Source organism: Vulcanococcus limneticus LL (assembly GCF_943369875.1).
GTDB classification, from domain to species: domain Bacteria; phylum Cyanobacteriota; class Cyanobacteriia; order PCC-6307; family Cyanobiaceae; genus Vulcanococcus; species Vulcanococcus limneticus_A.
Map to the genome: position 1 here is coordinate 219,624 of NZ_CALROT020000002.1, position 109,640 is coordinate 329,263.

A 109,640-nucleotide genomic window follows, 5' to 3' on the forward strand; every position below is an offset into this window, starting at 1 on the left:
GGCGGTTCGTTTGTGAGCTACATCTATTCGGCGCCCCCGCTGAAGCTCAAGCAGAACGGCTGGCTCGGCAACTACGCCCTGGGCGCCAGCTACATCGCCCTGCCCTGGTGGGCCGGCCAGGCCCTGTTCGGCCAGCTCACCTGGACCACGGCCCTGCTCACCCTGGCCTACTCGCTGGCCGGCCTGGGCATCGCCGTGGTGAACGACTTCAAGAGCGTGGAGGGCGATCGGGCCCTCGGCCTGCAGAGCCTGCCGGTGGTGTTCGGGATTGAGAAGGCCAGCTGGATCAGCGCCGCGATGATCGACGGCTTCCAGCTGGCGATGGTTGCCGTGCTGATCGCGATCGGCCAGCATTTCGCCGCCGTGCTGCTGGTGCTGCTGATCGTTCCCCAGATCACCTTCCAGGACATCTGGCTGCTGCGCGACCCCGTGGCCTTTGACGTGAAGTACCAGGCCAGTGCCCAGCCGTTCCTGGTGCTCGGGATGCTGGTGACCGCCCTGGCCATCGGCCACAGCGCCCTGGTGCTGCCCTCCGCCTCCCTGCCCCTGACCCTGTGACCCGGCGCCGCCGCCAGCTGATCCTCACCGGCCTGGCCGCGGCGGGAGTGGGAGCGGGGGTGGCCCTGGGGCAGGCGGCCCTGGTGTCCGGCATCGACGGCCTGCTGCCGGAGGTGCGCCGCATCAACACCTTCAACCGTCCCGGCACCGTGACCGTGCTCTCGGCCGACGGGCAGGTGATCCAGAAGCTGGGTCCAGCCACCCGCGAGAAGGTGAGCAGCGGCCAGATGCCCCAGCTGCTGCAGCGGGCCTTCATCGCCGCCGAGGATCGCCGTTTCTACCAGCACGACGGCGTGGATCCCGTGGGGATCGCCCGGGCCATGGTTCGCAACCTCACCCGCGGCTCCGTGGAGGAGGGCGCCAGCACGATCACCCAGCAGCTGGCCCGCACGGTGTTCCTCAGCCAGGACCGCACCCTGATCCGCAAGCTGAAGGAGGCGGCGCTGGCGGGCAAGCTCGAGCGCCAGCTGAGCAAGCAGCAGATCCTGGAGCAATACCTGAATGTGGTGTATCTGGGCTCCAGCGCCTACGGGGTGGCGGATGCGGCCTGGATCTATTTCTCCAAGACGCCATCCCAGCTGACCCTGCCGGAGGCGGCCCTGATCGCCGGACTGCCGCCGGCCCCCTCGGTGTATTCACCGCTGGTGAATCCGGATCTGGCCCTGCAGCGCCGCGCCACAGTCCTGCGGCGCATGCGCGAGGCCGGCTTCATCGGCGACGCCCAGCTGGCCACGGCCAACGCCGAGCCGCTGCGGCTGCGGCCCGCCGAGCCGAAGTACTGGACCAGCCGCGCCCCCTACTTCACCAGCTGGGTGGCCCAGGAGCTGCCGCGGGTGCTCAGCCCTGAGCAGCTGGAGGTGGGCGGCCTCACGATCCGCACCAGCCTGAATCTGGCGTGGCAGGAGCAGGCCCAGAAGACGATCAACGCCCACACCCCCGGCGCCATGGAGGGGGCGCTGGTGTCGATCGAGCCGGGTACGGGCCTGGTGCGGGCCATGGTGGGCGGCAAGGACTACAGCAAGAGCCAGTTCAACCGCGCCGCCCAGGCCCTGCGTTCACCGGGCTCCACCTTCAAGCTGTTCGTGTACCTCACGGCCCTCAAGGAGGGGATGAAACCGGAGGACACGGTGCTGGATGCGGCCCGCTGCTTTGCCGGCTACTGCCCCAAGAACTTCAGCAACCGCTACATGGGCAACGTGCCGATGTGGGTGGCGCTGCAGAACTCCCTCAACACGGTGGCGGTGGGGCTGCTGCAGAAGCTGGGCTTCGATCCGGTGATCGCCACCGCCAAGAGCCTGGGGATCACGCGGGAACTGGGCCGCTTCTACCCGATGGCGATCGGCGCCTACGAGCAGACGGTGCTCGACATGACGGCCGCCTACGCCGCCATCACCAACCGGGGCGTGTACGTGAGCCCCACGCCGTTCGAGGAGATCCAGGGGCCCAACGGCGAACTGCTGTGGAGCCGCCGCGTCGATGGCGATCGGGGCAAGCGGGCCGTGGACAGCGACATCGCCGATGCGATGCAGTGGATGCTCGAGAAGGTGGTGAGCGGCGGCACCGGCACCGGCGCCTCCCTGGGCGGCCGTCCCGTGTCCGGCAAGACGGGCACCTCCGAAAACGGCCGCGACCTGTGGTTCATCGGCTCGATCCCCCAGCTCACCACCGGCCTGTGGCTGGGCTACGACAACAACCGCAGCACCGGCAGCACCAGCGTGCTGGCCACCTACGCCTGGCGCGACTACATGGCCCCGATCGTGAAGGACCTGCCGGTGCGGCCCTTCCCACCCAAGCCCGTGCTCACGGGCAAGTTCAAGCCGCGGGAGCAGGGGCCTGCACCGCGGCTCTGGGGCAAACCAGCGGAGCCTGAGGCCCGCGGGCCCGAGCGGCGCTGGGAACCGGCGGCCGAGCAGTCGGGCCGGCCCAGCGAGGCGGTGCCGGATCCGGTGGTTCTGCCTGAGCCGGCCCCGGCGAAACCCGAATCCACGCCCACTCCGGCGGCGCCAGCCCCCGCTCCGGCCCCCGCCGCCCCGCCGCCCGTGGCACCGCCACCCCCCGTGGCCCCCGCCGCTCCGCCGGTGGCACCGCCGCCCCTGCCCTGAGGCCAGGGCCACGGCCCGCCAGCCCTAGCCAGGCGCCTGCAGCGCCACCGCAAAGAAGCCATCACCGGCCCCCGGCTGCGGCCAGAGCTGCCAGCGCTCCAACAGCTGCCAGCCGGGGTGATCGGCCAGAAAGCCCTCGATCAGCTCGCCGTTCTCGCGCGGATGCACGGTGCAGGTGGCGTACACCAGCCGGCCGCCTGGCTTGAGCAGGGGGATCAACCCCTCCAGCAGCTGACGCTGCAGCACCACCAGCTCCTCGATGGCGGCGGGCTCCAGGCGCCAGCGGGCATCGGCATGGCGGGCCAGGGTGCCGAGGCCGGAGCAGGGCGCATCCACCAGGATCCGATCGAACGACACCGGCCCGGCGCCGCTCTGCTCCGCCGCTTCGGCGGCGAGGGTGTCGGCCAGGTGCGCCGCATCCCCCACCCGTGGCTCGATGCAGCTGAGGCCGAGGCGCTGCTGGTTGCGGCGCAGCCGCTGCAGGCGCGCCTCGCCGCGATCGAGGGCCAGCACCAGGCCCCGATCGCCCATCAGCTCGGCCAAGTGGGTGCTCTTGCCGCCAGGAGCGGCGCAGGCATCGAGGATCCGCTCACCGGGCTGGGAATCAAGCAGCGGGGCGATGCGCTGGGCGGCGCGGTCCTGAACGCACCAGTGGCCCTCGGCGTAGCCGGGCAGCTGGCGCAGATCGCCGCTGCGGCCGGTGAGGGTGAGGCCGGCGGGCAGATCCGCCAGCGGTTCGGCCTTCACCCCGGCCGCCGCGAAGGCCGCCAGCACCGCCTCGCGGCTGCTGCGCAGCGGATTCACGCGCAGATCCAGGGGCGGCGGCGTGTTGGCGGCCACCCCGAAGGCCTCGGCCTGCTCCGGCGGCAGCCAACGCAGCAGCTCAGCCGCCAGCCACTCCGGCAGCGACCGGCGGATCGCCAGGGCGGCGGCGGGATCGGCCGGCAGCACGAGGGCCTGGCCGGCCTGCCGCTGGCGCAGGCAGGCCCGCAGCAGGCCGTTCACCACCGGCGCCAGCTTGGCCAGCCCGCCGCGCTTGGCCAGCTCCACCGTGGTGCTCACCGCCGCCGAGGCCGGCACCCGCTCGGTGGCCAGCAGCTGGTAGAGGCCCAGGTGCAGCAGCCAGCGCAGCTTGGGCGGCTGGCGGGCGGCGGGCACCTTGCCGAGCCGATCCAGCCAGGCATCCAGCAGGCGCCGCTGGCGGATGGCGCCATAGGCCAGCTCGGTGGCCAGGCCCCGATCCGCCGGCGTCAGGGCCGCCTTCTGCAGCTCCCGCTCCAGGGCCCCATCGGCGTAGGCACCGGCCGCCACCGCCTGCAGCACCTGCCAGGCCACCCGCCGCGGCGCCAGGCCGATGGCGGTGGAGTCCGCGGTGGCGGCGTTCGCCGGCGGGGAAGCGGGCTGGGGGGCGGAGGCGGCGGCTGAGGACGAAGACAAACGGGAGCGGCTGGGATGCTCCACAACTAGCCGCCCGGGGGCGGGAGGGGGCCAACACCCTCCAGCTCCGCCATGATGCCAAGAGTTGATGACGCCCGATGCGAACCATCATCGACCTCCCGGAAGCCGACCGTGAGCGGTTGGATGCGCTCTGCCGCGCCCGAGGACTGTCTCGAGCCGAAGCGCTGCGTCAGGCCCTGAGAACGTGGCTCAGCGCCCAGACCCCGGACCACCAGCAGGCCTTCGGCCTCTGGCGGCAGCGCCCCGAGCGCAGCCTGGAGCTGGAGCGATCCCTGCGGGAGGAGTGGGGGTAGCGGCCATGGCCAGCAGCGGATGGCTCCTGGACAGCAACATCCTGATCGACGTCCTCAAGGGAGAAACCAAGGCCCTGGCCTGGCTGAATGCCAATGGATCGGAGGCGGCGATCAGTGTGATCACCTGGATTGAGGTGCTGGTTGGCTGCAGCAACGAGGATTCAGAACGCGACATCGTGCAGCGTTGGCTGGATGGATTCCAGAGGATTGATCTCGACGGAGCCATCGCCTCAAGAGCCGTCGTGCTGCGACGGGAACGGAGGCTGAAGGTTCCCGATGCCATCATCCTGGCGGCAGCCCAGTGCCAGGGGCGGCGCCTGGTGAGCCGCAACACCAAGGACTTTCCCCCAACCCTGGACGGCGTGGTTGTGCCTTACACCCTGGGCGATGAACCCAAGGCCGACTGATCCAGCTCCGGCAGCGGCGCCTCCCAGCGGTAGGCCCGCAGCGGCAGCCGACCCTCGGCGTCCACCGGGATCCCCTCCGCCAGCAGCAGCTCCCGCTGGATCCAGTCGGAGCCCTCACGGCTGGGGCTGAGGCTGATGCGCCCCTGGGCGTTGACCACCCGATGCCAGGGAACAGCGGAGGGGAGCGGCAGGCGCCGCAGGGCCCAGCCCACCTGACGCGCACAGCCGTAGGCGCCGATCAGATCGGCGATCTGGCCGTAGGTGGCCAGGCGGCCATGGGGGATCAGCGCCACGGCGGCGTAGACCCGCTGGTCGAACCCATCAGCCGCAGGGCTGGCCCTCAGGGCGGTCGTCGGGATATTCATCGCCGCGGTTCGCGCTCAGCCACGCCCCCAGCCACCGCCGCCGCCATCGCCCCCTCCACATCCGCCCGCAAACGACGAATCAACGCCAGCAACCGCTGCCGATCGGCGGGCAATGGCGTGGGCTCGGGGCTGTAGCGGGCTTTCACGGCAAAGACCTGGAGGTCCACCAGCTCCTCGGGCAACTGCACCCGGGCCAGCTGCTGCAGACGCTCCAGATCGTGGCAGAGGGGAGCCTGCCGATCGGCCAGCACGATCAGGCCCCGGAGCAGATTTTCCACCTCCTGCTGGGCGATGAACCCCCAGCTCTCCTGGGGGAAGGCTGGATCCAGCGCCGCCACCAGGGCGGCCTCATGCCGCAAGACCACCTGCAGGATCAGCGCTGCGTCCTCAGGCGGCATCAAGCACCCGGAGCGACGCCGGCTCCAACCAGATGGGGGCGTCAGCGGGCACGGTGGCAACCCGTGGGCAACTGGATCACGCTAATCAGCCGGCCGGTCCAAATCGCCCACGGCCTTCAGCACCGCCTGGGCCATGGCGATGGCCTGCTGGGCATCGGAGCGGTCGAAGAGCTCCGCCGGCGGCGTGGCATCAATCGGGTATCGACTGCTGGCGCTCATCCGGCTGAGCTGTCGCAGCGGGATGGCCTCAAACGGCGCGGTGTCCACACCGAGGGAGGCCAGCTGCTGGAGCAGCTGGCCCAGCACGTGGGTGTGCTGCGGCTCAACCCCAAGCTCAAGCACCAGGCTCTTGAGGGCCTTCTCGGCCGCCTGAGACGCGTGATAGCAGGCCTGGGAGAAAAACCCGTGCTCCTTAGCCAAATCGGCCATCTGCAGGTCGTTCTCAGCCTGAAACAACCAGGCCTGGGGACGGGCGTTCATAGAGGGGAATCGCCTGGGCGTGAAGCGAACGCCAGTGGGGAGAGGGGGAGTGGGCAGCGGCCTGCCAATCGGCCAGGGAGATCGCGATCACATCATCGCCAACCCCGGCCTCCAGCAGGCGATCCGCGAGGCCATCGGCCTGGGGCCGGGTTGGAGCCACCACCAGCAGATCGGTGTCAGAGTGGCCATCCCAGTCGCCGCGGGCCCGGGAGCCAAAGAGGAGCACCTGGCAGGGGGCAACAGCCAGCCCATCGCCATCAGTCAGCGCCTCGGCGATAGCCTGGCGCCGCTCGGCCAGCCAGCGCTGCTGCCGCGCCTGGCGCAGCCGCTCCAAGGGGGAAAGCTGACGTGCCACAGGTGAACCGTAGCGAGCGGGGGCCAGCCATCCGACACGATGGTCCTCGCCCCCATTCCGCCCCAGCGCCGATGCCCCTGCTGCCCCGCCGCTACGAGCGCCTCCAGGCCGTCCTCAACCGCCGCATGGGCAACCTCACGGTGGTGCTGGAGCAGGTGGACAAGCCCCACAACCTCTCGGCGATCCTGCGCACCTGCGATGCGGTGGGGGCGATGGAGGCCCATGTGGTGAGCCTGCCGGGGCGGCCCCGCACCTTCAACAAGACCGCCAAGGGCAGTCAGAAGTGGGTGCCGCTACTGCCGCATCCCAGCATCGAGGAGTGCCTCACGGGGCTGAAGGAGCGCGGCTTCCGGCTCTACGGCACCCACCTGGGCGTGAACGCGATCGACTACCGCCAGTGCGACTTCACCGGCCCCACCGCCTTCCTGCTGGGGGCGGAGAAGTGGGGCCTGAGCGAGGAGGCCACCGCCCTGGTGGACCAGCCGATCTTCATCCCGATGACGGGCATGGTGCAGAGCCTGAACGTGAGCGTGGCGGCGGCCACACTGCTGTTCGAGGCGCTGCGGCAGCGGGAGCTGGCTGGGCTGGTGCCCAGCCACGGCGAGGGGGTGCCCGGCGGCGAGCCGGAGTATCGGCGGATCCTGTTCGAGTGGGCCTATCCGCAGGTGGCGGAGTGGTGCCGGCGCACGGGGCGGGCGTATCCGGAACTCACGGACGAGGGGGAGATTGCAGAGGAGCTGCCGCGCACGTTGAAGCTGCGGTACTGAGGGGTTGCCTACTCCCGAGACAAAGGCAAAGCTTTAGAAAGCCAGCGCCAAAGACAACCCCAGATGCCAAAGAGACAGACATCCTCTATGACTTGACACAGCCTTCAGTCAACCGGAACCGAGAGGTATAGAAAGGCCTCCCAAGACTTTGAGTCGAAAGGCGCATCGAGCGAACACGAGAACTGGGGGCGGAACTTGAGTGCACGGACTGGGTCAGAACACTAAAGAGCTCATCATTACTCCTTACAACAGGATAGACGATCATTCCGTAGCCAGCCTTCGCAACAAAGCGGTAGCCCCCCAGGACCATCCCATTACGGTCTAGATACTCAATGAAGACAGGAAAAGGGCGATACAGACCAGAAATCAGCGACCTCGACAGAGAATCTCTAAGATTGGCAGCCAGAACGACAGCACCACTAGCGCGTTCTGGGAATGGGATAACCTGAGAATACCAGCTATGTCCGCCACCTTTGGTCCACACAAGTTCACCCGCGACAACAGGGTCACAAGAAACTCGAGAACCCTTGACTGCGCCTATTTTGGGGACATCTCTCCTCCTGAAGACCAAGCTACCCTGGGAGCCCCTATGACTAAATACGTACCTCTCTTTCAATGACAACAAAAGAGGAGAATCAAGGCCGACAGGAAGGCGGCCATCAATATCCTTGGCGTCGACAATCAGATAGTCGCCAACATCTGGCGAGTTCAAAAGGAAGTCACTATTTGCTTTCTGAAGTGGCTGGGTATACACAGAATAGCTTTGCGGGACTGGTCTTGGCTTATAAACGAGACGATTAGCAAGGAGGCTAGTTATGTCCCAAGGGATGATATCCGCGCTACCACCTTCCCGAATACCGTAGTCCTCAACCCATGGCCTGACACCAGCCAGGGCTCTCTCGCGAACACTGGCCAGCCTATCTCGCTCCCGAGGCACGAACAGACTTAAACCATCCTTCAAGCCGTCAGAAAGGCTGGAAACAATGCCAACAGGGAGCCTATATCCAGCCAAGAGAGCAAGAAGACTAGACAGAGCCAGAGGAGGAGCCAACACGAGAAACAGATGGCCCACACCATGGACGCGCAGCGATTCGGTCAGGCGATCTGCATTAAAACCAATAACAACAAGCGAGAAGGAAACGAGAAAGAGGGCTCCTAATACAACATGAGCCCCATCGTCCCTTACGAAAGCACTTTTGAAGACAACCCAGGAAAGCAACAGAACAGCAACAAGGATCAGCAAACAATGGGGACCAGAAAGCACAGAGCTCGAACCCGAAGAAAGCCTGTTGTCAACGGACAACTTGAAGTAAACCCGGAAAGTCAATAGGATCGAAGCCCAGTAAAGCGCAACAAGGGCCAAGGAAGACCGTGATGGGCCATACGACATCGCATCTGCATACCCCTTAATGATCTCTAGGTTCAACGAGGAATAATAACCTACGAAATCACCCATACTCCAGCCGGAAAGAGCAGCCCAAACCAGGCAGAGTGCACCAAAGGGAACAGCAAGCGCAAGCAGGAACAACAGAACAGAACGCAGGCTCTTTTTCTCGAATAGATCAAGAAACTGGATTCCATAGATAGCAAAGAGCGAAGGAATCGCAGCCCCTAGATAGCTTAGCTTAACAAGTGTGGCCCAGAGAGCCCCCGATGCGAGTAGGATCGGGAGAACGACCATCGCAAAAGAGCCAGTACGGCTAGGCCTATTCAGCCACAGGGAGTACGAAGAGATAATCGAAACAAGAGAAAAGAGATAAAAAGGAAGATCTCCCTGCGGCCCAGCAAATGAACCAGATGCCAAGGCGGCGGCAAGGGCAATCGAAAATGCCGCCCAGACACCCGCGAGATTCCCTATGATCAGGACAGAAAAGAACCAAGTCATCGAGAACAGAATTCTCGAAAGGACGAAGGGTGTCATGTCCCGTGAGACCTGGTCAGTAACAGCCTGATGCAATGGTCCATACGTAAAGACTATATCTCTCCCAAACACTCTTCCAGAGTCAGTAGCCTCAACCAATGCTTGCTGCCATGAAGGGTCGAGGCCGGGCTCTGGATAACGAAATGGAGCCGCACCAATTACCACCAAAGCAGTAAAGACAGCAAGCAATAGGATTAGGAATCGATTTTTATATTGCTTGCCGGCCGAAATCTTCACAACGAGACGGTCAACAGGCGTCATACCTATAGCTAGCTATAGTGATAGTCTATCACCACACTACGCGGGCTCCAGAGAGCCGGCAGAGCGACATCATTAGAAAGAAAGCATCTTGCCGAACCAAAGCAGCACTCAGGCATGGGAGCCCAACGGATCATCGGGTGGCGCACCTGTCATGAATCGAAAGGAGCCAGAGCCGATAGAGTTGGCCTAGTCGTCAACGAGCCTGACCCGTTGCGAAGCAGATGAATCCAGACTCTGGCAAGTGTCTAGCGCTCTCCTTGTCAATTGCCACCTGAAAAGCTCTGGATAACTCTTCCAGAACATAGCCCTGGATTGTCTAGAATCCTTGGCCAAGTACAACCTCCCGCCAGCTGCTGCCACCTCCTCATCCAACTGGTCCAGAATCTCAGGTAGCCCAGGCACAGAAGCTGGCAGATCAACCGCCAAGGTCCAACCCGGAATCGGAAATGACAATGGCGCAGAGTTACTATGGCCAAAGCGTTTGAGCACCGTCAGGAAGGAGGGGGCTCCCACCATTCGGAGTGCATCCAACGTGCGCGGCACCAAGTGAGTGGCCTCGTTAGGCACTGCGAACTGGTATTGAAGAAACCCTGCGGGGCCATAGATCCGATTCCAGTTCTGTACACCATCCAGTGGATGGAAAAACGAAGCAATCTCCTGGAGCTCTCTGACCCGGTTCCTGGGAGCATTGCGATACCACGCCTCATTAAACGCCCTCACAGTCCACTTATTGAGCAGGCCTCCGGGGAGAAGCAGCGGCGCGGAAGCGAAGGCCTTGGGATTGTAGTGCAATGGGTCTGTCTTGAGGTTGTGCGGCAATGCCTCAGCCGGTGCATGATCGCCGCAGGTGAGTACACCGCGCCCCTTGGGATCAAGACTATCCACCCAGGCCACACTGTAGCGGTACTTGCTATCGGCTTCTACCATCGCCGCCATCAGAGACTCCAGATCGCTGAAACGGGTTGTATCGACGCTCATCAGTGAGCTAGTGATCGGGATTAGCGAGATGGTGGCCTCAACGATCACGCCCGTCAGGCCCATGCCGCCAACAGTGGCCCAAAAGAATTCTGCCTCGGCAAAGCTTCCGTTAGCACTGGGGGTAAGATCACGCAACTTTCCACAGCCATCGACCAGGAGCAACCGCTGCACGTGGTTGCCAAAGCTGCCGTCCACATGATGGTTTTTGCCGTGAACATCGGCAGCTATCGCACCGCCCACCGTCACATTACGGGTGCCGGGAGTGACCGGCAGGAAAAAGCCCGCTGCCACGATCACATGCAGGATCTGACCAAGGGTCACCCCAGCACCTGCTGTCACCGAGCCATTCAAGGGATCCAGCTCAATGTGATCAAAGGCCGTCAGCTCAATGACAGTGCCGTCTTGGAGCTGGGCGGCATCGCCGTAGGAACGCCCAAGGCCCCGCGCGATCAGCGAGCGCGGTGGGGCACCCCGAATCAGCTCCTGCAACTGCTCGAGCGAGCTGGGCTGCACCACCTGAGCGGTGACTGAATTGACTCGGCCCCAGCCACTGAGGGTTCGTGTTTCGGCTGTGAGGCCTGTTGGCAAGGTGATCGTCACAGGAGCGTCAAAGCATGGAAGCGATGGGGGCAGGCAACAGGCGGACCAGCCACATCAGCGGCAACCACCACCAAGGCAAGTATTCGATCCCCCGCCGATTGAGCCGGCGCAGGAGATCCCGAGCCACAGAGTCAGGGCTAGCACAAAGCACTGGTGGAAGTTTACCCACGGTCATCGGTGTCGCCATGAACCCGGCCTTAATAATCCGCACGGCAAAGGGCTTACCGTGGCAGCGCAGCAGCAGGCCCTCGCAAAAGGTCGTGAGGGCTGCCTTGGCGGCACCGTAGTGGTAGTTCGATGGACGCCCGCGATCGGCGGCCACCGAGCTGAAGACCCAGAGGCGACCGGACCGTGCCAGGCGCTCTGGGATGGTAATAGCGGTAAGCCAGGGGATAAGACCAACGTAGTTGGCGGAGGTGATCCTTAGGGCCTCGGCGGCATCCATGCAGGCCAGCTCGGCATCACCCAAGGAACCTGCAGTGATCAGGTATAGGTCAAACTCCCCCACCTCTGATCGCGGACCAGACTGGGACCCGGCATCGGCCAGGAGATCAGTCTGCTCGGTACTTACCGCCGCTCCATAGCGCTGCTGGAGCTCATTGGCCAACTGCTGATTGGCCTCGTCATTACGGGCCACCAAGTGGAAGCGGTGGCAGCCGCGACGCGCGAGCTCCCGGCAGAGTGCCTTGGCTATGAAACTGGTGCTGCCCAGCACAAAAACACTACGTATTTCAATTGGAACCAATGGGGGCATGGCTAGGAATCTCGCCAGAGGTTACAACCTGACGATCATGGAAGGATAACGATTGCAGCAGCCAGCGCCACCATCAACCAGAGCGTGATAGCCAGTCTTGGTGTCTACAAGGAATGATGACGGCCGTACTGCCGTTCAGGGATCTACGGTCAGCGGAGCGAACTGGGGTTAGATTTCAGGTGGCAATGGATTGATCCTGGCAACGCCTTGCTGATGTTAGCAACGCGACGATCGCGACAATCGGCGTGGATACCGCTGAGGTGCCTACTCGTAGACAACTACCCCGTGACAACGTAGACCCGCCGTCTGACCATCATGGCGCCAGCTAGCCAGGAGGAATCAGATATCAAAGCCGCATCTTGCATCAGAGGCAAATAATTCCAGCCGGCCGGCATCGCCACCAAGCAGCGTACCGTTATGGAAGAGAGGAAATTGCGGATTCATTGCCCTGATTGGCGAAACGTGATGTGCTTATGCCCTAAGAAGCTGGTAAACACAGGCACAATTACACCGCAGCCGTGGGCGATCAGATCAACTAAAGCCGTCATCCCAATCAGTGGCAGCAACAGATGCCGCAAACCGATACTGACAAGCCAAGTCTGCAGCACGGCGACTAGATTGACCAATGCGAAGGCAGCGAACGAACGCCGCACGCTTTGGAGGCTGGCAACGAACACAAAGCGGCGCGCCAGCACGTAAGCCGTAACCATGCCAACGCCATAGGCCGCCAGAACAGCCAACTCGAAGGACAAGAGATAGGAGAAAGCCACCCGGCTGGCGATGTTGACAAGCGCAGCGACGCCGCCGCTAAGCACAAACAACAGAAACTGCCGCTTGGCATTTGCTGGAGAGCGCCCAGTCATGTGGATCCAACATACTGACCTATCGACCTGCGAGCCAGCTCACGACCAAAGCCGATGCTCTCACTGATACCCCGATCTTCCGGATAGTAAACAGTGGTATCGGCTGTGAAGACACCGGGGAATGGCTGCAGCGGCGGCAGGCTCTGCTGGAAGTGGACGCCACAGACCGGCTGGGCATGGCGATAGCGACTGCATTGACTATCGAGTAGATCAGAGTCGATAAGCTGAGGATTGATCGCCTTGAGGCAGACCCAAGCATCGGCAATGAAGGTCTGATTCGTACGCTGGTAATCGGGGTGTTCTGCAGGGATATAGAAAGGCACGTAGCTCACATGCGCTGCCAGAGGACGCAGATTGCTCATCTCAATCACCCCGGGGATCGAAAAGCGCCCGTCATTAACGTTAGTCCAGAAATTAGACGTGACCGGCTGACGTGTTTTCAGGACCACACAGACACAGGCCACCGAGGGCACAGCGCCATAGCACTCCACCAAAGGCTCCTCTACCCCACCAGCCTTAAGAATCGGAGCCAGCAGCTGTAGAGGGACCGTGCTGATCACACAGTCATAGACCTGCTCGCCGGATGGCAGGGTGAGCACAGCACCACCGGAGGGCAGAGGCGTAAGGGCTTGCAAGGGGGTGCTCAGCTGAATCTCTCCACCACCCAGACGGATAGAGGCAGCTAAGGCATCAATCAGCTGCTGAGAGCCACCCGTCAAAAAGCCAAGAGTTTCCTTGAGGCGACGACGGGATTGGCCCAGCCGTCGGATGCGGCTCCAGATCCAGGCCGCGGAAATCTGGTCGCTGTAGTGGAAGAATTTGAAGGCGAATAGCTTATGCCAGAGCACTTGATACCCCTTCTGACCCAACCAACTGCGTAACCACTGGGTGGCAGTGATGCCATCCAAGGATCGCCAGTCTCGGATCGTGAGGCATCGGGCCGCATGCAGCAGATACCGAACTCGCGTGAACCAGGGCAACCGCCGAAAGCCCAGCACAGCCCCAACCGTTCCCCAGGGATAAAGACGCCCATCGAGGTAGAAACCCATACGGGTGGTCCGCCATTGCAGCTGACCCGCCAGATTCAGCTCCTGTAGTATCTCAAAGAAATCTGTATCACTGAGGCAGTGGAAGTGATAGTAGCGCTCTAGCTTGATGCCGGCAAAGTCGGAGCAAGCCGCCATACCGCCCAAGCGGTCGTCGGCCTCGATCAAGACGGGTTGATGGCCCAAGCGAGTAAGCTCGTAGGCCACTGCCAGCCCCATCGGACCGCCTCCGATTACCGCAATTCTGGGTCTATCCAGCGTAGATGAAGTCATCAGAAAGGCATCTCCACCTGGCTATAACGTGGATCCTGATAGGTGATTCGGAGGGCCTCCACCAGCATTGTGGGAGTGACCGAGAAGATCGCTGGCCAGTCGATCACGGCGAATTCATCCCCAGCAGTAAGGGCCATGAGCTGGGAGCGGGTAAAGGCGGGCTGATGGGAGATCAGGCTCCAGAGCTGGAGAAGGGCTCCAAAGAGTGGAATCGGCAGATGAATGATCAAGCTGTGGGCGCCCACGGCCTGCCGCATTTGGCGCATCAGGCTAAGGTAGCTGACCTTTTCCAAGCCAGTGATGTCATAGGTGCCGCAAAGGCTGTCAGTTTCCAGGCATCGCTGAATAAGCATGCAAAAGTCGCCGACATAGAGGGGCTGTCGAATGAACCGACCTGATCCAGGGATGGGGAACAGGGGCAACTTCTGCATGAAGCGGGCGAGCCAACCCAGATGCTTGCGGTCAAACCAACCGAACATCAATGTGGGCCTTAGGACAACAGCGTTAGGCCATTGCTGCAGCACCAGTTGCTCCTGACTTCGCTTGGTCTCCGTATAGATGTCTGCCGCCCCCGAATTGACTACAGAACTGCTCACGTGCACCAGACGGCGGATACCTGCATGCTTTAGCTGCTCTAATACCACTGCGGTGCTGCGCACATTGTTGCGGTAGAACTGGCTGGGATCAGTGTTACCGATCTCGGCCTGAAGCATCACACAAGCATCACAGCCTCGAATCAGCGCAGGCCACAGCTGGTCAGCAGTCTGCGTGAGGTCTTCGCAGAGGAACGTGACATTAGGGAAGAGCCGCTGGGCAATGTACACGGCCTCGGTCTTCTTATCGACCACCAGCAGATCCCAGTCGGGATAGCTGTCTTGAAGCAGAGCAATGAGGTTGAGACCAACCAGACCGGCTCCACCAGGTACAAAGACCTTCACGGCTGGAGCCCCCCTTCTGGCAGCAGGTCGGCACGATGACTGAGTCCGACCACTACCACGGTGAACAGCCAAGCCAACAAGATGAACTGAATGCCTCGATCCCCCAGCAAGATCTCCTCCGGTTTTTCGCTAGTGTGCTCTGGCGCCAACAGGCGCCGGCGTTCAGCCTCCTCGGGGTCACTGAGCAGCTGATAGCGAAAGATCCCCACCAGCGCAAACGGAACGGTCAGCAACATCCAGGTTGTAGAGGCCCCGTTCAGGGACGGGCCTGCCGCCCAAAGGCTGTAGCTCATGAAAGCACTGGTCGCCACTAAACTCTCAAGCCTCAGTAAAAGGGGCAGCGAATAGCGATTCAGGACCTTTCTGGTGATGACACCCAGATCCTGGGCCAAGCGCAACTCGGCTTTGCGCTTCTCGATCGCCAGAAACAACGCGAGCAGGCCCACCGTGAGCAAGAACCAAGGTGAGAAGCCCAATCCAGCTGCCACCACGCCTGCAATGGCCCGGAACAGGAAGCCGGAAGCGATACAGAACAAGTCCAGCAGCGGCTGCCGCTTTAGCTCAAGGCAATAAACCACTTGAATCAGCCCATAGATCAACACAACGCCAGCAAGGGCTGATGTGATGAAGGCAGCCAGGCTCAGGCTCACTACCATGAGCACAACTGCCGATATCAGGGCTGCCGGCACGGTCAGCATGCCGGAGGCAATCGGCCGGTGGCGCTTGCTCGGATGGGCTCGGTCGGCCGTCACATCCAAACAATCATTCAGCAAATAGATCGCACCGGAGACTAGGCAGAACGCCACAAGGGCACCGCCGGCACGCAGCCACACGTCTAATTCAAAGCTGAAGGCGAACAGAGGCGCAGCGAACACCAACAGATTTTTGGGCCACTGTCGGGGCCGGCAGGCCGCTAGCAAGAGTGACACCATATCAAGGAGGCAAACAACCAAAGAACAATCCTCCGATCATGATCTATTCATAGCGTATGACAGCCCCTCAACTAGTGCCGTTGAACACCGGCAATCAACCCGAGCAAGACGGAGCAAGGTGAATCCATAGCCGGGCCCACGGCCGACAGACGCCAAGACCTGTGAATAGAAATAAGGAGTTCATGATAGATAGGAAACCAAGAAATGACCTAGACGAGGCGCGGCCGAGAGGCACATTGCGCCTGCATGGAGGCAGTGACATCCCCATACACAGACTTGAACTGGATCACGGAATTCGCCTCGTATCTGAGTGCCTCTTGATGAAACAAGTGAGTAAGCACAGCCAGGGCTCCCCCGTCATGAAATGGCACCACTGATCAGGAATAATCCAGAAGCTGGACTATCAAGTCCACCCAACAAGAACTATTGAGCAGGCGTCGCTGCAGCCGCCCTGTGACTTGCGTCTCACACGTTGGCAGCGAGAGCGGGCAACCGTTGCAGAAACTGAAGCAGCACAAGATCATGCGCATTCATTTTACCGCCTCCAAATGCCAACACAAATGAGTCGTATCCCACCACTGCTTGACCAGGACAAACTCGCCCCTAAAGCCGTATCTCCCACCAAGTGGAAGTCCCCAAGAATCCACTTCAGACCCATCGAGGCAGGGACGCCTCGCGAAATAGCTAATAGTTTGGTCAGTAATGATGTTTACATGTGTTGGGTCCTGGAATGCAGCAGCAGAGGGATACGCCGGAGTGCGAGCGAAGAATATTCCACCGGGCTTGAGAACACGCCATATATCGCTCATTGCATCAATAAACGGATAGACAGGCTTGCCGATAAAAGCAAATCTAGGTATATGCTCCACAAGATCATAGGCAGAAACAAAGTCTACAGAGGAATCGGCCAATGGCATGGGCTCAAACCCAATCCAACATTGCAGAATATCGCCTCCATCACATTGAGCATCAATACCAATCAGCTTGTCAGCCCCAAATGGATTAAGCGGAGTCACGCCGCAACCCAAGTCGACAGCAACAGTCGATGAGGGGGAGTCCAAAGCCGCATTCGCTGCGGCAGATCCTTCGCCAGGCACATCGCAAAGCGTCGGCAACAAAGCCTTGCCTGCGTTGGCAATATCCTCTCGGATTCTCTCTTGAATCGAAGAACCTTCGCCGAATTGCCCTATTGTATTAGACATTATCCCCCTGATACCAGGCGAAGTGAGGAGAAAGACATTATCGGCATGGCGCACCAAGTAATCATCGCCAAACCAGATCTTGAAATCATCGGGTATGTATCGGTATTTCAGTCTGGGCAGAAACATACAGGCTCCATAGCTTGGAAACTGTGGACCAAGAGGTTGATCTTTCCTAGGCGAGATCTTCTCAAGGCGAGTTTCGCCGACATCATCCTGGAGATTTAAGCCAATAATATCAATTGACCGCCCTCGCCAATCCAACTCTGAAATCATCGAGAATATCTCCGACTCAACCGCGATATCGTCATTCAGAATGCATAGCCACTCAGATGTCGCAACCGCAGCGCCTTCATTCCATGCGGGATTGACATATATATTCTCCTCTTGAGAGATAATACGCACTTTGGTGGATCGTTCAAATCGCTCTTTGGCAGGCCTAGCCCGTGGGTCATTGTCAATAATTATAACAGCATTAACTTCAGGGCACTCCTCGTAGATGGGTAGGTATATTTCCGAGAATTCTGGCGTTCGCCACATCGTTGGCACAATAATATCAACAGACTTAGCCCCCTGACGTTGCATAGCCCAAGACTCAACCAAGAATCAGATTAGCACCGTAGAGATAGGGGCACCAATAGACGGTAGCAGCCTGATAGATATCCACATGAATAATAGCCTGATCTTAGGGCGAACACGTATAAGCTTCTCGGATGTGACATGAAAGATTAAGTGACTCGTCGCCGGCTGGCACGCATGCACAATGCCCCAGCAAACCCATGGCTACAATGCCTGCATCCAAACTGTTGGCCATGACAACTGAAGTTGACAGCATTGTGATCACCCTCGACCTAACAGGCAAGCGAATCAGAGATTTTCATGAAATCAATTGCCATCTAAGTTCAAGCCCACCAGAAGTTCTTCCAGGGCGAGATGGGTCAACAATGACAGATTCCGAAATTCTAGAGGAAGGACTTCTCACACCAGAAGCACTCGCCTGGGGTGGGTGCACGCCTGGAACAATTGGAGTTGCGGCCTCGATGCGATGGATATGGCAGGAAGTTGGAGCCAGATCCGAGGGAGCCTTGGTCATGGAAGACGACGCGCAGACGCACCCACAGATCCTCGATTACATAGGGTCATCAAAAGATGAGCTTGAAAAAAGCGATATCACCTTCTTCGGATACAATACCGATGCACCCCTGAGCATGCAAACACCGGAAGGGCTTGAGCTAGAGATGTTTTCCAGGCCCCAATACCCATCTACAGAGTGGATTGGCAATGCCCTTAGCAAAACAAAGATCAAGGACGTGAGGCCATACAAGTACTTGAAAGGATTCGGCATGCTTTGCTACTGGATCTCGCCACAAGGAGCGAGGAGAATTGAGGAGAGATGCTTCCCACTTACGCTTGAAACATGCCACATCCCGCTGCTGCCCCATCCAATGCCCGGCATTTCCATTGATCGACGCCTCTGCGCTTTTTATCCGGAACTCGATGCCCGCATAACATGGCCTCCACTTGCATATTCTCAAAATAGCGATTCATCGACTCGCTGATTGAGACACTTTGCCTCATGCCTGCAGCTAGTGCAGCAACGAAAAAACCAGGCGACTCCCTAGGGCAAGATTTAGCAGATGTACGTGCACCCATGAAGACACACGGCCTAATTCATCGACTGAGAGAAGCCTGAGAGCGGGATGAGAATTGAACTGAGCTGCCCTGATATATTGACTTAGTCTTGAGTCTCCTCCTGGATTGCGGACAACAGTTGACTGAGAAAAGCCAGGGATAGTCAGCGTCCGCACCTGCGGGGCAAGGGCTTTCATGGTTTGCTCCCCAAGCAACAGATCCACATGGGTCTGGCATGGAAAACTGGACAAGAGGTAGAACGAGACCTATCCTGTGAAGGACTCATACTCATCCCATGCGTACCAAAACGCAACTGGAGCTCATCCGCAGCCTTCAGCAACGCAGAAAATGGGCAGCTGCTGGCTTCACCTTGGTGGAGCTGATGATCGTGGTTGCCGTGATTGGCATTCTTTCAGCGGTTGCACTGCCTCAATACCTCAAAGCCAGGACTCGCGCTGAAGCGGGTGCAAAGATCGGCGAAGCTGTTGGCCTGGCAAAGGAGTGCGCGGTGGGCAACGCTTCCAAGCTCGAAGCCGTTGTTAACGGTAAGACATGCGCTGGCACAGAGCAAGTGTTTGGTGCCTCATGGGGGGGTACGGCTGGTGATGCCGCTGGTGTTCGTTGCCTCAGCTTGACTGTTGGTAATGAGACAGCGGTCTCGATCACTGTTACCTCAGCTGGTGGTCTTAGCTGTACTGCATGATCGACTTACTTGAACGGTTTAGACCTTGAACCAAGCCCCTCCCGGGGCTTTTTTATTGCAAAGCAATGGGCTCTCTTTATGAGACGCAAGACTAAATTCGTAGTTTCATGAGATGGAATCTGGCAACCCGACACAGTCGCAAATGACCAGCCGAGCAGAGATCGATAGAGCAAGATCCCAGGACATTCTCCTGGAAGCGACTAGACTTTACCTGCAAGGCGATATTGATGACTCAGAGATAGTCCTAGATTCTTTACTGGCCATCGACGCGAGTAAACCAGAATATCTACTCTTGAAAACAAGGATCCTCTCTTTCCGAGGCTGCCTTTCAGAAGCACTTGACTGCGTCAAGAGGCTGCTCCTCTCAGAACCTTTGAATAGAGGTGCTCTTGAGATATATGGATTACTGCTAGCCGAATCACAACAGCTTGTGGAGGCAGAGAAGATTGCATTAAAGCTGGTAGAATTGGAAAAAGAAAGCCCTCATGCCTTAAGACTGTGTGCTCATTTACTTCAGAAATTTGGCAATCATAGTCAAGCCCTGCTCCTGTCGGAGAAAGCAATTAAAGCCGATCCAGGATCTGCTCTTGCGTACTACATTGCTGGAGTTTCTGCATTGGAGCAGCGCAAGTTCGTTGAAGCTCATGATTATTTAGAAAAGTCGCTTGAGCTACAGCCGGGGCGAGTCGCCACCGAACTGAATTTATTTTTAGCTCTCCATCATCTTGGACGGCACGAGGAAAGCTTTGCCCAGTTAAAGCGTAGTATTCATCGCAGAGGGGGTGAGCCTACAGAGTCGGATCTTGTGCTTGAAGGACGGCATTGGCTGGCAGTAGGTGAAGCCACCAAGGCTATTGATGCATTCTCCAGTGCACTCGCATTAAATGCCGCCTATGGCGATGCACATGCAAACCTAGGGCTTGCCTTCCACCTGAGTGGGGATATGGAATCGGCTATCGGCTCTTATTTGCTCGCAGTTCTTCACTCGCCTTCAGATGCACGCAGCCACCTCAACCTCGGTCTAGCCTACCTGCTTCTTGATAATTACGAAAATGGTTGGCAAGAATATGAATGGCGGCGAATCGTTGAGAATATAGACCTTCCTGGCCTCTCATTGCTACCGGAGCTGTCGTCAACCAATGACATGCCGACAACAGTTCTGTTTGTTTGCGAACAGGGCCTTGGAGATGTTATGCAGTTTGCGAGATATTCACATTTTTTCCGCGAGGCAGGTCGGTCGGTCAAACTCTTGGTGGGGGAGAAGTTAGTACCTCTGATCCAAGGATCCAATCTTTTTGATGCCGTCTCCAATAGACTCAATGACTTAATTGCAGATGGAGAGGATGTTGCATGGCTGCCAATCATGAGCATTCCCAAACTTCTTGGAATCAGAAGGGACAAGCCAATCTTCCAGGAGCCATATATCTTGATTCCCGAAGCCTCAACAAGCAACTGGAATCAGATCATGGCTTGCAACAGCAAGCTTAGGGTTGGGATTCACTGGCAAGGCAATCCAGAAGCGGAGAAATCAACACTCCTTGGCCGTTCAATGCCGTTGGCCAATTTTGGGATCTTGATCGGAGAGCTTATTGATATTGAGTGGCTTTCCCTACAAAAAGGTCCAGGCCAGGAGCAGATGCCTGAGTTTAGCTATCGAGATCGATTGGCCCCTTATCAAGACATGATTGACGCGACTTGGGACTTTGTTGAAACAGGGGCGATCATTTCCAATTGCGATCTCATCATCACCACGGATTCGGCCATGGCTCACCTGGCAGGTGCCATCGGCAGACCCGTTTGGCTACTCCTCACAGCAGTCCCAGACTGGCGCTGGGGATTAGAAGGAGAAAGCACACCCTGGTATCCAGCAACGCGGTTGTTTAGGCAGCGAAACTTTGGTGATTGGATCGAGGTTATGGAGCGAGTTAAGGGAGAGCTCAGGGAGCTGTGCAACACAATTAAATTGCCCGGCGCCGCCGAAAGCCACCCAGTCGGATAATCATCACTATCACGTCTCTCGCCCCAGCCACCCCTCCAGCCCCTCCCCTAGAAACGCCAGCCCAAGCACGAGCACAAACATCGCCACCCCAGGGAACAGCGCCGTCCACCAGATCCCCGTGGGTACGGCCGTGAGCGCCTGCTGCAGATCACTCCCCCACTCAGGAATCGTTTCCGGGAGCCCCAGCCCCAGGAAACCCAGTCCGCCAAGCACCAGCACCGCATCAGCAGCATTGAGGGTGAGCAGCACCGGCACCGAGGTGATCACGTTGCGAAACAGATACTTGCGCAGGATCCAAAGCGGCCCAGCGCCCAGCGAGCGGGCCGCCTCGATGAACAGCTCGGCCTTCACCTGGGCCGTCTGGTTGCGCACCACCCGGAAATACTGCGGCACGTACACCACGCACAGGGCGGCCGCGGCGTTGGGGATGCCGCGACCCAGCAGGAAGGCCAGCACCACCGAGAGCAGCAGCACCGGCAGGGTGTAGAGCGTGTCCATCACGAGCACCAGGCTGCGGTCCAGCCAGCCGCCGAGGTAGCCACTGAGCATCCCCAGCGGCACCCCGATCGCCAGGGCCAGCGTGAGGGCCAGCAGCACCACCTGCAGCGCCACACCGCTGCCTGCCAGGGTGCGTACACACACGTCGCGCCCCAGGCGATCGGTGCCGCACCAGTGGGCCGGCGAGGGAGTGGCATAGATCGGGTTCTCCAGGCCGGCGTTGGCATCCGGCAGCAGGCCGAGCTGGATCAGCGCGGGCAGGGCCAGGGCCACCAGCCCATAGGCCAGCACGATCACCAGGCCCCAGCGGGCCAGCCGGCCGGCCAGGCTGGCGGGGTGGCCAGCCTCTGAGGGCCCTTGCGGAGCCTGGAACGCACGCAACATGGCTGATCCCAGCGGCAGGGCGTAGTTTGGGCCCAAATGGCGTGCCTGGGCAGGCCGCACCAAAAACCCGAGCGCTCCCGCGCACACCCAAGCACCCCGTGGCAGGCGAGGCGGACACCCAGCAGCAGCAGATCCGCCAGCGGCAGCCCCAGATGCTGATCGTGGACGACGACCCCGAGCTGCGCCGCTTCCTGGCCGGGGAGCTGCAGGCCGAGGGCTACGCCACCAGCGAGGCCGCCAACGGCCAGGCGGCCCTGGTGCAGGTGCGTACCACCGCCTGGGACCTGGTGATCCTGGACTGGACCCTGCCCGATTTCAGCGGCGTGGAGGTGTGCCGCCGCATGCGCAGCAGCGGCATCACCGTGCCGGTGCTGATCCTCACCGCCCGCGACGACGTGCGTGAGCGGGTGGAGGCCCTCGATTCCGGCGCCGACGATTTCATCACCAAACCCTTCTCGATTGAGGAGCTGCTGGCGCGGGTGAGGGCGCGGCTGCGGCGCAGCAGCCTCAACAGCCCCACCGCCAGCGGTGAAACCCTCAGCCTCGGCGGGCTGGTGGTGAACACCGGCAGCCGAGAGGTGAGCCGCAACGGCACGCCGATCCACCTCACCGTGCGCGAGTACGACCTGCTGCTCTGCCTGCTGCGCGAACCCAATCAGGTGCATCCCCGCGAGGTGATCCTGCGCACCGTGTGGGGTGAGAACCACTTCGGCGACGACAACCTGCTGGATGTGTACATCCGCTACCTGCGCAAGAAGGTGGAGCAGGCGGGCCAGCCCACCCTGATCCAGACGGTGCGTGGCGTGGGCTTCATGCTGAAGGAGGGCGCGGTGCGCTCCTGACGGGCAGCACCAGCTGGAAATCGGCACCGCCCTCCTGCACGTCGGCCACCTCCACGGCGCCACCCATGCGCTCCATCAGCAGCCGCACCACGGAGAGGCCCAGGCCACTGCCGCTGCAGCCCTCGGCGGTGCTGCCGCGCACGAAGCGTTCGAAGATCCGCTGCCGCTCCGCCTCCGGCACGCCCGGCCCCCGGTCGCTCACATGCAGACGCACGGCTGTGGAACCGGCCGTGGTCTGCAGCACAATCGGGGTGGCTTCCGGGGCGTACTTGAGGGCGTTCTCCACCAGGTTGGTGAGGCACTGCTGCAGGCGGTGCGGGTCGCCCCACACCTCCAGCGGCGGCTCATCCCCCGGCGGCCGCAGCTGCAGTCGGCCCTGGGCGTGCTGCTCGAGCCGCTCGTAGGCCTCCAGCAGCAGCCGTTCCGGATCCACCCGCTGGCGCTGCAGCGTCAGGCGGCCGGCATCGTCGCGGGCGAGATCCAGCAGGTCGGTCACCATCCGGGCCATCCGCTCCGCTTCCGACTGGATCAGCGCCAGCTGGCGCACCGAGGGCCCCACCACCGCCCCGCGGCGCTGCAGGCTCTGGGCGTAGCCGTTGATCAGCGTGATCGGGGTTCGCAGCTCATGGGCCACCCCATCCACGAAACTGCTCTGCCGAGACCAGGAGGCGGCCAGTCGATCCAGCAGCGCATTGAAGGCCTGAACGATCGGCACCAGCTCCCGTGGCTGCCGCTCCAGCGGCAGCCGCTCACTGGCCAGGCTGTCGAAGTTGATCCGCTCCAGCCGGGCCCCCAGCTGCACCAGGGGCGCCAGACCCCGATCAAGCACCGGCCGCAGCACCAGACCCGTGAGCAGTGTGGAGCTGCCTGCAGCCGCCAGCAGCAACAGAGCGTTCGTGCGCTCGCTCCGCTCGCGGCTGCTCACGGCCTCCAGCACCAGCAACCTGGCCTCGTCGCCGGCCGAAGGCAACGGCAGGGCGCTCAGCAGGTAGCTTTCGCCGCCGATCTGCACCAGGCGGCCTCGCTCCTCAGGGTCGACGCCACTGGCGAGTTCCGCCATCAGGCCCCAGGCCGTGCGGCCCTGGGGCAACGGAAACTCCGGCGAGACGCGCGCCACCAGCGCCAGGGGGAGGCGATCGGGCCGCTCCAGCCACACCAGCAACGTGGGGGGCAGGAACACCAGTGCGGCAGAGCCGGTGCCAGCCAGCCCAGATACCAGGGGCAGCTGATCGGCGAGACGCGCCAGGGTCTGCAGGTGAGCACCGCGCCGTTCCCGCGCTGCCAGCAGCGACTGGGTGACGAACAGCGCCCCATAGCCTCCTAGCACCGCCAAAAGGCTCGCTCCTAGCAGCCACTGGCGGATGGAGGGTCGCGGCCGGGCCCGACGCAGGAGGGAGCGGAGCGGCACTGGGCTGATCGGAACGCCGTTCCTAGCATCGACGCATGAGGCCGCCAGTGCGCGGGCCGGAGGCCATGCCCAAGCATCTTCTCCATCTGCTCAGCCAGCTGCAGCACAGTGGCCGCAGCCGCACGGCCGGCTTCTCGATGGTGCTGGTGATCCTGATCGCCCTGGCGGTGCTGCTGGGCGGCGTGATGCTGATCGCGCGGGTGAGCTTCGGGCAGCTGGGCTCCGCCTACCAGAGCCAGGGTCGCGAGGCGCGGGAGGCGGCCGAGATCGGCATGGCGCGGATCATCGCCGAGCTCAACCGCGAGCGGAACCGCCGCCTGCTGGTGAACGCGCCGATCGTCAACAACCAAGACCGCACCTACCTCGAGAGCTCCACCAACCAGGGCCAGCTGCGCTCGGTGTGCACCCTGAGCCTGCCCAACCTGGCCAACACCTTCCCCAGCACCAACCTCAAGGCCGAGCAGACCCTGGATGCCCAGCGGCGCTACCAGCTGATCTCGATCAGCCAGCCCACCAGCTCCAGCCAGACCCAGGCCAGCAGCCCCTACGCCAAGAACAGCGGCTTCACGGTGAGCGTGGGCTATGACCCCAGCGGCACCGCCAGCCCTGCCCAGAATCCGCCCACCTCCCAGCCGCCGCTCGCGGGGGAACTCACCCTCACCGTGCGCGGCACGGCCTACCGCAACGGCGTGCTGGTGGCCAGCAGCACCCTCACCCGCACCCTTGAGGTGGTGCCGAAGTGCTGCCGCGGCTCCCTGGGGGGCTACCGGGAGGCCTTCGGCAACGACAACCGAGCCTGCGCCAACTCCCTGGGCTTCGGGCTTGTGGGCGGGGCCGCCGAGAACGACACGGGCGTGATCACGGTGCAGAGCACCTCCAGCGACATCGTGGATGGCTACGGCAACAACATCGAGTTTGTGTATTGCGTGGCCACCACCAACTGCAGCGCCAACATCAACACCAATGTGGGCACCCTGGTGAATGTGGTGGACATCGATATGCCCGACGTGAAAACCGCCGCCAACACCACCTGCGACAAGGCCGTGGTGGGCGCCACCCTGCCGGCCGCCTGCAACATCAACCTCGATGACAACAGTATCGGGGTGGGCGGCACGCTCACCCTCACCACCCCGGTGGATGCCAGCTGGCCCACCAACTTCAGGAACGTCTGCAGCGCCAGCACCCCCTCCGGCGCCAGCCTGCCCCTCACCACCTGCAGCATCAACCAGCTGGATTTCGGCAAGCCGAATCGCACCCTGAAGGTCAACAGCATCGGCGGCCCGATGCGGATGCACTTCCCCAACAGCCAGGCCGGCGGCAACACCAAGACCGTGGACCAGCGCAGCGGCGGCGGCTTCCTGCACGTGAACAGCGCCAATCCCGGTGAGGTGCCCACGAAGATCACCGATTTCACCCTGTTCGGCTGCCAGAGCTGCACCCCCGAGCAGCTGGTGGACCTGGGCCAGGGCGGCGGCGCGGCCCTGCGCTTCTTCGCCTACTTCCCCCACGGCGCCATCGAGATCGGCGGCAGCTCGGGCTATGCGGGCGTGATCTGGACCGACAAGGTGAAGGCCAACGGCAACGTGACCATGACCATCCCCGGATCCGGCCTCGGCGATGTGCTGGATCTGATGGGCATGGGCGGCACCACCCCCTCCGTGAAGCCGCCGCTGGTGGACTACGTGCTGCGGGCCACCCGATCCCTGCAGTTCTTCTAGCCATGGCCGTACGAGCCGACCGGGCCCGGGGCTTCAGCCTGATCGAGATGATCCAGGCGGCGGCGATCCTGCTGATGGTGGCGGGGGCGGCCGCCACGGTGGTGATCCGCACGGGCTCCATGACCCGTGCCACCCAGGAGCGCTACGCCAGGGAGGCGGCGGTGGATGCCGACGTGGCGGTGATCCAGAAGCTGAACGACCGCTACACCTGCGCCAATGCCACCGCCACCTGCGCCGTGGCCACCGGTCAGGTGGACCGCAACGGCTTCTTCCCCCTGCGCAGCGGCGTGGACGCCGATCGCAACAACCTCGACGACGGCACCCAGGCCTTCGAGCTGAAGTGCCTCTCCCCCACCGCGCTGGTGACTCCGCTGGTGGCCGTGATCAACGACCTGCCCCATCCCAACGGCCTCAACCGCAGCGCCGCGGTGGACGCCGTGCCGAGCAGTGGTACGGCCCTTGCCTACCATCGCTACACGGTGACCTACACCGCTACCACCAGCGGGGAAGTGATGCGCCAACTGACCCTGACCCCCACCGCGGTGGCGTGGTGCCCGAGGGTCTGATGGGCCTGGGCCAGCGCCGCCGACAGGCCACGGCCTTCACCCTCACCGAACTGATGGTGACCGTGGCGTTGATCGGCATCCTCAGCGCGATTGCGCTGAGGGTCACCGGGGTGGAGTGGCGGCGCGGGCGCGTGAACGCCGTGGCGGTGGAGCTCACCGGCTGGCTGGAGGCGGTGCGCCGCGCTGCGCTCAAGGGCAACCCCTGCGAGGTGACGATCCACACCAGCAGCGCCGCTGCGGCGGGCAGCACCGTGGCCAGCGCGGCGGTGGATCCAAGCGTGGCCAGCGGAGCCGCCATCGTGAACACCTGCCTCAACCAGGATCCGTTGACGATCACGGCGGTCAGCAGCGGCAGCGACCGCTACGCCATCAGCGCCACTCCAGCCGTGTTCACCTTCACCCCGCGCGGCACCGTGGTGGGGCTCAATCCCTCCACGGGCCTGGAGGTGCGCATCAGCCTGAACAACACGCCGCCGATGCGCTGCGTGCAAATCACCTCACCGCTGGGCCTGATCCGCGTGGGCAACGATGAAAACGGCAGCGGCACCTGCACCTACCCGGGGGTGTTCTGATGGCGGGCCCCAGGCCGAACGCGGGATTCACCCTGCTGGAGCTGTTGATCACCCTGGCCCTGGGCGGCATGGTGATGGGGCTGGCCTCCTCGGTGATCACCAGCCATCTGCGCACCACCCAGAAGCAGTCTGAACTGCAGCGCATGCGCGACCACTGGGGCCGCATCAACTTCTTCCTGGAAACGGAGATCCGCGAAGGCCAGAGCCTTGGAACCGAAAACGGCATCGGGATCTGCGCCGACAAGGCCGGCCGAGTGCTCACCGTGACCGTGCCGAATCCGGCGGCGGCTGGCAGCACCGGCCTGATCGTGTACTACAACAAGGATGCCGACCTGTGGCGCTGCGGTCCGGCGGTGCAGCGCAACGGCACCCTGGATTTCAGCAACCAGGCCGACGGCATCCTGGTGGAGAACGCCACCCTGGCGGTGCCGACGGGCTTCACGGGCCCCACGGATTCCGTGACCTACACCGTGACGCTGCGCAGCTGGGACGGCGGCAGCCTGTTCACCTTTGCGGAATCAAGCTCAGCGCGCACCTCGATCCGCAGTTTCTGAGGGGCAACAGGGGCTCTTGCCCAAGCGGGCGGCGCCACGTCAGCCGAAGTCGCTGCGCTCGCAGCGGCTGAAGACGCGGATGGCATCCGGCTCCAGGGTCAGACCGCCGCGCATCGATTCTGGGATCAGGCGGTTGAGCTCCGCCAGCGCCTGCTCATAGGCCTGGCGGGCCGCCACCACCTCCGGGGCGGTGGGGTCGGGCGCGCCGGCGAGTCTCAGCCAGGGGGCCAGGGCACGCTGGCGGGCGCGCTCGGCTTGCTGCACTTCCGGCTGGTGGAAGACGCAGAAGGCGTAGCGCTCCTCGGGAGAGGGCGGTGCCGGGCCCTGCGGTGCCGCGGGCGGCGCCAGGCGCTGCTGCTGCTCCCGCTGGAGCTGGGCCAGCCGCTGATCGATCGTGAGGAAGCAGCGCTCGAGCGCCGCTGCCCGCCCCTTGGGCGCCGCCGTGGCCTCCACCTCCACCTGGCAGGCCCGCACCCCCTCGTCAGACACCCGAGGCCGCTCGTGCTGGGGGCGGGTGGCGCAGCCTGCGAGCAGCAGCAGGGCCAGGAGCAACAGCCTCGCCAGGGTGGTCAGCGCTGGGGAATCAACTCTGACACGCGGGCCAAGGATCGGGAGGCTCAACCGGACGCCAACCCCTCAGCGGATCCAAACCGCCAAAGCATGTTTCTTTACACTTTGGCCGCACACAAGTGCGCGCACTAGGGTAAGAACATCGGACCAGTGGGGCTCCATCCTCGTGAAGAGTTCGCCGCCAAAACTCGCCTACCTCTTACTTGCCAGCTTCGCACAAGGCAGGCCTAGATACTCGCACTGCACAAAAAACAAAGGGGCCGTCCTGCCCTATGTCATTTTCGCCGTCCTCGTGGTCATGGTGTCCGCCGCCGTGCTGATGACACGCGGATCCACCTCATTCCAGAATTCAATTGCAGACTCGGACCATCAGGCAGCCAAGGAAGCCGCAGAGTCCGGCTTCAACGAGATTCTCTCCGCATTAAATACAGACGATAAGAGCTACCTACTGGTAGCCAACCTTGCGGACTGGCCAACGATAGAAATGAAAGACGCCACAGCATGCAATGTCTACGCAACCGACCCCCTCGGCGAGCCCCCGGAGGGGGTCAGCGCCAAGAAAGAACTCAGCGAGACATTATCTACCCAAACCCAGTACTATCAGCTTGCTTCCTACACAGCACCTACAAGAAGCCCAGGCGCCACAGGTTGCAGGATGTTTGGGAATCTGTTTGGCGGATCGGCCGATGTGGTTGTTATAGGGACAGTTGAGCGAGGCGGGCAACCAGTTGCCACCTACAGACTCAAAAGAACCGTCTATGTCAAAGGGCCCTACGTTGAATCGAGCCAGCCACCCCAAACCCCGCTCTTGATCACTGGACTGGCCGGGAGCACACTTGGGAACTTTGATCAGAACAGCTTCGGCCTTGCGACCAGCCCCAATCCAACAAGCCTCAAAACAGGGTCGACCAGGACAGACGCCGCCTGCTTGACCGTAGAACACTGCATCACAGACAACACAAAGGTTGGCGATATTGACGCCACATCAGTAACAATTCCAGGCTATCCAAGCCTTGCGGGCCTTGAAGACCAACGAAAAACAGAAGAGGAGGATCCTCGATACGTAAGGGACAGCGCCCTTGTAATTAACTACTCAAATTCCATTTTCCCCTACGTCAAGGATGACAAAGGAACTCAAGCCACAGACAATAGCAGCAAACGCCTAGCCCAAGGCTGCTATTTCAACAATCAGAAGACTTGGATTGACAACTCAAGCGATAACAATAGGCCAGAACAGGACGACACTAGTTCTAACGCCATTAACTGCGTCGCTGGATCCCTCGCCAATCCCAACATCGTTGTCGACACGACAATACATCCAGTCAATGTATTCATCCTAGGCGCCTCCTCCACCCTCCAGCCGGGCAACAGATCAGACATACGCTTTGACAACATTAGCCTTGCCAACTGGCAAAAGCTGCGTATTTACGGAAAGATCTCCCTGGACAAGGATGTTACAACAAAAAGAGTCTCAGACAATATTTGCACTCATCAGACATTTACCGTCAATGCCAATCCCTTTAGCGGAGCATTCGTCTGGCTTCCAAATGCAACCATGGTCTTTTCCGGTGCTGGCACTGGAGGCGGCCAAGATGGAAGCTATGGTGTTCGCTGGCTCTGCAGGCTAGATGGCCCAAAATCAGGAGATACCGGCCTTTATGGCCCCATAGACGCCAGGCCAGGCCTCATGGAGATCTTGCCTGATTGGCCCAAAGATGACACCTTCTCGCCGAGCCCCATACCGAGCATCGTAACGAAATACAGAGCCTATGGCATTACCTATTAGGACAGAGGTGATTATCTAGTCATGGCAATCACCATCAGGGCTCTCACCAACAGAGACAAGTCAGCCATGGGCTTCAGCATGATTGAAGTCATTCTAGCTGTTGTCATCGCCACTACCGTCGTGGCGACCCTGGCCACCGTATTTGTCCGTACGCTTGACCTTGCCCAAAGGGCGAGCAATCAGAATGCGATCGAGGCAGCCGTATCAACTGATCTTGCCTGGATTAAGCGGTATGCAAAGTTCTGGAGAATGAAGAGTGGCCCCTACAGCCTAAGCAAGGCCACAACCAAGACCAATAATGAGTTCACAACATCACCCGTCCTTTCTTACGAGTGCGCCAACGCCGACCTGACGACCGCGGGCCTATCAACACAATTCCTGGCAGATGCCGATTCAGTTTCAAATACCGCAGACGACATAGAGCCATCTCTACCGTACAAGTTCAACGAATCCACGGAGATACCCATTCAGAACTCGACGCAAAGCTACATTCTCACAAGAGCCATAAACACCTCGGACCCCACTCATGTCCACCTCACTTACAATTTAACAGGGGGGGATTCTGCGTCCTTGGCCTTTAAAAGACAAGCATCGATCATCCTTGAATCGGCAGCATGGTGCACGGGCTCATCATGATTCACCCAAAGAGAAGGCTCATCATCCACAATGGCTTTACCATGGCCGAACTCATGATAACTGTGGCCATTCTCTCTATTCTTTCAGCTGTTGGCTTTGCTTCCTTCTCTCGCTCTTATTCCGATCGCCAGCTTCGCCTAGCTGCAATTGAACTTGCGACAGTTCTTGCCAAGACCCGGGAGATCGCGACTAAGGACATTGCTATTGATAGCAGCTGCACGATTACACAAAGGGTCGACAGTCTGACCAGGGTCGTATCGGCCACTTTAGACCCTGCTGACTGCATCAAAACATCGTTGCCATCCGCCAATCTCCAAGCAATCTCAGGCAACACCAATCTCGAAGTAGACAAGACCACAGCGTTTACCTTTTTCAGCGGTGGCTTGAGTTCCGACGACTCAACTCCTCCAGTCACAGACACAACCGTAAGGATTCGAAGTTCGAGTGCAAGTCATCAATGGTGCGTCAATGTCACACTTCCAGCCTCCATTATCAGAGTTGGAGTTGATGGCGGGAATGGTACATGCGATTATCTCAGAGGCTGATTACCATGGCTCACAACCGGAAACATCTCAATCGGATTCGCGATAATTCGCCCCAGGTCTCTGGATTCACGCTGGTAGAACTTTTGCTATCGGCATTGCTTGGCGCTATCATCATTGCCGCATTAGGCTCGTCGCTGCTTGTTTCCCAAGTCAGACTGACGAAACGATTTGAAGACGACCAGAATATGAAGGATTCATTCAACAGGATTGCTCTGCTTATGGATAGAGAGATCGCCATAGCCAGTGACCTGACGACGTCAAGTGAAGAAACAACCTGTGGACTCAAAGAGGCTTTAGTCCTTGTTGGGCCAAGACAACTTTGGAAGATCGTCTATGGCTTCCCAACGCCCGATCCCCATCCTGGATGGCAAGGCCCATCGACCCTGATGCGATGCGGCCCACCCTACAAGACAACTGGCTCGCTAGATACGGACTCCGCAGATGTTATCACCACAGTAGTTGTTGATCGCCTCAGCTCGACAGCTCCTTGGGATCCAATCATAAACGAGGCAAGCGTCCCAGGAAATACACTTTCTCGAGGAGTAAGGATTACAATGACATTCCAAAACTCGAATGGAAGCACGTTTACTCAGGCTTTTGGCGCAAGATCAGCGCTCAACCCATACTACTCATTGGGCGATCAAGTAGACAACGGCGGCACGCTTCTTGATGCCGACCAGATTGAATGTGACGACCCCGACACTACACCGCCTAACACCACGGCACCCACCAACTGTTACAAGTCCACGACCTCAAGGCAAGTCATCATCAATGGATCGACCATTGACGCCATAGAGGTGCGCCAGCACTTTAATGTTGCCAGGAATGCTGGGGCGGTAAACATTGTGGGCAGCAAGCTCAAGGAAGACATTGTCTACCTTCCCAGGCTAAGGAGTGAGTACACCACATTCCAAGACACAAGCGCTGGAACTGGAACCTGCAATCGCAAGAATTGCTATCTCAAAAGCGAAATCCCAGGAAGCACGGGAGAGGAAGTCACCATTCAATATGCAAACGTTCTTGTTTTCCCTGATGCCGTGATGGGCATATAACGGGGGCAACGAGCTAGGCTTTAGCATGGCAGATTGCGCCATCGAAAGCCACTCCTCTTTCAATGGTCTTGAATCATTGTCTCACGCTCAGGGCCGCGGCGGCAGATTCCTCTGCATGTTCAAGGCATCCTGAACTGTTGGCCGTCTGCCACAACGCAGCGCCAACATTTCAGCGAAGGGTCGGGTTGTCAGAAGGAGGGCAATCGTTGTGTCCCAGCCGAAAGATACCAGACTCTATAGCCACCCAGCTCACTAGCTCTGGATCCCGAGTGGGTGATGAGGGGCACCGACCGCCTCTCAGCCGGCCAGTTTGTTCTCGGCTTCGGCTGTGGTGTCTCCTTTCCTCGGGCCAGGCCGTATGAGATTAGGTAGTTGTGGTCATGCGGCAGCTTCCTGCTGTGCTGCCTTCCAGGGGCGTACCCCCCTGGAAGGCCGAATGCGGCTTGAGGGAGTTGTACTCCCAACGCCAGTGATCGGCCAGGAGCTGTGCTTCCGGAGCCGTCTTGAACAGCTCGATGTTGAGGAAATCATCCCTGAACCGGCCGTTGAACGACTCTGCAAAGCCGTTCTCCCACGGGGATCCGGGCTCGATGTAAGCCGTGGTGGTGGTGGTGTCACTGGCCTCGCACCAGCTCCGTAGGGCCTGAGAGATGAACTCTGAGCCGTTGTCGCTGCGGATGAATGTTGGCGCCGGGTAGAGGCTGGTGAACTCCTCCAGCACCCCCACCACATCCTTGGCCTTGCAGCGCCTGCCCACCCGGATGGACAGGCGAAGGCGACTGTACTCGTCGATCACCTTCAAGAACTTGAGTCTGCGGTCATCAGCCGTGGCGTCGAACTGGAAGTCCATGGCCCACACCTAGCGGGGATGCTCAGGCCGGTGTCGTCTCACAGAACCGTCGGTGGCCTGGGCTCGCTTGCCTGTCCTGGGGGTGGGTCGCTGCAGACCCTCCTCTCGCCAAAGCCATTGCACCCGCTTGTGGTTCGCCGCCCAGCCCTCTCGCCGGAGCAGGCGGTAGGCCATCCGCCGGCCCCAGCGGATGTGCTCAGCGGCGATGTCGCGGAGACGATGCCTGAGCTTTGACTCCTCCAGGCCTGTGACCTTGCGTTCATGGCGCTGGGTGCTGAGATGCTGGCCCACCACCCGGCAAAACCGCCGCCCGGATGCCCGGTAACGCTCCTCCAGGACCAGGACAGCCCTGCGTCTGGGTTCCGGGCTCAGAAGTTTCCCTCGGCGAGATCCTTGAGCATCACCTTTTCAAGTTCCGCCTCCGCTAGCAGCTTTTTGAACCGGGCGTTCTCCTGCTCCAGTTGGGTCAGTCGCCTGTCCTCCTCGGCCTGCATGCCGCCGTACTGCTGTCTCCAGCAGTGGTACGTCGGCTGCGTCACCTCGATGACGCGGCAGACGTCGTCGACGGTCTTGCCCTGGGCGATCAGCTGTTCGGCGGTCCACTGCTTCGCAGAAGCCCTTCGGGCTAGAGCTTGCGGATGATCTGCTCCGCTGTGTGCCTGGTGCGTTTCATGGTGGAGTCCCCGGCCCAGTCTGGCCGGATGAGGACTCACATTCACCCTGGACCGGTTTCCGGGCTCCACATCACGACCACCGGCTGGCCCGCCCAGCTGCGCTGCGAAAGATCAACTCGCCTTGAACCTGGCTTTGGCCGGGCAGCGGCGGACCGGTCTCCTGGGACAGACAAACCGTAATCCACCACAGACGAGGCGGACTAGAATCTGGAAACCATGTCCTGGCAGGAGGGCAACGATGAATCCAAAGCTGGTCCTCTCCTACTTATTGTCACCGTCACACGGCAGGTCATACCCCTCGAGGGGTAGGCCTCCGGGGGAGGAAGGCTTCTCCATGGTAGCCGTCATCTTTGTTGTGCTCGCCATCATTCTGGGGTCGCTTGCGTTTGCCAACCGAAGCAACTCGGGGCTGCTGGGTGCGGTTTTCCAAAGCCAAGGCCGTGAAGCCAGGGAAGCGGCTGAAGCCGGAATAAGCGAAATCATCAGCGAGTTGAACCGGGAACAGAATCGGCGTCTGCTTGTATCGGGTCTCGCGCCTGCAGACTGGCGCCGAAACCGGCCAGACCTGGTCAATCCATGCCTAGCAGGCATAGCCAACCCAACCACTTTAGCCAACTATCCCACCGAAAAGGCTATCGACTTCCAGAACGCGAGTGGGCGTCAGCTGGAAAATGCACCAAATCGCCGCTTCGTCCTGCGCAACGTCCAGTTTGCTTCATTCGACCCTTCTTCCAGCTACACCAACCGGCAAGCATCTCCGTCAACTGGCAGCTACAATCTATCCAGCACCACCGACACCAAAAGCAGTTTTTCTGACGGAAATATCGATCTGCGCGGGACAGCTGGCACCCAGCGCACCAATTATGGATATATTCGCATTACCGTCCAAGGACAAGTTCTGAATAATGCCGGCAATACCGTAGCCACAGCGGACGTCACGCGCGAATTCCAGGTGATGCCTAAATGCTGCAAGCGATCCTTTGGGCCAAGTTTTGACTCAAAAGGCCAAGTCGCCAACTCGACGGAAAATGGCCAGGATATTCGCAATGGGACTGGAGAATGCAATGGCGCTGGAGAAGGATCCGGCAAGGGCCTCGTCGTTGGGATTAATGGCGGAGGCATCGACGTCAAAGGCAGCAAAGCCCTAGAGCTTTTCGATAGTTCAGGAAATCCTCTTAACAGCATTCTCTGGGTTAAGGACGGCGCCACCTGCTCAGGCTCTACTGATTGCAATATTGACACCAAGAATGGATCAACAGCTCTGGTCCCATTCACAACAGATTTATCCGAATTACCTTCGCGACCAGACAACCTTTTAACAAGTGGCTGCATCAACGGGTCAATCGTTCTTCCCAAGGACGGCCTGACTGCTCTCGCCGATATCAACGGTGACGGCTTCCCTGATGCAGTTGGTGCATGCCCAACCAGCAAGAAGGTGGAGGCAGAGGTTACCAAAGAAGTCGCTAAAGTCAAAGGGAAATGCCCCGATGGCTCCACCGAGAGCAAGGGAAAGTGCATTGTCACGACCTTCGAGACTACCAACATCACTGCCTACGATCCCTACTGCGTAATAGACCCCGGCAAAGCAGTCTACTGTCAGCTTCGGTATATCAACCTGTCTGGAAACGACAAGATCATTATCGACTCCGGAGCCAGCTCAGGCGGGCTTCCCGTGAGGCTGATGTTCTACGACGACACTGATACGACGTCACCTAATATTAATGGTGGGGACATAAAGATGGCGGGCACTAATGAGCTGATTCATGTGAAATGCGGTACTGGCTCTCCCCTCCTTCCTGTTCCAGCTGATGTCACCGCAGCTGCGGCCTGCCCACGGCGCGATGACACCAATGCCGCCGACCCAGGATCCAGCTATCTAAGCCTGCTGGGCAATGTAGTGGACCAGAGCATCGACCTAGGTGGTACGAATGGCATCTTTTCGGCTTTTATCTACTTCCCCAACGGCACCCTTAGTATTGGCGGAGGCGGCTCGGGCCTTAACATCCAAGGGATTGTATGGGTTGACCAGTTGAATCTCAATGGCAGCGTTGCAATAACGACGCCTCCGACCAGCGTGATCGGGAAAGTGACTGGTAGTGGATTGTCAGGCTTTCAGCCAACAGTCTGGGACTGGGTAGCACGCAGCGTCCGCTCAACATCCCTTTTCTGAATATCTGTCAAGTCAACCGCGAAGCACATCGTGCCCCAATCACCCTCTTCGCTGCACCAACGCACTATCCAACCAGACGGGGGCTTCACGCTGGTTGAGCTACTTGTCGGATTCTTGATCCTAATTGTAGCGCTGTCGGGAACTGCTGCATTGCTGATGACTGCCAACCGGGCACAGGTGAGCAGTGACCTGCGCAACCGCCGCGAGGCCCTGATCGATGCCGACGTCGCCACTATCAAAGACCTGAGCGAGCGTTACACATGCTGCCCAGGAAGCTGCACCGTGAATATCGCCACCATCAACGCATCTTCCAGCTGCGCCGTAGACTATCCTCCAGCAGACATCGATCGGGAAGACTACTATTTTCCAGTCGGCGATCAGACGGCGATTGACGCCTTTTCTAAGACAAATTATGATCCAGCCACGGGCAACATCTCATCCGAAACTGGCTTCTGTAAAGATGGGACACTTGTCAACAATCTTGTGACAGCAGTACAAGCCATTGGCCCCATTGATGGCGTGAGCCGTACTGTCAACGTCGACGATGCATCCGTCCACCGCATCCGCGTCACTTATTCTTCAACAAACCCAACGATCGGCCGTGTGGTGAAGATTATTCCCACCGTGGCTGCTTGGTGTCCCTGATGCCCATTCCACCCCTCCAAAGACCAACTGATTCGGCTCCCAGGCCTCCAGGCTTCAGCCTCGTGGAGCTGATGGTGGCCGTGGCCATCATCGGGATCCTTTCCGGCATTGTGATCCGAGCTAGCGGTAACGAATGGCGGCGGGAACGCGTGAACGCCATAGCTGTAGAGCTGGCAGGCTGGCTGGAATCTGTTCGAAGGGCTTCAGTCACACGAGTGAATCAAGTAAATGGCCAGAATTGCACTGTGACCTTCACTCCTCAGACCAACGCTGCTCCAGGGGCGGTGATCGCTAGCGTGGTGCCAGCCACATGTGCCCCCCTGGAATCTAACGGAAACTTCACGATTCAGTCCTTCGCCCAGTCCTCGGGACCCTTCAATGTAGCCGTGACGAATGGACCCACCTTTACCTACACCCCCCGTGGGGCGACGACGAACACGACCCCAATCACCGTCAAGATCGCCCTTGCCGGCACTACCCCGCTTCGCTGCGTGAGGGTATCCGCGGTGTTGGGGCTCGTTCGGGTGGGTCGTAACGATGGATCCTCCAACGTTTCGGATGTCTGCACTGATGCCAACTATGGCAGCTTCTAAAAGCAAGGCCTCAGAATGATACGCCCTTTCACCCGCTCTTCAAGCCTCTGCTGCCAGAGCCGGCCGCTGCAGTGCAGCAAAAACGGCTTCACCATCCTGGAGCTATTGATTGTTTGTGTGATCGGTGGATCGATGCTGGTCCTAGCAGGAAGCGCCATTGTTTCCCACATCCGCACCACCACTCGCCAAGAAGCCTCCCAGCGCTTGCGAGACGACTTTGGACGCCTGACCTTCCTTATGGAAACCGAGATTGGCGAAGGTGACGCTCTTACTTATGGAACGACCTGTAGCAGCTCTGGTTTCACTATTCGCTTACCAAGGCTCCCAAATCTGAGCAACGGAACCACTGCTGCCTCAGCCACCGTGCGGTATTACAACGACGGCAATGGCAACCTCAGGCGAGTAGGGCCTAACATCCTCTCTACGGGGGAACTTGATTTCGGAACATCGCAGGACCTGATCGTGAACGAAAACACCTTGCTCACGCTAAGCAATTGCGACGATCCTCGCAAGGTTAGCTACAGCCTAACACTCACCACTCCACCCGGAAGCTACACAGGCACGAGCCAAAGCCATGTAAAAGCCGGAGAGATTAACTGACCCCACGCACAAACGAGATCAGATGAGCTGGGACCATGGCTACCACTCCGAATCTGCCTATACCTGTGGATTCTACCGGGAGATGGCTCCGAACTGGATGGACTTTGCCGTTCTCTGCCACGGCCATAATCCCCCAAGACCAGAAGAGGGAATGCCCTTCGACTATCTTGAACTTGGTAGTGGCATGGGCCTCAGCCTTTGCCTACTAGCAGCGGCCTATCCAGAAGGCCAGTTCACAGGAGTTGATTTCCATCCTGATCACATCGCCCACAGTCGGTGGTTGGCTGATGCCTTGGGACTGGGCAATATTCACTTCCTGGAAGCCGACTTCCTGGCTCTTCAGCAGGACATGAGTCCCCTCGGGCTACGCCCAGGCCTGTCAGGAAGGTTCCAATACGTGGCTGCCCACGGGATCGCCACTTGGATCACCCCCACTATCCAAGCAGCAATGCTGGCCGTGGCCAGCATTGCTCTAGTTCCAGGTGGAGTCTTTTATTGCTCATACAATACCTATCCAGGATGGCTGGGGCTCAGCCTTTTTCAACATCTATCCCAACTAGAGCGAGGAAGAGTAGGGTTCGCAGGCACTAGAGCAGCCTATGATCGGACATTGCAGACCTTGCATATATTGATTGGCAACGAGGACAGACCAACAGTCCTCGGGTCCAATCTGCCATCCCTGAGGCAAGATCTTCTCTCGGTCGAAAAGGCCAGCCTTCACTATCTCACTGGCGAGTATGCCAACGCTGGCTGGTGCCCACTCTATGTGGCCGACATGCACCGTCGATGCCATGACAAGAAGCTCCGCTATGTAGCGTCTGCCACACTTCCTGAGACATTCGATGAACTGCTATCCGAATCGCTGCACGAAGCAGTTCTCTCCGAAGCGGATCCACTGATCCGTCAGTCTCTGATCGACTTTGCCACCAACAAGTCTTTTCGCAGGGATCTGTTCGTACGAGGTTTCCGCGGTCTGACAGTGCCCCAGCGTGATCGCAGATTTTCAGCCATGCGGCTGTGCCTGCAGGAAGCCCCGCCCCAGGACACTTATTCATTTGCCACCGTCTTCGGGGAGGTCAAAGGCGATCATGCCGCCTACTCTCAGATTGAAGAAGTCCTGACGTCAAGCCCTCACACCATTGCCCATCTCATTGAGGAAACAGGACAACCTCTCCCCGTTCTCGTGAAGATCCTGGCGATGCTTCTCCATGCTGGAAGGCTGGGGCTTGATCGTGGATCAGCTGGTCCGAAAGCAAGGGAAGGCAGCCTGCAGGCGAACCGACAACTGAGTGACTTCGCAATAGAGGGCTCACCCTATTCCTTTCTCGTTGCTCCCTACGCCGGCACCGCCATTCCATTCACAACCACCGACTCCTTGGTTCACAAGGCTCTCTCCGAGGGCCTCCAAGGTGAGCTGCTTACTGCCTGTGTTCAGATGGGACTGACTTCCTTGGGCGCCCAACTCAGGGACCACGAGAACAAGCCAATTACCAACCCTGCCCTCCAGTCAGAGGCGATTAACACACTGATTCTTCAATATCAGGCAGTCCGCCTGCCTGCACTGCGCTCATTGGGAGCCTTGGCAGAGGGCAGCCCTGGATCGACCGCCTCGCCTCCAGGTCGTTAACGCACGCCCTGCAGTCTGCTGATCAACATTGCCGCCACAAGGATATAGACCTTAAAGTCTCCCCTGGATTGGTGATCATCTCGCAGCAGCGCACTCTCCTCCCACCCGCCAAGACATCCGAGAACTAACTCTGGTAAAGCGCAAGCCAATCCTCAGCTTGATCCAGCACCACCCGGTTCTGCCAGGCCCCATCGAGGCTGAGGCGCCCCTCCAGGCCGTAAGCCGGCCCACAGCGCATCAGCACCGGCCCACGCCAGATCGCTGAGGGGGCAGAGCCCAGGGTCCAGGTGATTGGTGACTTGCCATCGGGCAGGCGTAGGTGCAGCACCGGCCGCCGTCCCGCCAGCCCGCAGGCCGCCTCTCCAGCAGCCGCCTCAGCGGCCGCACCCTCCAGAGCCACCTCGGCAGCCTGGCGGTCGAGCTGCATCAGCCGCCGGGCCCGCTGGTCAAACTCCCGCTGGCGCAGCTCATCGCCCCAGCGGCGCGACAGGGCCACGCTGCCCACGAGCGTCTGGGCCGCACCGGCCATCACCACCAGCCCCACGGCCAGCGCGATCATCAGCTCCACCAGCGTGAAGCCGTGCTGGGAGCGTGCCATCAGCCCGCCTCCGGCCGGCAGGCGTCGCTGCTGAGGGTCGCCTCCGGGTCGGCGCCGTAAACGCCGTGGCGCAGCACCCCCAGGGGCAGCGCCATCACCACGCAGCGCTGCAGGGACACCCCCGGCGCCCACACCACCACCAGCCCGCCGTCGAGCACCAGTCCCGTGGCCGTGAACCGCCAGGCGGCCGGGCCGTTGTGGCGCCAACGGGTCACCGGTGCAAGCACGCCCGCCGCCACCGGGCCCAGGGCCGTGGTGCAGGGTTCCGCCGCGGCCACGGCCGAGTCCTGCCAGCCCCGTTCCCCCAGCGCCATCGCGCAGGGAATCCCCGTGCGCTCGGCCTCCGCCCGGGCCTTCTGCACCCCCTCCAGCACCAGCCGGGTGGTGGCCTCCACCGCCTGCTGACCCAGGGCCTGGCTGGCGTGCACCCAGCCCAGGGCGCCGATCAGGCCCAGGATGGCGGCGGTGAGGAGGAGTTCGGCCTGGCAGAGGCCGGCGGACGGTTCTCGTCCGTTGGGGCGACGGATCATGACGCACCTCCCGCTGGACAGATCCCCAGCGCAGCCGTGGTCAGCAACTGCTCACGGCTCGCCGCCTGCCGCAACGACGGGTCCAGCGCCGCGGCCGCCTCCAGCGTGGGCTCCCAGCGCAGGCGCAGGGCCTGGCCCTGGTGGCCGAGGGTCTTCAGCACCACCGGCTCGGGGGTGGCGGCGGCCGCCCGCGCGGCCAGCACCTCCAGCAGCGCCGCCGGATCCGCGCAACTGGCGCCGGCGCCCTCCAGCGCCATCCGCTCGTGGCTGGCCTGCACCGCCTGGTCGAGCTGCTGCATCACCCCATCGAGCTGCCGCTGGCTCGCCAGCGTGTGGCCCAGGTTGGCCGTGAGCTGCAGCGAGCCCGTGCCCGCAATCGAGAGCACCGCCGTGCTCACCAGCACCTCCGCCAGGCTCATGCTCCCTCCAGGCGCAGGTGCACGATCGCGCCGCTGCTGGCATCGCGCCGGGCCCGGAAGCGGGCGGTGCGGGCCCGGCCGCTGGCGTCGCGCAGTTCCAGCGTGAGCAGGGCGGCGGTGGCGCTGGGCTGCAAGGCCGTGAGGTGCAGGCTGCCCAGCGGGGTGGTGGCGGGCTGCGGCGTGGGCCAGGCCTCCGGCGGCTGCGGCCAGCTCTGCAACACGGCCTGGTGAGTGGTCTGCAGCTGCTCCACCACCTGGCGGCCGGCGCTGAGCAGCACGTCCTCCGCCTGCCGGCGGCGCAGCTCCGCCAGCTGGGCCTGCCGCCCCGCCAGCGCCATCCCCAGCAGCGAACTGCTCGACACCACCATCACCAACGCCGAGATCGTGGCCAGGGGGAGGGTGAAGCCGTTGTGGTGGGTTGTACGCGGCCTGTGGCGAGTGAGCCTGCTGAGCGTGGGCCTGGGGGCGGGGCGCATGGGGCCTCCGGGGGAATGGCCCTCTGAGGGTTCCCGGGGAGGCGGGGGTTGGACCCGGCGGCCTCAGGGTGGGGCGATCAGCCAGTGGACGTCGCGCGCCAGGGTGGCGGCGAGCCGGGGATTCCAGCTCGGCAGGGTCTGCCACTCCTGGCGGCTGTACACGAGAAGATCCGTGGCCAAGGGAAGCGTGGCAGTGTCCCAGGGGCGGAGGCGCTCCCAGATCGGCAGGTCGCACCGGCTCAAGATCAGGAGCAGATCCAGGTCACTGCCCACACCGGCATCGCCACGGCCATAGGAGCCAAAGACGCCCACGGCCTCCAGCTCCGGATGGCCGGCCGCCTGGTGCTCGGCCCACAGGTGGGCCTGCTCAAGCACCTCGGCGGAGCTGGGCCAGCGCAGCACGGGCCCACTGGACGATGGCGGTGGCATGGAACAGGGCCTGTTCGCTCTGCAGTCTGCCGAAATGCTCGCCGGGGGTGCCTTCCGGATAGCTGTCCGGATAGCGGGTGGGGATGTAGAAGCCATCCAGGAGCCGCAGGCGATCGTCGAGCGCTTCCGGGGGAGGCGGGTCCAGCGCACCCCGATCGGGGACTGCCGCCCAGAGCCGGGTCAGGGTATGACCCCAGGCCTGTTGCCCCAGGGCCAGGTTCAGAGCCTTCAAGGCCTTCTCGGTGGCCTGATGGGCGGCGAAACAGGCCCACTCATGACGATCCGCCTGCATGGAGGCCTCCGCCTGCTCGAGATCCCGCAGGGCCTGATTCAGCCAGTCGGCGGAGCGTTCAGCCATGGGGGCAGTCTGCCCGGCGCCGGAGGATCGGGCTCAGACCTCCCAGATCGGGGCGAGATCCAACGCGAGGCCAGGGAACAGCTCGCCTCCCTCAAGGGTTGTGGCGTCGTCGAGGCGTTCAGGGTTGGGCTCGCTCACGCGCCAGATCTCCACGGCCCGTTCCTCAGGCAGCAGCAGCCAGCCCAGCTGCGCGCCATTGGCCCGGTAGGTGGCCATCGTCTGGCGCAGCGCACTGATGCTGCGGGGCCCCTCGTCGGAAGCACTGGCCAGTTCCACCACCAGATCGGGGCTCAACCGTCGATCCCACGGCAGCGGCAGGGCTGACGAGGGGCCTGGGGGCTCCAGCGCCATGGACACCCCCAGAAATCGCTATCATGGCTGATAGCAGCCGTGGCGTTGATGGCGCAGGTCCTGATCCGGCAGTTGGACGATCGTGTGGTGGAGGCGCTCAGGGCCCGCGCCAAAGCCCAGGGCCTGTCCCTGGAACAGAGCCTGCGCGACCTGCTCACCGCCGCGGTCCGCCAGGGCAACGATCTGCGCGACGAGCTCGCCCGCCTCAGGGCGAGCACACCGGCCGCGGGCCGCTGTCTCGATGTGGCCGCCCTCATCCGCGAAGGCCGGGATGGCCGCTGACACCGGCACTTGGGTGGTGGATGCCACAGTGGCCTTTGGCTGGTTCGCCGCCGTGCCGGGATCCGAACAGGCCGTCAGGCTCCTCGATGGCGGGCCCTCCACCCTGCTGCTCGCGCCTGATCTGGTGCTCGTGGAGCTCCTCAATGCCGGCTGGAAGAGCCTGCGCCTGGGGGCGATCTCGGCCGAGCAGTTCCAGGTGCTGTCGACCCGGGGCGCTGAGCCCTTCAGCCGCCTGTTCCCCTCAAGCGCACTGCTGGCCCGCGCCGCCCACTGGTGCCGGGAACTCGACCACCCTGCCTACGACTGCCTCTACGTGGCCCTGGCCGAACAGGAGCAGGGCACCCTGATCACCGCGGATCAGCGGCTGCTGCGCAAGCTGGCACAACCGAGGCAGGACCAACCGGCCGTGATGGATCTCGCTGGGCTCGCCGCCTGAACCACGCCCCCTACTGGTTCAGCTTCAGCACCGCCATGAACGCCTCCTGGGGCACCTCCACCTTGCCCATGGCCTTCATGCGCTTCTTGCCCTTGGCCTGTTTCTGCAGCAGCTTCTTCTTACGGGAAATGTCGCCGCCGTAGCACTTGGCCAACACGTCCTTGCGCATCGCGCTGATGCTCTCGGAGGCGATCACGCGGCTGCCGATCGAGGCCTGGATCGGAATCTTGAACTGCTGCCTCGGGATCAGCTCCTTGAGCTTCTCCACCAGACCCTTGCCCACGTTGTAGGCCTTGTCGCGGTGGACGATCGTGGTGAGCGGATCGGCCTTCTCGGCATTGATCAGCACATCCAGGCGCACCAGATCGTTCTTGCGGTAGCCGATCAGGCTGTACTCCATCGAGGCGTAGCCCTTGGTGCGGCTCTTCATCTGGTCGAAGAAGTCGGTCACCACCTCCGCCAGCGGCATCTCGTAATGGAGCGTCACCCGGTCGGTGGTGATGTACTTCATGTCGATGAACTCACCGCGCCGCTCCTGGCATAGCTCCATCAGGGTGCCGTTGTAGGTGTTCGGCGTATAGATCTCGAGCTTCACGTAGGGCTCTTCGATCGATTCGCGCTTCTGCGGATCGGGCAGCGTGGCCGGGTTGTCCACCATCACGGTGGAGCCATCCAGCAGGTTCACCTGGTAGATCACCGACGGTGCGGTGACGATCAGGTCGAGGTCGTATTCGCGCTCCAGCCGCTCCTGCACGATCTCCATGTGCAGCAGACCCAGGAAGCCGCAGCGGAAGCCGAAGCCCATGGCGCTGCTGGTTTCCGGCTCATACTTCAGCGCCGCATCGGAGAGCTGCAGCTTGTCGAGCGCCTCGCGCAGATCGGGATATTGATCGGCATCGGTGGGGAACAGGCCGCAGAACACCATCGGCTTGGCCTCGGTGTAGCCCGGCAGCGGCTCCTCAGCTGGATTGGCCAGCAGCGTGATCGTGTCGCCCACGCGGGCATCGGCCACCGCCTTGATCGAGGCGGCCAGGTAGCCCACCTCACCGGCATGCAGGCTCTCCACCTGGCGCTGATCCGGCGCCATCACGCCAACTTCATCGAGTTCGTAGGTCTTCTTGCTGGCCATCAGCAGAACCTTGTCCTTCTTGCTGATCGAGCCCGAGATCACCCGGAAATACACGATCACGCCCCGGTAAGGGTCGTAATAGGAATCGAAGATCAGGGCCTTGAGCGGCTCGTCCACCTTGTCGGGCGGCGGCGGCACCCGATCCACCACGGCCTGCAGGATGTCGGGCACGCCCAGGCCGGTCTTAGCGGAACAGGCGATGGCATTGGAGGTGTCCAGGCCGATGATCGCCTCGATCTCCTCGCTGATGCGCTCCGGATCGGCACCCGGCAGGTCGATCTTGTTGAGCACCGGGATGATCTCGAGGTTGTTCTCGATCGCCAGGTACACATTGGCCAGGGTCTGGGCCTCCACGCCCTGGCTGGCATCCACCACCAGCAGCGCCCCCTCGCAGGCCTGCAGCGAGCGGCTCACCTCATAGGAGAAGTCAACGTGACCGGGGGTGTCGATCAGGTTGAGGATGTAGGTCTCGCCGTCGGCCGCCTTGTATTCCATCCGGGCCGCCTGGAGCTTGATCGTGATGCCGCGCTCGCGCTCCAGCTCCATGTTGTCGAGGAACTGCTCCTGCATGTCGCGGGCGGCCACCGTTCCCGTGTCCTGCAGCAACCGATCGGCCAGGGTGGATTTGCCGTGGTCGATGTGGGCAATGATGCAGAAATTGCGGATCCGGGAAACGGGAACGTCGGTCATCGGGCGGGGTTCGGGCGCGGCGGCCGCTGCGGGAGGGAAACGCTGAAGCGCGGCGGGCGGCGGAGCGCGCCGGGGATTGGGCCGATCCTAGGGAGCGGCACCCACACGCCTGTCCCGTGTCGAACCCCTGGCTGCTGCTGCTCCTGGCCATCGCCGCCGAGGTGGTGGGCACCTCCTGCCTGAAGCTCTCCGAGGGCCTGAGCCGGCCCTGGCCCACCCTCGTGGTGCTGGCCGCCTACGGCACCGCCATGCTGCTGCTCGCCCGGGTGGTGCAGACCCTGCCCCTGGGGCTCAGCTACGCCCTCTGGAGCGGCATCGGCATCGTGGCGATCACCCTGGTGGGCGTGCTGGCCTACCGCCAGCTGCCCAGCGGCGGCGAACTGCTCGGCATCGGCCTGATCGCCGCCGGCGTGGTGCTCGTGAACCTGAGCGGCAAGGCCCACGGCTGAGGTGCGTCAGGCGGGCTTGGCCAGTGCCAGGCCTCGCTTCCTAAGCTCCAACTACCACGAGCCCACCGCCATGACCACCGACACCAGCAGCGCCACGGCCGAAGCCGGCAGCAACGCCGATCCCCGCGCCCTCACCCTGGAGAACGTGGAGCGCACCCTCGATGAGCTGCGCCCCTACCTGATGGCCGATGGCGGCAACGTGGAGGTGGTGGAGATCGACGGGCCGATCGTGAAGGTGCGTCTGCAGGGCGCCTGCGGCTCCTGCCCCAGCAGCACCATGACCCTCAAGATGGGCATCGAGCGCAAGCTGCGCGAGGCCATCCCCGAGGTGGCCGAAGTGGTGCAGGTGCTCTGAATCCATCCCGGCCCGTAGGCTCGCCCCACCTGCCCTAGGACCGTGCTGGATCAGCGCCTGCTGCGCGACAACCCCGAGCTCATCGTGTCCCAGCTCGGGCGCCGCGGCATGACGCTCGACCTCACCGGGCTGCAGCTGGTGGCCCAGCAGGCCCGCAGCCTGGAAGAGCAGCGCAGCAGCCTCCAGGCCGAGGGCAACCGCATCGGCAAGGAGGTGGGCAGCCTGATCAAGGGCGGCGCCGCCCCCAACGGCCCCGAGGTGCAGGGGCTGCGCGACCAGGGCAACCGCATCAAGCAGCAGGTGGCGGTGCTCGAAGAAGAGGAGAAGGGGCTCGACGCCAGGCTGCGCGAGCAGCTGCTGGGCCTGCCCAACCTCCCCGCCAACGAGGTTCCCGACGGCCGCAGCGAGGCCGACAACGTGGAGGTGAAGCGCTGGGGCAGCCCGCGCCAGGCCGCCGCCGGCGAGACCCTCGAGGAGCACTGGCAGATCGCCGAGCGCCTGGGGCTGCTGGAAACGGAGCGCTCGGTGCGCATCGCCCAGAGCCGCTTCGTGACGCTGCTCGGCCAGGGCGCCCGGCTGGAGCGGGCCCTGATCAATTTCATGCTCGACCTGCACGGCGGCAAGGGCTACCGCGAGGTGCTGCCGCCGATCCTCGTGAACAGCGCCAGCCTCACCGGCTCGGGCCAGCTGCCGAAATTCGCCGAGGAAAGCTTCCGCTGCGCCGACGACGACCTCTGGCTCACCCCCACAGCCGAAGTGCCCGTCACCTCGCTGCACCGCGGCGAGGTGATCCCGGCCGATCAGCTGCCGCTGAAATACGTGGCCTACACCCCCTGCTTCCGCCGCGAGGCCGGCAGCTACGGCCGCGACACCCGCGGCCTGATCCGCCTGCACCAGTTCAACAAGGTGGAGCTCTACTGGTTCGTGCACCCCGACCACTCCGCGGAGGCACACCGCCAGATCACCGCCGACGCCGAGGCGGTGCTGGAGGCCCTGGAACTTCCGTACCGCACGATCGAACTCTGCAGCGGCGACCTGGGTTTCTCCGCCGCCCGCACCTACGACCTGGAGGTGTGGCTGCCCGGCGCCGGCGCCTACCGCGAGATCTCCAGCTGCAGCACCTGCGGCGACTTCCAGGCCCGCCGCTCCGCCATCCGTCTCAAGGAGGGCAAGGGCACCCAGCTGGTGCACACCCTCAACGGCAGCGGCCTGGCGGTGGGTCGCACCATGGCCGCCCTGCTGGAGAACGGCCAGCAGAGCGATGGCACGGTGCGGCTGCCGGCCGCCCTGGTGCCCTACTTCGGCGCCGAGTGCCTGACGGCGACCTGACTCCCAGACCGCCTGACCGCCTGTCCGCCCACCGCCTGTCTGCCAGGTCGCCGGACCGCCGGGGCCCTCGGGGCCCTCGGGGGATCGCGCGGCGCCTCCACGAATGACTCGCCATGGCGAGCCATTCGTGGAGAGCCGGGGCACCGCTAGGTCTCCAGCCCCAGCACCGCATTGCTGCGCTGCCGCACCTGGGTCAGCAGCGCCGGATCGGCCTCCAGCTGCTGGCCCCAGGAGGGCATCAGCTGCCGGAGCCGCTCCTGCCACGCCGCAGAGGCCAGGCGCTCCGGCCAGCAGCGCTGCAGCAGCTCCAACATCGTCTGCACGGCCGTGGAGGCCCCGGGCGAGGCCCCCAGCAGCGCCGCCAGCGACCCATCGGCGCTGGTGACGAGCTCGGTGCCCATCTGCAGGCTGCCGCCCACCCCCGGCAGGCGCTTGATGATCTGCACCCGCTGGCCGGCCGTCTCCAGCTGCCAGTCCTCGTCAGCGGCCTCGGGCAGGAACTGGCGCAGGGTTTCCAGGCGCTGCTCCTTGGTCTGCAGCACCTGGCCCACCAGATAGCGCACCAGATCGAAGTTGCGGGCCCCCACCTGCAGCGTGGGCAGCAGGTTGGAGGCCCGCACCGAGCGGGGCAGATCCAGCAGCGACCCCCGCTTGAGGAAGCGGGTGCTAAAGCCGGCGTAGGGGCCGAACAGCAGGGCCCGCTCGCCGTCGATCCAGCGGGTATCCAGGTGCGGCACCGACATCGGCGGCGCCCCCACCGCCGCCTTGCCGTAGACCTTGGCGTCGTGGGCGGCGACCACCGCCGGGTTCCGGCAGATCAGCCACTGGCCGCTCACCGGGAAGGCCCCGTAGGGCTTCGCTTCGGGGATGCCCGAGCGCTGCAGCAGCGGCAGGCTGCCGCCGCCGGCCCCCAAAAACACAAACGGCGCCTCGAACCGCTCGATCCGGCCGTCGGCCGTGCGCGCCTCGACCCGCCAGCCCGGGCGCCCGGCCAGCTGGCAGCGCTCCAGCCCCGTGACCTCCAGGCCGCGCCGCAACTCACCGCCCCCGAGCCCGCCGGCACCCACACCGCCGTGCGCCAGGCCCTCCAGCAGCTGGTGGGTGAGGGCGCCGAAGTTCACATCCGTGCCCCGGGCCACGCGGGTGGCCGCCATGGGCTGGTCCAGCGACCGCCCCTGCATCACCAGCGGCATCCACTGCCGCAGCTGGGCCGGGTCCTCACTCCAGGCCATGTCGGCGAACTGGGGCAGGGCGCTGAGGGCCCGGTGGCGACGCCGCAGGAAGTCGACGTTGGCCTCCCCCCACACGAAGCTCAGGTGCGGCACCGGCCGGATGAAGCCCGCCGGATCGGCCAGCTGCCGGCGTTCCACCAGCGAACTCCAGAACTCCAGGCTGCGCTCGAAGGCGGTGTTGATCGCCAGGGCCTTGGCGGTGGGGATGGAGCCGTCGGCGGCCTCGGGCGTGTAGTTGAGCTCGCAGTTGGCCGCATGGCCCGTGCCGGCGTTGTTCAGGGGACTGCTGCTCTCCCCCGCCACCCCCTCCAGCCGCTCCAGCACCACCAGCTCCAGCCCGGGCTCCAGCTGCCGCAGCAGGCTGGCCAGCGTGGCGCCCATGATCCCGGCCCCCACCAGCAGCACATCACAACGCTGGGTCTGCATCTGGGTCGAGCTCACCGCGCCCCCTGGACTCAATCCCGCCAACGCTATGGCGCAGGGTTGCGCAGCGCTTCCCGAAGCGGCCGATCATCCACTCGCGGCAATGGCGCTCCCGGATTGACCAGCCCGATGGCCTGCTGCACCTGCTGCACCGCCGCCAGATTCCGCTCCAGGACCCCCTGGGCTTGCAGCAACGGCACCTGCTCCACCAACATGGGGTCCACCAGCCCCTGCTCCGCGGCGCGGAACTGGGCCACACTGATTCCCTCTCGGGCGGCCATCACGGCATCGGCCTGATCCGGATCGCGGTCGGCCAGATCGTGGGCCGCCTGCCAGGTGCGGAGCAGCAGCACGAGCTCCTCACGGTGCTGCTCCGCGATCCGGGGATCCACAACCAGCACATCGAAGATCTCGCCGGGGATGCGGCTGCTGTCAAACAGCTTGCGCGCCAGGCCAGCCCGCAGGCTGTACTCGCTGAAGGGTGGGAAAAAGGCCGCCGCCTCCACCTCGCTCCGCCGCAGCGCACCGGCCATCTCGCCGAGGGGCATCGGCACCACCGTCACATCCGCCAGCGTCAGCCCACTGGTCTCGAGGGCACGACTGAGCACGTAGGGGCCCAGTGTCGAGGGCGTGACCGCCACGCGCGCGCCCCTGAGCTGCTCGACCAGGTCAAATCCCCGTCGTGCCGCCAGCATGTCGGCGCCGCGGGATTCATCCAGCACCAGCACCACCACCGGACAGCGCTTCGGCATCCGATTGCAGATGTCCACCACCTCCACCGTGGTGAGCTGGGCCACCCGCAGTTCGCCCCGCAGGTAGGCCTGCACGATCGCCTGAGGATCTGCGAAGTCCTGGGTTTGCATCCGCAGGCCTCGCGGCTCCGACAGACCCTTCTGCTGCGCCAGATAGAAGTACTCGTAGCCGGGCCAGGGAGCCAGGGGCACCTCAATCGTGCGGCCGGACCAGGGCAGCAGGCCACAACCCGCTGCGGCGAAACTGGAGAGAGCTGCTAGGGCAGAGCACCAGGCCCAGCGATAGCGGCGAGCCCGCGAAACCATCAGACCAGGCGCACAACGTTCAGTCCGCCACGAAGCTAGTCCTGGAGTGCCAAGGGGGGTCCAGCAGACCGCCTGCATGGCCCATGGCTTCGGATTGACCGCTCACAGCGCCGTGCTCTCATCCAGAACCAACGCAATCCGCTGGTCGATTGGCCAACACCTCCATCGATGCCAAGAAGACGTCCGGCCCCATCGGAATGACGGTTGGCTCTCGAGCGGCATCAGAGCCTGGGCCGCCACCCGCCACCGGCGACGGCACGAGCCCAGCAGAATGGATTGATTCTTCCGGCGTCCCGCATGGGTGTTCTGACGGCACTGGCGATCCTGGCGGGGCTGATCGTGGTGCACGAGGCCGGCCACTTCTTTGCCGCCACCTGGCAGGGCATTCGGGTCAGCAGCTTCTCGATCGGATTCGGGCCGGTGCTGCTGGAGCGGCAGCGCCGCGGCGTGCAGTTCGCCCTGCGGGCCATCCCCCTAGGCGGCTTCGTGGGCTTCCCGGACGACGACGAGGACAGCGCCATCCCCACCGATGACCCCGACCTGCTCCGGAACCGGCCCCTGCCCCAGCGGGCCCTGGTGATCGCCGCCGGCGTGCTGGCCAACCTGCTGCTGGCCTGGGCGGTGCTGGTGGCCCAGGGCGCCGTTGTGGGCATCCCCGCCGGCTTCAGCGCCACCCCGGGCGTGCTGGTGAGCGGCGTGCAGGCGGGCCAGGCCGCCGCGGCCTCGGGCCTGACGGCCGGTGACCGCATCATGGGCGTCGATGGCCAGAAGCTGGCCGGCGGCCAGCAGGCCGTGGTGGACCTGGTGGCCCGCATCAAGGGCGCCCCGGACCAGACCCTCACCCTGGAGACCGAGCGCAACGGCCAGCTGCGCAGCCTGCGGCTCACCCCGGCGGATGCCGATGGCATCGGCCGCATCGGCGCCCAGCTGCAGCCCTTCGGCACGGAGGCCTTCCGGCCCGCCAAGGGCCCCGGCGAGGTCCTGGGCCGCGCCAGCCGCGACTTCGTGACCCTCACCAAGCGCACGGTGGATGGCTTCGTGACCCTGGCCACCCACTTCGGCCAGACCGCCAGCCAGGTGTCGGGCCCGGTGAAGATCGTGGAGATGGGCGCCAGCCTGGCCAAGCAGGGCGGCAGCAGCCTGTTCCTCTACACCGCCCTGATCTCGATCAACCTGGCAGTGCTCAACGCCCTGCCCCTGCCGCTGCTGGATGGCGGCCAGTTCGTGCTGCTGCTGCTCGAGGGCCTGCGGGGCCGGCCCCTGCCGGAGAAGTTCCAGATGGCCTTCATGCAGTCGGGCTTCGTGTTCCTGGTGGGCCTCAGCCTGGTGCTGATCGTGAAGGACACCAGCCAGCTGGCGGCGGTGCAGCAGCTGCTGGGCCGCTGAGCCCAACCCCTGCGCACAGCCACTGAGCCACCCGGCTGAGCCTCCCCCCGATGCCCCGCTTCCCCAGCGCCAAGCGCCGCGCCCCCGAGCTGCTCACCCGCCTTGGCGATCTCTACCCCCACGCCACCTGCTCGCTCGACTGGCGCACCCCCTACGAGCTGCTGGTGGCCACCATGCTCTCGGCCCAGTGCACCGACGAGCGGGTGAACCTGATCACCCCGGCCCTGTTCGAGCGCTTCCCCGATGCGGCCGCCGCCGCCGCGGTGGAGCCGGAGCAGGTGGAGCCCTACGTGAAGTCGGCGGGCTTTTTCCGCAACAAGGCGAAGAACATCGTGGCCAGCTCGCGGCTGCTGATCGAGCGCCACGGCGGCGCCGTGCCGCGCACGATGGAGGAGCTGCTGGAACTGCCGGGCGTGGCCCGCAAGACGGCCTCGGTGGTGCTGGCCTGGTGCTACGGCATCAATGCCGGCGTCACGGTGGACACCCACGTGGCCCGGCTGAGCCAGCGGCTGAAGCTCAGCAAGCACAGCGAGCCGCGCCGGATCGAGCCCGACCTGATGCAGCTGGTGCCCCAGGCCGACTGGCAGACCCTCTCGATCCGGCTGATCTTCCACGGCCGGGCCGTCTGCACCGCCCGCAGCCCCCGCTGCGGCGCCTGCCCGATCGCCGACCTCTGCCCCAGCGGCGAGCTCCTCAGCGCCAGGCCCGTGCGATCGGCCAAGGCAGGACCCGCGGCGAGGTAGGCTCACCCCTCATTGGATCCCGAGCACCAGCCGCATGGCGAAGAAGTCGATGATTGCGCGCGACGCGAAGCGCCAGAAACTGGTCGACCGCTATGCGGCCAAGCGCGCGGCCCTGAAGGAGGCCTTCGAGTCGGCCGCCGACCCGATGGAGCGCCTGGAGATCCACCGCAAAATCCAGAGCCTGCCCCGCAACAGCGCTCCCACCCGCCTGCGCAACCGCTGCTGGGCCACCGGCAAGCCCCGCGGCTACTACCGCGACTTCGGCCTGTGCCGCAACCAGCTGCGCGAGCGCGCCCACAAGGGCGAACTGCCCGGCGTGGTCAAGTCCTCCTGGTGATGTCCGCCGGGGCCTGCGGGCCCCGAATCCCAGGACCCGGAGCCAGGTGTCCTGGCCCACCAGCACTCCGATCCGGCGCCTGCGGGCGCCTTTTTTGTTGCGCGCGCCGGTCCTCCCCCCACGGCCCTTCGGGCCCGGATGCGAGAATCCCCCTTGACAACAAAACGGACATAAGCGCACGTGCAAGGTCAGACGCAGTCGATCTCCTTCGATGGTCGGGAGATCCGGCTGACCACCGGTCGGTTCGCCCCCCAGGCCGGGGGCTCGGTGTTGGTCGAATGTGGTGATACCGCCGTTCTGGTGACGGCCACCCGCTCCGGTGGCCGCGAAGGCATCGATTTTCTCCCCCTGATCTGCGACTACGAGGAGCGGCTCTACGCCGCCGGTCGCATCCCCGGCAGCTTCATGCGCCGCGAGAGCCGCCCCCCCGAGCGGGCCACCCTGATTGCCCGGCTGATCGACCGGCCGATGCGGCCCCTGTTCCCCAGCTGGATGCGGGACGACCTGCAGATCGTGGCCACCTGCCTCTCGCTCGATGAACGGGTGCCGCCCGATGTGCTCGCCGTGACCGGCGCCTCCCTCGCCACCCTGCTGGCGAAGATCCCCTTCCACGGCCCCATGGCCGCCGTGCGGGTGGGCCTGCTGGGCGACGACTTCGTGCTCAACCCCAGCTACCGCGAAATCGAGCGCTCCGAGCTGGATCTGGTGGTGGCCGGCACCCCCGAGGGCGTGATCATGGTGGAGGCGGGCGCCAACCAGCTGCCCGAGCAGGACGTGATCGAGGCCATCGACTTCGGCTACGAAGCGGTGTGCGAACTGATCAAGGCCCAGCAAGCCCTCCTGAAGGATCTGGGCATCGAGCAGGTGATCCCCGAGGCCAAGACCGAAGATCCCACCCTGCCCGCCTTCCTTGAGAAGGAGTGCTCAGCCGCCATTGGCGAGGTGCTGCAGCACTTCGAGCAGACCAAGGCCGAGCGCGACGAGAAGCTCGATGCCATCAAGGCCGAGGTGGTGACCAAGATCGCCGCCCTGGCGGAGGACGACCCGATCCGCCTCGCCGCCAGCGGCAAGGCCCTGGGCAACAGCTACAAGGGCCTCACCAAGAAGCTGATGCGCGGGCAGATCCTCAAGGAGGGCAAGCGCGTCGACGGCCGCAGCCTGGATCAGGTGCGCCCGATCAGTGCCGCCGCCGGTGTGCTGCCCAAGCGCGTGCACGGCTCCGCCCTGTTCCAGCGCGGCCTCACCCAGGTGCTCTCCTGCGCCACCCTCGGCACCCCGAGCGACGCCCAGGAGATGGACGACCTCAACCCGTCCACCGAGAAGACCTACCTGCACCACTACAACTTCCCCCCCTACTCGGTGGGTGAGACCCGGCCGATGCGCAGCCCCGGCCGCCGCGAGATCGGCCACGGCGCCCTGGCCGAGCGGGCCCTGATCCCCGTGCTGCCCAGCAAGGAGAGCTTCCCCTACGTGCTGCGGGTGGTGTCGGAGTGCCTCAGCTCCAACGGCTCCACCTCCATGGGCTCGGTGTGCGGCAGCACCCTGGCCCTGATGGATGCCGGCGTGCCCCTCAAGGCGCCCGTGAGCGGCGCCGCCATGGGCCTGATCAAGGAGGGCGATGAGGTGCGCATCCTCACCGACATCCAGGGCATCGAGGACTTCCTCGGCGACATGGACTTCAAGGTGGCCGGCACCGAGAAGGGCATCACCGCCCTGCAGATGGACATGAAGATCACGGGCCTGGCGGTGAAGACCGTGGCCGACGCCGTGAACCAGGCCCGTCCGGCGCGCCTGCACATCCTCGAGAAGATGCTCTCGGCGATCGAGAAGCCCCGCGACACCCTCAGCCCCCACGCCCCGCGCCTGCTCAGCTTCCGCATCGATCCGGAACTGATCGGCACCGTGATCGGCCCCGGCGGCCGCACGATCAAGGGCATCACCGAGCGCACCAACACCAAGATCGACATCGAGGACGGCGGCATCGTGACGATCGCCAGCCACGACGGTGCCGCCGCCGAGGAGGCCCAGCGGATCATCGAGGGGCTGACCCGTCGCGTGTCCGAGGGCGAGCAGTTCCAGGGCACCGTGACCCGGGTGATTCCGATCGGCGCCTTCGTGGAGATCCTGCCCGGCAAGGAGGGGATGATCCACATTTCGCAGCTGAGCGAGGCCCGCGTCGAGAAGGTGGAGGACGTGGTGAAGGTGGGCGATCAGGTGACCGTGCGCGTGCGCGAGATCGACAACCGCGGCCGCATCAACCTCACCCTGCGGGGCGTGCCCCAGGCCGAGGAGCCGGCAACCGTCTGAGGCGGGTTGCAGTAACTCGGATTGCAGCAACACGAGTTGCAGCAACCCGTCTTGCCGCAACCCCGAAATCATTCCGCAAAGCCGGCCCCATGGGGTCGGCTTTTTTATGTTGTGCGCTGGGTGTTGGCTTCGCAGCCACAGCGATGAATCTTGCGATCACAGGATCCCATTCCATGGGCAAAAGCACCCTGGTGCAGGACTGGGTCAGCATCCATCCCAACACACTGCTCGAGGAGGAGCCCTACCGGGTGCTCGGGCTACACGGCCCCTACGAGATTCAGTTTCGCGACGCCGCCACGCGCCATCACAACGGCCTGATGCTGTACTACAACATCAGCCGCTGTTACCGCCATGGCCAACGCGAGCAACCGGTGATCTTTGATCGCTGCCCGATCGACTTCATTGCCTATTCCCAGTTCGCCGCCGATTGCGGCCGCTCCGATATCGACGACGCCTTTGTGGAATCGATGCTGGAGCCCACCCTCGAATGCCTCAGCTGCCTGGATCTGCTGGTGTTCATTCCCAAGACCGACGAGGCCCCGGTACTCCTGGAGGATGACGGAATCCGCCCCATCGATCATGCCTATCGCGACGCGATGGACCTGATCTTCAAGCAGATCTACCGCGACGGCCGCTACGGCCTGCGCCACAGCGCCCACTTCCCGCCCCTGCTGGAACTGTGGGGCAGCCGCGAGGAGCGCCTCAACAAGCTGGAGCAGGCCATCGCGGCCCTATCAGGACCGCTCACACCCTGAAGCCCGGATCGATCGTGGCCATCGCCGCGGCGGCGCGCTCGCACAGTTCGCGGTGGCTGGCACCGTGGCTGGCGATCAGGCAGCCGGCCTGGCGGATATCGCCGTCGTTGTAGCTGAGGGCGCGGCCATCGGCGTGGCTGAAGGCGCCGCCGGCAGCGCGCAGCACGGCTTCCGGTGCCGCCATATCCCAGTCCTTCGGGGCGCTCTTGCCCGAGAGGGAGATGTAGAGATCCGTCTCGCCGCGCAGGATCGTGGCCACCTTGCCGCCCACACTGCCGATCGCCTTGGTGTCACCCAGCTCCAGCGCCGCCAGCAGCTGCTCGAGGCGCTGGTCGCGGTGGTTGCGGCTGGCCACGAGCACCAGCTCGCCGAGGGCCCGACGGGGGCTCAGGGCCGGCGCGAACTGGTCGCCGGCGCGGTTCTCGCGCCAGGCACGGCCCGCAGCCCCAGCAGGGTCTGCCCCATCCGCCAGCAGGCCGAACCAAAGCTCCTCCATCACCGGCAGCAGCACCACCCCCAGCACCGGCTCGCCATGGCGAGCCAGAGCCAGATGCACCGCATACTCGCCCGTGCCCTGCAGGAAGTCCTTGGTGCCATCCAGCGGATCCAGGATCCACAGCCATTCAGCATCCAGGGCCTGGCCCGGGGTCAGCTGCTCCTTGGCGGTCTCCTCGCTGAGCAGGGTCCAGGGGGCATCGGGGAAGGCCGCCGCCAGCCCATCCAGCAACCACTGATTCACCGCCAGATCGGCAGCGCTCACCGGGCCCTCACCGCCCTCCTCCACGCTGAGGGCCGGCGGGAAGCCGTAGGGGGGCTGCTCACCGCGGCCGTAGGCCAGCAGGATGTCGGCGGCACCCCAGCTCAATCGCCGCAGTTCCGCCAGCAGGTGCTGCTCCTCGATGCCGGCGGGCAGACAGGCGGCGGCGGGCATCATGGAGCGGGCAAAGGGGCATTGTGATGCAGGGCGCCGAACCGGCCGCAGGCGTGCTCTATCTGGTGGGCACCCCCATCGGCAACGTGGGCGATCTCTCGCCCCGCGCCCGCCACGTGCTGGCCCACGTGGATCGCATCGCCTGCGAGGACACACGCCGCAGCGGGCTGCTGCTGCACAACCTCGGCCTGCGCAGCCGCGAGCAGGGGCCGAGGTTGCTCAGCTTCCACGAGCACAACCAGGCCGCCCGTATCCCCGAGCTGCTGCAGGCCCTGGCCGCCGGCGAGGCGATCGCCGTGATCAGCGACGCCGGCCTGCCAGGCATCTCCGACCCCGGTGAGGCCCTGGTGGCGGCCGCTCGGGCCGAAGGCCGCACGGTGATCTGCATCCCCGGCCCCTCGGCGGTGACCACCGCCCTGGTGAGCAGCGGCCTGCCCACGGGCCGCTTCTGCTTCGAGGGGTTCCTGCCACCCAAGGCCAACCAGCGGCGGGCGCGGCTGAAGGAGCTGGCGGGCGAAACCCGCACCCTGGTGCTGTTCGAGGCACCGCACCGGCTGCTGGCCCTGCTGGACGACCTGCTCAGCGAACTTGGCGATCGCCCCGTGGCCGTGACCCGCGAGCTCACCAAACGCCATGAACAGCAGGTGGGCCCCACACTGGCCGCGGCCCTCGCCCACTTCCGCAGCCAGGCGCCCCAGGGGGAATTCACCCTGGTGATCGGCGGGGCTCCAACGGCAACGGCTGCCGGCTCCGGCGACGCCGCCCCCAGCCAGGACAGCCTGCGCGCTTCGCTGGAGGCGCTCATGGCCGGCGGCCTCAGCCGCAGCGATGCCGCCCGCCAACTGGCCCAGCAGACCGGCCTCTCCAGACGGGAGCTCTACGCTCTGGTCCACACCGCTGAGGAGCCGAGCTGATGCTGCTGCGTCTGCGCCTGCTGCTGGGCAGCCTCGGCGGCGGGGCCCTGCTGCTGCTGTTGCTCTGCCTGGGGGCCCAGAACCTGGATCAGCGGGCCAGCCTCAACCTGGGCTTCGGCCGCAGCCAGCCGTTGCCCACCGGCTTTCTGGTGGGGGTTGCCCTGGTGCTGGGCGTGATCTCCGGCGGCACCGCCACCGCGCTGCTGCTGCCCCGCGGCGATCAGGCGCCCGGCAGGGAGTAGAGGGCGCCGCCCTCCAGCACCAGCCGGGTGATCCCCTGGGACACCAGATAGGACGCCGTGCGCTCAAGCAGGCGCGGGTCGGGCACGGGGATCACGCGCTGGGTGCGGCCGCACTGGCGCTTGGCTTCGCGCGGATTGGTGAACAGCATCAGCGCCTGCCGCTCCGCCTCGCCCTCGGGCAGGCTGCCGAGCTCGGGGAAGTCGGCCAGGGGCTGGGCCTGCAGTTCCACGGTCTTGTCGACTAGCAGATAGAGGCGAGCCGGCAGGGCCGCGGCGGCCAGGGGCTGCACCGAGGCCGTCGGCCGCTGGGCGGCCCCATCCCGCACGACCCCCGGCACAACAGCCACAGGGATGAAGACGGCGTCGAGCTCGTCGTCGTCGCCCTCGTCGAGGGCCTCATCGCCGAAGTCGTCGGCATCGTCGATGGCGAGGTGGGAGCCGCTCTCGGGATCCGTGTCCTCCTCGTCGTCGGTGACGTCCACGGCCTCAGTGGCTCCCTCAGGGCCACCCGTGGGTTCAGAACCCACTGAGGGGTTGGCACGATCAGCGTCGAAGCCCGTGATTTGAAGCACCGCAACGGTGGGGACCTCCGCGGTCGGACCCTCCACATCCACAGGCTCGAGGTCTGCGGTCTCGAGCAGGGCCTGCACCGGCTCGGGCGCGGGGGCCGCCGTCCGGCCCCGCTGGCGCTTGAGGGAGGCCAGCTCACCGGGATCGAGGGCCGCTTTCACCACCCGGCTCACGGTGTTGGGACTGCAGCCGAAGGCCTCAGCCAGGGCCTGCCCGGTCTCGCCCTGGCGGTAGCGCGCCACGATCTGCTCCTTCTGGCTGTCGCTGAGCCGGGTGGCCGCCATGGGAGCTACGGAACTGCAGCCCGCCACTGTAGAAGCCATGGCAGGCCCCCGCCGGCTAGCCGTTCAGGTCCAGCATCGTGGTGACCTCCCCGTCGGCCCAGCTGCTCTGCATGTAGCCATCGAGGAAGGTGCCCTCGGCGAGGGGCTCGGGACTGAACAGCATCCCCACGAAGGTGCTGTGGGTGAAGGCATCGGCCCAGCGCAGCTCCACCCCCAGCACGTGGATCTCCGCCAGGAACGGATGCGTGATGGTGAGGTGCCCCAGGCCGGGAAGATCCATCCGGTGCAGGCCAGGGAAGGCCACACAGCAGCCGGTGGAGCTGACGTCCCAGAGCTTGCCGGTGAGGCTGGTGGCGCCGAATTCCGAGGGCAGCTCCAGCACGGCCGTGACCACCGCCAGGGTGGACGGCAGGGCGTAGCGGCCGCTGCGCCGCGGGATCTTGGGGAGATCGGCTCCAGCCATGGCCGCCGCCCCCCATCGGCCCAACCGGAGCTTTGTATCCCGGAAACGCGCCTGCGGCCCGGTCCGTGACCAACCGCAACGCTGGCGAGGGCCATGGGCCCCTCCCAGGACGGCTGTCAGAATGGCGCCGGTGTCCAGCGGGACCCCGCCTGCTCCCTTAGCTCAGCTGGATAGAGCAGCTGCCTTCTAAGCAGCCGGCCGATGGTTCGAATCCATCAGGGGGCGTTATCTCCAGACTCTGCACAGTCCGAGTCGCTTCGCTACCACCAGGATGACGCCTCCCTTCTCCTTCTTCGGCATCGGCACTAGCTCCAAGAAGCCCGACCCTGACAAGGGGGACGCTGGCGGCGGCGCCAACCGCAACGGCAAGGGCAGCCAGCGCAGCCATCGCCGCAAGACCGTGCTGCGCAACGCCCCCACCGGCGAACTGCAGTCGCTCAACGGCGGCTGCTGGGATGTGACGCTCTGGGACATCAGCCGCGGCGGCCTGTGCCTGATCTCCCGGGCCCAGGAGGTGGCGATCCCAGCGGCCGAAAGTCTCTCGGTGCGGCTCTACGACCCGCTCAACCGCGACAGCCTGCGGCTGCGGGCCACCCTCTCCTGGATCAGACAGGAAGGGCACGAAACCCTGATCGGGCTTGAATTCCGGCCCGGCACCAGCCTGCCCAAGGGGTGCTTCCTGGAGCGCTACCTGAGCGAGGGCAGCTGACCCAGCCGCTGGCCGAGGCCTGCAGCCTGGGCCTCCAGGACCGCGGCGATACAAGTTTCAGCCCGCAGCAGGGCCTCCTGGGCCTCGGCAGCGAACTGGCCCTCAACGTCATCCAGCCCGCCCTCCACCAGCAGCTGGACGGAATCCTGGGTTCTGCGGACCTGGGCCAGCACGATTGACGCCTGCACGACTACCTCACACTGGGTAGAGCAACCCCCTAACTTTAGGCAGCTGGGAGTAAGACAGGCACCCGATCTGTGGGAGCTGTAACCAAATTCAGACCGTCCAGGCGGTAAGGGACCGCCGGGCAGCCCGACGCTCAACACACTGGCGATCGGCGCCACCCTGCCTACGGTGAAGCCAGCGGCCAGCCGGGCCCCATGGCAACCGAACGCAGCATCGTGTCGAGCCGAGAGGCGAGCCTTGGATTGAGCCGAGAGGCGATCCTGGAACTGAGCCGAAAGGCGAGCCCGGAACCCGCCGGCCCATCCGGCAGCGACGCCTTCCCTGAGCTGGAGGCCGTCCTTCGGCGCCACGGCCATCGGCCGGACGGACTGATCGAGGTGCTCAACCGGGCCCAGGAACTGCACGGCCAGCTCACGCCGGCCCTGCTGCGCCACGTGGCCACGGCCCTGCGGCTGCCCCTCAGCCGGGTGCAGGGCACCGCCAGCTTCTACCACCTGTTCCGCTTCAGGCCGCCGGCGGCCCACAGCTGCGTGGTGTGCACCGGCACGGCCTGCCACGTGAAGGGAGCGGAGGCCCTGGTGCGGGCCCTGGAGGGGGAGCTAGCCCCCGGGGGGGCCGCGGAGGCGGCCGGCGCCGGGGCCATTGAACTGAGCACCGTGCGCTGCGTGGGCACCTGCGGCGGCGCCCCGCTGGTGGTGGTGGACGGACAGGTGTGGAACCACCAGACCCCCGCCAGCGTGCTGGCGCGCCTGCGGGAGCTGCGGCGATGAGCGCCACCCTGCGGGTGTGCACGGCGGCCGGCTGCGCCGGCTGCGGCGGCAGCGCCCTGCGGGAGCAGCTCGCCGCGGCGATCGCAGCCGCCGGCCCGGACGATCCCGCCAGCGGGCTGACCCTCAAGGGCGTGGGCTGCCTCGGCCCCTGCAGCGAAGGGGCCCTGCTGGAGCTGGAGAGCGCCTCCGGCCGCCGGCTGTTCGGGGGCCTCACCCCGGGGGGCGTGGAGGCCGTGGCGGTCAGCCTCGCCACCCTGGGCCCCGACGCGGACCTGGGGAGCTGGACACCGCCCGGCACCCGGCCGATCGACCTGGAGCAGCCCTTCTTCCGCCTGCAGCGGCGCCTGGTGCTGGAGCACTGCGGCCGCATCGATCCGGAGTCGATCGCGGAGGCCCTCGCCGCCGGCACCTACGGCCAGCTGCGTCGCGTGCTGCAGCAGGACAGCCCCGAGGCCGTGATCGAGCAGGTGCGCCGCAGCGGCCTGCGGGGCCGGGGCGGCGGCGGCTATCCCACCGGCCTCAAGTGGGCCACGGTGGCGCGCATGCCCGGCCGCGAGAAGGTGGTGGTGTGCAACGCCGACGAGGGCGACCCCGGCGCCTTCATGGACCGCAGCGTGCTGGAGGGCGACCCGCACCGGCTGCTGGAGGGCATGGCGATTGCGGCCTGGGCCGTGGGGGCCAGCCGCGGCTTCATCTACGTGCGGGCCGAATACCCGCTGGCGATCGCCCACCTGCGCACCGCCATCGCCCAGGCGGAAGACCACGGCCTGCTGGGGGCGGCCATCGCCGGCAGCGCCTTCAGCTTCCAGCTGGAGCTGCGGGTGGGGGCCGGCGCCTTCGTGTGCGGCGAGGAGACGGCCCTGATCCACTCGATCGAGGGTCGGCGCGGCGTGCCGCGGCCCCGGCCGCCCTACCCGGCGGAGGTGGGGGTGTTCGGCCTGCCGACCCTGATCAACAACGTGGAGACCTTCGCCAACATTCCGCCGCTGCTGGCCCTCGGCGCCGAGGCCTACGCCGCCATCGGCACGGCCCACAGCGGCGGCACCAAGGTGTTCTCCCTCACCGGCGACGTGCGCCTGGCCGGCGTGCTGGAGGTGCCGATGGGCACCCCCATCGCCACGATCGTGGAAACGATGGGCGGCGGCGCCCCAGGCGGCCGCGCCATCAAAGCGGTGCAGACCGGCGGCCCCTCGGGGGGCTGCGTGCCGGCGGACCGGCTCGCCACGCCGGTGGACTACGAGAGCCTGCAGGAGCTCGGCTCGATCATGGGCTCGGGCGGCATGGTGGTGATGGACGACACCACCTCGATGGTGGATGTGGCCTGCTTCTTCATGGCCTTCTGCCGCGAGGAGTCGTGCGGCAAGTGCATCCCCTGCCGGGCGGGCACCGTGCAGCTGCACGCGCTGCTGCAGAAGCACCTGGCCGGCGAGGCCAGCGCCGTAGACCTGGCCCAGCTGGAGAGCCTCTGCCACATGGTGAAGGACACCAGCCTCTGCGGCCTGGGCCAGAGCGCCCCCAAGCCGGTGCTCAGCACCCTGCGCCACTTCCGCGGCGACTACCTGGCCCTGCTGCGACCTGAGCCGGGGAGTAGCCAGGAGGTGGCGCCATGAGCGTGCATACCCTGCGGATCGACGGGCGTGACCTGGCCGTGCCCGAGGGCACGACGCTGCTGCAGGCGGCCCGGGAGGCCGGCATCGCCATCCCCACCCTCTGCCACCTGGAGGGCCTCTCGCCCGTGGCCGCCTGCCGGCTCTGCCTGGTGGAGATCGAGGGCACCGACAAGCTCCTGCCCGCCTGCATCACGCCCGCCGGCGAGGGAATGGTGGTGCACACGGCGACGCCGCGGCTGCAGGACATCCGCCGCACCGTGGTGGAGCTGCTGTTCACCGAGGGCAACCACGTGTGCGCCATCTGTGTGGCCAACGGCCACTGCGAGCTGCAGGACCTGGCGGTGACCACGGGCATGGACCACAGCCGCCTGCCCTACCGCTTCCCCGACCGCCACGTCGACCTCTCCCACCCCTCCTTCGGCCTCGACCACAACCGCTGCGTGCTCTGCACCCGCTGCGTGCGCGTCTGCGACGAGGTGGAGGGCGCCCACGTGTGGGACGTGGGCTGGCGCGGCGAGCACTGCCGGATCATCGCCGGCCTGGAGGAGCCCTGGGGCTCCGTGGACGCCTGCACCGACTGCGGCAAGTGCGTGCAGGTCTGCCCCACCGGCGCCCTGTTCCACAAGGGCGACACCACCGCCGAGAAGCACGGCGAGCCGGCCCGGCTGCAGGCCCTGGTCCACGCCCGCCGGCACCAGGAGTGGGACCCATGACCAGCAGCCCTCCCGCCGGTGGTACCCCCCGCGACAACCACACCAAGCTGCGCCTGGCCACGGTCTGGCTGGCGGGCTGCTCCGGCTGCCACATGTCGTTCCTCGACCTCGACGAGTGGCTGCTGGAGCTCGCCGACCAGGCCGAGATCGTCTACAGCCCGGTGGGCTCCGACGTGAAGACCTACCCCGACAACGTCGACGTGTGCCTGGTGGAGGGCGGCGTGGCCAACAGCGACAACCTGGAGCTGCTGCAGCAAGTGCGCGCCCGCACCCGCGTGCTGATCAGCTTCGGCGACTGCGCCATCACCGCCAACATCCCCGGCATGCGCAACATGCTCCAGGGCACCGATCCGGTGCTGCGCAAGGCCTACCTCGACCTCGCCGACGGCAGCGGCCAGCTGCCCCACACCCCCGGCATCGTGCCGGAGCTGCTGGAGCGGGTACTGCCGGTGCACGAGCTGGTGCCGGTGGAGCTCTACCTGCCGGGCTGTCCGCCGTCGGCGGCCCGCATCCGCGCGGCCTTGGAGCCGCTGCTGCAGGGCGGCTGGCCCGAGCTGAGCGGTGCGGATCGGATCCGCTTCGGCTGAGCCGCCCACCTGACGCCGTCACTCTCCGGATCCACCCACCCCACGTCTCCCAGCCGCCCCGACCCGCCATGGACCCGCCCCGCCGCACGATCACCATCGACCCGGTGACCCGCATCGAGGGCCACGCCAAGATCACGATCCAGCTCGATGCGGCGGGCGCCGTGGAGACGGCCCGCTTCCATGTGACGGAATACCGGGGCTTCGAGAGGTTCTGCGAAGGCCGGCCCTTCACCGAGATGGCGGCGATCACGGCGCGGATCTGCGGCATCTGCCCGGTGAGTCACCTGCTGGCGGCCGCCAAGACCGGCGACAAGATCCTGGCGGTGACGATCCCGCCCACGGCCGAGAAGCTGCGGCGGCTGATGAACCTGGCCCAGCTCACCCAGAGCCATGCCCTCTCGTTCTTTCACCTCAGCAGCCCCGATTTCCTGCTGGGCTGGGACAGCGACCCGGCCCGTCGCAACGTGTTCGGCCTGATCGCCGCCGATCCCGATCTGGCCCGCGCCGGCATCCGCCTGCGCCAGTTCGGCCAGGGGGTGATCGAGGCCCTGGGGGGGCGCAAGATCCACGCCGCCTGGTCGGTGCCGGGGGGGGTGCGGGAGCCCCTCAGCGAGGAGACGCGGCGGCGGATCCAGGCCGGGCTGCCGGAGGCCTTCGCCATCACCGAGCGGGCCCTGGGCCTGTTCAAGACCCTGCTCGACACCCAGCTGGGCGAAGAGCTGGGCGTCTTCGGAAACTTCCCCTCGCTCTTCCTCGGCCTTGTGGGCCCGGGCGGCCTCTGGGAGCACCACCGCGGCGCCGAGGCCGGCTGCGGCATCCGCATCGTCGACAGCGCGGGAGCCGTGGTGGCCGATGGCCTGCGGGAAGACGACTACGCCTCCTTCCTGGCCGAGGCGGTGGAGCCCTGGAGCTACCTGAAGTTCCCCTACGTGAGGGCCCTGGGGCCGGAGGCGGGCAGCTACCGCGTCGGCCCCCTGGCCCGGCTCAACCTGTGCGAGCGCATCGGCACGGAGCAGGCCGACCGCGAACTGCTGGAACTGCGCCAGCGGGGCGGCCGGGTGGTGACGGCCTCGTTTCTGTATCACCTGGCCCGCCTGATCGAGATCGTGGCCTGCCTGGAGCAGATGCAGCAGCTGCTCGACGATCCCACGATCACGGCGACCCACGTGCGCGCCCGGGCCGGCGTGAACGCCCACGAGGCAGTGGGGGTGAGCGAGGCGCCGCGGGGCACCCTGTTCCACCACTACCGGGTGGACGACAACGGCCTGATCGAGGCGGTGAACCTGATCATCGCCACGGGCCAGAACAACGGCGCCATGAACCGCACCGTGACCCAGATCGCCCGCCACTACCTCAGCGGCGTGCGGCTGACGGAAGGGCTGCTGAACCGGGTGGAGGCGGGCATCCGCTGCTTCGATCCCTGCCTCTCCTGCTCCACCCACGCCGCCGGCCAGATGCCGCTGCTGGTGGAGCTGGTGGGCGCCGATGGCCAGCTGCGCGACGTGCTGCGGCGGGATTGAGCCATGGGAGCCGGGCGACTGGTGATCGGCATCGGCAACAGCCTGCGCCAGGACGACGGCGTGGGCTGGCGCGTGGCCGAGACCCTGGCGGCCCGGGTGGCGGCCGGCGCGCTGGTGGGGCTGGAGGCACTGGCGGTGCAGCAGCTCACCCCCGAGCTGGTGGAGCCGATCGCCGCGGCCGGCGCCGTGGTGCTGGTGGATGCGGTGATCACGGCGGCGGCGGGCTCGGGGCCCGCGGGTCTGGAGCCCCTGCGCCTGGAGCCGCTGCACCCCGCCAACGCCAGCACGCGCACGCCCCTGACCCACCACGCCACACCCGCCGCCCTCCTGGCCCTCACTTCCACGCTGCACGGCACCTGCCCGCCGAGCTGGCAGCTGCTGATTCCGATCGCCGCCAGCACCACCGGCTTCGGCGAGGAGCTCAGCCCCGGTGCCAGCGCCCGCCTGGCGGAGGCCCTGGACCTGCTCACGGCCTGGGCGCGCCATGCATGAACTCGCCCTGATGGAAGAACTGCGCCGCCTCGCCGTGCAGGAGGCGCGGGCCCAGGGCGCCCGCCGCATCCACGGGTTGCAGCTGCGGGTCGGCAGCCAGGCCGGGGTGGATCCCGAGGCCCTGCGCCTGGCGTTTGCGGTGGTGATGGGAGCGGCCGATCGCCAGGGCGATGGCCAGCCGGACGACGCGGAGCTGTGCGGGGGCCCGATCACGCTGGATCTCGAGGTGGTGCCCACCGTCTGCTTCTGCCCAGACTGCGGGCAGGAGTTCCGCCCCGTCGATGTGATCCACGCCTGCCCCCGCTGCGGCCACCTGGCCAGCCGCCTCCTGCGGGGCCGGGAGCTGGAGTTGGTGGGCCTGGAGGTGTCCTGATGTGCGGCACCTGTGGCTGCAATGAAGCGACGATCCGCGGGGGTGGCGCGGAAGCCGCGGCTGCCAGGGGCGCGCCTGCGGAGATCGCACCCAGTCCAACCCGCCAGCTCACCCTGCAGCGCCGACTGCTGGAGCGCAACGACCTGCAGGCCGCCGCCAACCGCCACCACTTCGAGCAGCACGGCCTGCTGGCCCTCAACCTGCTCTCGGCCCCCGGCTCCGGCAAGACGGCCCTGCTGGAGCAGCTGGCGGCGCGCTGGTCCCGGCCGCCGGTGGGGGTGATCGTGGGCGATCTGGCCACCGACAACGACGCCCGCCGCCTGCAGGCCGCCGGCGCCCGGGCCGTGCAGATCCGCACCGGCGACCTCTGCCACCTGGAGGCCCACCTGGTGGAGCGGGCCTTCGCCCAGCTCGACGCCACCGGCATGGAACTGCTGGTGATCGAGAACGTGGGCAACCTGGTGTGCCCCACCGGCTTCGACCTGGGGGAACACCTGCGCCTGGCGGTGCTGTCGGTGACGGAGGGGGAGGACAAGCCGCTCAAGTACCCGGGCCTGTTCCGCAGCGCCGATGCCGTGCTGCTCAACAAGATCGACCTGGCCGAGGCGGTGGACTTCCGACGCGACGAGGCGCTGGCCAACTTGGCGGCGATCGCGCCGCGGGCCCGGCTGTTCGAGGTGTCGGCCCGCAGCGGCGCGGGGCTGGCGGAGCTGATCGGCTGGCTGGAGCAACAGCGGCGCCAGCGGGGGCTGCAGGCGCGGGCGCACCAGCATGGCCATGGCTCCAGCCACGTCCACGGCTGAGCCCGGCATGGAGGGGGGGAGTCGGGGGGTGGGGCCGGCAGCGCCGCAGCGCCTGGAGCTCCAGCTGGAGGGGCTGGTGCAGGGGGTGGGCTTCCGGCCCTGGGTGCACCGGCTGGCCACGGAGCTGGGGCTGCGGGGCTGGGTGGCCAACGGCCCCGATGGCGCCGCCGTGGCCCTGGAGGGGGAACGCCCGGCGCTGGAGCGCTTTCTGGCGGCCCTGCCCGAGAGCCCACCGGCCCACTGCCGGATCGACCGGCTGGAGGTCCGCTGGGGGAGCAGCCAGGGGGAACCGGCGGGGATGCGCATCGCCCCCTCCACCGCGGTGGCCCCCGGGCGGGCCGGTGGGGCCACGTCCGAAACAGCGGCGGCGGCCCGGGCCCTGGTGCTGCCGGATCTGGCCACCTGTGAGGCCTGCCTGGCGGAGCTGCGCGATCCCGGCAACCGCCGCCACGGCTATCCCTTGATCAGCTGCACCGACTGCGGCCCCCGCTACAGCCTGCTGCGGCGTCTGCCCTTCGAGCGCGACAACACCAGCCTGGCGGACTTCCCGCTGTGTGCGGCCTGCCGCCGGGAGTACGGCGACCCGGCCGATCGCCGCTTCCACGCCCAGACCCTGAGCTGTCCGGCCTGCGGGCCGCGGCTGGCCTGGCGGGAACTGGACCGGAGCCGCGCGCCTGCCGCCGGGCTGGATTCGGATCCCGGCATCCAGGCCGGCCAAGGGGCCCAAGCAACCAACCAGACCGCCATCGCGGCGGCCGCCGCGGCCCTGCGCGCCGGGCGGATCGTGGCGTTGCAGGGGGTGGGGGGCTTCCAGCTGCTGGTGGAGGCGGGCAACGCCGCGGCCGTGGCGGAGGTGCGCCGCCGCAAGGGCCGACCCGACAAGCCCCTGGCCCTGATGGCTTCCCGGGAGTGGATCGAGGCCCACGGCCACCCCAGCCCGGAGGAGGCGGCCCTGGTCGACTCGGCGGCCGCCCCGATCGTGCTGCTGCACCCGCGCACGCCACCGCCGATCGCCGCCGGCGTGACCAACGGGAGCGCCTGGCTGGGGGTGATGCGCCCCAGCAGCGCCCTGCACCACCTGCTGCTGGAGGCCGTCGGCGGGCCGGTGGTGGCCACCAGCGCCAACCACTCCGGCGAGCCCCTGGCCTCGGATGCCGTGGGCGACAGCGCCGTGCTGGCCGCCCTCGCCGACGGGGTACTGAGCCATGGCCTGGCCATCGTCAACCCGATCGACGACGGGGTGGCCCGCGTCGCGGGCGGCCATCCGCTGCTGCTGCGCCAGGGGCGGGGCAGTGCCCCCATCGCTCTGGAGCTAGCGGGGGGGAACACCACGGACCGGACAGATACCGGAACGGGCGCGGTGCTGGCCCTCGGCGCCCAGATCAAGGCCAGCTTCGCCCTGGGGCTCCAGGCCGCGGGCGGCAGGCGCCTCGCACTGCTCAGCCCCGCCCTCGGGAACCTGGAGAGCGAGGCGGGCTCCGCCCACCTGCAGCGCACCCTGGCGGCCTGGCTGAAGCGCCAGGGCGTGAGCCCCGCCGCCCTGCGCTGCGACGGCCACCCGGGCTACGTGTCCACCCGGCTGGCCCAGGCCCTGGCGGCCCGGGAGGGCCTGCCGCTGGTGCCCGTGCAGCACCACCACGCCCACCTACTGGCCTGCGCGGCCGAACACGGCCTGGCGGGCCCCCAGCTGGGGGTGGCCTGGGACGGCTCCGGCCACGGCGATGACGGCACCCTCTGGGGCGGCGAGGCCCTGCTGATCACGCCGACGGGCTACCAGCGGCTGGCGCGGCTGCGCCCCTTCCGGCTACCAGGCGGTGAAACGGCGGCCCGGGAGCCTCGGCGGGCGGCCCTGGGACTGCTCCATGCCGGCCTGGGCGCCACGGGCCTGGAGGCGCTGCAGGCCAGGGGCCTGGCCAGCCTGGCGGCCTTCACAGCCGAGGAGCTCACGGTGCTGCACGGCCTGCTGGATTGCCCCAGCGCTGCCGCAGCAGCCCGGGCGCCCCTGTGCTCCAGCGTGGGTCGCCTGTTCGATGCGGTGGCCTCCCTGCTGGGCCTGGTGCAGCGCTGCAGCTACGAGGGCCAGGCCGCCATGGCCCTGGAGGGACTGGCCACGGCGGCCTGGGAGCGGGAGGGTCGGGATGGACGCCGTGGCGACCAGACGCCATGGCCAGCAGCCGGTCCCGAGGAGAGGGCGCAGACGATGCTGGCTGGGGGGGCCGGCGATGGCCACCTGATCCTGCGGGCCGCCGCTGCCGGCGAACCCAGGCAGCTGGATTGGCAACCCCTGCTGGAGGTGATCCTCGCCGACCTGGCCAACGGCCGCGACCGCGGCGCCATCGCCCTGGGCTTCCACCGCGCCCTGGCCTCAGCCCTGGGCGAGCTGGCCAGCGCCCTGGGCGCCCGGCAGCTGCTGCTGGCGGGCGGCTGCTTCCAGAACGCCCTGCTGCTGGAGCTCGCCTGCGCCGAGCTGCACCGGCGCGGCATCACCCCGCTCTGGCCCCGTCAGCTGCCCTGCAACGACGGGGCCATCGCCCTGGGCCAGCTGCTGGCGGAGAAACCGGAACCGGATGAAGCAACCCCGCGGTGGCCTTGGCCCGCCGAAGCGGGATGGCTATAGAGAGGACAACACCTCGGCAGACAGCGATGTGCCTGGCGGTCCCGGGTGAACTGGTGAGCATCGAGCCCCATCCCGACCCGCTCTGGCGCCAGGGGGAGGTGAGCTTCGCGGGGATCCTGCGCCAGGTGAGCCTGGCCTGCGTGCCCGAGGCCCGGGTGGGCGACCAGTTGCTGGTGCACGCCGGCCTCGCCCTGACCGTGCTCGATGGCGACGACGCCGAGCTGATGCGCCAGGCCGCCGCCCCATTCCCATGACCGCCACCGCCTCCCGCGCCCCGGCCGCGGCCCCCCGAACGGCCCCGGAGCTGGCCAGCCTCGATGCCAACGAGGCCGTGGCCCGGGTGGCCTATCGGCTCAACGAGGTGATGGCGATCTACCCGATCACTCCCGCCTCGCCGATGGGCGAGTGGGCCGATGCCTGGGCCAGCGAGGGCCGCCCCAACCTCTGGGGCACCGTGCCGGCGGTGGTGGAGATGCAGAGCGAGGCCGGCGCCGCCGGGGTGGTCCATGGCGCCCTGCAGGCCGGCGCCCTGACGACGACCTTCACGGCGTCCCAGGGGCTGCTGCTGATGCTGCCCAACCTCTACAAGATCGCCGGCGAACTCACCGCCGCCGTGATCCACGTGGCCGCCCGGGCACTCGCCACCTCGGCCCTCTCGATCTTCGGCGACCACTCCGACGTGATGGCCGCCCGCGGCACCGGCTGCGCCCTGCTCTGTTCGGCCTCCGTGCAGGAGAGCGGCGACTTCGCCGCCATCGCCACCGCCGCCACCCTGGCGGCCCGGGTGCCCTTCCTGCACGTCTTCGACGGCTTTCGCACCTCCCACGAGATCCAGAAGGTGGCGCTGCTCGACGACGCCCTGCTGCACCAGCTGATCCCCGCCGAGCTGATCGCCGCCCACCGGGCCCGGGGCCTCTCCCCCGACCACCCGGTGATCCGCGGCACCAGCCAGAACCCGGACCTCTGCTTCCAGGCCCGCGAGGCCGCTAACCGCTTCCACGACGCCACACCGCAGCTGGTGCAGTCCGCCATGGACCGCTTCGCCGCCCTGACGGGGCGCCGCTACGGGCTGGTGGAGTTCGAGGGTCACCCCGAGGCCGAGCGGGTGGTGGTGCTGATGGGCTCGGGCTGCGAGGCCGCCGCCGAGGCGGTGGCGGCGCTGCAGGAGCAGGGCGAACGGGTGGGGGTGCTGAAGCTGCGCCTCTACCGGCCCTTCCCGGCCGAACAGCTCGTGGCGGCCCTGCCGGCCTGCGTGCGGGCCGTGGCGGTGCTGGATCGCTGCAAGGAGCCCGGCAGCCTCGGCGAACCCCTCTACCTCGACGTGGTGGCGGCCCTGGCCGAACACTGGCCGGCCCGCGCCGGCACCCCCCTGCCCCGGGTGGTGGGCGGCCGCTACGGCCTGGCCTCCAAGGAGTTCACCCCGGCGATGGTGAAGGCCGTGCTCGACAACCTGGGCGCCACCCCGCCGCTCAACCACTTCACGGTGGGCATCACCGACGACGTGACCCACCGCTCCCTGGTTGTCGAGGAGAGCTTCGACACCGAAGCGCCGGAGACGTTCCGCGCCGTGTTCTACGGCCTGGGCTCCGATGGCACCGTGGGGGCCAACAAGAACGCCATCAAGATCATCGGCGAGGGAACGGATCTCTACACCCAGGGCTACTTCGTCTACGACTCGAAGAAGTCGGGGTCGGTCACGGTGTCGCACCTGCGCTTCGGGCCGCAGCCGATCCGCTCCACCTACCTGATCCGCCAGGCCCAGCTGGTGGCGTGTCACCACTGGGATTTCCTGGAGCAGTTCGACCTGCTGGCCGTGGCGGCCCCCGGCGCCACGCTGCTGCTCAACAGCCCCTGGGAGCCCGAGCAGTGCTGGGCCCACATTCCCGGGCGGGTGCAGCGGGGCATCCAGGCCAGGGGGCTGCGGGTGTTTGCGGTGAACGCCTCGGCCATCGCCCAGGCCCACGGCCTGGGCCGCACGATCAACACCGTGATGCAGACGGGCTTCTTCGCCCTGGCCGGCGTGATGCCGATGGCCGACGCCCTGGCGGCGATCGAGGCCGCCATCCGCCACAGCTACGGAAAGAAGGGGGAGGCGGTGGTGGCCAGCAACCTGGCGGCGGTGCAGGCCGCCCTGGGCGGGCTGAAGGAGATCACGCCGCTGCCGACCGCGGCTGAGGTGGCCGGTACTGACGCCCCAGGCGGCGCCACCCCTGCACCCGGAATCACCCCCGAGCCGTTGCCGCTGCCCGCGCACCTGGCGGCGGCGCCCGCCTTCGTGCGCGAGCTGGTGCTGCCCCAGCTGCGCCGCCAGGCCGATACCGTGCCCGTGAGCGCCCTCCCCTGCGACGGCAGCTTCCCCAGCGGCACCGCCCAGTGGGAGAAGCGCAACATCGCCGAGGCGATCCCCGTGTGGGAGCCCGACCTGTGCGTGCAGTGCGGCAAGTGCGTGATGGTGTGTCCCCACGCCGTGATCCGCGCCAAGACGTGCGCCCCCGAGGCCCTGGCGGCGGCGCCGGAGGGCTTCCGCAGCGCCGCCGCCCGCGATGCCCACGGGCAGGGCCAGAGCTTCACGATCCAGGTGGCCGGGGAGGACTGCACCGGCTGCAGCCTCTGCGTGGAGGTCTGTCCGGCGCGGGACCGCAGCGAGCCGCGCCGCAAGGCGATCAACATGGCGCCGCAGCGGCCGCTGCGCCAGCAGAGCCGCAGCCACTGGGACTTCTTCCTGCAGCTGCCCGACCCCGGGCGCACCGCCCTGAACCTGCGCCACATCAACGAGCAGCAGCTGCAGCGGCCCCTGTTCGAGTTCTCCGGCGCCTGCGCCGGCTGCGGCGAGACGCCCTACATCAAGCTCGCCACCCAGCTGTTCGGCGATCGGATGGTGATCGCCAACGCCACGGGCTGCTCCTCGATCTACGGCGGCAACCTGCCCACCACCCCCTACACCACCAATGCGGAGGGCCGTGGCCCGGCCTGGAGCAACTCCCTGTTCGAGGACAACGCCGAATTCGGCCTCGGCTTCCGGGTGGCCTTCAACCAGCGGCAGGCCACCGCCCAACGGCTGCTGCGGGAGCTGAGCGGCACCCTGCCGCCGGCCCTGGCCGAGGCGCTGCTGCAGGCCGATCAGGGCGATGATGCCGGCATCCACGAGCAGCGCCAGCGGGTGGCGGAGCTGGAGCGGCTGCTCGATCAGCTTCTGGCCGGCGGAGGCCCCAGCCCACTCCGGCCCCGCCTGACGGCCCTGCGGGAGCTGGCGGGCGATCTGGTGAAGCGCAGCGTCTGGATCATCGGCGGCGACGGCTGGGCCTACGACATCGGCTTCGGCGGCATCGACCAGGTGCTGGCCAGCGGCGAGGACGTCAACCTGCTGGTGCTCGATACGGAGGTGTACTCCAACACCGGCGGCCAGATGTCAAAGGCGACCCCCAAGGGGGCCGTGGCCAAGTTCGCCAGCGGCGGCAAACAGACTGCCAAGAAGGATCTGGGCCTGATCGCCATGACCTACGGCGACGTCTACGTGGCGAGCGTGGCCATGGGGGCCCGCGATGAGCACACGCTGCGGGTGTTCCTGGAGGCGGAGTCCTTCCCGGGGCCCTCGCTGATCCTGGCCTACTCCCACTGCATCGCCCACGGCATCGCCATGGCCCAGGGCATGGCGCACCAGAAGCAGGCGGTGGACTCGGGCCGCTGGCTGCTCTACCGCCATGACCCGCGCCGCAGGGAGCAGGGCCTGCCGCCCCTCGTGCTGGATTCCCGCGCCCCCCACCTGCCGATGGCGGAGGCGATGGCCGGCGAGAACCGCTTCCGCATGCTGCGCTACAGCCAGCCGGAGCAGGCCCGCCAGCTGGCCCGCGAGGCCCAGGCGGAGGCGCAGCAGCGCTGGGAGCAGTACCAGCGCCTGGCCGGCGGCGGATCCGAGGAGCCGACACCATGAGCCCCCATCCCCTCGCCAGCCGCTGGCTGGGCCTGGAGCTGCGCTCGCCGCTGGTGGTGGGTGCGGCGGCACCCCTGAGCGGCGATCCCGCCCTGCTACCCCAGCTGGAGGAGCAGGGGGCGGCGGCGGTGGTGCTGCACTCGCTGTTCCTCGAACAGATCGAGCGCGACTGGCAGGAATGGCAGCACCACCAGCAGATCGGCAGTGAGAGCTATGCCGAGTCCCTCAGCTACCTGCCCAGCACCGATCCGGTGCACCTGGGCCTTGACGGCTACCTGGCGGTGATCCGCGCCGCCCGCCAGTGCCTGTCGATTCCCGTGATCGCCAGCCTGAATGGGGTGCACCCCGGCCACTGGCGCCAGGCGGCCCTCGCCGTGGCCGAGGCGGGGGCCAGCGCCATCGAGCTCAACCTCTACGCCGTGCCCACGGACGGCTCCCGCAGCGGCAGTGACCTGGAGGCCGAACAGCTGGCGGTGGTGCGGGAGGTGTGCGCCGCGGTGCCGCTGCCCGTGGCGGTGAAGCTGGGCCCCTGGTACACGAGCCTGGCCCACTTCGCCCGCCAGCTGGAGGCCGCCGGCGCGGCGGGCCTGGTGCTGTTCAACCGCTTCTACCAGCCCGACATCGACATCGAGACCCTGGAGACCCGCTCCCACCTGAAGCTCAGCGGCGAGGCCGACCAGCGCCTGCCGCTGCGCTGGATCGGTCTGCTGCACGGCCGTCTGGGGCTGGATCTGGCGGCCAGCGGCGGCCTCAGCACCGCTGCCGATGTGGTGCGGATGCTGATGGTGGGGGCCAGCACCACCCAGCTGGTGGCGGCCCTGCTGCGCCATGGCCCCGGACAGCTGCGGCGGGTCAGCGACGGGCTAACCCAGTGGCTGGAGGAGCATGGCTACGGCTCGCTCGACGAGCTGCGGGGCTGCCTCAGCCAGGCCCGCTGCCCGGATCCCGAGGCCTTCGAGCGGGCCCAGTACATGCGCGCCGTGGGCAGCTACAGCCACCTCACGGATGGCACCCCATGGAGCTGAGCAGGGAACTGGCGGGGGTCCACAGCAGCGGCGACGGGAACGCCAGCACCAACGCCAAAGCAGGCAGCCTGCGCCGGATCCAGGCCCTGCTGGAGGAGCTCCACGCCAGCTGCAGCCGCCCCTGGACCCTGATGGAGGTCTGCGGCGGCCAGACCCACGCGATCCTGCGCCACGGCCTCGACCAACTGCTGCCGCCCCAGCTGAGCCTGATCCACGGGCCCGGCTGTCCGGTCTGCGTCACCGATGCCGAGCGGATCGAGCAGGCCCTGGCCCTGGCGGCCCGGCCGGAGGTGATCCTCTGCTCCTTCGGCGACATGCTGCGGGTGCCGGGCAGCTCCGGCTCGGACCTGCTGGAGCAGCGGGCCCAGGGCGGCGATGTGCGCGTCGTCTACTCCCCCCTCGACGTGCTGGCCATCGCCCGCCGCCACCCGGAGCGGCGGGTGGTGTTCTTCGCGGTGGGGTTCGAGACCACCGCCCCGGCCACGGCCCTGCTGGCCAAGCGGGCCCTGGCCGAGGGGCTGGCCAACCTGGAGCTGCTGGTGGCCCACGTGCGGGTGCCGCCGGTGCTGGAGGTGATGCTGGCCGACCCCGCCTGCCGGGTGCAGGCGATCCTGGCCGCCGGCCATGTCTGCACCGTGATGGGCGACGGGGAGTACGGGGCCATCGCCGCGCGACACCGCCGCCCGATCGTGGTGACGGGCTTCGAGCCCGAGGAGCTGCTGGGCGGGATGCTGGCGGCCGTGCGGCAGCTGGAGCGGGGAGAACACCGGGTGGAGAACGCCTACCGCCAAGCGGCCAGACCCGAGGGCAACGCCGGCGCCCGTGCCCTGCTGCAGCGGGTGTTCCGGCCCGTCGATCGGGAGTGGCGAGGGCTGGGCCTGATCCCTGCCGGCGGCCTGGAGCTGCGGCCGCCCTACGACACCCTGGCCGCCAGGCTGGGGCCATCCGCCCCACGGGTGGCCTCTCCGGCGGCCTGCATCAGCGGCCTGGTGCTGCAGGGCCTGAAGAAGCCCCAGGCCTGCCCCAGCTTCGGCACGGCCTGCACGCCCGAGCACCCCCTCGGGGCGCCGATGGTGTCGGGCGAGGGCGCCTGTGCGGCCTACTACCGCTACCACCGCTGAGCCATGCGCACGCCCCATGGCTCCCCCGGTGAGCCCTGCATCCAGCTGGCCCATGGCGGCGGCGGCAGCCTCAGCCAGCAGCTGATCCGCGAACTGATCGTGCCCGCCTTCGGCCCGGCCAATGGGGTGCTGCACGATGCCGCCCTGCTGCCGGCCCCCGGCGGCCGGCTCGCCTTCACCACCGACTCCTACGTGGTGCGGCCGCTGGTCTTCCCGGGCGGCGACATCGGCCGACTGGCGGTGATCGGCAGCGTCAACGACCTGGCCATGGCCGGCGCCGAGCCCCTGGCCCTGAGCCTGGGGCTGATCCTGGAGGAGGGCCTGCCGATCGCCTGCCTGGAGCGGGTGCTGGCCTCGATCCGCCGCGAAGCCGCCGCCTGCGGCGTGGCCGTGGTCACCGGCGACACCAAGGTGGTGGAGCGGGGCAAGGGCGATGGGATCTTCATCAACACCGCCGCCATCGGCCGGGTGAGCCACGGCCTCACGATCGGTCCGGCGGCGGTGCGGCCCGGCGATGCGGTGCTGGTGAGCGGCGACCTGGGCCGCCACGGCGTGGCGATCCTGGCGGCCCGCGAGGAGCTGGGCTTCCGCACGCCCCTGGAGAGCGATCTGGCACCGCTGCTGGAGCCGGTGCGGGCCCTGCTGGCGGCGGGCCTGGAGCTGCACTGCCTGCGGGACCTGACCCGCGGCGGCCTGGCCAGCGCCCTGCATGAGATCGCCGGCGCCGCAGGGGTGCGGCTGGAGCTGGAGGAGGCCGCCATCCCGATCGCGCCCGCGGTGCAGGCCGCCTGCGACCTGCTGGGGCTCGATCCCCTCAGCATGGCCAACGAGGGGCGCCTGACCCTGCTGCTGCCCCAGGGCCAGGCCGAAGCGGCCCTGGCGGTGCTCCGCCGCTTCGATGCGGCCGCCGCCCAGATCGGCGTCGCCAGGGAGCCGGAGGAGGCCAGCACCGCCGGGCGGACCCCAGGGGCCATGGCGGGCGATGAGCGAAGCCTGATCGGCCTGCCCAGGGCTCCCGTGAGCCTGCGCAATGGCCTGGGGGTGCGCCGGCCGCTGGATCCGGGCCGGGGCGAGCACCTGCCCAGGATCTGCTGAGGGTCAGCGCGGAGGCTCCGGGCGGAGGTCCCAAGCGGACTCTCCCGGCCGCGTCTCAGGTCTCGTTGCCGCCGAACATGTCGTCGTAGCCCTCGTAGGGGTTGAACTCGCTCCAGCCGGGGCTGGCCTCGTCGAACAGGCCGAAGCGGGCCGCCTCGTCGTCCATCAGGGTGTTGCCGGTGGGGCGGGTGTCGCAGGTGAGGCCGCCATCGGCGGTGGGCTGGCAGTTCTCGAAGCGCACGCCCGCCTGCCCCGGTGCCGCCGCCAGCCCAGCCACAGCGGTCGCCAGCGCGAGACGCCGCGGCCACAGCCGTGTCATCGAGAAGATCCTCGCCAAGAAGACCAGCCTCGGCATCGAGAACCGGGATGCACCTTGCGGAATCCTGCAGCCGCGCCCTGGGGCCATGGAGTTGCCTGAGAAGATGGTCAGCGACCGCTGGCCTGATGCATGTATACCGACTGGACCGCCGTTGCGCTGCTGCTGCTGACCGCCGCCCCCCTGGCCGTGGTGGTGGGCACCGCGGCCTTCTTCATCTGGCGCCAGAAGAAAGCCAAGCGCTGAGCTCCACCGGCGTCGGCCGCGGCGCGGAGCGCGGCCGGAACCGCAGGGGCGGCTCATGGGTCCCGGTCAGCTCAAGCCGGGACGACGCCCCCTGACCGACGCAGTCCAGACAGGTGCGGAAGCCGGAGGCGTTGGTCCGCAGCACACCGCTGCCACCACAGCGCCCACAGAGCTCGAAAGCGCCCAGGTCGGTGGAGGCAGAAACCAGCTGCAGGCGGGGCGGGGCCAACGATCCGCCTGGGCGTAGGCCATCGGGGAATCGGGCCATGGGAACTGGATCGGAATGCCGTCACTGTGGCCGGGTTTCGCGGATTTGATCCCGAAGCCTTCCTTAAGCCTGTTGGCTATCCCGCCGGTGCCTGGCCCTGCTCAGCGAGCAGCCGCTCCAGCTCGGCAAGGCCACCCCTCCGCTGCAGCTCCGCCAGCAGCTCGTCGGCGCTGAGCCGTGCACCCGCCGGCACCAGCTCCAGGCTGGCCGCCATCAGGCCGATCACCCCGGGGCCATCCAGGCCGCGCGCCCGCAGACCCTCCAGCCCCTCGGAACCGCTGCGCTTCGCCAGCCGCTGGCCGCCGGCGTCACGCCAGAGCGGCACGTGCCAGTAGTCGGGAGGCGACTGGCCGAGGAGCGCCATCACCGCCACCTGGGCGCCGGTGGAACTCCAGAGGTCCTGGCCGCGCACCACATCGGCGATCCCGAGGGTCAGCTCATCCACCGCCGTGGCCAGGTGGTAGGCGAGGAAACCATCGGAGCGGCGCAGCACCACATCGCCCACCTGGCTCGGGCCATCGAGCTGACCCGGTGCCGCCAGCCGCTCCGGCCAGCCCAGCGGCCCGGGCCCCAGGGCCAGCCGCCAGCTGGGCAGGCGGCCCTGCTGCACGCCCCACTGGGCCGGCCCGGGCTGGGGGGGGCTGGCGCGACAGTGGCCGGGATAGACCGGCGCGGCGCCATGGGGAGCCGACACATCGGCCAGGATGCGCCGGCTGCAGCGACAGGGATAGAGCACACCGCCGCCGCGGAAGCTGGAGAGCACGGTCGCGTAGAGGCCGGTGCGCTCGCTCTGGCGGATCGGCGGCCCATCCCACGCCAGCCCCAGCCAGCGGAGATCGGCAAGGATCGCGGCCTCAGCACCGGGCCGATTGCGCGGGGTGTCCAGGTCGTCGAGGCGCAGGAGCCACTCGCCGCCCTGGAGGCGCGTCACCAGCCAGGAGAGCAGGGCGGTGCGCAGGTTGCCGCGGTGCTGGAGCCCGGTGGGGGAGGGGGCATAGCGCCCCCGTCGACCGCTGCGACGACGTTCAGCCCCGGCCTCCAACTGCTCCCGCAGGGTCCGCGGCAGCAGCAGGGGCAGGGCGCGCCGCAGCTCTGAGCTCCGCAGCTCCTGGCTCAGGGGGTCTGCAGGCAGCGGGTCCGGGCTCAGGCGACGCCCTGCACCTTGTCCTTGAACAGCTTGCCGGCGGTGAAGGCGGGCACGCGCTTGGCGTCGATCTTGATCTTCTCGCCGGTCTTGGGGTTCAGGCCCTGGCGAGCGGAGCGGTCGCGGGGCTCGAAGGAGCCGAAACCGAGGATCGACACCTTCTTGCCGTCGACGACGGAGTCGATGATCGTGTCGATCAGGGCATCGACCACCTGGGCGACGTCGGTCTTGGTCAGCTCGGTGCGGGCGGCAACGAGGTTGACGAGGTCAGCTTTGTTCATCGGAGTGGGGAGGCCTTCTGGGTCAGCGGGAGCCGGGCAGGTCGGAGGGAACGTCGACTGCCACTGGAATTCAGCGCGCCAATCGTATGGGGCACCGGCGAGCCCGGCAACCGAAAAGGTCCGCGGGAGTGTGGATCTGGGGCCATTCGCCTCAGGATTGGGGGCCGGCGGGCGCCGCCGCGGCCGCCAGGGCCTCCAGGTCGAGCCCCTCCAGCACGGCACGGCCGCCCTCGATCAGCTTGCCGCCGCGCAGGGCCCCAAGCCCCGCCCCACTGGCGATCCAGCGGGGGGAGTGGGGCGGCAGACGGCGCCGCAGGGCCTCCAGGCTGCGCAGCCAGCGGCCCCAGTGGAAGCTGCGGGCGCTGCGCAGCGGCGCCGCCAGGCCGGGGCCGGTGGGGCTGAGCAGCCGGCCGCAGAACAGGATGTCGCCCGGCTCGCCAGCCGGCTCGTCATCCGGCTGGGCGGCCCCGGATCCGTCCGCAGCCCCAGAGACACCGCAGCCGCTGGCCAGCAGCACGCAGGACCCGGGCGTGGGCCCCGGGGTCCAGAGCAGCTGCAGCCGCGGCGAGAGCTGCCACTCGGCGGCGAAGGTCTCCAGCCGCTCCACCCCCGGCAGCAGATAGGCCTCCTGCTCCTGCACCAGCACCGGCCAGCCCAGGGCCTGCTGGAAGCGGCGGCAGCGGCCGTGGCCCTCACGGCTGGTGAGCACGATGCGGCCGCCGGCCTGGCGGGCCAGGAACGCCAGGTTGGCCTCGGTCCAGCCGGGGCAGTCGATCAGCAGGCCGCCATCGGGATGCTCCAGCCACCAGGCGCTGCCTCCGTGGCTGTCGCGGCTGGGGGCGAACAGCCACAACCCCGGCAGCACGGGCTGGGGCGGCCGGCCGGCCTCCGTTGGAGGCGACCAGGCCGCGGGGGCCGCCGCCGCCGCGTCGGGAACCGGAACAACGGCCTCGGCGCAGGCGGAGGCGGGGCTGGGGGAGCCTCCGGACGGCGGGCTGCTGGGCTGGAGGGGGCTGGGGGACTGGGACATGGCACCAGCCTGGAGCAGCGACCGCGACCGTCGCAGCGGGCCGCGCCCCCTAGCTTGTGGGGGCCGTCCGCTCGCTCCGGTGACTCCGCTCCGTCCCGGACACCCCTGGCCCCTGGGAGCCACCCCCACGGCGCGGGGCGTCAACTTCTCCGTGGTGGCCCCCCTCGCCACCCGGGTGGAGCTGCTGCTGTTCGCCCACGCCAACGCGCCTGAACCCCAGCAGGTGATCGCCCTCGATCCCCTGCAGAACCGCTCCGGCGACCACTGGCACGGCGAGGTGGAGGGGGTCGGCATCGGCTGCTGCTACGGCTATCGGGTGTTCGGACCGCTGCAGCCCGGCCGCCACGGCTTCAACCCCTCCAAGGTGCTGCTCGACCCCTGCGCCCGGGCCATCGCCGGCTGGGACGTCTACCGCCGCTCCGATGCGGTGGGCGCCATCCCCAACACCGCCAGCTGCCTCAAGGGGGTGGTGACCGAGCGGGAGCGGTTCGACTTCGTGGCGGCGCCACGGCCCCGCCACAGCTGGCAGCGCACGGTGATCTACGAGCTGCACGTGGGCGGCTTCAGCCGCGGCACCGGCTCCCCCGTGGCGCCGGAGCTGCAGGGCACCTACCTGGGCCTGGTGGAGGCGATCCCCTACCTGCAGGAACTGGGGATCACCACGGTGGAGCTGCTGCCGGTGATGGCCTTCGACCCCCAGGACGCCCCGGCCGGGCGCCAGAACTACTGGGGCTACAGCCCGATCAGCTGGATGGCGCCCCACCACGGCTACCAGCACGGCCGCGATCCGCTGCAGATCCGCCAGCAGGTGCGCCAGCTGGTGACCGCCTGCCATCAGGCCGGCATCGAGGTGCTGGTGGATGTGGTCTACAACCACACCAGCGAGGGCAACCAGGCCGGCCCCACCCTCAGCTGGCGGGGCCTCGACGACCGCCTCTACTACCACCAGAACGCCCGCGGCGACTACCTCGACGTGAGCGGCTGCGGCAACAGCGTGGCCGCCAACCGCGCCCTGGTGCGGCGGCTGATCTTGGAGTCGATGCGCTGCTGGGCCCTGGAGCTGGGGGTGGATGGCTTCCGCTTCGACCTGGGCATCGCCCTCAGCCGCGGCGAGGAGCTGGCCCCGCTCGACCTACCGCCCCTGTTCGAGGAGATCGAGGCCGATCCCGAGCTGGCCGACCTCAAGCTGGTGAGCGAGCCCTGGGACTGCGGCGGCCTCTACCGGCTGGCGGACTTCCCGGCCCGGCGCATGGGCGCCTGGAACGGCCGCTTCCGCGACGACCTGCGCCGCTTCTGGAAGGGCGATGAGCGCAGCTGCTGGCCGATGGGGCAGCGGATGGCGGGCAGTCCGGATCTCTACGGCGGCCAGCCGGCCGGGCCGGGCCGCAGCATCACCTTCCTCACCGCCCACGACGGCTTCACCCTGGCGGATCTGGTGAGCTACGACCGCAAGCACAACCTGGCCAACGGCGAACAGGACCGCGACGGCGACAACCACAACAACAGCTGGAACCACGGCCGCGAGGGCCCCTGCAGCGACCCGGCGGTGCAGGCGCTGCGCAACCGCCAGCTGCGCAACCTGCTCAGCGCCCTGCTGCTGGCCCCCGGCACGCCGATGCTGCTGATGGGCGATGAGGTGCGCCGCAGCCAGGGCGGCAACAACAACAGCTGGTGCCAGGACAACCCCCTGGGCTGGATGCACTGGCGCCCCGACGCCGACGACCTGGCCCTGCGCCGCTTCCTGCAGCGCCTGGTGGCCCTGCGCCGGCAGCTGGCCCCCCTGCTCAACCCGGAACACCCCCACGCCGAGGCCCCCAGCACAGGCCTGGCCCCCGGGGAGGCCCCCCAGCGGCGCAGCGACCTGCCCGGTCAGCTGTGGCGCCACTGGCACGGGATCGAGCTGGACAGGCCCGACTGGGCCAGCTGGTCGCACTCCCTGGCCTGGAGCCTGGAGGATCCCCAGGCCGGCCCGCTGCTGTGGTGCGGGATGAACGCCTACCACCAGGCCATGGACTTCGCCGTGCCGCCCTGCCCGAGCGGCTGGCGGCGAGCGATCGCCACCGACCTGGGCGATGGCGAGGATCTGCCCGCCGAGCCGCCCCCCTGGACGGCCGCCACACTCCACCTGGAGGGCCGCAGCCTCGGGCTGCTGGTGGCCAGCCCACTGCTGCAGGGGGTGCGGCTCTGACGAGCCCAGCGCGGCCTCAGCAGGCGGCCGAGCCAGCAACGCTGACCCGCCGATGGAGGCTGAGACAAGAAGCGGGCTGCGGGAATCGAACCCGCATCATCAGCTTGGAAGGCTGAGGTTTTACCACTAAACTAAGCCCGCGATTCAGGCTTATTGAGTACAACTGCGGTCCTGGAGATCAAACGCCAGAACTGCAAGTGCCCCAGCAAGGCCCAACCTGGGGGCCCCTGGCCTGAAACCACGACCAACCCCTGCGGAAGCGGCCGGCTGCAGCATTATGACCTGCGTTCGGGTTGCAGCGTTGGCGACGAGCTCCACCGACCCCAGGTCCGCCACCCCGACAGAGCCCGCGACCGGTCCGGCCTGCCGGACCGTCAGCGACGCCGCTGAACTGCGCGGCAGCGCCCGGCGACGCCTGCTCTGGTCCTACGGCCTCGGGGATGCCGGCACGGGCATGGCGGCCGCCCTGATCGGCTTCTACCTGTTCATCTTCTACACGGCCGCGGCCGGCCTGCCCGCCTGGATGGCGGGCCTGGTGCTGATGGTGGCGCGCCTCTGGGATGCCATCAACGACCCGATCGTCGGCTGGCTGAGCGACAAGACCCAGAGCCGCTCCGGCCCACGCCTGCCCTGGATCCTCTGGAGCGCCGTGCCCCTGGGCATCGCCATGGCCTTCATGTGGTGGCTGCCGCCGGGCGGACCCTGGATGAAGTTCACGGTGTTCGTGCTGATCTCCGTGGTGGCGAACAGCCTTTACACCTGCGTGAACCTGCCCTACGCAGCCCTGGCGGCGGAGCTCACCACCGATGTGTCGCTGCGCACCCGGCTCAACACGGCCCGCTTCACCGGCTCGATCATCGCCAGCCTGGTGGGCACCGTGCTGGGGGGGCTGCTGCTGCGCGACCACCACAACCCCAGCAGCTACTTCCAGGTGGGGATCGCCACCGGGGTGATCATCGCCGCCTCCACCCTGCTCTGCGGCTGGGGCCTGGCCCCGGCTGCCCGCCACTGCCAGCGACCGGTGAGTGAGACGGGCACCACGCGCCGGCTGCTGCGGCGGGTGAGCCGCAACCGCCGCTTCCTCAAGGTGCTGGGGCTCTACCTGCTGCTGTGGTGCGCCCTGCAGATCATGCAGACCGCGGCGCTGATCTACCTGCCGGTGGTGATGCACGTGCCCGAGGGCTGGAGCAACTGGATCCTGCTGCCCTTCATGGTCAGCACCCTGGTGGGGCTCTGGCTGTGGAACGGGGTGGCCCACACCCGCGGCCGGCTCCAGGCCCTGCACACCGGCGGCGGGATCTGGATTGCCGCCTGTCTGCTGGCGATGGTGCTGCCGGCCCTGGATCCCGGCATCCTCCCCACCGGCTCGGCGGCCAACCTGGCCCGGCTGCTGCTGCTGGTGGCCACGATCATCACGGCGGGGGTGGGGGCCTCCACGGCCTACCTGATCCCCTGGGCCCTGCTGCCCGATGCGATCGACGCCGATCCCGAAAAGCCGGCCGGCCAGTACAGCGCCTGGATGGTGCTGAGCCAGAAGATCTGCATCAGCTTCGCCCTGTTCTTCTTCGGCAACCTGATGAGCCTGAGCGGCTACCAGGCCGCCCGCAACGCCATCCAGCCCGACAGCGCCCTGGTGGCGATCCGGCTGTGCATGGGCATCATCCCGGCGGTGCTGGTGGTGCTGGGCCTGCTGGTGGTGCGGCGCTGGCCGCAGCGCAGCCTCGTCTCCTCCGGCCCCGATGGCGGTGAGATCAACCCGGGGGATCCCAGCCGGATCGGAGCGGGGGGATGAGCCGCTCCTTCAGCCTCCCCACGCCCGCCTGGCTGCGGCCCCGCTGGCTGCGCCGCCTCGGCAGCAGCGCCCTGATCGGCGGCCAGGCCGTGGCCGCCATCGCCCGGGGCCGCATCGGCTTCAATGACCTGATCGAGCAGCTGCTCGAGGCCGGCCCGGGCAGCTTCCTGATCGTGCTGATCACGGCCCTGGCTGCCGGCACCGTGTTCAACATCCAGGTGGCGGCCGAGCTCTCCAAGCAGGGCGCGGGCTCCACCGTGGGCGGCATCCTGGCCATCGGCCTGGCCCGGGAGATCGCGCCGATCCTCACAGCCACCCTGATCACCGGCAAGGTGGCCACGGCCTATGCCGCCCAGCTCGGAACCATGAAGGTCACCGAGCAGATCGACGCGATCACGATGCTGCGCACCGACCCGGTGGAGTACCTGGTGGTGCCGCGGCTGCTGGCGATGGTGCTGATGGCGCCGATCCAGTGCCTGCTGTTCTTCTGCGTGGCGGTCTGGTCGGGGCAGGTGAGCAGCACGGCCCTCTACGGGATCCCGCCCTCGGTGTTCTGGAACTCGGTGCGGACCTGGCTCGACCCCTCCGACCTGCCCTCGATGCTGATCAAGGCGGTGGTGTTCGGGCTGCAGATCGCCGTGATCGCCTGCGGTTGGGGCCTCACCACCAAGGGCGGCCCCAAGGAGGTGGGCACCAGCACCACCGGCGCCGTGGTGATGATCCTGGTGACCGTGTCGCTGGTGGATGTGGTGCTGACCCAGCTGCTGTTCGGCGACTGAGCAGGGCCCACGCCCCACGATCCCGTCGCCGCAGGGTCCCGTCCCTGAGAATGCAGCCCGACGCCTGCAGCGCTTCCAGCCGCGGCGACACCACCCTGCGATGCCAACAACCACGCCATGCCAACACCGGATGGGAGCGGCGCTGTGACCGCAGAGGAGATCCGCTTCGATCCGGAGCTGGGCGTCACCCTGGCACCGCGGGTGTGGGTGCCCCTGGGGGTGGTGGCCCTCGGCCTGGCCCTGCTGCCCGTGGCGCCCCGCTGGGGCGGGGTGCCGGCTCTGGCGCTGCTGGTGAGCCTGTTCGGCCTGTTCCTGCTGCTGCAGAGCCAGCTGCTGCGGCTGCAGTTCAGCGAGGAGGCGCTGATGGTGTGGCGCCAGCAGAGCCTGCTGCGCCGCTTCCCCTACGCCGAGTGGCTGGACTGGAAGCTGTTCTGGGGGCCGCTGCCGGTGCTGTTCTATTTCCGTGAACAGCGCAGCATCCACCTGTTGCCCGTGCTGTTTGATGCCACCACCTTGCGCGAGCAGCTCACCCAACGCCTGAGCGCCCTGCCATGAGCGACGACGCGATCGCCACGCCCCCGCCCGCCCCCGACGGCGTGCCGGCCCTGGAGCCCCTCACCGAGCCCACCCCGGAGCGCGCCACGGAGCTGGCTGCGGCTGCGGCACCCCAGCCAGGCGCCGGCGAGCCCCAGGCCGTCGCCACCGCTGCCGGCCCCCAGGAGCCGCTGCTGGAGCTGGCCCTGGCCGAGCTGCAGGGCCGCCGCGTCGCCCTGCTGCAGGAGATCGCCGAGCTGGAGCAGCGCCGCGAGCAGCTGCAGCACGAGCTGGGCAGCAGCTTCGCCGGCCAGTCCGACGCCATCGCCCGCCGGCTCAAGGGCTTCCAGGACTACCTGGTGGGGGCCCTGCAGGATCTGGCCAGCGCGGCCGAACAGATGGAGCTGGTGGTGCAGCCCCTGGTGGTGCAGCCCTCCCCGCTGGACCAGGCCGCCGCCGCCCCCGAGCCAACCCAGGCCGCCCCGGCCGCCGCTGGGCTGTTCAGCCAGGACGAGGCCCTGATCCAGGGCCGCCTGGCCGGCTTCCAGGGCCCGCCCGACTTCTACGCCGATCCCTGGAAGCTGCGCCGCAGCCTGGAGCCCTCGGCCGCGGCCCTGCTGGACGACTGGTTCCTGGCCCAGGGGGGCCGGGGCGCCCAGCCCAGCACCGGCAGCCGCAACCGCAATGCCCTGGTGGCCGCCGCGGCCATCGCCATCCTCGGCGAGCTCTACGGCGAGCGCTTCCAGACCCTGGTGCTGGCGGGCCGGCCCGAGCGGCTGGGGGAATGGCGCCGCGGCCTGCAGGACTGCCTGGGCCTGAGCCGCGAGGACTTCGGCCCCAACAGCGGCATCGTCCTGTTCGAGCGGGCCGATGCCCTGATCGAGCGGGCCGACCGCCTGGAGGAGCGGGGCGAGCTGCCCTTCATCGTGGTGGACGCGGCCGAACAGGTGGTGGACGTGGCGGTGCTTCAGTTCCCCGTCTGGCTCGCGTTCGCCCCCGGCCCCGACGACTTCGCCCTGGAGGACGACCTGCTGTGACCCTGACCCTGCTCGCCCTGGCCCTGGGCTACCTGCTCGGATCGATCCCCAGCGGCTATCTGGCCGGCCGCTGGCTGCGCGGCGTGGACATCCGCACGCTGGGCTCCGGCTCCACCGGCGCCACCAACGTGCTGCGCCAGTTCGGCAAGGGCCCGGCCCTGGTGGTGTTCCTGGTGGACGTGCTCAAGGGCACGGCGGCGGTGCGGCTGGCCATGCTGCTCCTGGAGCCCCTCGGGACCCCCCTCGGCGCGGGCAGCTGGGCCCTGGATGCGGGTGTGGTGGCGGCGGGGCTGGCGGCCCTGGCCGGCCACAGCTGGCCCCTGTGGCTGGGCGGCAAGGGCGGCAAGGCCGTGGCCACGGGCCTGGGCATGCTGCTGGGCCTGGTGCCGGCCGTGGGCCTGGCCTGCTTCGGCATCTTCCTCACGACCCTGAGCCTCAGCCGGATCGTGTCGCTCTCGAGCGTGGTGGCGGCCCTGAGCCTGCCGCTGCTGATGCTCGGCTCCTTCGCCAGCGCCGGCACGGGCCTGCGCCCCGCCTACCTGGCCCTGGCCCTGCTCACCACCGTGCTGGTGGTGTGGCGCCACCGCAGCAACATCGAGCGGCTGCTGGCCGGCACCGAGCCCAGGCTGGGCCAGAAGAAGGCTGAAGCCGATGCCCAGGCCGAGCCCGGCTGAGGGCCTGGCTCAGGCCAGCTCCCGGCTGCGCTCCGCCGCCGCCAGCACCGCCTCGAGCAGGGCGGAGCGCAGGCCGCGGCTCTCCAGCTGGCGGATCCCGGCGATGGTGGTGCCGGCGGGGCTGGTCACCATGTCCTTGAGCTGGCCGGGGTGCAGCTCCTGCTCGTACAGCAGCGCCGCCGTGCCCGCCAGGGTGCGATGGGCCAGGTGATGGGCCAGGGCCCGCGGCAGGCCGGCCGCCACGGCGCCATCGGCCATGGCTTCGGCCACCAGGGCCACAAAGGCCGGCCCTGAGGAGGTGAGGGCCAGGAAGGCGTCGAGCTGGGGCTCGGGCAGCTCCAGCACCTCCCCCACCTGGGCGAACAGCTGGCGCACCCAGGCGCGGGTGTCGGGCCCGATCCCCTCGCCCCAGGCCAGGGCGGTGAGGCCGGCCCGCACCAGGCAGGGGGTGTTGGGCACGGCCCGCACCACCCGATGGCCGGGGAACAGGCGCTGCAGCCGCGCCAGGGTCACCCCCGCCAGCACGGAGATCAGCAGGGGGGACTGAGCCTGGGTGAAGCCCGCAGCGGACCCGGCAGCGGCCCCGCCCGCCCCGTCCCGGGGCGCCGTGGCCGCCACGGCATCGAGCAGCTGGGGCTTCACGGCCAGCAGCAGCACCGGCGCCCGCCAGGCCTCGCTGGCATCGGCGGACACCACCAGGCCGGGATGCCCCGCCGCCAGCCGCTCCGCCGAGGCCGCCGTGCCCACGGCCGCCCGCACCGAAGCCAGCGGCACCAGGCCCGCGTCGACCAGCGGCCAGAGCAAAGCCTGGGCCATACGGCCCAGGCCAATCACCCCAAAGAGCTCGGGGCTGCCGACAGGGGAGTCAGACGACGGGATGGCAGACGGGGAGGCGGCGCTCAAGGCAGACACCCCATCGGGGGCGGGGCTGAGGTCAGCCGACGCTAGCCCCGAAGTCCTGACGGCCCCAGGCGGGGCTGGGGGCCGCGTCCTGCTCCTGGGCGGCCTCGCGGGCCACGATCGTGGGGGAGGAGGCCTCGTCGCTGGCGGCCGTGGTCACGGTCACGCAGCTGGGGGCGAACAGGAAGATGCTCTCGCCCACCCGCTCCTGGTGGCCGTCGATGGCGAAGGTGCCGCCCGCCACGAAGTCCACGGCGCGCTGGGCCTGGTCGGGCTCCATCATCGTGAGGTTGAGGATCACGGTCTTGCGCTCGCGCAGGGCCTGGATCGCCCGGGGCATCTCATCGAAGCTGCGGGGCTCCATGAGGGTCACCTCGGCGGCGGCGGCGGCGATGCCGGGCATGCCGATCACGTTGGTGCCGGCGAAGGGGTCATCGCCCACGCTGAAGTCGCTGGTCAGGGCCAGGGCGTTGCTGCGGCTCGTGGCGGCCGGGGCGGTGCTGTCGGGCAGCTCGTCGTGGCCGTAGTCCAGCTCGTCGTCGTAGTCACCATCCAGGTAGTCGTCTCCAGAAACGACGGCTCGCAGGCGGGAGAACAACGACACCTTGATTTCCTCTGTGGCTCTCAACCTGAATAGCGTCCCACGTCAGCCCTGGCAAGCTTTCGGCCCGAACAGGCCCGAGCCGATCCGCACCCAGGTGCTGCCGGCCGCCACCGCCTCGGGCCAGTCACCGCTCATGCCCATCGAGAGCTCCCCCAGCCCCAGCTCCGCCGCCAGGGCCGCACACTCCGCAAACAGGCCGTGGCGCTCCTCCAGCGGCAGGTCCAGGGGGGCGATCGTCATCAGGCCCACGGGCCGCAGCGCCGGCAGGGCCTGGATCCGGGGCCAGATCGCCCGCAGCTCGTCGGCCGAGAGGCCGGTCTTGCCCGGATCGGGGCGCAGCTTCACCTGCAGGTAGATGGCGGGCTGGAGCCCCTCCTCGGCGGCGATGCGGGCCAGGCGCTCCGCCAGCTCCAGGCTGTCCACCGAGTGGATCGTGCCGAAGTGGCGCAGCACCCCCCGGGCCTTGTTGGCCTGGAGGCGGCCGATGAAGTGCCAGTCGAGGCCGGGCAGATCGGCCAGGGCCGCCTGCTTGGGGATCGCCTCCTGCAACCGGCTCTCCCCGAAGCTGCACTGGCCCAGGGCCGCCGCGGCCCGCAGCCGCTCGGCGGGATGGCCCTTGCTCACCGCCAGGAGCCGGGCCTGGGGGGGAAGCCGGTGGCGCAGCTCCGCCAGACGCTCGGCCAGCCCCGGCACCGCCCCAGCGGGGTGCAGGGGCGCCGCGTCGCCCCCAGCGGCGGCAACGGCGCTGCCATCGGGCCGGGGGTCGGGCGTGGCGTCGGACACGGCCCCGGGGCTCAGATGAAGGTCTGGTCGAACAGCTGGCGCCAGCGGGCATGGGCCTCGGGGCCCTCGCGCCGGGCCCGGGCCAGGTTCTGCTCGGCCAGGTGGCGGGCATCCATCAGCGGAATCACCTCGAACTGGGCGCCGCGCTCCTGGATGGTCACCAGGAAGAAGATGCGCTGGGCATAGAGGGTGGCGAACAGGTCGCGGCCGGCGCCGGCCTCGGCCACCCGGTACAGCAGCCCGAAGGTGGGGTGGTTGAGGTAGCGCTCCGTGCTCACGATGTCTGTCGGGATACCCACCAAGTCAGAGGGCACCGTACCTCCAGCGCAGTCCCACCAGCAGCAGCAGCCCCAGGCCGCCGGCCAACTGCAACGGGCGGCCGGGCGGCCCCGGCCGGCGCAGCTGGGCCGGCGGAATCCACTGGCCGCCGCGGGCCAGCAGCGATTCGGCCCCCTGCTCGGCCCGCAGCAGCACGTTGGCCAGCAGCCGCTCCCCGAGGGCCAGCACCAGGGCCAGGGAGGGCTTCCAGCCCAGGCGCCGCAGGTTCACCGCCCGGGTGGCCAGCGACCGCAACAGGTTCTGGAACTCCTCCTGCACGAGAGGCAGGAACCGCAGCGCCAGCAGCAGGGTGAAGCCGAGCCGCTCCACCGGCGCCCCCAGCCGGCCCAGGGGCGCGATCACCCAGGCCAGCGCCCAGACCAGCTCCTCCGGCGGCGTGCTGAGCAGCAGCAGGTTGGCGCTGTGGATCACCGTGATCAGCAGGGTGGCGCCATTGAGGCCGAGCTCGGCCGAGCGGCGCGTGATCAGCAGGGGGCCCAGGGGGACCGGCCCCAGCGGCAGGGGCCCCCAGCGCACCAGCTCCCAGGGGGTGCCGCTGCGCTGGGCCGGCGGCTCCGCGGGATCCCCGGGCACCAGCCGCAGTTCCGTGGGCGGCCGGCTCAGGCTGGCGGCGGCCACCTCGCCAGCGGGCAGCAGGGCCGCCAGGCCGCCCACCAGCAGCGCCAGGGCCAGCAGCAGCGGCAGGCTGCGGCGCCATAGGCGCCAGGGCAGGCCGCTGAGGGCCGTCACCAGCAGCAGCAGGCCCACCAGGGCGAGGCGCCAGGCGGGGCCGGCCAGGATCGGCGTGAGCAGGAAGGCCAGGGTCCAGAGCAGCTTCAGGCGCGGGTCGAGGCGCCGCAGCCAGCTGCCGCCACCGCCATCGCCGCCATCGACGTACTGGCCGATGGGTAGTTGCCGCAGCCAGTCCATCCGAACGATCCCTCCGTGAACGCGCTGCCGCTCAGCGCCCCTTGGCCTGCTGCCGGGCCAGATCCTTCTCGGCGTCGCGCTCCTGCTTCCCGCGCCAGAAGAGCTTGAGGGGCGAGCCCTCGAAGCCGAGGCCCTCGCGGATCTGGCGCTCCACGTAGCGGCGGTAGGTGTCGCCGAACAGCTTGGGATCGTTCACGAACAGGGTGAAGCTGGGGGGCCGGGTGGCCACCTGGGTGCCGTAGTAGATGCGGCCCTGGCGGCCGCCGCGGCTGGTGGGCGGCGAGCGCCAGCTCACGGCCTCCCGCAGCACCTCATTCACCACCGAGGTGCTCACCCGGCGGCGGTGCTGCTCCACGGCCACGGCGGCGATGGCAAAGATGCTGTCCACCCGCTGGCCGGTGAGGGCGGAGGTGAACAGCATCGGCGCCCAGTCGAGGAAATAGAGCATGGAGCGCAGCTCCTTCTCCATCGCCGGCATGGTGTGGCTGTCCTTCTCGATGGCGTCCCACTTGTTGACCACGATCACGCAGGCACGGCCGTCCTCCTCGATGCGGCCCGCCAGGCGCTGATCCTGCTCCGTCACGCCATCGAGGGCGTCGATCACCAGAATGCACACATCGGAGCGCTCGATCGCCTTGAAGCTGCGGTTGATGCCGAAGTATTCGGGGCCGTAGCTGACGCTGCGGCGGCGGCGGATGCCGGCGGTGTCGATCAGCTTCCAGGTCTTGCCCTCCCGCTCGATCGTGGTGTCGATCGTGTCGCGGGTGGTGCCGCGGATCGGGCTCACGATCGCCCGCTTCTCCCCGCACACGGCGTTGAGCAGGCTGGATTTGCCCACGTTGGGGCGGCCGATGATCGCCAGCTGGATCGGCTCCTCCCCCTCCAGCTCCTCGGTGGGCGGCAGGAAGTCGATCAGCTTGTCGAGCAGATCGCCGGTGCCGGCGCCGTGAATCGCCGACACGGGGTAGGGCTCACCGAGCCCCAGGCCCCAGAACTCGGCGGCCATGGCCAGGCCCGCCTCGGGCGACTCGCACTTGTTCACCGCCAGCAGCACCGGCACCTTCTGGCCGCGCAGCCACTCGGCGATGGCCTCATCGGCGGCGGTGACGCCCTGCTGGCCGTCGGCGATCACCACCGCCACGGCGGCCTCCGCCAGGGCCAGGTTGGCCTGCTCGCGGATCTCCGGCAGGAATTCGCTGTCGTCATCGAACACCAGGCCGCCGGTGTCGACGACGCGGAAGGTCCGATCGCGCCAGTAGCCCTGCTGGTAGGTGCGATCGCGGGTCACCCCCGGCTCGTCGTGGACGATGGCCTCGCGACTGCGGCAGAGCCGGTTCACGAGGGTGGATTTGCCCACATTGGGTCGCCCGATGATGGCGACGACAGGAAGCGCCAAAGCCGCTTATCTCCTTATTTCAACAACGGTTGCCTGTCTTGACCCTACAGAGCGGTGCCGCGGGCCTCAGGAGATCGGCAGATCGCCGGGGTGGCCGCCCACCGGATCCGCCGGGGCCTCCAGCAGCGGCGGCAGCGGGCCCGACTCCGGCAGGGGCTCGCCGCGCTCGGCCAGATGGGCCAGCAGCCAGTTCACGGCGGTGGCGCGGCGGGTGCGGCGCGGGTAGAGCTCGCCGATCCGATACCCCGCAAAGCCCAGTTGCTCTTTGAGCAGCTGCTTGTGCTCCTTGGCGATCGAGCGGGTGAGGGCCACGCTGGCGGGTCGCTCGGCGATCACCTGGGGGGCGAGGGGGAAGGACTCCCGCCAGGCGTCGCCCGTCGCCGGGCCCGCGCTCCAGGTGCCGGAGCCATCGGGCGCGTAGCCCAGGCGCGGCCAAATCAGCTCAGCCACGAAGCGGTCGCTGACGCGATCGGCCAGCACCACCTCCAGCAGCGCACGGCTCAGGGGGTAGGCGACGGGCGTGGCGGCGGCGGTCACGGGGGCGGGCGGCCTGGAGTAAACCAGAATGGCGCCACGATGCCCCTGATCTCCACCCCCGAGGCGCTCTCGGCCACGGCCCCGGACCCCACCCCGGCCAGCCTCTCTGACCCGCTGCTGCTGCCCGGCCGGGGCACACCGCGCCAGCTGCGCTGCCGGGTGCTGCAATCGCCGCTGGCGGGGGTGAGCGATCGGATCTTCCGAGGGCTGGTGCGGCGCTGGGCCCCCGATGCGCTGCTGTTCACCGAGATGGTGAACGCCACCAGCCTGGAGCTGGGCTTCGGCACCCAGAAGGTGGAGGAGCTGGCCAGCGAAAGCGGGCCGATCGGGGTGCAGCTGTTCGATCACCGCCCCGCCGCCATGGCGGACGCGGCCCGGCGGGCCGAGGCGGCCGGCGCCTTCCTGATCGACATCAACATGGGCTGCCCGGTGCGCAAGATCGCCAGGAAGGGCGGCGGCAGCGGCCTGATCCGCGAGCCCGAGCTGGCGGCCCGGATCGTGGCGGCGGTGGCGGAGGCCGTGGCGATTCCGGTCACGGTGAAGACGCGGCTGGGCTGGTGCGGCGCCGCCGGCGACCCCTCGCTGCCCGAGGTGGCCGTGGCCTTTGCCACCAGCCTGCAGAACGCCGGCGCCCAGGCCCTCACCCTGCACGGCCGCACCCGCGAGCAGGGCTTCAAGGGCCAGGCCGACTGGGAGGCCATCGCCGCGGTGAAGCGGCAGCTGCGCATCCCCGTGATCGCCAACGGCGATGTGACCAGCCCCGAGCAGGCTCGCCGCTGCCTGGAGCGCACCGGCGCCGACGGGGTGATGGTGGGCCGGGGCAGCATGGGCGCCCCCTGGCTGGTGGGTCAGATCGATGCGGCCCTCAGCGGCCGGCCCGTGCCCCCCACCCCCGGGGCCCGGGAGCGGGTGCAGCTGGCGGCCGAGCAGCTGCAGGCGCTGGTGGCCGCCAAGGGCGACCACGGCCTGCTGATCGCCCGCAAGCACATGGGCTGGACCTGCCAGGGCTTCCCCGGCGCCCCCCAGCTGCGCCATGCCCTGATGCGGGCCCCCACCCCGGCCGAGGCCCTGGCGCTGCTGCAGCGGACCGAGGCGGAGCTCACGGCCGCAGGCTGACTGGCCCCAGGCCTGACCCCTTAGCCGCCGAGGCCCAGGGCCAGCAGGTCGCGGCTGCCGGTGATCGCCTGCACCGCCAGCAGCAGCGCCACCAGGAACGCCAGCGCCACGTGCAGGCGGCGCATCCGCGGCGAGGACTGGATCTCGGGCTTGGCCGCCATGGAAAACAGCAGCAGGCCGCTCAGCAGCAGGCCGCTCCAGCCGTGGGAGCGCCAGAAGTCGGTGTGGAAGGGGTTGTCGCTGAGGCGGGGAATCTCCGGCTGCGTGCCCAGGCTGAGCAGGGCGGCCCAGGCCAGCAGGCCGAAGACCGCCCGCAGGGCCGGGTGCTTCACCCGCCAGAGCAGCAGGCAGCTGGCCAGGGCCGCCGCCGCCACCAGGGCCAGCTGCAGCAGCCGCAGCGGACCGCCCGTCAGCCCCCGCAGGGGATCGAGCCAGGCCGCCGCGAAGCACCAGACCAGGGCGATCAGCACCGCCACCACCACCCCGGTGGTGACCGAGCGGCCGTGGTCGGCGTGCTCCACCGGCACTAGGGCCGGCTGCTGGGTGATGCCGAGGCGCTGCTCCCGCACCAGGATCCCCAGCCGGATCGTGGCGCCCACCACCGGATACACGAACAGGATCACCACCACCGGGTGCAGCAGGGCGGCCCAGGCAAGGGGACTCAGGGCGGGGAGGGTCATGGCAGCACCTTCGGCCAGCACTGCCGGATCAACAACAGGGAAAAGTAAGGCTGCTCGTCGGCCGGCACCGCCGCCGCCGGGGCCAGCAGCTGGTCGGGCCAGCCCACCCGCTGGCCGAACAGGGCGGCGTCGAGCAGGCCGGCGGCCTCCAGGAGGGGGCGCACCCAGCTCCAGCGATGGCCGAGCTTGAGCAGGGCCAGCACGGTGTCCTCCCGGCCGGCCTGGGCCAGCAGGGCCTCGAACACTTCGGGGGTCTCGGGGGTGGGGCGGATCAGCAGGGCGTCCTGCTGCAGGGCCAGGGGCCAACGGCCCGCCGCCGCCGTTGCCGCCACTGCCGTGATCCCGGGGATCACCCGCACGGGACAGCCCGGATGGCGCTCCAGCAGGGCCAGCAGGGCATAGGAGGCACTGGCGTAGAGCGACGCATCGCCCTCGCAGAGCAGCACCACCACCTCCCCGGCCGCCGCCGCGGAGGCCAGGGCGTCGGCGGCGGCGTGCCAGGCCGCCCGGCGGGGATCCGCCTCGCTCACCATCGGGAACACCAGGGGCAGGCGCCGCTGGTCGGGGCGGATCCAGGGGGCGGCGATCCGCGCCGCCATGCCCTCGGCCTCGGGCCGCGCCACCGGGTAGGCCACCAGCGTGGCGGCCGCGATCGCCCGCACCGCCGCCACGGTGAGCAGCTCCGGATCGCCGGGGCCCACGCCCACCAGCACCACGCCGGGCTGGGCGGCGGCGGGCTGTAGCGGCGGCAACGGGGTGGTCTCCAGGGGCGGTCACGCCAGGGGCCCCCTTTCTAGGCTGGAGCCCCCTCGGCACCGATGCCTTGAGCCATCTGGCGATCTACCCGGCCGGCGGCGGCGCGGCGCTCCCCAGCCTGAGCAGCAACGACCCGGCGGCCATCGCGGCGCTCCTGGCCGAGCGGGGCATCGGCTTCGAGCGCTGGCAGACCCCTGCCACGCTGAGCGCCACCGCCGAGCCGGCCGAGATCCTGGCGGCCTACGCCGACGCCATCGCCCGGGTCCAGGCCAGCGGCACCTACCCGACGGTGGATGCGATCCGCATGACCCCCGACCATCCCGATCGGGAGGCCTTCCGCCAGAAGTTCCTCTCCGAGCACACCCACTCCGAAGACGAGGTGCGCTTCTTCGTGGAGGGCCGCGGCCTGTTCTGCCTGCACATCGGCGACGAGGTGCTGCAGGTGCTCTGTGAGGCGGGCGACTTCCTGCGGGTTCCCGCCGGCACCCAGCACTGGTTCGACATGGGCAGCGCACCGCAGTTCACGGCGATCCGCTTCTTCGACAACCCCGCCGGCTGGGTGGCCCAGTTCACCGGCGATCCGATTGCGGAGCGCTTCCCGCTCCTGGACTGATCCCATCGGGGCCAGGCGCCGCAGCGCACAGCCCACGGATGATCGGTTGGCGCGGGGTCTCCACGCCGGGGGCTCAGCCTGCCCCCTGAGCTCCCGCGCCCTGGGTGGCCAGCTGCGGCTGATAGAAGAATCCACCGCCTGCAGCCTCCTGCCGCACCACCGAACAACGGGTCGCCACCCGCCACAGGGCCCGATGAATCGGGGTGGGATCGTAGCGCACCAGATCGGGGAACCGCTGCTTGAGCAGCGCGGTGGCCTCCCAGGCGTTGTAGTGCGGAATCGCGGGGTTGATGTGATGGCACACATGGGTGGAGCCGATGCCGTGGTGGAGCAGGTTCAGCAGCGGGCCATAGGGGCGATCCACCGTCTGCAGGGCCCCCTTGGCCCAGGTCCACTCCGCGGAGGAGAAATGGGGGATGTCGGTGTCCGTGTGCTGCAGCCAGGTGTAGCCCACCAGCCAGGCGTTGATCACCAGGTAGGGAAGGCCATACACGCAGAGCACCCGGGCCAGGGAGAACTGCAGAGCAGCCAGTCCGAGGGCCAGCAGCATCGCCAGCACGCCCAGATTCGAGATCAGCATCGGGCGCCGAAACGACTCCGGGAACAGCACCCGTCGGCCGTTGCGGAAGGGCGCCGCGTTCCAGAAGTGGGACGTGGGTGCGCCGTAGTCCTCACCGCCGGCCACCCCGAACAGCAGGTACAGCGGCCAACCCACCAGCAGATGGGTGATCAGAGCCAGGGTTCCGAACAACTGCGGCCCGAGCCGCCGGCTGAGGCCCGCCACGATCCGGCCCCCGGGAGCATCGGCACGGGGGGGCACATGGGTCTCGCCGCCTTCGAGGTGGTTGCAGTTGGCGTGGTGCACCGCGTGGCTGCGCTGCCAGGTGAAGTAGGGCACCAGCAGCAGGCTGTGCAGCACGAAGCCCACCACCGCCTCCACGCGGCGGTTGGGATGGAAGGCGTGGTGGCCACATTCATGGGCCAGGACCCAGCAGCCCCCTGCCACCGTGCCCGTGACCACGGCGTAGAGCAGCCAGAGGGGGGCGGCGCTGAGCTGCAGGGGAATCTGGGTGCCGAGGCCGTAGGCCAGCAGCGACAGGCCGAGCGACATCGCCAGGCTGCCCCAGGCCCGCACGGGGCTGATGCGAAGCAGCTCAGGGGGAAGGCAGGCCAGCAGCTGGGCCTTGCTGGGATAGGCCGTTGACGGAGGGGACGGGTTCGGCGGCAGGCCCAGGAGCGCAGGGCCAGAGTCTTGATGCAGCGACCGGGAAGACAGGGAGACGGGTCGGGTCAATGCAGCTGCCGCATGGGGAGAGAACGCTTCGTAAAACGAAACAATCCAGGCGACCTTAACGAACGGTCGCCGGGCCCGGGCACGAGGCACCACCAACGCCACTCAGGGATGGTGAACCACCCCTCTGGAGATCAGCGCAGCTCCTCAGCGCACCGCTCAGGAGTGCCCGAGCCAGCGAGGTCCACGCCCACGGAGTGCATCCGCACCTCCTCCGGGCGGGCCAGAACGCCGCTCAAGGCCTCCACCTCCACCGCTGCCAGCTCCTGCAGCCGCGCCACCGTGACCTCCCGCCCGTAGCGCTCTTCGCACAGCAGCCAATAGAGGCCGAAGTGACGGGCTTCGCTGGCCAGCAGCTCGCCGTAGAGCGCGCGCAGCTCGGCGTCGGGGCTGTGGGCCGCCAGCAGGGCCATGCGCTCGTGGCTGCGGGCCTCGATCAGGCCGGCCACCAGGAAGGAATCCAGCATCCGCTCGGGCTCTCCGCGGCGCACCGCCGCCGTGAGGCTGGCCCCATAGGCCGGGGCGGGCAGTGGCCTGAGGGCAAGGCCGCGCCGCTGCAGCAGCTGCAGCACCTGCTCGAAATGCTCCAGCTCCTCCCGTGCCAGGGGGCTGAGCGCCGCGCCCAACCCTTCATCGGAGGGGTAGCGGAACATCAGTTGCAGGGCCACGCCGGCCGCCTTGCGCTCGCAGTGGGCGTGGTCGATCAGCACCAGCTCGGGGTGGGCGATGGCCTGCTCCAGCCAGGCCGCACTGCTGGCGGCGGCCAGCCACTTCACCCGGGCGGTGGGACTGGCGGGGGCCGCCTGCAGGGAAGCGGCGCTCATCGGGCAGCCCGGGCGCGCAGCTGGGCCACCAGTCCCTCCAGGGCCAGGCGATAGCTGGTGGGGCCGAAGCCGGCGATCACGCCCAGGGCCTGATCGGCCAGATAGGAGTGGTGACGGAAGGGCTCACGGGCGTGGGTGTTGCTCAGGTGCAGCTCCACAAAGGGAATCGCCACCCCCAGCAGGGCATCCCGCAGGGCGATCGAGGTGTGGGTGTAGGCGCCGGCGTTGATCAGGATCCCGTCGGCCTGGCCCCGGGCGGCGTGGATACGGTCCACCAGGGCCCCCTCGTGGTTGCTCTGGAAGCAGCTGAGCTCCACCCCCAGGTCCGCGGCCTGGCCCTGCAGGGCCGCCTCGATGTCGGCGAGGGTGCTGGCGCCGTAGAGCCCGGGCTCGCGGGTCCCCAGCAGGTTGAGGTTGGGGCCGTTGAGCAGCAGCACGCGCATGGGGAAGCGCCGGCCAGCCGGGCACCACTGGAACCATCGTAGGCAGGGCACCCGGCCGCCCCGGCCCTGACACCCCAGGGGAGGGCGGCACCGCCGGCTGGTAAATTCTTGGGGTGTGGTTCGGGTCGGTGCCCGAGTGGTTAATGGGAGCGGACTGTAAATCCGCTGGCTCTGCCTACGTTGGTTCAAATCCAACCCGGCCCACCTTCCACATGCCCTTGTAGCTCAGCGGTAGAGCACTCCCTTGGTAAGGGAGAGGTCACGAGTTCAAGTCTCGTCAAGGGCTTTCAATCAGAAGCAACAGCTCCATAAATCTGCGTCGCATCCTGGTCGCCATTTCGGGCTAACTATCCGGATTGGGCACGACCCCTCCCCTGCATCTTGTGTCACGCCTAGGAGAGGCGGCTGCCACTAGACGCCGGGATCCACGAGACTCAGAGACGCCGACGGGGACCGTGCCCGTGACAGCGCTGCGCTGCCTGATCGTCGAAGACCAGCTGATGGTTCTGCAGCTGCTCTGTTCGATGCTGCAGGCCATTCCTGGCCTCAGCATTGCCGCCACGGCCACCAGCCAGGCGGAAGCCCTGGCGCTATGCCAGAGCGAGCCCATCGATCTGCTCATCCTCGATCTCTGCCTGCCCGATGGGGATGGCCTGGTTGTGGCCGCAACCCTGGCCGTGTGCAACCCGAGCGCCAAGGTGGTGGTGCTCTCGGGCCAGGCCGCCAGCTTCATCTGTCCCAGCCGGCTCCAGCCGCTGATCTGTGGGGTTGTGGACAAGACCGCGGCCTTCAGTCAGCTGCAGGCAGTGCTGCAGGACCTGCTGGGCCAGCCCCGCCCGACCCTGACACCCCGCCAGAGACAGGTCTACGGCCTGATCGGCCAGGGCCTCACCAACAAGGAGATCGCCGGTGCCACCGGCCTGGCGTTGGCCACAGTGGAAACCCACCGCAAGGCCATTGCCCAGAAACTGGGCATCAGTGGCGCCGAACTGATCCGCCAGGCCGCCCTGCTGGGCAACGTCGACATGGGTGCCGGATCATGACGCCACAACAGCCGGCCAGGTCGTGGTGGCCCCAGAGCCTGAGCAGCCGCCTCGCCCTGGTGAGCGCCCTGCAACTGCTGCTGGTGGCCGGCAGCCTCAGCGCCCTCAGCTTTGCCCTGGGGCGCCGCAGCGGGCTTCAGCTCAGCGAGGCCTACCGACAGAACGCCTCGGTGGTGGAGCTCTCCACCCGCCTCTCCCGCAAGCTCAACTACCCCCTCTGGATCAACGCGCTCAATCTGCTGGAACTGCAGCAGGACCATGCCGATGGGCTCAACCTGCCGCGGCTCACCCAGACCTTCTGGCGCCAGATGCAGGTGTTCCCGGTCGACTACATCAACGTCGGCACCGCCAATGGAGAGTTCCTGGGTCTGGAGCGCACGGCCAGCGGCGCCCTGCGGCTCAACGAGGACTCCTCCCGCAGCGGGCGCGGGGCCATGAGCGTCTATGCGATGGGGCCCCAGGGCGAACGCGGCCAACGGCTGGAACGGATCCCGGCCATGGAGCCCTTCCACATGGAGGCCTGGTACGTGGACACAGTTCGGGCTGGTAAGCCCAGCTGGAGCTCCATCTACGCCTGGGAAGACCAGCCGGAGGTCTTCTCGATCTCCTACAACGCGCCGGTTCTGGGCCCTGGCCGCCAACTCAAGGGGGTGGTGGGTGTTGACGTGGTGCTCAGCCACCTGAGCAGTTGGCTGGAGAGCGTGTGGCGGCAGCGGCAGGGTCTGGCCCTGATCGTGGAGCCCAGCGGCCTGCTGGTGGCCAGCTCACGGCCCAGCGACACCCTCATCCACTCGGGGGGCAGCACCCGCCGATCCAGCCTCCTCGACCTCAAGGATCCGCTCGCGCAGGCCCTGGCAGACCGCTATGCCGAACGGGGGCCTGACGGCCGGAGCCAGATCCGCGCCAACGCCCTGCAGCCGCAGGCCCGGCCGCAGCGCATCAGCCTTGGCCATCGCCAGTACACGGTCGCCGCTACCCCCTGGGGCAGTGAGGAGGGCCTCCAGTGGGTGCTGCTCACGGCCCTGGCCGCCGATCCCAGCACCACCAGCACCGAGCGCGCCGCCCTGGTGGCCCTGCTGTTCTCGGCGGCAGCCCTGGGCCTGGCGGTGCTGCTCACCAACCGCCAGATCCGCGGCCTGCTGCAGCCGCTGCGCCAGCTGGAGGGGGCGTCTGCGCGGCTGAGCGACAGCCTGGGCAGCGGCAGTCGCGACGATCTGGCCTTTGTGAGCGGCGTCTCCCGCAGCGCAGGGGAGGAGGTGGTGTCGCTCGATGGCGCCATGACCCAGCTGGTGGAGCAGTTCAACGCCCTCACCACCGAACGGCGGCGGCTGATGGAGCGCGAGCGCTACCGGGATGCCCAGACCCTGGCCCTGCTGAAGGACAAGCTCAGCAGCAGCCTGCAGGCCGCCGCGGTGGCCCACGAGATCAACCAACCCCTCAGCGTCGTGCTGCTGAACAGCCAGCTGCTGCTCCAGCAGAGCACCCAGAGCCCGGAGGGCACGGGGCTGCCGCAGGCCTGGCGCCAACAGCTGGAGAACATCAGCAGCGAGGCCCAGCGGGTGGTGCTCACCATCGAAAAGATGCGCACGCTGCTGCGGAACGTGCAGACAGAGCATCGGCCCATCGACCTGCGCGAGGTGGCCCTGAGCGCCGTGCTCTACGCCCGCTCCGCCACAGGGGCCGCTCGCCTGGGCCTCGACAGCAGCAACCTTGAGAGGCCGTCGCCCAGCCCCGCCTGGATTGAGGGGGATGGGGCCCAGATCCAGATCGCCATCGTGAACCTGCTGCGCAATGCCTGCGAGGCCCTGGTGGAGGCCGACGTTCAGGATCCCTGGATCGGCATCAGCCTGAGCCGGCACGGCGCGCACTGGGTACTGGCCGTGGCCGACAACGGACCGGGCTTCCGGGGCGATGAAACCGACGCCGCACCGCTGCACACCACCAAGGCCGAGGGCAGCGGCCTGGGGCTGTTCGTGGTGCGTACCACCATGCAAAACCACCACGGATGCATGGATCTGGGCCGGAGCGAGCAGGGAGGAGCCCTGGTGGAGCTGCGCTTCACCGCCCGCTGATCTACCCACTGGTGGGGATTGGAATCGCCCCACCTGGCCATGCAGATTTCACATATTCCTTGCCCCCCGGGCACGCCATGCCCGACATCCTTCTGGATGGCCTGCCGGTGATCGATCTGCTGGAGATCACCCCCAACACCACCGCGGTGGCGCAGTGGACCCAGCGGGATCAGAGCTCGGTGTCGCGCATCTACCGGCAGGTGAGCAACCGCCTGGGCCTCCATTTCGGCAAGCAACGCGACGGCCTCTACCGCGCCGGGGCGAACCAGGCCCTGCTCGACGGACTGAGGCAGTCGTCGCAGTGGTTGCGGCTCCATCAGCAGCCCAGCGAGCTGCGCTGGGTGGGTCACCCTGGCAATGGCCCCCTGCAGCGCGGGGAGCCTCCGGTGCTGCCGCCCGCCCTTGAGCGCCACTGGGTGGGGGGGCAGCGCACCGCGGCGCTGCTGGAGCAGCGGGTGCTGGATCTGGCCGTTGTGGAGGCGGCGGAGCGACCACCCGCCGGCGGCCCACTGACGGCTGTGCCCCTGGTGCGCTACCGGCTGCTGCTGGCCGCCGATCCGCATCACCCGCTGCAGGGCATGGGCCCCCTCAGCGCTGAACAGCTGTTGGCCTACCCGCTGGTTCAGGATCCTGAGACCCCAGGCCCCCGCCCCAACCCGCTGTTCTGCCTCTCACCCCTGCGGCTGCAAGCCCTGCAACGGGTGCGCCCCCTGGAGCCCCTGCCCTGGACCAGCCAGCGGAGCGGCAGTGATGTGATCCTGGTGCGGACGGAGCTGCTCTCCTGCGCCGCCATCGATCAGCTGATCCAGGCCATCCGGGCGGGCTATCGCCGCCACTTCGAAGCCCTCCCTGGCCTGGACTGGAGCGGCTGAACTCTTCCCAGCCCCCACCCCATGCTCACCCCCCCCATCACCAGCCTGCGCCAGCCGGTGAGTGACGGCCGCACACGCCCCCTCGCCTGGCGGCTGGAGCAACTGCAGCGACTGGAACAGGCCGTGCAGGAGCGAGCCGATGCGGTGCTGCAGGCCCTCGCCACCGACCTGGGCAAGCCGCCGGTGGAGGCCTACTTCGAGCTGGTGGCGGTGCAGCAGGAGCTGCGGCTCACCCGCCGCCAGCTGCGGCGCTGGATGGCCCCCCGGCGGGTGGGGGTGCCCCTGAGCCAGCGGCCGGGCCGGGCGGAGGTGATCAGCGAACCGCTGGGCTGCGTGCTGATCATCGGCCCCTGGAACTACCCCTTCCACCTCACGATCCAGCCGCTGGTGAGCGCGCTGGCTGCCGGCAACACGGCGGTGCTGAAGCCCTCCGAGCACGCTCCGGCCACCGCGGCGCTGATCGCCGAGCTGATCACCGCGGCCTTCCCGCCCCACACCGTGCAGGTGGTGCAAGGGGATGGCCAGGTGGCCGCCGAGCTGCTGGAACAGCGCTTCGACCACATCTTCTTCACCGGCGGCGAGCGCGTGGGCCGGCTGGTGCTGGCCGCCGCGGCCGACCACCTCACGCCGGTCACCCTGGAACTGGGGGGCAAGAGTCCGGCGGTGGTGCTGGCCGATGCCGATCTGGCCGTCACCGCCCGGCGGCTGGTGTGGGGCAAGGCCCTCAATGCCGGCCAGACCTGCATCGCCCCGGACTACCTGCTGGTGCAGGAGAGCGTCCGGGAGCAGCTGCTGCGGCTCATGGGGGAGCGCATCGAGGCCTGCTTCGGCAGCGATCCCCTGGCGTCCCCCGACCTGGCCTCGATCGTGAACGCTGCCCAGTTCCAGCGGCTGTCGGGGCTGCTGGAGGGGGCGCGCCAGCGGGGGCAGATTCTCTGGGGCGGCCAGAGCGATGCCGAGCGCCGACGCATCGCCCCCACCCTGATCCAGGTGGAGAGCCCCGACGATCCGCTGATGCAGGAGGAGCTGTTCGGTCCGCTGCTGCCGGTGCTGAGCGTGGCCCACCTGGATCAGGCCATCGCCCTGATTAACCAGCGCCCCAAACCCCTGGCGCTGTACCTGTTCTCCCAGCAGGGTCTGGCCCAGGAGCAGCTCCTGGAGCGCACCAGTTCCGGGGGCGTCTGCATCAACGACGTGATCATGCATGTGGGGGTGCCCGAGCTGCCCTTCGGCGGCGTGGGGGCCAGCGGCATGGGCGCGTACCACGGCAAGGCCGGCTTCGACACCTTCTCCCACCAGCGCAGCGTGCTGCGGCGACCGTTCTGGCTGGATCTGCCCCTGCGCTACGCCCCCTATGGCGATCGCCTGCCGCTGCTGCGTCGGCTGCTGGGCTGAGCCCTTCCAACCAGGATCAAGCCGCATTGGAGCGGCGGCCTGGAACATTTCCGTGCCTTATCGGCACTGGCGCCGGGCTGGGATCTCCTTAAGGTTCTCCCAGCCGATCGTCCGCCCCATGGGTTGCACCCTCCGCCCGCTTGGCGCCGCCCTGGCCCTGGCCCTGGCCCTGCTGCTGCCCCTGCCGTCCCTGGCGGGCGAGGTGGTGGTGAAGCCGGGCGAAACCCTCTCTGAGATCGCCGAGCGCTACGGCGTGTCGGTGCAGCGGCTGCTGCAGCTCAATGGCCTCAAGGACCCGAAGGACCTCTGGGCCGGCAGCCGCATCCAGGTGCCCGGCGCCCCGGGCGGCAGCACCGCCAGCGGCAGCCGGGGAGCGGGCAACTACACCGTGAAGCCCGGCGAGACCCTCTCCGAAATCGCGGAGCGCTACAACGTGTCGGTGGAGCGCCTGCTCCAGGTCAATGGCCTCAAGGACGGCAAGGACCTCTGGGCCGGCAGCCGCATCACCGTGCCGGGCGCCGGGGCGCGTACCGCAGCGACCGGCAGCCGTACCGCCAGTGCCAAGCCCGCCGTCAACCGAGCGGCCAAGGAGCACAAGGTGCAGCCCGGCGACACCCTCTCCGGCATCGCCGACCTCTACGGCATTCCCCAGGAGCGGCTGGTGGCCCTCAACGGCCTGAGCAAGCCGGATCAGCTGGTGGCAGGCACCAGCCTCCGGCTGCGGGGCACCACGGGCACCGCCACGGCCACCGCCAAGCCCGCTGCCAAGCCGAGCAGCACGGCGCGGAGGGCCACCGCCGTGGCGGCGGCTCCAGCGGCCAAACCTGCCGCCAAGCCAGTCGCTCCCAGGCCCAGCACCACGACCGCGACCGCCAGCGCCAAACCGGTCAGCAGCCAGCCGGTGACCCAGCCCGTGGTGGTGGCCGCCAGAGCCCCGCAGACCACCACCAGCACCAAACCCAGCGCCGCGCCCGCCAAGCCGGACTGGCGCACCTACGGCCCCCTGCAGGTGGACTGGGCCAACTGGCAGACCATGGGCGGCAGCTTCGTGACGCCCAGCCTCAACAGCGAGGGGCAGCCCCTCTACCTGGCCGTGAACTGCAGCGCCCGCCGCATCAATGCCACCGGCCAGTCCGGGGCCTGGCGCAGCTGGGATGCGCCCCAGAGCGAGTTCGAGACCCAGCTGCTCAACGACCTCTGCCGCAGCCGGGGCAGCTGAGGGGCCTCAGGCTCAGGCTGCCAACCGCAGCGGCCAGGGCTGGCGCAGAAAGCGACGGCCGGCAGGTCTGAGCCAGAGCCGCTGGCTGCCGTCGTCGCTCTCACTCAGCAGCTCCTCCTGCACCAGCCGCCGGGCCAGCCAGCGCCAGCGGTCCCCTTCGCCCCCCGGCTCCACCCCCGGCTCTGAAGGGCCTGCCGCCAGCTCGTCGGCCAGGCTGCGCAGGTCCACGCCGCTGCGCTGCTCCAGCAGCCCCAGCACCTGGGCCGCCTGCTCCGACCAGTCCTGCAGGGCCGGCCGGCTGGTGCAGCGATCACAGCGGCCACAGGGGGGCACCAGCTCCCCCACCGCCAGCAGCAGGGCCTGCTCGCGGCAGCCGGGGCCCTCCGCCACGCCCTCCATGCGGCGCAGCTGCTGCTGGGCCAGCTCCAGCCGCAGCGGATCGGCGGCCGCGGCCTCCCCGGCCTGCTGCCCGCCCAGGCGAATCGCCCAGCCCAGGCTGGTGCGGTCCTCCGGATCGAACAGCACGAGGCAGTCGGCCGGCAGCCCGTCGCGCCCGGCCCGGCCCGACTCCTGCAGGTAGCCCTCGGCGCTGGCGGGCAGATCCAGGTGCAGCACCAGGCCCACATCCGGCCGGTCCACCCCCATGCCGAAGGCCACGGTGGCCACAAGCACCGGGGCGGGATGCTCCTGGAAGTGGGCCAGGGCCAGGGAGCGGCTCTCCGGATCCATGCCGGCGTGATACGCGATCGCGGCGATGCCCGCCTCGGACAGCCGCCGGGCCCAGGCCTCCACCGAGCGGCGGGTGCGGGCATAGATCAGCACGGCACCACGGGCCCGCTCCAGGGCCGCCAGCACCTCCGGCAGGGGGTCCTGGGGGCGCCGGCGCATGGCGTAGGAGAGGTTGTCGCGGCGGGCGGAGCGCACCTGGATCAGGGGCCGGCGCAGCTCCAGCAGGCGGATCAGGTCGGCCCGCACCCGCGGCGCCGCGGTGGCGCTGAGGGCCACCAGGGGCACCCCGGGGCAGAGGCGCCGCAGCTCCCCCAGGCGCCGGTAGTCGGGGCGGAAGTCGTGGCCCCAGGCGCTGATGCAATGGGCCTCATCCACCGCCACCGCCACGAGTTGGCCCTGGTCCTGGATCTCCTCCAGCAGCCGGCGGGTGGCCTCCAGCTGAAGCCGCTCCGGCGCGATGTAGAGCAGCCGCAGCCGGTTCTGCCGCACGCGCTCCAGCAGCTGGCGGCGGCTGGCCGGATCCAGGCCCCGGTGCAGGCTGGCGGCCGGGATGCCGCGGCGCTGCAGGTGCAGCACCTGGTCCTGCATCAGGGCCACCAGGGGCGAGATCACCAGCACCAGCCCCTGGCGCACCAGGGCCGGCAGCTGATAGCAGAGCGACTTTCCACCACCGGTGGGCAGAACCGCCAGGCAGTCACGGCCCTGGAGCATCGCCTCCACCACCGGCCGCTGGCCGGGCCGGAAGCTCGACCAGCCGAAGTGGGCCTGCAGGGCCTCCTCCAGCGGGTCAGGCGGGGCGGCGGCGGTCTGGTTCCCTGCGCGCGCCACCCATCCGCCGACGGTCGTCGGGGCGACCTTAACCGGCGTGGGCCGTGACGGGAATCGGCGGGGCCTCGAGCTGGTCGGGCGCCTCCTCCACGATCTGCAGCCGCACCCGCTTGCCCCCGGCCAGCTCCCCCAGGGAGACCCGCATCGTGTTGCCGCTGAGGGTCTGCAGCAGGGTGAGCAGCTCCCGCAGGTGGGGGGTGCTGCTGCCGCTCTCGACCCAGAGGCGCTCCTGCAGGCCGTTGAGCCGCCGCCAGCTGGTGTGCAGCCGCAGCACCGCGCTCTCCAGGGCCTGGGCCTGGCCCACCGCATCGGCCAGCAGCCCGAGGGCGTCGAGGCGCAGGGCCTCCTGCATCGCCTTCTCCAGATCCAGGTTGCCCTGCTGGAAGGCCCGCACCGCCAGGCCCGCCTCGGCGGCCTTGCTCAGCCAGCGGGCGGTGCTGGTCACGTCCTTGACCCGCTCCAGCTCGGGCTCATCGCGCAGCACCTGGCGCAGGTCCTCCTGCTGCTCCTCGGGCAGCTTGGCCAGTTCCTTCACCAGGGGCGCCACGGCCCGGGGGGGCAGCAGGTTGGCGGCGGTGCGCTGGCGGATCTCCTCGGGCAGCAGGGGGCTGGTGGCAGCCGTGAACTCATCACTCAGCTGGCGCACCTGCTTGCGGGTGATCTGCACGCCGTCGTTGGCGGCCTCGCTGATCATCAGCTGCACTTCGGGGTCGGCCTGGGCCGTGTCCATGAAGGCCCGCTTGGAGAAATTGTTGACGCTGGCCTGCTCCAGGGGGCCCTCCCCCACCAGCTCGTCGGCGGCCTCGGCGAGCTGGATCAGGGCGTAGGCGCGGGTCTTGCTGATCTCCTGCTCCCGCAGCCACTGCAGAAAGCCCGTGCCGCGGCCCTCGCCGCCGCGCCGCTCCCGATCCCGCACCGCCTTGAGGATGCGGCCGCGCCAGATCTCGGTCTGCAGGTCGAAGCGGTCACACACGGCCCAGGCCTCCTCGATCCGGGCCAGGAACTCCATGGAGCTGATGCTGTCGCTCTCCGGATCGGGCAGCTCAAGGCTGAAGGTCGGGGCCTCGACCATGGGCTGGCGGCAGGGAGCTCGATCGTGCCACGCAGGCGCCCTGGCGGGGCGAGATCGCCTGGGGCACCGGCCTCCACGGGGTGCTGGAGCGGCGTCCGGTCCCGGCAACGACGTTTCGTGACGGCCCGTCTACAGCCCCCACACAACCCAGGTACATTCACTCTGACAGCCACACCTCTTCAGCGCAGCGATGGCCATCTCCCGCGGCGACAAGGTGCGCATCAAGCGTCCCGAGTCGTACTGGTTCAACGAAGTCGGCACCGTCGCGTCCGTCGACACCTCCGGCATCCGCTACCCGGTGGTGGTGCGCTTCGAGAAGGTGAACTACAACGGCTACAGCGGTTCCGAAGGCGGCATCAACACCAACAACTTCGCCGAAGCCGAGCTCGAGAAGGCCTGAGCGCCATCAGGCCCACCGGCTTCAGCCTCGTCACTGAGCCCAGTGGCTCCGGCCGCTGGGGATCTGACTCAACGCCTCAGGCCTGCGCAGGCAGCACAGAGCGCTTCCGCACTCACAACGGCCGAGCCAAGTCTCCACATCCCCGCCCGGCCTGTCAGCAGGCCGGGTTTTTTCGTGCTTTCCCCAAGCTGCCGGCCGCCGCCACCCCTGGATCTCTCCTGACGCACGCGCCCACCGGCCCACCAGGGCGTCCCACCCAGGAGCCGCCAGGGGCCATGGCAATCTGAGCCGGCCAGCGGCCCAGCCCCCGTGCCCGAACTGCCCGAAGTGGAGACCGTGCGCCGCGGCCTCGAGCGCCAGGTCACGGGGTTCCCCATCGCGCGGGTGGAGGTGCTGCGGGCCCGGGCCATCGCCGCCCCGCCGGATCCCACCGGCTTCCGCGCCGCCCTTGAGGGCTGCACCGTGCAGACCTGGCGGCGCCGCGGCAAATATCTGATGGCCACGCTTCAGCGCGACGGCGAGGACGCCGGCCACTGGGGCGTGCACCTGCGCATGACCGGGCAGTTCCTCTGGCTGAACGATGGGGGGGAGCCCTGCCGCCACACGCGGGTGCGCTTCTGGAACCCGGAGGGCCAGGAACTGCGCTTCGTGGACACCCGCAGCTTCGGCGAGATGTGGTGGGTGCCGCCGGGCCAGCCGCTGGAGACCGTGATCACAGGCCTGAAGCGCCTGGGGCCGGAGCCCTTCGCCACCAGCTTCAGTGCGGCCTACCTCCAGGCGAAGCTGGCCGGCTCCAGCCGGCCGATCAAGAGCGCCCTGCTCGATCAGGCCCTGGTGGCCGGAGTTGGCAACATCTACGCCGACGAATCGCTGTTCCTCAGCGGCATCGCCCCCCAGACCCCCAGCGGCCGGCTGAACCGCCAGCAGCTGGAGCGACTGCACCGGGCTCTGGTGGAGGTGCTCACCATCAGCATCGGCGTGGGCGGCACCACCTTCAGCGACTTCCGCGACCTCACCGGCACCAACGGCAACTACGGCAACGCGGCCTGGGTCTACCGCCGGGGGGGTGAACCCTGCCGCCAGTGCGGCACCCCGATCCGCCGCGACAAGCTGGGCGGCCGCAGCAGCCACTGGTGTCCCAGCTGCCAGGCCTGACGGCTGCAGGCCGTGGCGTGATTCGATGGTTTCAACCGCGCATTCCGCCGTGAACCAGGCCCTGGCTCCGGCCCTCACCCAGGCCATGGCCGCCATCCATCGCCGCGGCTGGTGCGATGGCACCGGCGGCAACTTCAGCTGCGTGGTCCAGCGCGATCCCCTGCAGTTGCTGATGGCTCCCAGCGGCGTCGACAAGGGAAGCGTCCAACCCGGCGAGCTGATCCTGGTGAACGGGGAGGGCCAGGTGATCGAGGGGGCCGGCAAGGCCAGCGCCGAAACGGCCCTGCACCTGGAGATCGTGGCGCAATGCGACGCGGGTGCGGTGCTGCACACCCATTCCCAGGCCGGCACCCTGCTCTCCGGCTGGGCCTGCACGCCCAGGTCCCCGGGCGACACCGACAGCTCCGCCCAGCTGGACCTGCGCGATCTGGAGATGCTGAAGGGACTGCGCGGCGTCCACACCCATGCCACCCAGGTGGCGATCCCGGTGCTGCCCAACGACCAGGACCTGCAGCGCCTCTCCGCCGCCGCCCGCCCCCTGTTGCCGGCGGCGCCCCATGGGCTGCTGATCGCCGGCCACGGCCTCTATGCCTGGGGTCAGGACCTGCCGGAGGCGGTGCGCCACCTGGAGATCCTGGAATTCCTGCTGGAGCAGCGCTGGCGCCAGCTGCTGCTGGAGTGCCTGACGGCGGCCGCCCGAGGGGCCCTGCCATCTGGCGCTTGATCGGGGCCGGGCTGGCTGCAGCCCCGAGGCCTTGGACCAGGCCATCCGCAC

At 67.5% G+C, this 109,640-nt stretch carries 116 protein-coding genes and 4 tRNA genes (1 of these 120 only partly in view); 68 read left to right on the plus strand and 52 right to left on the minus strand.

Translation table 11 applies throughout. The annotated features are described in order from the left end of the window. Positions 1-558 carry the 3' portion of a chlorophyll synthase ChlG gene (gene chlG / locus ACLV7J_RS03765; protein WP_411867903.1) on the plus strand. 390 nt of this gene lie to the left of the window's left edge, so only the last 558 of its 948 coding nucleotides appear in the window; its start codon lies beyond the left edge, outside the window; it ends in the stop codon at positions 556-558. Further along, on the plus strand, positions 555-2,660 hold the full coding sequence (locus tag ACLV7J_RS03770) for a PBP1A family penicillin-binding protein (RefSeq protein WP_411867776.1): 2,106 nt from the start codon (positions 555-557) through the stop codon (positions 2,658-2,660). Before chlG ends, ACLV7J_RS03770 begins: the two co-directional genes overlap by 4 nt. A 24-nt stretch (positions 2,661-2,684) precedes the next feature. Here the strand turns inward: ACLV7J_RS03770 and ACLV7J_RS03775 are convergent, their stop codons facing one another. Then, on the minus strand, positions 2,685-4,097 hold the full coding sequence (locus ACLV7J_RS03775) for a 16S rRNA (cytosine(967)-C(5))-methyltransferase (protein ID WP_411867777.1): 1,413 nt from the start codon (positions 4,095-4,097) through the stop codon (positions 2,685-2,687). A 98-nt stretch (positions 4,098-4,195) separates the two neighbouring features. Here ACLV7J_RS03775 and ACLV7J_RS03780 point away from each other — a divergent pair, with 98 nt between their 5' ends. Both ACLV7J_RS03780 and ACLV7J_RS03785 read left to right on the plus strand, forming a co-directional pair. Then, complete coding sequence (locus ACLV7J_RS03780; protein ID WP_411867778.1) at positions 4,196-4,411, plus strand: ribbon-helix-helix domain-containing protein; 216 nt, start codon at positions 4,196-4,198, stop codon at positions 4,409-4,411. A gap of 5 nt (positions 4,412-4,416) precedes the next feature. Next, the gene (locus tag ACLV7J_RS03785) at positions 4,417-4,818 is read left to right on the plus strand and encodes a type II toxin-antitoxin system VapC family toxin (RefSeq protein WP_411867779.1); all 402 of its coding nucleotides are present in this window, start codon (positions 4,417-4,419) and stop codon (positions 4,816-4,818) included. Here ACLV7J_RS03785 and ACLV7J_RS03790 read toward each other — a convergent pair. From ACLV7J_RS03790 to ACLV7J_RS03805, 4 genes are all read right to left on the minus strand, one after another. Further along, the gene (locus tag ACLV7J_RS03790; protein ID WP_411867780.1) at positions 4,785-5,183 is read right to left on the minus strand and encodes an MGMT family protein; all 399 of its coding nucleotides are present in this window, start codon (positions 5,181-5,183) and stop codon (positions 4,785-4,787) included. The genes ACLV7J_RS03785 and ACLV7J_RS03790 overlap by 34 nt on opposite strands. Next, on the minus strand, positions 5,180-5,581 hold the full coding sequence (locus ACLV7J_RS03795; protein WP_411867781.1) for a hypothetical protein: 402 nt from the start codon (positions 5,579-5,581) through the stop codon (positions 5,180-5,182). Before ACLV7J_RS03795 ends, ACLV7J_RS03790 begins: the two co-directional genes overlap by 4 nt. A gap of 81 nt (positions 5,582-5,662) precedes the next feature. After that, entirely contained in the window at positions 5,663-6,061 is a 399-nt protein-coding gene (locus ACLV7J_RS03800) for a HEPN domain-containing protein (RefSeq protein WP_411867782.1), read from the minus strand. Further along, a complete protein-coding gene (locus tag ACLV7J_RS03805; protein WP_411867783.1) occupies positions 6,024-6,416 on the minus strand; it encodes a nucleotidyltransferase domain-containing protein in 393 nt (130 codons plus the stop codon). The genes ACLV7J_RS03800 and ACLV7J_RS03805 overlap by 38 nt, the downstream gene beginning before the upstream one ends. 71 nt (positions 6,417-6,487) lie before the next feature. Here ACLV7J_RS03805 and trmH point away from each other — a divergent pair, with 71 nt between their 5' ends. Beyond that, the gene (trmH, locus tag ACLV7J_RS03810; RefSeq protein ID WP_411867784.1) at positions 6,488-7,183 is read left to right on the plus strand and encodes a tRNA (guanosine(18)-2'-O)-methyltransferase TrmH; all 696 of its coding nucleotides are present in this window, start codon (positions 6,488-6,490) and stop codon (positions 7,181-7,183) included. Between the two features lie 85 nt (positions 7,184-7,268). Here the strand turns inward: trmH and ACLV7J_RS03815 are convergent, their stop codons facing one another. The 8 genes from ACLV7J_RS03815 to ACLV7J_RS03850 all read right to left on the minus strand — a co-directional run bounded on the left by ACLV7J_RS03815 (position 7,269) and on the right by ACLV7J_RS03850 (position 17,551). Continuing rightward, complete coding sequence (locus ACLV7J_RS03815) at positions 7,269-9,365, minus strand: hypothetical protein (protein WP_411867785.1); 2,097 nt, start codon at positions 9,363-9,365, stop codon at positions 7,269-7,271. A gap of 186 nt (positions 9,366-9,551) precedes the next feature. Further along, positions 9,552-10,943 (minus strand): FAD-dependent oxidoreductase, encoded by a 1,392-nt coding sequence (locus tag ACLV7J_RS03820; protein WP_411867786.1) that lies wholly within the window; start codon positions 10,941-10,943, stop codon positions 9,552-9,554. Between the two features lie 7 nt (positions 10,944-10,950). Beyond that, complete coding sequence (locus tag ACLV7J_RS03825) at positions 10,951-11,697, minus strand: SDR family NAD(P)-dependent oxidoreductase (protein ID WP_411867787.1); 747 nt, start codon at positions 11,695-11,697, stop codon at positions 10,951-10,953. Positions 11,698-12,137: 440 nt separating this feature from the next. Continuing rightward, complete coding sequence (locus ACLV7J_RS03830; protein ID WP_411867788.1) at positions 12,138-12,560, minus strand: GtrA family protein; 423 nt, start codon at positions 12,558-12,560, stop codon at positions 12,138-12,140. Further along, a complete protein-coding gene (locus tag ACLV7J_RS03835; RefSeq protein WP_411867789.1) occupies positions 12,557-13,879 on the minus strand; it encodes an NAD(P)/FAD-dependent oxidoreductase in 1,323 nt (440 codons plus the stop codon). The genes ACLV7J_RS03830 and ACLV7J_RS03835 overlap by 4 nt, the downstream gene beginning before the upstream one ends. Further along, the gene (locus tag ACLV7J_RS03840) at positions 13,879-14,817 is read right to left on the minus strand and encodes an NAD-dependent epimerase/dehydratase family protein (RefSeq protein WP_411867790.1); all 939 of its coding nucleotides are present in this window, start codon (positions 14,815-14,817) and stop codon (positions 13,879-13,881) included. Before ACLV7J_RS03840 ends, ACLV7J_RS03835 begins: the two co-directional genes overlap by 1 nt. Beyond that, the gene (locus ACLV7J_RS03845; RefSeq protein ID WP_411867791.1) at positions 14,814-15,749 is read right to left on the minus strand and encodes a decaprenyl-phosphate phosphoribosyltransferase; all 936 of its coding nucleotides are present in this window, start codon (positions 15,747-15,749) and stop codon (positions 14,814-14,816) included. Before ACLV7J_RS03845 ends, ACLV7J_RS03840 begins: the two co-directional genes overlap by 4 nt. 530 nt (positions 15,750-16,279) lie before the next feature. Further along, entirely contained in the window at positions 16,280-17,551 is a 1,272-nt protein-coding gene (locus tag ACLV7J_RS03850; RefSeq protein WP_411867792.1) for a glycosyltransferase, read from the minus strand. A 209-nt stretch (positions 17,552-17,760) separates the two neighbouring features. On the opposite strand from ACLV7J_RS03850, the gene ACLV7J_RS03855 reads away from it, so the two are divergent. The 3 genes from ACLV7J_RS03855 to ACLV7J_RS03865 all read left to right on the plus strand — a co-directional run bounded on the left by ACLV7J_RS03855 (position 17,761) and on the right by ACLV7J_RS03865 (position 21,282). Continuing rightward, the gene (locus ACLV7J_RS03855) at positions 17,761-18,507 is read left to right on the plus strand and encodes a hypothetical protein (protein ID WP_411867793.1); all 747 of its coding nucleotides are present in this window, start codon (positions 17,761-17,763) and stop codon (positions 18,505-18,507) included. 368 nt (positions 18,508-18,875) lie between these two features. After that, positions 18,876-19,283, plus strand: a complete 408-nt coding sequence (locus ACLV7J_RS03860; protein ID WP_411867794.1) for a type IV pilin protein — start codon at positions 18,876-18,878, stop codon at positions 19,281-19,283. A gap of 112 nt (positions 19,284-19,395) precedes the next feature. Further along, positions 19,396-21,282, plus strand: a complete 1,887-nt coding sequence (locus tag ACLV7J_RS03865; protein ID WP_411867795.1) for a tetratricopeptide repeat protein — start codon at positions 19,396-19,398, stop codon at positions 21,280-21,282. Between the two features lie 9 nt (positions 21,283-21,291). Here ACLV7J_RS03865 and ACLV7J_RS03870 read toward each other — a convergent pair whose 3' ends face one another. Next, positions 21,292-22,164, minus strand: a complete 873-nt coding sequence (locus ACLV7J_RS03870) for an ABC transporter permease (RefSeq protein ID WP_411867796.1) — start codon at positions 22,162-22,164, stop codon at positions 21,292-21,294. A gap of 98 nt (positions 22,165-22,262) precedes the next feature. Between ACLV7J_RS03870 and ACLV7J_RS03875 the strand changes: the two genes are divergently transcribed. Next, positions 22,263-23,006: a response regulator transcription factor gene (locus ACLV7J_RS03875; RefSeq protein WP_411867797.1), complete on the plus strand. Its 744-nt coding sequence runs from the start codon at positions 22,263-22,265 to the stop codon at positions 23,004-23,006. Here ACLV7J_RS03875 and ACLV7J_RS03880 read toward each other — a convergent pair. Then, positions 22,975-24,333: a sensor histidine kinase gene (locus ACLV7J_RS03880; RefSeq protein WP_411867904.1), complete on the minus strand. Its 1,359-nt coding sequence runs from the start codon at positions 24,331-24,333 to the stop codon at positions 22,975-22,977. The two genes, ACLV7J_RS03875 and ACLV7J_RS03880, sit on opposite strands and share 32 nt — an antisense overlap. 146 nt (positions 24,334-24,479) lie before the next feature. Between ACLV7J_RS03880 and ACLV7J_RS03885 the strand changes: the two genes are divergently transcribed. The 4 genes from ACLV7J_RS03885 to ACLV7J_RS03900 are packed head-to-tail and all read left to right on the plus strand — an operon-like array spanning position 24,480 to position 27,824. Then, the gene (locus ACLV7J_RS03885; protein WP_411867798.1) at positions 24,480-26,132 is read left to right on the plus strand and encodes a hypothetical protein; all 1,653 of its coding nucleotides are present in this window, start codon (positions 24,480-24,482) and stop codon (positions 26,130-26,132) included. A 2-nt stretch (positions 26,133-26,134) separates the two neighbouring features. After that, positions 26,135-26,698 (plus strand): type II secretion system protein J, encoded by a 564-nt coding sequence (locus ACLV7J_RS03890; protein ID WP_411867799.1) that lies wholly within the window; start codon positions 26,135-26,137, stop codon positions 26,696-26,698. Continuing rightward, positions 26,680-27,270: a Tfp pilus assembly protein FimT/FimU gene (locus ACLV7J_RS03895; RefSeq protein ID WP_411867800.1), complete on the plus strand. Its 591-nt coding sequence runs from the start codon at positions 26,680-26,682 to the stop codon at positions 27,268-27,270. Before ACLV7J_RS03890 ends, ACLV7J_RS03895 begins: the two co-directional genes overlap by 19 nt. Next, positions 27,270-27,824 (plus strand): prepilin-type N-terminal cleavage/methylation domain-containing protein, encoded by a 555-nt coding sequence (locus tag ACLV7J_RS03900; protein WP_411867801.1) that lies wholly within the window; start codon positions 27,270-27,272, stop codon positions 27,822-27,824. Before ACLV7J_RS03895 ends, ACLV7J_RS03900 begins: the two co-directional genes overlap by 1 nt. Positions 27,825-27,863: 39 nt before the next feature. Here ACLV7J_RS03900 and ACLV7J_RS03905 read toward each other — a convergent pair whose 3' ends face one another. Then, positions 27,864-28,376 carry a hypothetical protein gene (locus ACLV7J_RS03905; protein WP_411867802.1) on the minus strand — a complete coding sequence of 171 codons (513 nt, stop codon included), beginning with the start codon at positions 28,374-28,376 and terminating at the stop codon, positions 27,864-27,866. A 184-nt stretch (positions 28,377-28,560) separates the two neighbouring features. Here ACLV7J_RS03905 and ACLV7J_RS03910 point away from each other — a divergent pair, with 184 nt between their 5' ends. The 4 genes from ACLV7J_RS03910 to ACLV7J_RS03925 are packed head-to-tail and all read left to right on the plus strand — an operon-like array spanning position 28,561 to position 32,413. Continuing rightward, positions 28,561-30,180 carry a hypothetical protein gene (locus ACLV7J_RS03910; protein WP_411867803.1) on the plus strand — a complete coding sequence of 540 codons (1,620 nt, stop codon included), beginning with the start codon at positions 28,561-28,563 and terminating at the stop codon, positions 30,178-30,180. Between the two features lie 21 nt (positions 30,181-30,201). Continuing rightward, a complete protein-coding gene (locus tag ACLV7J_RS03915) occupies positions 30,202-30,816 on the plus strand; it encodes a hypothetical protein (protein ID WP_411867804.1) in 615 nt (204 codons plus the stop codon). Next, on the plus strand, positions 30,795-31,361 hold the full coding sequence (locus tag ACLV7J_RS03920) for a Tfp pilus assembly protein FimT/FimU (RefSeq protein ID WP_411867805.1): 567 nt from the start codon (positions 30,795-30,797) through the stop codon (positions 31,359-31,361). Before ACLV7J_RS03915 ends, ACLV7J_RS03920 begins: the two co-directional genes overlap by 22 nt. 5 nt (positions 31,362-31,366) lie before the next feature. Continuing rightward, the gene (locus tag ACLV7J_RS03925) at positions 31,367-32,413 is read left to right on the plus strand and encodes a hypothetical protein (RefSeq protein WP_411867806.1); all 1,047 of its coding nucleotides are present in this window, start codon (positions 31,367-31,369) and stop codon (positions 32,411-32,413) included. A gap of 364 nt (positions 32,414-32,777) precedes the next feature. On the opposite strand, the gene ACLV7J_RS03930 is transcribed toward ACLV7J_RS03925, so the two are convergent. The 3 genes from ACLV7J_RS03930 to ACLV7J_RS03940 form a co-directional block, all read right to left on the minus strand. Beyond that, a complete protein-coding gene (locus ACLV7J_RS03930) occupies positions 32,778-33,263 on the minus strand; it encodes an integrase core domain-containing protein (RefSeq protein WP_411867807.1) in 486 nt (161 codons plus the stop codon). A gap of 9 nt (positions 33,264-33,272) precedes the next feature. Further along, positions 33,273-33,557 (minus strand): IS3 family transposase, encoded by a 285-nt coding sequence (locus ACLV7J_RS03935; RefSeq protein ID WP_411867808.1) that lies wholly within the window; start codon positions 33,555-33,557, stop codon positions 33,273-33,275. 74 nt (positions 33,558-33,631) lie between these two features. Beyond that, complete coding sequence (locus ACLV7J_RS03940; protein ID WP_411867809.1) at positions 33,632-33,982, minus strand: transposase; 351 nt, start codon at positions 33,980-33,982, stop codon at positions 33,632-33,634. 289 nt (positions 33,983-34,271) lie between these two features. On the opposite strand from ACLV7J_RS03940, the gene ACLV7J_RS03945 reads away from it, so the two are divergent. The 5 genes from ACLV7J_RS03945 to ACLV7J_RS03965 all read left to right on the plus strand — a co-directional run bounded on the left by ACLV7J_RS03945 (position 34,272) and on the right by ACLV7J_RS03965 (position 39,572). Beyond that, entirely contained in the window at positions 34,272-36,107 is a 1,836-nt protein-coding gene (locus ACLV7J_RS03945) for a hypothetical protein (RefSeq protein WP_411867810.1), read from the plus strand. 114 nt (positions 36,108-36,221) lie between these two features. Then, the gene (locus ACLV7J_RS03950) at positions 36,222-36,752 is read left to right on the plus strand and encodes a hypothetical protein (RefSeq protein WP_411867811.1); all 531 of its coding nucleotides are present in this window, start codon (positions 36,222-36,224) and stop codon (positions 36,750-36,752) included. Beyond that, positions 36,752-37,345 (plus strand): Tfp pilus assembly protein FimT/FimU, encoded by a 594-nt coding sequence (locus ACLV7J_RS03955; protein WP_411867812.1) that lies wholly within the window; start codon positions 36,752-36,754, stop codon positions 37,343-37,345. Before ACLV7J_RS03950 ends, ACLV7J_RS03955 begins: the two co-directional genes overlap by 1 nt. Before the next feature lie 15 nt (positions 37,346-37,360). Beyond that, entirely contained in the window at positions 37,361-37,945 is a 585-nt protein-coding gene (locus tag ACLV7J_RS03960) for a type II secretion system protein J (RefSeq protein ID WP_411867813.1), read from the plus strand. Between the two features lie 97 nt (positions 37,946-38,042). Then, entirely contained in the window at positions 38,043-39,572 is a 1,530-nt protein-coding gene (locus ACLV7J_RS03965) for a class I SAM-dependent methyltransferase (protein WP_411867814.1), read from the plus strand. Between the two features lie 124 nt (positions 39,573-39,696). On the opposite strand, the gene ACLV7J_RS03970 is transcribed toward ACLV7J_RS03965, so the two are convergent. From ACLV7J_RS03970 to ACLV7J_RS04000, 7 genes are all read right to left on the minus strand, one after another. After that, positions 39,697-40,170: a PilW family protein gene (locus ACLV7J_RS03970; RefSeq protein ID WP_411867815.1), complete on the minus strand. Its 474-nt coding sequence runs from the start codon at positions 40,168-40,170 to the stop codon at positions 39,697-39,699. Then, the gene (locus ACLV7J_RS03975; protein ID WP_411867816.1) at positions 40,170-40,700 is read right to left on the minus strand and encodes a Tfp pilus assembly protein FimT/FimU; all 531 of its coding nucleotides are present in this window, start codon (positions 40,698-40,700) and stop codon (positions 40,170-40,172) included. Before ACLV7J_RS03975 ends, ACLV7J_RS03970 begins: the two co-directional genes overlap by 1 nt. After that, entirely contained in the window at positions 40,697-41,119 is a 423-nt protein-coding gene (locus ACLV7J_RS03980; RefSeq protein WP_411867817.1) for a hypothetical protein, read from the minus strand. The genes ACLV7J_RS03975 and ACLV7J_RS03980 overlap by 4 nt, the downstream gene beginning before the upstream one ends. After that, a complete protein-coding gene (locus ACLV7J_RS03985) occupies positions 41,116-41,595 on the minus strand; it encodes a hypothetical protein (RefSeq protein WP_411867818.1) in 480 nt (159 codons plus the stop codon). Before ACLV7J_RS03985 ends, ACLV7J_RS03980 begins: the two co-directional genes overlap by 4 nt. A gap of 63 nt (positions 41,596-41,658) precedes the next feature. Then, positions 41,659-41,997, minus strand: a complete 339-nt coding sequence (locus ACLV7J_RS03990; RefSeq protein ID WP_411867819.1) for a nucleotidyltransferase domain-containing protein — start codon at positions 41,995-41,997, stop codon at positions 41,659-41,661. Then, on the minus strand, positions 41,963-42,382 hold the full coding sequence (locus ACLV7J_RS03995; RefSeq protein ID WP_411867820.1) for a HEPN domain-containing protein: 420 nt from the start codon (positions 42,380-42,382) through the stop codon (positions 41,963-41,965). Before ACLV7J_RS03995 ends, ACLV7J_RS03990 begins: the two co-directional genes overlap by 35 nt. Positions 42,383-42,415: 33 nt before the next feature. Further along, on the minus strand, positions 42,416-42,733 hold the full coding sequence (locus tag ACLV7J_RS04000) for a Uma2 family endonuclease (protein WP_411867821.1): 318 nt from the start codon (positions 42,731-42,733) through the stop codon (positions 42,416-42,418). Positions 42,734-42,781: 48 nt separating this feature from the next. On the opposite strand from ACLV7J_RS04000, the gene ACLV7J_RS04005 reads away from it, so the two are divergent. Both ACLV7J_RS04005 and ACLV7J_RS04010 read left to right on the plus strand, forming a co-directional pair. Then, positions 42,782-43,015 carry a FitA-like ribbon-helix-helix domain-containing protein gene (locus tag ACLV7J_RS04005; RefSeq protein ID WP_411867905.1) on the plus strand — a complete coding sequence of 78 codons (234 nt, stop codon included), beginning with the start codon at positions 42,782-42,784 and terminating at the stop codon, positions 43,013-43,015. Beyond that, the gene (locus ACLV7J_RS04010; protein ID WP_411867822.1) at positions 43,005-43,451 is read left to right on the plus strand and encodes a type II toxin-antitoxin system VapC family toxin; all 447 of its coding nucleotides are present in this window, start codon (positions 43,005-43,007) and stop codon (positions 43,449-43,451) included. Before ACLV7J_RS04005 ends, ACLV7J_RS04010 begins: the two co-directional genes overlap by 11 nt. A 10-nt stretch (positions 43,452-43,461) precedes the next feature. Here ACLV7J_RS04010 and lepA read toward each other — a convergent pair whose 3' ends face one another. Continuing rightward, positions 43,462-45,270: a translation elongation factor 4 gene (lepA, locus tag ACLV7J_RS04015; protein ID WP_411867823.1), complete on the minus strand. Its 1,809-nt coding sequence runs from the start codon at positions 45,268-45,270 to the stop codon at positions 43,462-43,464. Positions 45,271-45,386: 116 nt separating this feature from the next. Here lepA and ACLV7J_RS04020 point away from each other — a divergent pair, with 116 nt between their 5' ends. The 3 genes from ACLV7J_RS04020 (at position 45,387) to serS (ending at position 47,403) form a co-directional block, all read left to right on the plus strand. Further along, complete coding sequence (locus tag ACLV7J_RS04020) at positions 45,387-45,719, plus strand: DMT family transporter (protein ID WP_411867824.1); 333 nt, start codon at positions 45,387-45,389, stop codon at positions 45,717-45,719. A gap of 70 nt (positions 45,720-45,789) precedes the next feature. Next, positions 45,790-46,074, plus strand: a complete 285-nt coding sequence (locus ACLV7J_RS04025) for a NifU family protein (protein WP_411867825.1) — start codon at positions 45,790-45,792, stop codon at positions 46,072-46,074. 42 nt (positions 46,075-46,116) lie between these two features. Continuing rightward, entirely contained in the window at positions 46,117-47,403 is a 1,287-nt protein-coding gene (gene serS, locus ACLV7J_RS04030; RefSeq protein ID WP_411867826.1) for a serine--tRNA ligase, read from the plus strand. Between the two features lie 146 nt (positions 47,404-47,549). Here serS and mqo read toward each other — a convergent pair whose 3' ends face one another. Next, positions 47,550-49,076 (minus strand): malate dehydrogenase (quinone), encoded by a 1,527-nt coding sequence (gene mqo / locus ACLV7J_RS04035; protein WP_411867827.1) that lies wholly within the window; start codon positions 49,074-49,076, stop codon positions 47,550-47,552. Between the two features lie 29 nt (positions 49,077-49,105). Continuing rightward, positions 49,106-50,116, minus strand: a complete 1,011-nt coding sequence (locus ACLV7J_RS04040) for an ABC transporter substrate-binding protein (protein WP_411867828.1) — start codon at positions 50,114-50,116, stop codon at positions 49,106-49,108. Positions 50,117-50,413: 297 nt separating this feature from the next. Between ACLV7J_RS04040 and rseP the strand changes: the two genes are divergently transcribed. From rseP to ACLV7J_RS04065, 5 genes are all read left to right on the plus strand, one after another. Further along, the gene (gene rseP / locus ACLV7J_RS04045) at positions 50,414-51,502 is read left to right on the plus strand and encodes an RIP metalloprotease RseP (protein WP_411867829.1); all 1,089 of its coding nucleotides are present in this window, start codon (positions 50,414-50,416) and stop codon (positions 51,500-51,502) included. A 50-nt stretch (positions 51,503-51,552) separates the two neighbouring features. After that, on the plus strand, positions 51,553-52,245 hold the full coding sequence (nth, locus tag ACLV7J_RS04050) for an endonuclease III (RefSeq protein WP_411867830.1): 693 nt from the start codon (positions 51,553-51,555) through the stop codon (positions 52,243-52,245). 34 nt (positions 52,246-52,279) lie between these two features. Next, on the plus strand, positions 52,280-52,582 hold the full coding sequence (gene rpsN, locus ACLV7J_RS04055) for a 30S ribosomal protein S14 (RefSeq protein ID WP_094590634.1): 303 nt from the start codon (positions 52,280-52,282) through the stop codon (positions 52,580-52,582). A 180-nt stretch (positions 52,583-52,762) separates the two neighbouring features. Beyond that, positions 52,763-54,889 (plus strand): polyribonucleotide nucleotidyltransferase, encoded by a 2,127-nt coding sequence (locus ACLV7J_RS04060; protein ID WP_411867831.1) that lies wholly within the window; start codon positions 52,763-52,765, stop codon positions 54,887-54,889. A 143-nt stretch (positions 54,890-55,032) separates the two neighbouring features. Then, a complete protein-coding gene (locus ACLV7J_RS04065; protein ID WP_411867832.1) occupies positions 55,033-55,644 on the plus strand; it encodes an AAA family ATPase in 612 nt (203 codons plus the stop codon). Here the strand turns inward: ACLV7J_RS04065 and ACLV7J_RS04070 are convergent. Beyond that, the gene (locus tag ACLV7J_RS04070) at positions 55,634-56,578 is read right to left on the minus strand and encodes a 3'(2'),5'-bisphosphate nucleotidase CysQ (protein ID WP_411867833.1); all 945 of its coding nucleotides are present in this window, start codon (positions 56,576-56,578) and stop codon (positions 55,634-55,636) included. The two genes, ACLV7J_RS04065 and ACLV7J_RS04070, sit on opposite strands and share 11 nt — an antisense overlap. 23 nt (positions 56,579-56,601) lie before the next feature. Here ACLV7J_RS04070 and rsmI point away from each other — a divergent pair, with 23 nt between their 5' ends. After that, entirely contained in the window at positions 56,602-57,489 is an 888-nt protein-coding gene (gene rsmI / locus ACLV7J_RS04075) for a 16S rRNA (cytidine(1402)-2'-O)-methyltransferase (protein WP_411867834.1), read from the plus strand. Then, on the plus strand, positions 57,489-57,731 hold the full coding sequence (locus ACLV7J_RS04080; RefSeq protein WP_411867835.1) for a hypothetical protein: 243 nt from the start codon (positions 57,489-57,491) through the stop codon (positions 57,729-57,731). Before rsmI ends, ACLV7J_RS04080 begins: the two co-directional genes overlap by 1 nt. Here the strand turns inward: ACLV7J_RS04080 and ACLV7J_RS04085 are convergent. Beyond that, positions 57,710-58,585: a helix-turn-helix domain-containing protein gene (locus ACLV7J_RS04085; protein WP_411867836.1), complete on the minus strand. Its 876-nt coding sequence runs from the start codon at positions 58,583-58,585 to the stop codon at positions 57,710-57,712. The genes ACLV7J_RS04080 and ACLV7J_RS04085 overlap by 22 nt on opposite strands. A 55-nt stretch (positions 58,586-58,640) precedes the next feature. Further along, positions 58,641-59,048, minus strand: coding sequence for a PilZ domain-containing protein (locus tag ACLV7J_RS04090; RefSeq protein ID WP_411867837.1), 408 nt, complete (start codon positions 59,046-59,048; stop codon positions 58,641-58,643). Positions 59,049-59,199: 151 nt separating this feature from the next. Here ACLV7J_RS04090 and ACLV7J_RS04095 point away from each other — a divergent pair. Both ACLV7J_RS04095 and ACLV7J_RS04100 read left to right on the plus strand, forming a co-directional pair. Further along, positions 59,200-59,273, plus strand: a tRNA-Arg gene (locus ACLV7J_RS04095). Positions 59,274-59,319: 46 nt separating this feature from the next. Beyond that, positions 59,320-59,757 carry a PilZ domain-containing protein gene (locus ACLV7J_RS04100; protein ID WP_411867838.1) on the plus strand — a complete coding sequence of 146 codons (438 nt, stop codon included), beginning with the start codon at positions 59,320-59,322 and terminating at the stop codon, positions 59,755-59,757. Here the strand turns inward: ACLV7J_RS04100 and ACLV7J_RS04105 are convergent. Further along, complete coding sequence (locus ACLV7J_RS04105) at positions 59,736-59,945, minus strand: hypothetical protein (protein ID WP_411867839.1); 210 nt, start codon at positions 59,943-59,945, stop codon at positions 59,736-59,738. The genes ACLV7J_RS04100 and ACLV7J_RS04105 overlap by 22 nt on opposite strands. A 192-nt stretch (positions 59,946-60,137) precedes the next feature. Between ACLV7J_RS04105 and ACLV7J_RS04110 the strand changes: the two genes are divergently transcribed. The 14 genes from ACLV7J_RS04110 (at position 60,138) to hypE (ending at position 76,600) form a co-directional block, all read left to right on the plus strand. Then, on the plus strand, positions 60,138-60,713 hold the full coding sequence (locus ACLV7J_RS04110; protein ID WP_411867840.1) for an NAD(P)H-dependent oxidoreductase subunit E: 576 nt from the start codon (positions 60,138-60,140) through the stop codon (positions 60,711-60,713). Further along, entirely contained in the window at positions 60,710-62,323 is a 1,614-nt protein-coding gene (locus ACLV7J_RS04115; protein WP_411867841.1) for a NuoF family protein, read from the plus strand. The genes ACLV7J_RS04110 and ACLV7J_RS04115 overlap by 4 nt, the downstream gene beginning before the upstream one ends. Continuing rightward, a complete protein-coding gene (hoxU, locus tag ACLV7J_RS04120; protein WP_411867842.1) occupies positions 62,320-63,036 on the plus strand; it encodes a bidirectional hydrogenase complex protein HoxU in 717 nt (238 codons plus the stop codon). The genes ACLV7J_RS04115 and hoxU overlap by 4 nt, the downstream gene beginning before the upstream one ends. Next, the gene (locus tag ACLV7J_RS04125; RefSeq protein WP_411867843.1) at positions 63,033-63,623 is read left to right on the plus strand and encodes an oxidoreductase; all 591 of its coding nucleotides are present in this window, start codon (positions 63,033-63,035) and stop codon (positions 63,621-63,623) included. The genes hoxU and ACLV7J_RS04125 overlap by 4 nt, the downstream gene beginning before the upstream one ends. Positions 63,624-63,691: 68 nt before the next feature. Beyond that, complete coding sequence (locus ACLV7J_RS04130; protein ID WP_411867844.1) at positions 63,692-65,143, plus strand: Ni/Fe hydrogenase subunit alpha; 1,452 nt, start codon at positions 63,692-63,694, stop codon at positions 65,141-65,143. Between the two features lie 3 nt (positions 65,144-65,146). After that, positions 65,147-65,635 (plus strand): hydrogenase maturation protease, encoded by a 489-nt coding sequence (locus tag ACLV7J_RS04135; RefSeq protein ID WP_411867845.1) that lies wholly within the window; start codon positions 65,147-65,149, stop codon positions 65,633-65,635. Next, positions 65,628-66,008 carry a hydrogenase maturation nickel metallochaperone HypA gene (locus ACLV7J_RS04140; RefSeq protein WP_411867846.1) on the plus strand — a complete coding sequence of 127 codons (381 nt, stop codon included), beginning with the start codon at positions 65,628-65,630 and terminating at the stop codon, positions 66,006-66,008. The genes ACLV7J_RS04135 and ACLV7J_RS04140 overlap by 8 nt, the downstream gene beginning before the upstream one ends. Beyond that, the gene (gene hypB, locus ACLV7J_RS04145) at positions 66,008-66,811 is read left to right on the plus strand and encodes a hydrogenase nickel incorporation protein HypB (RefSeq protein ID WP_411867847.1); all 804 of its coding nucleotides are present in this window, start codon (positions 66,008-66,010) and stop codon (positions 66,809-66,811) included. Before ACLV7J_RS04140 ends, hypB begins: the two co-directional genes overlap by 1 nt. Next, positions 66,786-69,428: a carbamoyltransferase HypF gene (hypF, locus tag ACLV7J_RS04150; RefSeq protein ID WP_411867848.1), complete on the plus strand. Its 2,643-nt coding sequence runs from the start codon at positions 66,786-66,788 to the stop codon at positions 69,426-69,428. The genes hypB and hypF overlap by 26 nt, the downstream gene beginning before the upstream one ends. Before the next feature lie 26 nt (positions 69,429-69,454). After that, a complete protein-coding gene (locus tag ACLV7J_RS04155) occupies positions 69,455-69,682 on the plus strand; it encodes a HypC/HybG/HupF family hydrogenase formation chaperone (RefSeq protein WP_411867849.1) in 228 nt (75 codons plus the stop codon). Further along, complete coding sequence (gene nifJ, locus ACLV7J_RS04160) at positions 69,679-73,359, plus strand: pyruvate:ferredoxin (flavodoxin) oxidoreductase (RefSeq protein WP_411867850.1); 3,681 nt, start codon at positions 69,679-69,681, stop codon at positions 73,357-73,359. The genes ACLV7J_RS04155 and nifJ overlap by 4 nt, the downstream gene beginning before the upstream one ends. Beyond that, positions 73,356-74,384 carry a dihydroorotate dehydrogenase-like protein gene (locus ACLV7J_RS04165; protein WP_411867851.1) on the plus strand — a complete coding sequence of 343 codons (1,029 nt, stop codon included), beginning with the start codon at positions 73,356-73,358 and terminating at the stop codon, positions 74,382-74,384. Before nifJ ends, ACLV7J_RS04165 begins: the two co-directional genes overlap by 4 nt. Continuing rightward, positions 74,375-75,505, plus strand: coding sequence for a hydrogenase formation protein HypD (hypD, locus tag ACLV7J_RS04170; protein WP_411867852.1), 1,131 nt, complete (start codon positions 74,375-74,377; stop codon positions 75,503-75,505). Before ACLV7J_RS04165 ends, hypD begins: the two co-directional genes overlap by 10 nt. A 3-nt stretch (positions 75,506-75,508) precedes the next feature. Next, positions 75,509-76,600 (plus strand): hydrogenase expression/formation protein HypE, encoded by a 1,092-nt coding sequence (gene hypE, locus ACLV7J_RS04175; protein ID WP_411867853.1) that lies wholly within the window; start codon positions 75,509-75,511, stop codon positions 76,598-76,600. 55 nt (positions 76,601-76,655) lie between these two features. Here the strand turns inward: hypE and ACLV7J_RS04180 are convergent, their stop codons facing one another. From ACLV7J_RS04180 to ACLV7J_RS04195, 4 genes are all read right to left on the minus strand, one after another. Further along, positions 76,656-76,919 carry a hypothetical protein gene (locus tag ACLV7J_RS04180; RefSeq protein WP_411867854.1) on the minus strand — a complete coding sequence of 88 codons (264 nt, stop codon included), beginning with the start codon at positions 76,917-76,919 and terminating at the stop codon, positions 76,656-76,658. A gap of 587 nt (positions 76,920-77,506) precedes the next feature. After that, a complete protein-coding gene (gene gluQRS, locus ACLV7J_RS04185) occupies positions 77,507-78,502 on the minus strand; it encodes a tRNA glutamyl-Q(34) synthetase GluQRS (RefSeq protein ID WP_411867906.1) in 996 nt (331 codons plus the stop codon). 71 nt (positions 78,503-78,573) lie between these two features. Next, entirely contained in the window at positions 78,574-78,855 is a 282-nt protein-coding gene (locus ACLV7J_RS04190; RefSeq protein WP_094590587.1) for an HU family DNA-binding protein, read from the minus strand. 151 nt (positions 78,856-79,006) lie between these two features. Next, positions 79,007-79,885 carry an MBL fold metallo-hydrolase gene (locus ACLV7J_RS04195; RefSeq protein ID WP_411867855.1) on the minus strand — a complete coding sequence of 293 codons (879 nt, stop codon included), beginning with the start codon at positions 79,883-79,885 and terminating at the stop codon, positions 79,007-79,009. Positions 79,886-79,964: 79 nt separating this feature from the next. Between ACLV7J_RS04195 and ACLV7J_RS04200 the strand changes: the two genes are divergently transcribed. Continuing rightward, a complete protein-coding gene (locus ACLV7J_RS04200) occupies positions 79,965-82,073 on the plus strand; it encodes a glycogen debranching protein (protein WP_411867856.1) in 2,109 nt (702 codons plus the stop codon). 70 nt (positions 82,074-82,143) lie between these two features. Here the strand turns inward: ACLV7J_RS04200 and ACLV7J_RS04205 are convergent. Then, positions 82,144-82,214, minus strand: a tRNA-Gly gene (locus tag ACLV7J_RS04205). A 160-nt stretch (positions 82,215-82,374) separates the two neighbouring features. Here ACLV7J_RS04205 and ACLV7J_RS04210 point away from each other — a divergent pair. The 5 genes from ACLV7J_RS04210 to plsY all read left to right on the plus strand — a co-directional run bounded on the left by ACLV7J_RS04210 (position 82,375) and on the right by plsY (position 86,889). Next, entirely contained in the window at positions 82,375-83,865 is a 1,491-nt protein-coding gene (locus tag ACLV7J_RS04210; protein WP_411867857.1) for an MFS transporter, read from the plus strand. Beyond that, positions 83,862-84,644 carry an MlaE family ABC transporter permease gene (locus tag ACLV7J_RS04215; protein WP_411867858.1) on the plus strand — a complete coding sequence of 261 codons (783 nt, stop codon included), beginning with the start codon at positions 83,862-83,864 and terminating at the stop codon, positions 84,642-84,644. Before ACLV7J_RS04210 ends, ACLV7J_RS04215 begins: the two co-directional genes overlap by 4 nt. Positions 84,645-84,761: 117 nt before the next feature. After that, positions 84,762-85,199: a DUF3119 family protein gene (locus ACLV7J_RS04220; protein WP_411867859.1), complete on the plus strand. Its 438-nt coding sequence runs from the start codon at positions 84,762-84,764 to the stop codon at positions 85,197-85,199. Further along, entirely contained in the window at positions 85,196-86,215 is a 1,020-nt protein-coding gene (locus ACLV7J_RS04225) for a DUF3086 domain-containing protein (RefSeq protein WP_411867860.1), read from the plus strand. Before ACLV7J_RS04220 ends, ACLV7J_RS04225 begins: the two co-directional genes overlap by 4 nt. After that, a complete protein-coding gene (plsY, locus tag ACLV7J_RS04230; RefSeq protein WP_411867861.1) occupies positions 86,212-86,889 on the plus strand; it encodes a glycerol-3-phosphate 1-O-acyltransferase PlsY in 678 nt (225 codons plus the stop codon). The genes ACLV7J_RS04225 and plsY overlap by 4 nt, the downstream gene beginning before the upstream one ends. A 9-nt stretch (positions 86,890-86,898) precedes the next feature. On the opposite strand, the gene proC is transcribed toward plsY, so the two are convergent. From proC to ACLV7J_RS04265, 7 genes are all read right to left on the minus strand, one after another. Then, the gene (gene proC / locus ACLV7J_RS04235) at positions 86,899-87,768 is read right to left on the minus strand and encodes a pyrroline-5-carboxylate reductase (RefSeq protein WP_411867907.1); all 870 of its coding nucleotides are present in this window, start codon (positions 87,766-87,768) and stop codon (positions 86,899-86,901) included. Between the two features lie 55 nt (positions 87,769-87,823). Next, a complete protein-coding gene (locus tag ACLV7J_RS04240) occupies positions 87,824-88,393 on the minus strand; it encodes a cell division protein SepF (protein WP_411867862.1) in 570 nt (189 codons plus the stop codon). Positions 88,394-88,435: 42 nt separating this feature from the next. Next, positions 88,436-89,176, minus strand: coding sequence for a YggS family pyridoxal phosphate-dependent enzyme (locus ACLV7J_RS04245; protein WP_411867863.1), 741 nt, complete (start codon positions 89,174-89,176; stop codon positions 88,436-88,438). Positions 89,177-89,187: 11 nt separating this feature from the next. Next, positions 89,188-89,454, minus strand: coding sequence for a PipX family protein (locus ACLV7J_RS04250; RefSeq protein ID WP_411867908.1), 267 nt, complete (start codon positions 89,452-89,454; stop codon positions 89,188-89,190). 25 nt (positions 89,455-89,479) lie between these two features. After that, positions 89,480-90,424, minus strand: coding sequence for a CbiQ family ECF transporter T component (locus ACLV7J_RS04255; RefSeq protein WP_411867864.1), 945 nt, complete (start codon positions 90,422-90,424; stop codon positions 89,480-89,482). A 31-nt stretch (positions 90,425-90,455) separates the two neighbouring features. Next, complete coding sequence (der, locus tag ACLV7J_RS04260) at positions 90,456-91,820, minus strand: ribosome biogenesis GTPase Der (protein WP_411867865.1); 1,365 nt, start codon at positions 91,818-91,820, stop codon at positions 90,456-90,458. A gap of 66 nt (positions 91,821-91,886) precedes the next feature. Further along, positions 91,887-92,357, minus strand: a complete 471-nt coding sequence (locus tag ACLV7J_RS04265; RefSeq protein WP_411867866.1) for a DUF1823 family protein — start codon at positions 92,355-92,357, stop codon at positions 91,887-91,889. Positions 92,358-92,396: 39 nt separating this feature from the next. On the opposite strand from ACLV7J_RS04265, the gene dusB reads away from it, so the two are divergent. Continuing rightward, complete coding sequence (gene dusB, locus ACLV7J_RS04270; RefSeq protein WP_411867867.1) at positions 92,397-93,473, plus strand: tRNA dihydrouridine synthase DusB; 1,077 nt, start codon at positions 92,397-92,399, stop codon at positions 93,471-93,473. A 20-nt stretch (positions 93,474-93,493) separates the two neighbouring features. Here the strand turns inward: dusB and ACLV7J_RS04275 are convergent, their stop codons facing one another. Both ACLV7J_RS04275 and cobI read right to left on the minus strand, forming a co-directional pair. After that, positions 93,494-94,153: a DUF4079 family protein gene (locus ACLV7J_RS04275; RefSeq protein ID WP_411867868.1), complete on the minus strand. Its 660-nt coding sequence runs from the start codon at positions 94,151-94,153 to the stop codon at positions 93,494-93,496. Continuing rightward, the gene (cobI, locus tag ACLV7J_RS04280) at positions 94,150-94,860 is read right to left on the minus strand and encodes a precorrin-2 C(20)-methyltransferase (RefSeq protein WP_411867909.1); all 711 of its coding nucleotides are present in this window, start codon (positions 94,858-94,860) and stop codon (positions 94,150-94,152) included. The genes ACLV7J_RS04275 and cobI overlap by 4 nt, the downstream gene beginning before the upstream one ends. 116 nt (positions 94,861-94,976) lie before the next feature. Between cobI and ACLV7J_RS04285 the strand changes: the two genes are divergently transcribed. Then, a complete protein-coding gene (locus ACLV7J_RS04285) occupies positions 94,977-95,522 on the plus strand; it encodes a 1,2-dihydroxy-3-keto-5-methylthiopentene dioxygenase (RefSeq protein WP_411867869.1) in 546 nt (181 codons plus the stop codon). A gap of 73 nt (positions 95,523-95,595) precedes the next feature. Here the strand turns inward: ACLV7J_RS04285 and ACLV7J_RS04290 are convergent, their stop codons facing one another. From ACLV7J_RS04290 to aroQ, 3 genes are all read right to left on the minus strand, one after another. Continuing rightward, positions 95,596-96,633: a fatty acid desaturase gene (locus ACLV7J_RS04290; protein WP_411867870.1), complete on the minus strand. Its 1,038-nt coding sequence runs from the start codon at positions 96,631-96,633 to the stop codon at positions 95,596-95,598. A 314-nt stretch (positions 96,634-96,947) separates the two neighbouring features. Beyond that, positions 96,948-97,637 (minus strand): tRNA-(ms[2]io[6]A)-hydroxylase, encoded by a 690-nt coding sequence (locus ACLV7J_RS04295; RefSeq protein ID WP_411867871.1) that lies wholly within the window; start codon positions 97,635-97,637, stop codon positions 96,948-96,950. Beyond that, a complete protein-coding gene (gene aroQ / locus ACLV7J_RS04300) occupies positions 97,634-98,080 on the minus strand; it encodes a type II 3-dehydroquinate dehydratase (RefSeq protein WP_411867872.1) in 447 nt (148 codons plus the stop codon). Before aroQ ends, ACLV7J_RS04295 begins: the two co-directional genes overlap by 4 nt. 122 nt (positions 98,081-98,202) lie before the next feature. Here aroQ and ACLV7J_RS04305 point away from each other — a divergent pair. From ACLV7J_RS04305 to ACLV7J_RS04335, 7 genes are all read left to right on the plus strand, one after another. Beyond that, a tRNA-Tyr gene (locus ACLV7J_RS04305) sits at positions 98,203-98,284 on the plus strand. Between the two features lie 10 nt (positions 98,285-98,294). Continuing rightward, positions 98,295-98,366, plus strand: a tRNA-Thr gene (locus ACLV7J_RS04310). Positions 98,367-98,541: 175 nt separating this feature from the next. Further along, a complete protein-coding gene (locus ACLV7J_RS04315) occupies positions 98,542-99,123 on the plus strand; it encodes a response regulator transcription factor (RefSeq protein ID WP_411867873.1) in 582 nt (193 codons plus the stop codon). Next, positions 99,120-101,195, plus strand: a complete 2,076-nt coding sequence (locus tag ACLV7J_RS04320) for an ATP-binding protein (protein ID WP_411867874.1) — start codon at positions 99,120-99,122, stop codon at positions 101,193-101,195. Before ACLV7J_RS04315 ends, ACLV7J_RS04320 begins: the two co-directional genes overlap by 4 nt. Positions 101,196-101,272: 77 nt before the next feature. Next, positions 101,273-102,067, plus strand: a complete 795-nt coding sequence (locus ACLV7J_RS04325) for a LysR substrate-binding domain-containing protein (RefSeq protein ID WP_411867875.1) — start codon at positions 101,273-101,275, stop codon at positions 102,065-102,067. Positions 102,068-102,088: 21 nt separating this feature from the next. Continuing rightward, the gene (locus ACLV7J_RS04330; protein ID WP_411867876.1) at positions 102,089-103,462 is read left to right on the plus strand and encodes an aldehyde dehydrogenase family protein; all 1,374 of its coding nucleotides are present in this window, start codon (positions 102,089-102,091) and stop codon (positions 103,460-103,462) included. A gap of 118 nt (positions 103,463-103,580) precedes the next feature. After that, positions 103,581-104,681 carry a LysM peptidoglycan-binding domain-containing protein gene (locus ACLV7J_RS04335; RefSeq protein WP_411867877.1) on the plus strand — a complete coding sequence of 367 codons (1,101 nt, stop codon included), beginning with the start codon at positions 103,581-103,583 and terminating at the stop codon, positions 104,679-104,681. Positions 104,682-104,693: 12 nt separating this feature from the next. On the opposite strand, the gene ACLV7J_RS04340 is transcribed toward ACLV7J_RS04335, so the two are convergent. Both ACLV7J_RS04340 and ACLV7J_RS04345 read right to left on the minus strand, forming a co-directional pair. Next, positions 104,694-106,238 (minus strand): RecQ family ATP-dependent DNA helicase, encoded by a 1,545-nt coding sequence (locus ACLV7J_RS04340; RefSeq protein WP_411867878.1) that lies wholly within the window; start codon positions 106,236-106,238, stop codon positions 104,694-104,696. A gap of 28 nt (positions 106,239-106,266) precedes the next feature. After that, entirely contained in the window at positions 106,267-107,310 is a 1,044-nt protein-coding gene (locus ACLV7J_RS04345; protein ID WP_411867879.1) for a hypothetical protein, read from the minus strand. A 190-nt stretch (positions 107,311-107,500) separates the two neighbouring features. Between ACLV7J_RS04345 and ACLV7J_RS04350 the strand changes: the two genes are divergently transcribed. The 3 genes from ACLV7J_RS04350 to mtnB all read left to right on the plus strand — a co-directional run bounded on the left by ACLV7J_RS04350 (position 107,501) and on the right by mtnB (position 109,589). After that, positions 107,501-107,710, plus strand: coding sequence for a photosystem I reaction center subunit IV (locus tag ACLV7J_RS04350; protein ID WP_087067987.1), 210 nt, complete (start codon positions 107,501-107,503; stop codon positions 107,708-107,710). A 309-nt stretch (positions 107,711-108,019) separates the two neighbouring features. Then, a complete protein-coding gene (locus tag ACLV7J_RS04355) occupies positions 108,020-108,865 on the plus strand; it encodes a DNA-formamidopyrimidine glycosylase (protein WP_411867880.1) in 846 nt (281 codons plus the stop codon). Between the two features lie 25 nt (positions 108,866-108,890). Beyond that, positions 108,891-109,589, plus strand: coding sequence for a methylthioribulose 1-phosphate dehydratase (gene mtnB, locus ACLV7J_RS04360; RefSeq protein ID WP_411867881.1), 699 nt, complete (start codon positions 108,891-108,893; stop codon positions 109,587-109,589). The last annotated feature ends 51 nt before the right edge of the window (positions 109,590-109,640 follow it).

Excerpts from the sequence above, each read along its gene's own strand:
- ACLV7J_RS03780 (WP_411867778.1), top strand. The coding sequence starts at position 4,196 with ATGCGAACCATCATCGACCTCCCGGAAGCCGACCGTGAGCGGTTGGAT.
- ACLV7J_RS03785 (WP_411867779.1), top strand. The coding sequence starts at position 4,417 with ATGGCCAGCAGCGGATGGCTCCTGGACAGCAACATCCTGATCGACGTC.
- ACLV7J_RS03790 (WP_411867780.1), bottom strand. The coding sequence starts at position 5,183 with ATGAATATCCCGACGACCGCCCTGAGGGCCAGCCCTGCGGCTGATGGG.
- ACLV7J_RS03795 (WP_411867781.1), bottom strand. The coding sequence starts at position 5,581 with ATGCCGCCTGAGGACGCAGCGCTGATCCTGCAGGTGGTCTTGCGGCAT.
- ACLV7J_RS03800 (WP_411867782.1), bottom strand. The coding sequence starts at position 6,061 with ATGAACGCCCGTCCCCAGGCCTGGTTGTTTCAGGCTGAGAACGACCTG.
- trmH (WP_411867784.1), top strand. The coding sequence starts at position 6,488 with ATGCCCCTGCTGCCCCGCCGCTACGAGCGCCTCCAGGCCGTCCTCAAC.
- ACLV7J_RS03815 (WP_411867785.1), bottom strand. The coding sequence starts at position 9,365 with ATGACGCCTGTTGACCGTCTCGTTGTGAAGATTTCGGCCGGCAAGCAA.
- ACLV7J_RS03825 (WP_411867787.1), bottom strand. The coding sequence starts at position 11,697 with ATGCCCCCATTGGTTCCAATTGAAATACGTAGTGTTTTTGTGCTGGGC.
- ACLV7J_RS03830 (WP_411867788.1), bottom strand. The coding sequence starts at position 12,560 with ATGACTGGGCGCTCTCCAGCAAATGCCAAGCGGCAGTTTCTGTTGTTT.
- ACLV7J_RS03835 (WP_411867789.1), bottom strand. The coding sequence starts at position 13,879 with ATGACTTCATCTACGCTGGATAGACCCAGAATTGCGGTAATCGGAGGC.
- ACLV7J_RS03845 (WP_411867791.1), bottom strand. The coding sequence starts at position 15,749 with ATGGTGTCACTCTTGCTAGCGGCCTGCCGGCCCCGACAGTGGCCCAAA.
- ACLV7J_RS03855 (WP_411867793.1), top strand. The coding sequence starts at position 17,761 with ATGACAACTGAAGTTGACAGCATTGTGATCACCCTCGACCTAACAGGC.
- ACLV7J_RS03860 (WP_411867794.1), top strand. The coding sequence starts at position 18,876 with ATGCGTACCAAAACGCAACTGGAGCTCATCCGCAGCCTTCAGCAACGC.
- ACLV7J_RS03865 (WP_411867795.1), top strand. The coding sequence starts at position 19,396 with ATGGAATCTGGCAACCCGACACAGTCGCAAATGACCAGCCGAGCAGAG.
- ACLV7J_RS03870 (WP_411867796.1), bottom strand. The coding sequence starts at position 22,164 with ATGTTGCGTGCGTTCCAGGCTCCGCAAGGGCCCTCAGAGGCTGGCCAC.
- ACLV7J_RS03885 (WP_411867798.1), top strand. The coding sequence starts at position 24,480 with ATGCCCAAGCATCTTCTCCATCTGCTCAGCCAGCTGCAGCACAGTGGC.
- ACLV7J_RS03890 (WP_411867799.1), top strand. The coding sequence starts at position 26,135 with ATGGCCGTACGAGCCGACCGGGCCCGGGGCTTCAGCCTGATCGAGATG.
- ACLV7J_RS03900 (WP_411867801.1), top strand. The coding sequence starts at position 27,270 with ATGGCGGGCCCCAGGCCGAACGCGGGATTCACCCTGCTGGAGCTGTTG.
- ACLV7J_RS03915 (WP_411867804.1), top strand. The coding sequence starts at position 30,202 with ATGGCAATCACCATCAGGGCTCTCACCAACAGAGACAAGTCAGCCATG.
- ACLV7J_RS03920 (WP_411867805.1), top strand. The coding sequence starts at position 30,795 with ATGGTGCACGGGCTCATCATGATTCACCCAAAGAGAAGGCTCATCATC.
- ACLV7J_RS03925 (WP_411867806.1), top strand. The coding sequence starts at position 31,367 with ATGGCTCACAACCGGAAACATCTCAATCGGATTCGCGATAATTCGCCC.
- ACLV7J_RS03930 (WP_411867807.1), bottom strand. The coding sequence starts at position 33,263 with ATGGACTTCCAGTTCGACGCCACGGCTGATGACCGCAGACTCAAGTTC.
- ACLV7J_RS03945 (WP_411867810.1), top strand. The coding sequence starts at position 34,272 with ATGGTAGCCGTCATCTTTGTTGTGCTCGCCATCATTCTGGGGTCGCTT.
- ACLV7J_RS03955 (WP_411867812.1), top strand. The coding sequence starts at position 36,752 with ATGCCCATTCCACCCCTCCAAAGACCAACTGATTCGGCTCCCAGGCCT.
- ACLV7J_RS03960 (WP_411867813.1), top strand. The coding sequence starts at position 37,361 with ATGATACGCCCTTTCACCCGCTCTTCAAGCCTCTGCTGCCAGAGCCGG.
- ACLV7J_RS03965 (WP_411867814.1), top strand. The coding sequence starts at position 38,043 with ATGGACTTTGCCGTTCTCTGCCACGGCCATAATCCCCCAAGACCAGAA.
- ACLV7J_RS03970 (WP_411867815.1), bottom strand. The coding sequence starts at position 40,170 with ATGGCACGCTCCCAGCACGGCTTCACGCTGGTGGAGCTGATGATCGCG.
- ACLV7J_RS03975 (WP_411867816.1), bottom strand. The coding sequence starts at position 40,700 with ATGATCCGTCGCCCCAACGGACGAGAACCGTCCGCCGGCCTCTGCCAG.
- ACLV7J_RS03980 (WP_411867817.1), bottom strand. The coding sequence starts at position 41,119 with ATGAGCCTGGCGGAGGTGCTGGTGAGCACGGCGGTGCTCTCGATTGCG.
- ACLV7J_RS03985 (WP_411867818.1), bottom strand. The coding sequence starts at position 41,595 with ATGCGCCCCGCCCCCAGGCCCACGCTCAGCAGGCTCACTCGCCACAGG.
- ACLV7J_RS03995 (WP_411867820.1), bottom strand. The coding sequence starts at position 42,382 with ATGGCTGAACGCTCCGCCGACTGGCTGAATCAGGCCCTGCGGGATCTC.
- ACLV7J_RS04000 (WP_411867821.1), bottom strand. The coding sequence starts at position 42,733 with ATGGCGCTGGAGCCCCCAGGCCCCTCGTCAGCCCTGCCGCTGCCGTGG.
- ACLV7J_RS04005 (WP_411867905.1), top strand. The coding sequence starts at position 42,782 with ATGGCGCAGGTCCTGATCCGGCAGTTGGACGATCGTGTGGTGGAGGCG.
- ACLV7J_RS04010 (WP_411867822.1), top strand. The coding sequence starts at position 43,005 with ATGGCCGCTGACACCGGCACTTGGGTGGTGGATGCCACAGTGGCCTTT.
- lepA (WP_411867823.1), bottom strand. The coding sequence starts at position 45,270 with ATGACCGACGTTCCCGTTTCCCGGATCCGCAATTTCTGCATCATTGCC.
- ACLV7J_RS04025 (WP_411867825.1), top strand. The coding sequence starts at position 45,790 with ATGACCACCGACACCAGCAGCGCCACGGCCGAAGCCGGCAGCAACGCC.
- ACLV7J_RS04040 (WP_411867828.1), bottom strand. The coding sequence starts at position 50,116 with ATGGTTTCGCGGGCTCGCCGCTATCGCTGGGCCTGGTGCTCTGCCCTA.
- rseP (WP_411867829.1), top strand. The coding sequence starts at position 50,414 with ATGGGTGTTCTGACGGCACTGGCGATCCTGGCGGGGCTGATCGTGGTG.
- nth (WP_411867830.1), top strand. The coding sequence starts at position 51,553 with ATGCCCCGCTTCCCCAGCGCCAAGCGCCGCGCCCCCGAGCTGCTCACC.
- rpsN (WP_094590634.1), top strand. The coding sequence starts at position 52,280 with ATGGCGAAGAAGTCGATGATTGCGCGCGACGCGAAGCGCCAGAAACTG.
- ACLV7J_RS04065 (WP_411867832.1), top strand. The coding sequence starts at position 55,033 with ATGAATCTTGCGATCACAGGATCCCATTCCATGGGCAAAAGCACCCTG.
- ACLV7J_RS04070 (WP_411867833.1), bottom strand. The coding sequence starts at position 56,578 with ATGATGCCCGCCGCCGCCTGTCTGCCCGCCGGCATCGAGGAGCAGCAC.
- rsmI (WP_411867834.1), top strand. The coding sequence starts at position 56,602 with ATGCAGGGCGCCGAACCGGCCGCAGGCGTGCTCTATCTGGTGGGCACC.
- ACLV7J_RS04080 (WP_411867835.1), top strand. The coding sequence starts at position 57,489 with ATGCTGCTGCGTCTGCGCCTGCTGCTGGGCAGCCTCGGCGGCGGGGCC.
- ACLV7J_RS04085 (WP_411867836.1), bottom strand. The coding sequence starts at position 58,585 with ATGGCGGCCACCCGGCTCAGCGACAGCCAGAAGGAGCAGATCGTGGCG.
- ACLV7J_RS04090 (WP_411867837.1), bottom strand. The coding sequence starts at position 59,048 with ATGGCTGGAGCCGATCTCCCCAAGATCCCGCGGCGCAGCGGCCGCTAC.
- ACLV7J_RS04100 (WP_411867838.1), top strand. The coding sequence starts at position 59,320 with ATGACGCCTCCCTTCTCCTTCTTCGGCATCGGCACTAGCTCCAAGAAG.
- ACLV7J_RS04110 (WP_411867840.1), top strand. The coding sequence starts at position 60,138 with ATGGCAACCGAACGCAGCATCGTGTCGAGCCGAGAGGCGAGCCTTGGA.
- ACLV7J_RS04115 (WP_411867841.1), top strand. The coding sequence starts at position 60,710 with ATGAGCGCCACCCTGCGGGTGTGCACGGCGGCCGGCTGCGCCGGCTGC.
- hoxU (WP_411867842.1), top strand. The coding sequence starts at position 62,320 with ATGAGCGTGCATACCCTGCGGATCGACGGGCGTGACCTGGCCGTGCCC.
- ACLV7J_RS04125 (WP_411867843.1), top strand. The coding sequence starts at position 63,033 with ATGACCAGCAGCCCTCCCGCCGGTGGTACCCCCCGCGACAACCACACC.
- ACLV7J_RS04130 (WP_411867844.1), top strand. The coding sequence starts at position 63,692 with ATGGACCCGCCCCGCCGCACGATCACCATCGACCCGGTGACCCGCATC.
- ACLV7J_RS04135 (WP_411867845.1), top strand. The coding sequence starts at position 65,147 with ATGGGAGCCGGGCGACTGGTGATCGGCATCGGCAACAGCCTGCGCCAG.
- ACLV7J_RS04140 (WP_411867846.1), top strand. The coding sequence starts at position 65,628 with ATGCATGAACTCGCCCTGATGGAAGAACTGCGCCGCCTCGCCGTGCAG.
- hypB (WP_411867847.1), top strand. The coding sequence starts at position 66,008 with ATGTGCGGCACCTGTGGCTGCAATGAAGCGACGATCCGCGGGGGTGGC.
- hypF (WP_411867848.1), top strand. The coding sequence starts at position 66,786 with ATGGCTCCAGCCACGTCCACGGCTGAGCCCGGCATGGAGGGGGGGAGT.
- ACLV7J_RS04155 (WP_411867849.1), top strand. The coding sequence starts at position 69,455 with ATGTGCCTGGCGGTCCCGGGTGAACTGGTGAGCATCGAGCCCCATCCC.
- nifJ (WP_411867850.1), top strand. The coding sequence starts at position 69,679 with ATGACCGCCACCGCCTCCCGCGCCCCGGCCGCGGCCCCCCGAACGGCC.
- ACLV7J_RS04165 (WP_411867851.1), top strand. The coding sequence starts at position 73,356 with ATGAGCCCCCATCCCCTCGCCAGCCGCTGGCTGGGCCTGGAGCTGCGC.
- hypD (WP_411867852.1), top strand. The coding sequence starts at position 74,375 with ATGGAGCTGAGCAGGGAACTGGCGGGGGTCCACAGCAGCGGCGACGGG.
- hypE (WP_411867853.1), top strand. The coding sequence starts at position 75,509 with ATGCGCACGCCCCATGGCTCCCCCGGTGAGCCCTGCATCCAGCTGGCC.
- ACLV7J_RS04180 (WP_411867854.1), bottom strand. The coding sequence starts at position 76,919 with ATGACACGGCTGTGGCCGCGGCGTCTCGCGCTGGCGACCGCTGTGGCT.
- ACLV7J_RS04190 (WP_094590587.1), bottom strand. The coding sequence starts at position 78,855 with ATGAACAAAGCTGACCTCGTCAACCTCGTTGCCGCCCGCACCGAGCTG.
- ACLV7J_RS04195 (WP_411867855.1), bottom strand. The coding sequence starts at position 79,885 with ATGTCCCAGTCCCCCAGCCCCCTCCAGCCCAGCAGCCCGCCGTCCGGA.
- ACLV7J_RS04215 (WP_411867858.1), top strand. The coding sequence starts at position 83,862 with ATGAGCCGCTCCTTCAGCCTCCCCACGCCCGCCTGGCTGCGGCCCCGC.
- ACLV7J_RS04220 (WP_411867859.1), top strand. The coding sequence starts at position 84,762 with ATGCCAACACCGGATGGGAGCGGCGCTGTGACCGCAGAGGAGATCCGC.
- ACLV7J_RS04225 (WP_411867860.1), top strand. The coding sequence starts at position 85,196 with ATGAGCGACGACGCGATCGCCACGCCCCCGCCCGCCCCCGACGGCGTG.
- ACLV7J_RS04255 (WP_411867864.1), bottom strand. The coding sequence starts at position 90,424 with ATGGACTGGCTGCGGCAACTACCCATCGGCCAGTACGTCGATGGCGGC.
- dusB (WP_411867867.1), top strand. The coding sequence starts at position 92,397 with ATGCCCCTGATCTCCACCCCCGAGGCGCTCTCGGCCACGGCCCCGGAC.
- ACLV7J_RS04275 (WP_411867868.1), bottom strand. The coding sequence starts at position 94,153 with ATGACCCTCCCCGCCCTGAGTCCCCTTGCCTGGGCCGCCCTGCTGCAC.
- ACLV7J_RS04290 (WP_411867870.1), bottom strand. The coding sequence starts at position 96,633 with ATGTCGCTCGGCCTGTCGCTGCTGGCCTACGGCCTCGGCACCCAGATT.
- ACLV7J_RS04295 (WP_411867871.1), bottom strand. The coding sequence starts at position 97,637 with ATGAGCGCCGCTTCCCTGCAGGCGGCCCCCGCCAGTCCCACCGCCCGG.
- aroQ (WP_411867872.1), bottom strand. The coding sequence starts at position 98,080 with ATGCGCGTGCTGCTGCTCAACGGCCCCAACCTCAACCTGCTGGGGACC.
- ACLV7J_RS04320 (WP_411867874.1), top strand. The coding sequence starts at position 99,120 with ATGACGCCACAACAGCCGGCCAGGTCGTGGTGGCCCCAGAGCCTGAGC.
- ACLV7J_RS04325 (WP_411867875.1), top strand. The coding sequence starts at position 101,273 with ATGCCCGACATCCTTCTGGATGGCCTGCCGGTGATCGATCTGCTGGAG.
- ACLV7J_RS04330 (WP_411867876.1), top strand. The coding sequence starts at position 102,089 with ATGCTCACCCCCCCCATCACCAGCCTGCGCCAGCCGGTGAGTGACGGC.
- ACLV7J_RS04335 (WP_411867877.1), top strand. The coding sequence starts at position 103,581 with ATGGGTTGCACCCTCCGCCCGCTTGGCGCCGCCCTGGCCCTGGCCCTG.
- ACLV7J_RS04345 (WP_411867879.1), bottom strand. The coding sequence starts at position 107,310 with ATGGTCGAGGCCCCGACCTTCAGCCTTGAGCTGCCCGATCCGGAGAGC.
- ACLV7J_RS04350 (WP_087067987.1), top strand. The coding sequence starts at position 107,501 with ATGGCCATCTCCCGCGGCGACAAGGTGCGCATCAAGCGTCCCGAGTCG.
- mtnB (WP_411867881.1), top strand. The coding sequence starts at position 108,891 with ATGGTTTCAACCGCGCATTCCGCCGTGAACCAGGCCCTGGCTCCGGCC.